General features: G+C 74.5%; 106 protein-coding genes, 1 tRNA gene and 1 pseudogene (2 of these 108 cut by a window edge). 54 read left to right on the top strand and 54 right to left on the bottom strand.

Going from position 1 to position 111,884, the window contains the following annotated elements; genetic code table 11:
* The 7 genes from ABZ479_RS18770 to ABZ479_RS18740 form a co-directional block, all read left to right on the top strand.
* Positions 1 to 1,493: the 3' portion of a TOMM precursor leader peptide-binding protein gene (locus ABZ479_RS18770; protein WP_500462602.1), read on the top strand. 430 nt of this gene lie to the left of the window's left edge; only the last 1,493 of its 1,923 coding nucleotides appear in the window; its start codon lies beyond the left edge, outside the window; its stop codon occupies positions 1,491 to 1,493.
* Positions 1,494 to 1,544: 51 nt separating this feature from the next.
* A complete protein-coding gene (locus ABZ479_RS18765) occupies positions 1,545 to 3,197 on the top strand; it encodes a SagB family peptide dehydrogenase (protein ID WP_500462601.1) in 1,653 nt (550 codons plus the stop codon).
* 56 nt (positions 3,198 to 3,253) lie between these two features.
* A complete protein-coding gene (locus tag ABZ479_RS18760) occupies positions 3,254 to 5,974 on the top strand; it encodes a lantibiotic dehydratase (protein ID WP_500462624.1) in 2,721 nt (906 codons plus the stop codon).
* A complete protein-coding gene (locus ABZ479_RS18755) occupies positions 5,971 to 7,062 on the top strand; it encodes a lantibiotic dehydratase C-terminal domain-containing protein (RefSeq protein ID WP_500462600.1) in 1,092 nt (363 codons plus the stop codon). Before ABZ479_RS18760 ends, ABZ479_RS18755 begins: the two co-directional genes overlap by 4 nt.
* Before the next feature lie 1,370 nt (positions 7,063 to 8,432).
* Positions 8,433 to 9,347, top strand: coding sequence for an ABC transporter ATP-binding protein (locus tag ABZ479_RS18750; RefSeq protein WP_500462623.1), 915 nt, complete (start codon positions 8,433 to 8,435; stop codon positions 9,345 to 9,347).
* A 2-nt stretch (positions 9,348 to 9,349) separates the two neighbouring features.
* Positions 9,350 to 10,111, top strand: a complete 762-nt coding sequence (locus ABZ479_RS18745; RefSeq protein ID WP_499608493.1) for an ABC transporter permease — start codon at positions 9,350 to 9,352, stop codon at positions 10,109 to 10,111.
* A complete protein-coding gene (locus ABZ479_RS18740) occupies positions 10,108 to 12,036 on the top strand; it encodes a TOMM precursor leader peptide-binding protein (protein ID WP_500462599.1) in 1,929 nt (642 codons plus the stop codon). The genes ABZ479_RS18745 and ABZ479_RS18740 overlap by 4 nt, the downstream gene beginning before the upstream one ends.
* Positions 12,037 to 12,145: 109 nt before the next feature.
* Here ABZ479_RS18740 and ABZ479_RS18735 read toward each other — a convergent pair whose 3' ends face one another.
* Positions 12,146 to 12,319, bottom strand: a complete 174-nt coding sequence (locus ABZ479_RS18735; RefSeq protein ID WP_089228050.1) for a thiazolylpeptide-type bacteriocin — start codon at positions 12,317 to 12,319, stop codon at positions 12,146 to 12,148.
* 316 nt (positions 12,320 to 12,635) lie between these two features.
* Here ABZ479_RS18735 and ABZ479_RS18730 point away from each other — a divergent pair, with 316 nt between their 5' ends.
* Both ABZ479_RS18730 and ABZ479_RS18725 read left to right on the top strand, forming a co-directional pair.
* Positions 12,636 to 13,970 carry an amidohydrolase gene (locus ABZ479_RS18730; RefSeq protein ID WP_500462622.1) on the top strand — a complete coding sequence of 445 codons (1,335 nt, stop codon included), beginning with the start codon at positions 12,636 to 12,638 and terminating at the stop codon, positions 13,968 to 13,970.
* 188 nt (positions 13,971 to 14,158) lie between these two features.
* Complete coding sequence (locus tag ABZ479_RS18725) at positions 14,159 to 15,094, top strand: Ppx/GppA phosphatase family protein (protein ID WP_500462598.1); 936 nt, start codon at positions 14,159 to 14,161, stop codon at positions 15,092 to 15,094.
* A gap of 28 nt (positions 15,095 to 15,122) precedes the next feature.
* Here ABZ479_RS18725 and ABZ479_RS18720 read toward each other — a convergent pair whose 3' ends face one another.
* On the bottom strand, positions 15,123 to 16,352 hold the full coding sequence (locus tag ABZ479_RS18720) for a PP2C family protein-serine/threonine phosphatase (RefSeq protein ID WP_500462597.1): 1,230 nt from the start codon (positions 16,350 to 16,352) through the stop codon (positions 15,123 to 15,125).
* On the bottom strand, positions 16,349 to 18,049 hold the full coding sequence (locus ABZ479_RS18715) for a sensor histidine kinase (RefSeq protein WP_500462596.1): 1,701 nt from the start codon (positions 18,047 to 18,049) through the stop codon (positions 16,349 to 16,351). Before ABZ479_RS18715 ends, ABZ479_RS18720 begins: the two co-directional genes overlap by 4 nt.
* A gap of 117 nt (positions 18,050 to 18,166) precedes the next feature.
* Between ABZ479_RS18715 and ABZ479_RS18710 the strand changes: the two genes are divergently transcribed.
* From ABZ479_RS18710 to ABZ479_RS18675, 8 genes are all read left to right on the top strand, one after another.
* Positions 18,167 to 18,550, top strand: coding sequence for a hypothetical protein (locus ABZ479_RS18710; protein ID WP_500462595.1), 384 nt, complete (start codon positions 18,167 to 18,169; stop codon positions 18,548 to 18,550).
* A complete protein-coding gene (locus ABZ479_RS18705) occupies positions 18,550 to 18,981 on the top strand; it encodes a response regulator (RefSeq protein WP_500462594.1) in 432 nt (143 codons plus the stop codon). Before ABZ479_RS18710 ends, ABZ479_RS18705 begins: the two co-directional genes overlap by 1 nt.
* 102 nt (positions 18,982 to 19,083) lie before the next feature.
* Positions 19,084 to 19,542: an ATP-binding protein gene (locus tag ABZ479_RS18700; protein ID WP_499608479.1), complete on the top strand. Its 459-nt coding sequence runs from the start codon at positions 19,084 to 19,086 to the stop codon at positions 19,540 to 19,542.
* 152 nt (positions 19,543 to 19,694) lie between these two features.
* A complete protein-coding gene (locus ABZ479_RS18695) occupies positions 19,695 to 20,261 on the top strand; it encodes an NADPH-dependent FMN reductase (protein WP_499608476.1) in 567 nt (188 codons plus the stop codon).
* A 54-nt stretch (positions 20,262 to 20,315) separates the two neighbouring features.
* Positions 20,316 to 21,170, top strand: a complete 855-nt coding sequence (locus tag ABZ479_RS18690) for a PP2C family protein-serine/threonine phosphatase (protein WP_500462593.1) — start codon at positions 20,316 to 20,318, stop codon at positions 21,168 to 21,170.
* Positions 21,171 to 21,179: 9 nt separating this feature from the next.
* Entirely contained in the window at positions 21,180 to 22,412 is a 1,233-nt protein-coding gene (locus tag ABZ479_RS18685; RefSeq protein ID WP_500462592.1) for a PP2C family protein-serine/threonine phosphatase, read from the top strand.
* 130 nt (positions 22,413 to 22,542) lie between these two features.
* Complete coding sequence (locus tag ABZ479_RS18680) at positions 22,543 to 23,163, top strand: DUF1349 domain-containing protein (protein ID WP_500462591.1); 621 nt, start codon at positions 22,543 to 22,545, stop codon at positions 23,161 to 23,163.
* Positions 23,164 to 23,180: 17 nt separating this feature from the next.
* Positions 23,181 to 23,540 (top strand): hypothetical protein, encoded by a 360-nt coding sequence (locus tag ABZ479_RS18675; protein WP_500462590.1) that lies wholly within the window; start codon positions 23,181 to 23,183, stop codon positions 23,538 to 23,540.
* 375 nt (positions 23,541 to 23,915) lie between these two features.
* Here ABZ479_RS18675 and ABZ479_RS18670 read toward each other — a convergent pair whose 3' ends face one another.
* Positions 23,916 to 24,263, bottom strand: a complete 348-nt coding sequence (locus tag ABZ479_RS18670) for a hypothetical protein (RefSeq protein WP_500462589.1) — start codon at positions 24,261 to 24,263, stop codon at positions 23,916 to 23,918.
* Between the two features lie 211 nt (positions 24,264 to 24,474).
* Here ABZ479_RS18670 and ABZ479_RS18665 point away from each other — a divergent pair, with 211 nt between their 5' ends.
* Positions 24,475 to 25,875 carry an aldehyde dehydrogenase family protein gene (locus tag ABZ479_RS18665; RefSeq protein ID WP_500462588.1) on the top strand — a complete coding sequence of 467 codons (1,401 nt, stop codon included), beginning with the start codon at positions 24,475 to 24,477 and terminating at the stop codon, positions 25,873 to 25,875.
* Here ABZ479_RS18665 and ABZ479_RS18660 read toward each other — a convergent pair.
* Entirely contained in the window at positions 25,859 to 26,251 is a 393-nt protein-coding gene (locus ABZ479_RS18660; protein ID WP_500462587.1) for an alpha/beta hydrolase family protein, read from the bottom strand. The two genes, ABZ479_RS18665 and ABZ479_RS18660, sit on opposite strands and share 17 nt — an antisense overlap.
* Before the next feature lie 111 nt (positions 26,252 to 26,362).
* Between ABZ479_RS18660 and ABZ479_RS18655 the strand changes: the two genes are divergently transcribed.
* Entirely contained in the window at positions 26,363 to 27,133 is a 771-nt protein-coding gene (locus ABZ479_RS18655; RefSeq protein ID WP_500462586.1) for a hypothetical protein, read from the top strand.
* Positions 27,134 to 27,194: 61 nt separating this feature from the next.
* Here ABZ479_RS18655 and ABZ479_RS18650 read toward each other — a convergent pair whose 3' ends face one another.
* Positions 27,195 to 28,118 (bottom strand): RNA polymerase sigma-70 factor, encoded by a 924-nt coding sequence (locus ABZ479_RS18650; RefSeq protein ID WP_500462585.1) that lies wholly within the window; start codon positions 28,116 to 28,118, stop codon positions 27,195 to 27,197.
* A 401-nt stretch (positions 28,119 to 28,519) separates the two neighbouring features.
* Here ABZ479_RS18650 and lexA point away from each other — a divergent pair, with 401 nt between their 5' ends.
* Positions 28,520 to 29,218, top strand: coding sequence for a transcriptional repressor LexA (gene lexA, locus ABZ479_RS18645; protein ID WP_500462584.1), 699 nt, complete (start codon positions 28,520 to 28,522; stop codon positions 29,216 to 29,218).
* Positions 29,219 to 29,240: 22 nt separating this feature from the next.
* Here the strand turns inward: lexA and ABZ479_RS18640 are convergent, their stop codons facing one another.
* Both ABZ479_RS18640 and hemC read right to left on the bottom strand, forming a co-directional pair.
* Positions 29,241 to 29,915 carry a ThuA domain-containing protein gene (locus tag ABZ479_RS18640; protein ID WP_500462583.1) on the bottom strand — a complete coding sequence of 225 codons (675 nt, stop codon included), beginning with the start codon at positions 29,913 to 29,915 and terminating at the stop codon, positions 29,241 to 29,243.
* A gap of 86 nt (positions 29,916 to 30,001) precedes the next feature.
* Positions 30,002 to 30,937 carry a hydroxymethylbilane synthase gene (gene hemC / locus ABZ479_RS18635; RefSeq protein WP_500462582.1) on the bottom strand — a complete coding sequence of 312 codons (936 nt, stop codon included), beginning with the start codon at positions 30,935 to 30,937 and terminating at the stop codon, positions 30,002 to 30,004.
* A gap of 156 nt (positions 30,938 to 31,093) precedes the next feature.
* Between hemC and ABZ479_RS18630 the strand changes: the two genes are divergently transcribed.
* Positions 31,094 to 32,824 carry an ArnT family glycosyltransferase gene (locus ABZ479_RS18630; protein WP_500462581.1) on the top strand — a complete coding sequence of 577 codons (1,731 nt, stop codon included), beginning with the start codon at positions 31,094 to 31,096 and terminating at the stop codon, positions 32,822 to 32,824.
* A 55-nt stretch (positions 32,825 to 32,879) separates the two neighbouring features.
* On the opposite strand, the gene ABZ479_RS18625 is transcribed toward ABZ479_RS18630, so the two are convergent.
* A complete protein-coding gene (locus tag ABZ479_RS18625) occupies positions 32,880 to 33,803 on the bottom strand; it encodes an SAM-dependent methyltransferase (protein ID WP_500462580.1) in 924 nt (307 codons plus the stop codon).
* Positions 33,804 to 34,008: 205 nt separating this feature from the next.
* Here ABZ479_RS18625 and ABZ479_RS18620 point away from each other — a divergent pair, with 205 nt between their 5' ends.
* Complete coding sequence (locus tag ABZ479_RS18620) at positions 34,009 to 35,841, top strand: TerD family protein (protein WP_500462579.1); 1,833 nt, start codon at positions 34,009 to 34,011, stop codon at positions 35,839 to 35,841.
* A gap of 37 nt (positions 35,842 to 35,878) precedes the next feature.
* Here ABZ479_RS18620 and ABZ479_RS18615 read toward each other — a convergent pair whose 3' ends face one another.
* Complete coding sequence (locus tag ABZ479_RS18615) at positions 35,879 to 37,258, bottom strand: APC family permease (protein ID WP_500462578.1); 1,380 nt, start codon at positions 37,256 to 37,258, stop codon at positions 35,879 to 35,881.
* 20 nt (positions 37,259 to 37,278) lie between these two features.
* Complete coding sequence (locus ABZ479_RS18610) at positions 37,279 to 38,154, bottom strand: carbon-nitrogen hydrolase family protein (RefSeq protein ID WP_500462577.1); 876 nt, start codon at positions 38,152 to 38,154, stop codon at positions 37,279 to 37,281.
* 101 nt (positions 38,155 to 38,255) lie between these two features.
* On the opposite strand from ABZ479_RS18610, the gene ABZ479_RS18605 reads away from it, so the two are divergent.
* Both ABZ479_RS18605 and ABZ479_RS18600 read left to right on the top strand, forming a co-directional pair.
* Complete coding sequence (locus tag ABZ479_RS18605; protein ID WP_500462576.1) at positions 38,256 to 39,044, top strand: FadR/GntR family transcriptional regulator; 789 nt, start codon at positions 38,256 to 38,258, stop codon at positions 39,042 to 39,044.
* Between the two features lie 73 nt (positions 39,045 to 39,117).
* The gene (locus ABZ479_RS18600) at positions 39,118 to 40,695 is read left to right on the top strand and encodes a Na+/H+ antiporter (protein ID WP_500462575.1); all 1,578 of its coding nucleotides are present in this window, start codon (positions 39,118 to 39,120) and stop codon (positions 40,693 to 40,695) included.
* Positions 40,696 to 40,723: 28 nt separating this feature from the next.
* Here ABZ479_RS18600 and ABZ479_RS18595 read toward each other — a convergent pair whose 3' ends face one another.
* The 6 genes from ABZ479_RS18595 to ABZ479_RS18570 form a co-directional block, all read right to left on the bottom strand.
* Positions 40,724 to 40,972: a UBP-type zinc finger domain-containing protein gene (locus ABZ479_RS18595; RefSeq protein ID WP_499608540.1), complete on the bottom strand. Its 249-nt coding sequence runs from the start codon at positions 40,970 to 40,972 to the stop codon at positions 40,724 to 40,726.
* 137 nt (positions 40,973 to 41,109) lie between these two features.
* A complete protein-coding gene (locus ABZ479_RS18590; RefSeq protein WP_500462574.1) occupies positions 41,110 to 41,637 on the bottom strand; it encodes a GNAT family N-acetyltransferase in 528 nt (175 codons plus the stop codon).
* A 105-nt stretch (positions 41,638 to 41,742) separates the two neighbouring features.
* Positions 41,743 to 42,315: a Clp protease N-terminal domain-containing protein gene (locus ABZ479_RS18585; protein WP_500462573.1), complete on the bottom strand. Its 573-nt coding sequence runs from the start codon at positions 42,313 to 42,315 to the stop codon at positions 41,743 to 41,745.
* Between the two features lie 2 nt (positions 42,316 to 42,317).
* Positions 42,318 to 42,527, bottom strand: a complete 210-nt coding sequence (locus ABZ479_RS18580; RefSeq protein ID WP_018557908.1) for an HTH domain-containing protein — start codon at positions 42,525 to 42,527, stop codon at positions 42,318 to 42,320.
* 98 nt (positions 42,528 to 42,625) lie between these two features.
* Positions 42,626 to 42,985, bottom strand: coding sequence for a DUF6204 family protein (locus ABZ479_RS18575; protein WP_500462572.1), 360 nt, complete (start codon positions 42,983 to 42,985; stop codon positions 42,626 to 42,628).
* Positions 42,986 to 43,204: 219 nt separating this feature from the next.
* A complete protein-coding gene (locus ABZ479_RS18570; RefSeq protein WP_500462571.1) occupies positions 43,205 to 44,299 on the bottom strand; it encodes a PP2C family protein-serine/threonine phosphatase in 1,095 nt (364 codons plus the stop codon).
* 227 nt (positions 44,300 to 44,526) lie between these two features.
* Here ABZ479_RS18570 and ABZ479_RS18565 point away from each other — a divergent pair, with 227 nt between their 5' ends.
* The 7 genes from ABZ479_RS18565 to nrfD all read left to right on the top strand — a co-directional run bounded on the left by ABZ479_RS18565 (position 44,527) and on the right by nrfD (position 53,056).
* A complete protein-coding gene (locus ABZ479_RS18565) occupies positions 44,527 to 44,703 on the top strand; it encodes a hypothetical protein (RefSeq protein ID WP_500462570.1) in 177 nt (58 codons plus the stop codon).
* Between the two features lie 31 nt (positions 44,704 to 44,734).
* Positions 44,735 to 45,406, top strand: a complete 672-nt coding sequence (locus tag ABZ479_RS18560) for an SDR family NAD(P)-dependent oxidoreductase (protein WP_500462569.1) — start codon at positions 44,735 to 44,737, stop codon at positions 45,404 to 45,406.
* Between the two features lie 170 nt (positions 45,407 to 45,576).
* On the top strand, positions 45,577 to 46,317 hold the full coding sequence (locus ABZ479_RS18555) for an SDR family NAD(P)-dependent oxidoreductase (protein WP_500462568.1): 741 nt from the start codon (positions 45,577 to 45,579) through the stop codon (positions 46,315 to 46,317).
* 85 nt (positions 46,318 to 46,402) lie between these two features.
* Positions 46,403 to 47,593, top strand: coding sequence for a cysteine desulfurase family protein (locus ABZ479_RS18550; RefSeq protein ID WP_500462567.1), 1,191 nt, complete (start codon positions 46,403 to 46,405; stop codon positions 47,591 to 47,593).
* Between the two features lie 125 nt (positions 47,594 to 47,718).
* A complete protein-coding gene (fdh, locus tag ABZ479_RS18545; RefSeq protein WP_500462566.1) occupies positions 47,719 to 51,012 on the top strand; it encodes a formate dehydrogenase in 3,294 nt (1,097 codons plus the stop codon).
* Entirely contained in the window at positions 51,009 to 52,028 is a 1,020-nt protein-coding gene (locus tag ABZ479_RS18540; protein WP_500462565.1) for a 4Fe-4S dicluster domain-containing protein, read from the top strand. Before fdh ends, ABZ479_RS18540 begins: the two co-directional genes overlap by 4 nt.
* Positions 52,025 to 53,056 (top strand): NrfD/PsrC family molybdoenzyme membrane anchor subunit, encoded by a 1,032-nt coding sequence (nrfD, locus tag ABZ479_RS18535; RefSeq protein ID WP_500462564.1) that lies wholly within the window; start codon positions 52,025 to 52,027, stop codon positions 53,054 to 53,056. The genes ABZ479_RS18540 and nrfD overlap by 4 nt, the downstream gene beginning before the upstream one ends.
* A 228-nt stretch (positions 53,057 to 53,284) precedes the next feature.
* Here the strand turns inward: nrfD and ABZ479_RS18530 are convergent, their stop codons facing one another.
* Positions 53,285 to 53,605 (bottom strand): MerR family transcriptional regulator, encoded by a 321-nt coding sequence (locus tag ABZ479_RS18530; RefSeq protein WP_500462563.1) that lies wholly within the window; start codon positions 53,603 to 53,605, stop codon positions 53,285 to 53,287.
* A 200-nt stretch (positions 53,606 to 53,805) separates the two neighbouring features.
* Here ABZ479_RS18530 and selA point away from each other — a divergent pair, with 200 nt between their 5' ends.
* On the top strand, positions 53,806 to 55,155 hold the full coding sequence (gene selA / locus ABZ479_RS18525) for an L-seryl-tRNA(Sec) selenium transferase (RefSeq protein ID WP_500462621.1): 1,350 nt from the start codon (positions 53,806 to 53,808) through the stop codon (positions 55,153 to 55,155).
* 1 nt (position 55,156) lies between these two features.
* A complete protein-coding gene (locus tag ABZ479_RS18520; RefSeq protein WP_500462562.1) occupies positions 55,157 to 56,938 on the top strand; it encodes a SelB domain-containing protein in 1,782 nt (593 codons plus the stop codon).
* Between the two features lie 35 nt (positions 56,939 to 56,973).
* Here the strand turns inward: ABZ479_RS18520 and ABZ479_RS18515 are convergent.
* Positions 56,974 to 57,066, bottom strand: a tRNA-Sec gene (locus ABZ479_RS18515).
* Positions 57,067 to 57,188: 122 nt separating this feature from the next.
* Here ABZ479_RS18515 and selD point away from each other — a divergent pair.
* Entirely contained in the window at positions 57,189 to 58,214 is a 1,026-nt protein-coding gene (gene selD / locus ABZ479_RS18510; RefSeq protein ID WP_500462561.1) for a selenide, water dikinase SelD, read from the top strand.
* Between the two features lie 136 nt (positions 58,215 to 58,350).
* Positions 58,351 to 59,304 carry a threonine/serine dehydratase gene (locus ABZ479_RS18505; RefSeq protein WP_500462560.1) on the top strand — a complete coding sequence of 318 codons (954 nt, stop codon included), beginning with the start codon at positions 58,351 to 58,353 and terminating at the stop codon, positions 59,302 to 59,304.
* Between the two features lie 203 nt (positions 59,305 to 59,507).
* Here the strand turns inward: ABZ479_RS18505 and ABZ479_RS18500 are convergent, their stop codons facing one another.
* The 6 genes and pseudogenes from ABZ479_RS18500 to ABZ479_RS18475 form a co-directional block, all read right to left on the bottom strand.
* Complete coding sequence (locus ABZ479_RS18500) at positions 59,508 to 60,167, bottom strand: TetR/AcrR family transcriptional regulator (protein WP_500462559.1); 660 nt, start codon at positions 60,165 to 60,167, stop codon at positions 59,508 to 59,510.
* 25 nt (positions 60,168 to 60,192) lie between these two features.
* Positions 60,193 to 61,296: a DNA alkylation repair protein gene (locus ABZ479_RS18495; RefSeq protein ID WP_500462558.1), complete on the bottom strand. Its 1,104-nt coding sequence runs from the start codon at positions 61,294 to 61,296 to the stop codon at positions 60,193 to 60,195.
* 213 nt (positions 61,297 to 61,509) lie between these two features.
* A complete protein-coding gene (locus ABZ479_RS18490; protein WP_500462557.1) occupies positions 61,510 to 62,250 on the bottom strand; it encodes a hypothetical protein in 741 nt (246 codons plus the stop codon).
* A gap of 182 nt (positions 62,251 to 62,432) precedes the next feature.
* Entirely contained in the window at positions 62,433 to 62,927 is a 495-nt protein-coding gene (locus tag ABZ479_RS18485) for a winged helix-turn-helix transcriptional regulator (protein ID WP_500462620.1), read from the bottom strand.
* Positions 62,928 to 63,032: 105 nt separating this feature from the next.
* A complete protein-coding gene (locus ABZ479_RS18480) occupies positions 63,033 to 63,392 on the bottom strand; it encodes a nuclear transport factor 2 family protein (protein WP_500462556.1) in 360 nt (119 codons plus the stop codon).
* Between the two features lie 46 nt (positions 63,393 to 63,438).
* A pseudogene (locus tag ABZ479_RS18475) lies at positions 63,439 to 64,222 on the bottom strand (SDR family oxidoreductase).
* Between the two features lie 362 nt (positions 64,223 to 64,584).
* Between ABZ479_RS18475 and ABZ479_RS18470 the strand changes: the two are divergent.
* The 3 genes from ABZ479_RS18470 to ABZ479_RS18460 all read left to right on the top strand — a co-directional run bounded on the left by ABZ479_RS18470 (position 64,585) and on the right by ABZ479_RS18460 (position 67,926).
* Positions 64,585 to 66,600 (top strand): sigma-70 family RNA polymerase sigma factor, encoded by a 2,016-nt coding sequence (locus tag ABZ479_RS18470; protein WP_500462555.1) that lies wholly within the window; start codon positions 64,585 to 64,587, stop codon positions 66,598 to 66,600.
* Between the two features lie 448 nt (positions 66,601 to 67,048).
* A complete protein-coding gene (locus ABZ479_RS18465; protein WP_500462554.1) occupies positions 67,049 to 67,279 on the top strand; it encodes a hypothetical protein in 231 nt (76 codons plus the stop codon).
* Between the two features lie 140 nt (positions 67,280 to 67,419).
* Positions 67,420 to 67,926, top strand: a complete 507-nt coding sequence (locus ABZ479_RS18460; RefSeq protein ID WP_499608375.1) for a hypothetical protein — start codon at positions 67,420 to 67,422, stop codon at positions 67,924 to 67,926.
* Here the strand turns inward: ABZ479_RS18460 and ABZ479_RS18455 are convergent.
* On the bottom strand, positions 67,886 to 68,791 hold the full coding sequence (locus ABZ479_RS18455) for a LysR family transcriptional regulator (RefSeq protein WP_500462553.1): 906 nt from the start codon (positions 68,789 to 68,791) through the stop codon (positions 67,886 to 67,888). The genes ABZ479_RS18460 and ABZ479_RS18455 overlap by 41 nt on opposite strands.
* A gap of 112 nt (positions 68,792 to 68,903) precedes the next feature.
* Between ABZ479_RS18455 and ABZ479_RS18450 the strand changes: the two genes are divergently transcribed.
* The 3 genes from ABZ479_RS18450 (at position 68,904) to ABZ479_RS18440 (ending at position 72,449) form a co-directional block, all read left to right on the top strand.
* Positions 68,904 to 70,175, top strand: a complete 1,272-nt coding sequence (locus ABZ479_RS18450; protein ID WP_500462552.1) for an MFS transporter — start codon at positions 68,904 to 68,906, stop codon at positions 70,173 to 70,175.
* A gap of 273 nt (positions 70,176 to 70,448) precedes the next feature.
* Positions 70,449 to 71,969, top strand: coding sequence for a CehA/McbA family metallohydrolase (locus ABZ479_RS18445; protein ID WP_500462619.1), 1,521 nt, complete (start codon positions 70,449 to 70,451; stop codon positions 71,967 to 71,969).
* 66 nt (positions 71,970 to 72,035) lie between these two features.
* The gene (locus ABZ479_RS18440; protein ID WP_500462551.1) at positions 72,036 to 72,449 is read left to right on the top strand and encodes a GNAT family N-acetyltransferase; all 414 of its coding nucleotides are present in this window, start codon (positions 72,036 to 72,038) and stop codon (positions 72,447 to 72,449) included.
* Here the strand turns inward: ABZ479_RS18440 and ABZ479_RS18435 are convergent.
* Together ABZ479_RS18435 and ABZ479_RS18430 are read right to left on the bottom strand one after the other, a co-directional pair.
* Positions 72,443 to 73,225: a maleylpyruvate isomerase N-terminal domain-containing protein gene (locus tag ABZ479_RS18435; RefSeq protein WP_500462550.1), complete on the bottom strand. Its 783-nt coding sequence runs from the start codon at positions 73,223 to 73,225 to the stop codon at positions 72,443 to 72,445. The two genes, ABZ479_RS18440 and ABZ479_RS18435, sit on opposite strands and share 7 nt — an antisense overlap.
* Positions 73,226 to 73,443: 218 nt before the next feature.
* Positions 73,444 to 73,950, bottom strand: a complete 507-nt coding sequence (locus ABZ479_RS18430) for a tetratricopeptide repeat protein (protein ID WP_500462549.1) — start codon at positions 73,948 to 73,950, stop codon at positions 73,444 to 73,446.
* Positions 73,951 to 74,411: 461 nt separating this feature from the next.
* Here ABZ479_RS18430 and ABZ479_RS18425 point away from each other — a divergent pair, with 461 nt between their 5' ends.
* Positions 74,412 to 74,912 (top strand): lamin tail domain-containing protein, encoded by a 501-nt coding sequence (locus tag ABZ479_RS18425; RefSeq protein WP_500462548.1) that lies wholly within the window; start codon positions 74,412 to 74,414, stop codon positions 74,910 to 74,912.
* A gap of 49 nt (positions 74,913 to 74,961) precedes the next feature.
* Here the strand turns inward: ABZ479_RS18425 and ABZ479_RS18420 are convergent, their stop codons facing one another.
* Both ABZ479_RS18420 and ABZ479_RS18415 read right to left on the bottom strand, forming a co-directional pair.
* Positions 74,962 to 75,927 carry an RNA polymerase sigma factor gene (locus ABZ479_RS18420; protein WP_500462547.1) on the bottom strand — a complete coding sequence of 322 codons (966 nt, stop codon included), beginning with the start codon at positions 75,925 to 75,927 and terminating at the stop codon, positions 74,962 to 74,964.
* A 179-nt stretch (positions 75,928 to 76,106) separates the two neighbouring features.
* Positions 76,107 to 76,877 (bottom strand): MerR family transcriptional regulator, encoded by a 771-nt coding sequence (locus tag ABZ479_RS18415; RefSeq protein WP_500462546.1) that lies wholly within the window; start codon positions 76,875 to 76,877, stop codon positions 76,107 to 76,109.
* A gap of 70 nt (positions 76,878 to 76,947) precedes the next feature.
* Between ABZ479_RS18415 and ABZ479_RS18410 the strand changes: the two genes are divergently transcribed.
* Complete coding sequence (locus tag ABZ479_RS18410; RefSeq protein WP_500462545.1) at positions 76,948 to 77,076, top strand: hypothetical protein; 129 nt, start codon at positions 76,948 to 76,950, stop codon at positions 77,074 to 77,076.
* Positions 77,077 to 77,091: 15 nt separating this feature from the next.
* On the opposite strand, the gene ABZ479_RS18405 is transcribed toward ABZ479_RS18410, so the two are convergent.
* The 3 genes from ABZ479_RS18405 to ABZ479_RS18395 form a co-directional block, all read right to left on the bottom strand.
* Entirely contained in the window at positions 77,092 to 77,751 is a 660-nt protein-coding gene (locus tag ABZ479_RS18405) for a class I SAM-dependent DNA methyltransferase (protein WP_500462544.1), read from the bottom strand.
* Between the two features lie 26 nt (positions 77,752 to 77,777).
* A complete protein-coding gene (locus ABZ479_RS18400; protein ID WP_500462543.1) occupies positions 77,778 to 78,659 on the bottom strand; it encodes a YegS/Rv2252/BmrU family lipid kinase in 882 nt (293 codons plus the stop codon).
* Between the two features lie 87 nt (positions 78,660 to 78,746).
* On the bottom strand, positions 78,747 to 80,339 hold the full coding sequence (locus ABZ479_RS18395) for an FAD-binding oxidoreductase (protein ID WP_500462542.1): 1,593 nt from the start codon (positions 80,337 to 80,339) through the stop codon (positions 78,747 to 78,749).
* An 88-nt stretch (positions 80,340 to 80,427) separates the two neighbouring features.
* On the opposite strand from ABZ479_RS18395, the gene ABZ479_RS18390 reads away from it, so the two are divergent.
* Both ABZ479_RS18390 and ABZ479_RS18385 read left to right on the top strand, forming a co-directional pair.
* Positions 80,428 to 81,027, top strand: coding sequence for a TetR/AcrR family transcriptional regulator (locus ABZ479_RS18390; protein WP_500462541.1), 600 nt, complete (start codon positions 80,428 to 80,430; stop codon positions 81,025 to 81,027).
* A gap of 5 nt (positions 81,028 to 81,032) precedes the next feature.
* Positions 81,033 to 82,634 (top strand): glycerol-3-phosphate dehydrogenase/oxidase, encoded by a 1,602-nt coding sequence (locus tag ABZ479_RS18385; RefSeq protein WP_500462540.1) that lies wholly within the window; start codon positions 81,033 to 81,035, stop codon positions 82,632 to 82,634.
* Between the two features lie 13 nt (positions 82,635 to 82,647).
* Here the strand turns inward: ABZ479_RS18385 and ABZ479_RS18380 are convergent, their stop codons facing one another.
* Complete coding sequence (locus ABZ479_RS18380) at positions 82,648 to 83,274, bottom strand: TetR family transcriptional regulator (protein WP_500462539.1); 627 nt, start codon at positions 83,272 to 83,274, stop codon at positions 82,648 to 82,650.
* Between the two features lie 159 nt (positions 83,275 to 83,433).
* On the opposite strand from ABZ479_RS18380, the gene ABZ479_RS18375 reads away from it, so the two are divergent.
* Positions 83,434 to 83,949 (top strand): ATP-binding protein, encoded by a 516-nt coding sequence (locus ABZ479_RS18375; protein WP_500462538.1) that lies wholly within the window; start codon positions 83,434 to 83,436, stop codon positions 83,947 to 83,949.
* Positions 83,950 to 84,031: 82 nt separating this feature from the next.
* Entirely contained in the window at positions 84,032 to 84,892 is an 861-nt protein-coding gene (locus ABZ479_RS18370; RefSeq protein ID WP_500462537.1) for a thioesterase family protein, read from the top strand.
* A 47-nt stretch (positions 84,893 to 84,939) separates the two neighbouring features.
* Here the strand turns inward: ABZ479_RS18370 and ABZ479_RS18365 are convergent, their stop codons facing one another.
* The 4 genes from ABZ479_RS18365 to ABZ479_RS18350 all read right to left on the bottom strand — a co-directional run bounded on the left by ABZ479_RS18365 (position 84,940) and on the right by ABZ479_RS18350 (position 88,571).
* The gene (locus ABZ479_RS18365) at positions 84,940 to 85,881 is read right to left on the bottom strand and encodes an ornithine cyclodeaminase family protein (RefSeq protein ID WP_500462536.1); all 942 of its coding nucleotides are present in this window, start codon (positions 85,879 to 85,881) and stop codon (positions 84,940 to 84,942) included.
* Positions 85,878 to 87,011 (bottom strand): aminotransferase class I/II-fold pyridoxal phosphate-dependent enzyme, encoded by a 1,134-nt coding sequence (locus ABZ479_RS18360; RefSeq protein WP_500462535.1) that lies wholly within the window; start codon positions 87,009 to 87,011, stop codon positions 85,878 to 85,880. The genes ABZ479_RS18365 and ABZ479_RS18360 overlap by 4 nt, the downstream gene beginning before the upstream one ends.
* Positions 87,008 to 87,655, bottom strand: coding sequence for a helix-turn-helix transcriptional regulator (locus ABZ479_RS18355; protein ID WP_500462534.1), 648 nt, complete (start codon positions 87,653 to 87,655; stop codon positions 87,008 to 87,010). Before ABZ479_RS18355 ends, ABZ479_RS18360 begins: the two co-directional genes overlap by 4 nt.
* A gap of 91 nt (positions 87,656 to 87,746) precedes the next feature.
* Entirely contained in the window at positions 87,747 to 88,571 is an 825-nt protein-coding gene (locus tag ABZ479_RS18350; RefSeq protein WP_500462533.1) for a serine hydrolase, read from the bottom strand.
* 571 nt (positions 88,572 to 89,142) lie between these two features.
* Here ABZ479_RS18350 and ABZ479_RS18345 point away from each other — a divergent pair.
* On the top strand, positions 89,143 to 89,505 hold the full coding sequence (locus ABZ479_RS18345) for a DUF1330 domain-containing protein (protein WP_500462532.1): 363 nt from the start codon (positions 89,143 to 89,145) through the stop codon (positions 89,503 to 89,505).
* Positions 89,506 to 89,530: 25 nt separating this feature from the next.
* Here ABZ479_RS18345 and ABZ479_RS18340 read toward each other — a convergent pair whose 3' ends face one another.
* Entirely contained in the window at positions 89,531 to 90,208 is a 678-nt protein-coding gene (locus tag ABZ479_RS18340) for a FadR/GntR family transcriptional regulator (RefSeq protein WP_500462531.1), read from the bottom strand.
* A 3-nt stretch (positions 90,209 to 90,211) separates the two neighbouring features.
* Here ABZ479_RS18340 and ABZ479_RS18335 point away from each other — a divergent pair, with 3 nt between their 5' ends.
* On the top strand, positions 90,212 to 91,486 hold the full coding sequence (locus tag ABZ479_RS18335; RefSeq protein WP_500462530.1) for a CynX/NimT family MFS transporter: 1,275 nt from the start codon (positions 90,212 to 90,214) through the stop codon (positions 91,484 to 91,486).
* A gap of 64 nt (positions 91,487 to 91,550) precedes the next feature.
* Here ABZ479_RS18335 and ABZ479_RS18330 read toward each other — a convergent pair whose 3' ends face one another.
* Positions 91,551 to 92,120, bottom strand: coding sequence for a DinB family protein (locus ABZ479_RS18330; RefSeq protein ID WP_500462529.1), 570 nt, complete (start codon positions 92,118 to 92,120; stop codon positions 91,551 to 91,553).
* A gap of 227 nt (positions 92,121 to 92,347) precedes the next feature.
* Between ABZ479_RS18330 and ABZ479_RS18325 the strand changes: the two genes are divergently transcribed.
* Positions 92,348 to 92,725, top strand: a complete 378-nt coding sequence (locus ABZ479_RS18325; RefSeq protein ID WP_500462528.1) for a hypothetical protein — start codon at positions 92,348 to 92,350, stop codon at positions 92,723 to 92,725.
* Positions 92,726 to 92,773: 48 nt separating this feature from the next.
* Here the strand turns inward: ABZ479_RS18325 and ABZ479_RS18320 are convergent, their stop codons facing one another.
* Both ABZ479_RS18320 and ABZ479_RS18315 read right to left on the bottom strand, forming a co-directional pair.
* Positions 92,774 to 93,481, bottom strand: coding sequence for an SDR family oxidoreductase (locus tag ABZ479_RS18320; RefSeq protein WP_500462527.1), 708 nt, complete (start codon positions 93,479 to 93,481; stop codon positions 92,774 to 92,776).
* A gap of 167 nt (positions 93,482 to 93,648) precedes the next feature.
* A complete protein-coding gene (locus tag ABZ479_RS18315; RefSeq protein ID WP_499608315.1) occupies positions 93,649 to 93,825 on the bottom strand; it encodes a hypothetical protein in 177 nt (58 codons plus the stop codon).
* Between the two features lie 326 nt (positions 93,826 to 94,151).
* On the opposite strand from ABZ479_RS18315, the gene ABZ479_RS18310 reads away from it, so the two are divergent.
* Entirely contained in the window at positions 94,152 to 95,258 is a 1,107-nt protein-coding gene (locus ABZ479_RS18310) for a sensor histidine kinase (protein ID WP_500462618.1), read from the top strand.
* Between the two features lie 25 nt (positions 95,259 to 95,283).
* Here the strand turns inward: ABZ479_RS18310 and ABZ479_RS18305 are convergent, their stop codons facing one another.
* The 5 genes from ABZ479_RS18305 to alr all read right to left on the bottom strand — a co-directional run bounded on the left by ABZ479_RS18305 (position 95,284) and on the right by alr (position 99,617).
* Complete coding sequence (locus ABZ479_RS18305) at positions 95,284 to 95,931, bottom strand: response regulator (RefSeq protein ID WP_500462526.1); 648 nt, start codon at positions 95,929 to 95,931, stop codon at positions 95,284 to 95,286.
* A complete protein-coding gene (locus ABZ479_RS18300; protein WP_500462525.1) occupies positions 95,928 to 97,076 on the bottom strand; it encodes a sensor histidine kinase in 1,149 nt (382 codons plus the stop codon). The genes ABZ479_RS18305 and ABZ479_RS18300 overlap by 4 nt, the downstream gene beginning before the upstream one ends.
* 65 nt (positions 97,077 to 97,141) lie before the next feature.
* On the bottom strand, positions 97,142 to 97,414 hold the full coding sequence (locus tag ABZ479_RS18295) for a hypothetical protein (protein WP_500462524.1): 273 nt from the start codon (positions 97,412 to 97,414) through the stop codon (positions 97,142 to 97,144).
* A complete protein-coding gene (locus ABZ479_RS18290; RefSeq protein WP_500462523.1) occupies positions 97,411 to 98,424 on the bottom strand; it encodes a D-alanine--D-alanine ligase family protein in 1,014 nt (337 codons plus the stop codon). The genes ABZ479_RS18295 and ABZ479_RS18290 overlap by 4 nt, the downstream gene beginning before the upstream one ends.
* The gene (alr, locus tag ABZ479_RS18285; protein ID WP_500462522.1) at positions 98,421 to 99,617 is read right to left on the bottom strand and encodes an alanine racemase; all 1,197 of its coding nucleotides are present in this window, start codon (positions 99,615 to 99,617) and stop codon (positions 98,421 to 98,423) included. The genes ABZ479_RS18290 and alr overlap by 4 nt, the downstream gene beginning before the upstream one ends.
* 507 nt (positions 99,618 to 100,124) lie before the next feature.
* Here alr and ABZ479_RS18280 point away from each other — a divergent pair.
* The 3 genes from ABZ479_RS18280 (at position 100,125) to ABZ479_RS18270 (ending at position 104,812) form a co-directional block, all read left to right on the top strand.
* Positions 100,125 to 102,566: a SpoIIE family protein phosphatase gene (locus ABZ479_RS18280; protein WP_500462521.1), complete on the top strand. Its 2,442-nt coding sequence runs from the start codon at positions 100,125 to 100,127 to the stop codon at positions 102,564 to 102,566.
* Between the two features lie 509 nt (positions 102,567 to 103,075).
* Positions 103,076 to 103,660 (top strand): TetR/AcrR family transcriptional regulator, encoded by a 585-nt coding sequence (locus ABZ479_RS18275; RefSeq protein WP_500462520.1) that lies wholly within the window; start codon positions 103,076 to 103,078, stop codon positions 103,658 to 103,660.
* Between the two features lie 174 nt (positions 103,661 to 103,834).
* On the top strand, positions 103,835 to 104,812 hold the full coding sequence (locus ABZ479_RS18270; RefSeq protein ID WP_500462519.1) for an AraC-like ligand-binding domain-containing protein: 978 nt from the start codon (positions 103,835 to 103,837) through the stop codon (positions 104,810 to 104,812).
* Positions 104,813 to 104,842: 30 nt separating this feature from the next.
* On the opposite strand, the gene ABZ479_RS18265 is transcribed toward ABZ479_RS18270, so the two are convergent.
* The 7 genes from ABZ479_RS18265 to ABZ479_RS18235 form a co-directional block, all read right to left on the bottom strand.
* On the bottom strand, positions 104,843 to 106,240 hold the full coding sequence (locus tag ABZ479_RS18265) for an MFS transporter (protein WP_500462518.1): 1,398 nt from the start codon (positions 106,238 to 106,240) through the stop codon (positions 104,843 to 104,845).
* A gap of 64 nt (positions 106,241 to 106,304) precedes the next feature.
* On the bottom strand, positions 106,305 to 107,639 hold the full coding sequence (locus ABZ479_RS18260; protein WP_500462517.1) for a PP2C family protein-serine/threonine phosphatase: 1,335 nt from the start codon (positions 107,637 to 107,639) through the stop codon (positions 106,305 to 106,307).
* A gap of 98 nt (positions 107,640 to 107,737) precedes the next feature.
* Entirely contained in the window at positions 107,738 to 108,976 is a 1,239-nt protein-coding gene (locus tag ABZ479_RS18255) for a putative hexosyltransferase (protein ID WP_500462516.1), read from the bottom strand.
* Complete coding sequence (locus ABZ479_RS18250) at positions 108,973 to 110,214, bottom strand: bifunctional glycosyltransferase family 2/GtrA family protein (protein ID WP_500462515.1); 1,242 nt, start codon at positions 110,212 to 110,214, stop codon at positions 108,973 to 108,975. Before ABZ479_RS18250 ends, ABZ479_RS18255 begins: the two co-directional genes overlap by 4 nt.
* Before the next feature lie 240 nt (positions 110,215 to 110,454).
* Positions 110,455 to 110,976 carry a cellulase gene (locus ABZ479_RS18245; protein ID WP_500462514.1) on the bottom strand — a complete coding sequence of 174 codons (522 nt, stop codon included), beginning with the start codon at positions 110,974 to 110,976 and terminating at the stop codon, positions 110,455 to 110,457.
* Between the two features lie 10 nt (positions 110,977 to 110,986).
* Positions 110,987 to 111,496, bottom strand: a complete 510-nt coding sequence (locus ABZ479_RS18240) for a SigE family RNA polymerase sigma factor (protein WP_500462513.1) — start codon at positions 111,494 to 111,496, stop codon at positions 110,987 to 110,989.
* A gap of 90 nt (positions 111,497 to 111,586) precedes the next feature.
* On the bottom strand, positions 111,587 to 111,884 hold the end of the coding sequence (locus ABZ479_RS18235; protein WP_500462512.1) for an erythromycin esterase family protein. Its footprint extends 995 nt past the window's final position; 298 of the gene's 1,293 nt are visible here — the last part of the coding sequence; its start codon lies off the right edge, out of view; its stop codon occupies positions 111,587 to 111,589.

Genomic DNA, 111,884 nt, shown 5'->3' with positions numbered 1-111,884 from the left:
TCGTCCACCTCCTGGACCTGGAGAGCCTGGAGGTGAACCGGGCCGTGGTCGTCCCCGACGCCGAGTGCCCGGACTGCGACCGCCGCGTCCCCGACTCCGCCGAGGGCGCCACCATCACGCCCCGCAGCGTGCCCAAGGCGGATCCCGCGGGCTTCCGCGGCCGGCCGATCGAGGAGTACGACCTGCCGCTGGAGGCCTTCGTCAACCCGGTGACGGGGATGCTGGGGCCGTCGGTGGCCCCGGACCTGACGTCGGCGTCGACCGCCTCCACCGTCGGCGCCTTCACCCTGCGCTCGGGTGCGTACCTGCGGGAGTCCTACTGGGGCGGCCACACCGGCAGTTACGCCCGCAGCGTGCGGGTCGGGGTGCTGGAGGGCATGGAGCGGCTGGCCGGGATGCGGGCCCGCGGCAAGCGGACCACCGTCGTGGCCCCGCTGACCGCGCTCGGCGACGACGCGCTCGATCCGCGCACCTGCGGGGTCTACTCGGACGCCTTCTACCGGGCCCAGGACGTGGTGCGGCCGTTCGCCCCCGACCGGCCCCTCCCGTGGGTGTGGGGCTACTCGCTGCGCGACCGGCGCCCGCTGCTGGTCCCCGAGGTGCTGGCGTACTACCACGCGCCCGGCGGCCTGGAGAACCGCTTCGTGCAGGAGAGCTCCAACGGCTGTGCCTCCGGCGGCAGTCTGGAGGAGGCCGTGCTCTTCGGGCTGATGGAGGCCGTCGAGCGGGACGCGTTCCTGATCGCCTGGTACGCCGGGCTGCCGCTGCGGGAGATCGACCCGGCGACCAGCGGACGCGCCGCGACCCGGCACATGGTCGAACGGCTGGCGATGTACGGCTACCGCGCCCGGTTCTTCGACACGCGGATCACCTTCCCCGTCCCCGTCGTCACCGCCGTCGCGCAGCGCGTCGACGGGGGCACCGGTGCGCTCTGCTTCGGCGCCGGGGCCGCGTGGGACCCCGAGGCGGCCCTCGCCGCGGGCCTGTCGGAGATCGCCACCGACGCCGTCAAGCTGCGCCGCCGCACCGAGCGGGACCACGACCGGCTGGCGGCGATGGCGGCGGACTTCGGCGCGGTCCGGGTGCTCCACGACCATCCGCTGCTGTACGGGCTGCCCGAGATGGCCCGGCACGCCGCCTTCCTGCTGGACCGGGAGGAGCGGGCCTCGACGCCGCCACTCGCCGTGGCCGGCCTGCGGACCGGCCGCCCGCCCGCCGCGGATCTGCGCGAGGACCTGGAGGCGGCCGTCTCCGCCGTCACCGCCCGCGGGTTCGACGTCGTCGTGGTGGACCAGACGATGCCCGAGCAGCGCGACGCCGGCCTGCACACGGCATCCGTCCTCGTACCCGGGCTGGTCCCCATCGACTTCGGCTGGTACCGCCAGCGCGCCCTGCACATGCCCCGGTTGCGCACGGCCCCGCGCGAGGCCGGGTTCACCGGCCACGACCTGCGGACCGAGGAGCTGAACCTCGCCCCGCACCCCTTCCCCTGAACCGCCGCCCGTGCACAGCGGCACGACGGCCGCAGACAGAGAGGACCGGACATGGGGCACACCCATGAGTACGCGACCGCGGTGATGCGGCGCGGCAGGGTCGCGATGGAGCCCGCCGACTTCGTACCCGACTGGGTGGACCGGCCCAGGAAGGAGAAGTACTACCCGGGCGCCGAGCGCTTCCCGCTGCCCGACGGGGACTTCCCCGACGACGCGGGCGTCGGCCGGGGGCTCGCCGGGCCGCACGGCGACGCGCCGTTCACGCTTCCGCTGCTGGGCGGCATGTTGCGCGACTCGTACGGGCTGGTCGGCCGCCGCCTGGCCGTCCAGGCCAACACCGACCTGGGCACGCTGCCGATGTACACGCAGGCCAACTGGTCGCGCGGCACGGCCTCCGGCGGCGGCCTGTACCCGGTGGGCGTGCACTGGGTCAGCGGCGCCTCCGGCCCGATGACCCCCGGTGTGTACCACTACGCGCCCTCGCACCACGCCGTGCAGCGGCTGCTGACGGGCGACGTGTCGGCGGAGGTCCGAGCCGCGGTCGGGGACGCCCGGCTGCACCGGGACACCGACCAGTTCCTCGTCCTCGGCGTGAAGTTCTGGCAGAACTCCTTCAAGTACAACAGCTTCAGCTACCACGTGGTGACCATGGACACCGGGGCGCTGCTGCAGACCTGGCGGACGTGGGCGCAGGCCCGCGGGCTGCGGATCGACCCGGTGCTGTGGTTCGACGAACCGCGCCTGGGCCGCCTGCTGGGGGCGGAGGCGGACGAGGAGGGCGTGTTCGCGGTCGTGCCGCTGCGCTGGGCCGGGACCGTCCGCTCCGCGTCGGGCGGGGCGGCCACCTCGGGGGTCCGGCGTACCGAGCAGGAGCGGTCGCGCCGCGTGCTGGCCTTCGAGACCGTGCGGCAGGTGCACAGCGCCACGCTCGACGGCGCGTCGGCCCGTCCTGCGCCGGACGCGCTGGAGGACGCGGCGGCCCCCGCCGTGCCGCCCGGCGGACCGCGGCAGCCGCTGCCGCCCGCCGCGCCCCTGGAGCTGAGCGTGCGGCGCGCGCTGCGGGAACGGCGCAGCAGCTTCGGCCGGTTCACCGGCATCCGGCCGCTGTCGGCCGAGCACCTGGCCGCCGCGCTGGGGGCGGCGGAGGCGGGCGCGGCGCTGGCCACCGACGTCACCCCGGCAGGCAGCCCGCGGCTGGCGTCGCTGTACGTCTTCGTCAACCACGTCGAGGGCGTCGCGCAGGGCGTGTACGCCTACGACAGCGGGGCGGGCGAACTGCGGCTGCTGAAGAAGGGCTCGCCGGGCGCCTTCCTGCAGGCCCACTACTTCCTCAACAACTACAACCTGGAGCAGGCCGCCGCCGTGATCGTGCCGGCCGTCCGCACCCACGCCGTCCTCGACGCCGCCGGGGACCGGGGCTACCGGCTCGTCAGCGCGGCGGTCGGCGCCGCCGCGCAGGCCGTCTACACCGCGGCCGCGGCCGCAGGGACCGCGTGCGGCGTGGCGCTGGGCTTCGACAGCGTCGCCTTCGCCGAGGAACTCGGGCTCGCCGGCACCGGGGAACTCCCGCTGCTGCTGATGCTCGTCGGGCACGAGCGGCCGCGCCCCGCCGACTTCCGCTACGAGCTCGTGCCGTCCCCGGAGGACGGCGGCACGGGCGGCGGCGGGGCGGACCGGGACGTGCGGGAGGGCGAGGCCCGGTGAGCACCTCACTCGAACGGCCCGTCACCGGTCGGGCGACCGCGCTGTCCCCGCGCTTCATGCTGAGGCTGGCCGGACTGCCCGTCGAGGCCGCGCAGCGGCTGCGCAGCGCGGACGCCCGCCGGTGGGCGGACGACGTCCTGGACGAGGAGGGCCGGCTCGCCCAGGCCGGCGCCCGGCTGAGCGACCCGCTGGCCGCGCTGGTGGCGGACAACGCCGACGACGCGATGCGCCGCGAGGTGCTGCGGCTGCGCCGCGCCGTCTTCAACAACCGCCTGCCGCAGGACGTGCCGGGCGCCCTCGCGCTCGCCGCCCGGCTGGACGGAGCGACCGGCGCGGAGTTGCTGTCCTGGCTGCGCGACCGGCAGGCGTGGGAGGAGCGGCGCGCCCGCGGCCGGGCGGTGCTGGAGGCCGCGTTGGGCGAGGGACGCGCGGCGCTGCGCGAACTCGCCGCCGGGGAGCAGCTGCGGACGGGCCTGCTGCTGGCCTCGCCCACCCTGGACGGTCAGCTCGACGCCTACATCCGGGGCGACGCGGCGGCGGCCGGCAAGCGGGGCCGGAAGATCGAGCGGTCGCTGCTGGCGTACCTGTACCGCACCGCCTGCAAGACCAGCCCGTTCAGCACCTTCACGGGCGTCGCCGTCGGCGAGTTCCGCGCGGACGGCGCACCCGACGGGGGCCTCCACGTCGCCGAACGCTGGAGCGGGCACGCCCGGCTGAACGTGGTGGTGCTGCGGCGGCTCGCCGACGCGATCGCCGCCGACCCCGAGCGCCGCGGCGACCTGCTGGTCTCCCTGGCGTCGGGCTGGGAACTGGACGACGAGCGGGTGCGTTTCGTGCGGCGCTCGGTGACCGCGGGCGACGACTCCGCCGCCGTCAGCTTCGACGCGGCCCGCGACCGGCTGTTCTTCCTGCGCCGCAGCGGCGCCCTGGAGGGGCTGCTCGCCCTGCTGCGCGAGCGGCCGCGGCTGCGCCACCGGGACCTGGTGGCCTGGCTGTGCCGGGAACGCGGCGCCACCACGGAGGAGGCCGGACGCTATCTGTCGGCGCTGCTGCAGCTCGGCATGGTGCAGCTCAACTCCCTGCACCCGGACGTCCACAGCCCCGACCCGCTGCGGGACTTCCAGGCGGCGCTGCGCGAGGTCGGCCGGCCGTGGGCCGCGGCGCTCGCCGCGCGGCTGGAGGGGACGGCCGCCGGTGTCGCCGCCTACCCGGCCGCGCCGCTCGGCCGGCGGCGCGAGCTGCTCGGTGGGCTGCGGCGGGAACTGCCCGCCGTCGTGGAGTCGCTGGGCGCCTCGGGGACGACGCTGCCGCAGACCCTGCTGTACGAGGACGCGCGCGCCGCGGACGGTCCGGTCACCGCCGACCTGCGCCGGTGGACGGAGCTGGCCGAGGGGCCGCTCCGCTCGCTGGCCCGTGTGCTGCCGGCCTTCGACGTCTCCCTGGCGCAGCGGCTGACCTTCAAGGGCTTCTTCCTGGCCCGGTACGGCCGGGGCGGGCGCTGCGACGACCTGCTGAGGCTCGTCCACGACTTCCACGAGGACCTGTTCGAGCAGTACCTGCTCTTCACGTCCCAGCGCCCTCCGCACGACGGCCGGGAGGGCCACCAGCCGGAGGAGAACTGGCTGGGCCTGCCCCAGATCACCGCGCTGGACCGGGCCCGGGCCGCCTTCGTGGCGGGGATGCGGGAGGCGTGGCGGGACCTCGGCGCGAACCCGGACACGGCCCCGGGCGCCGCCGAACTGCACGTCGGCGACGGCCTCGTCGACGCGGTCGCCTCCGAACTCGCCCCGATCCCAGCCGGTTTCGCCCCGCAGAGCCACTTCCTGCAGCTCGCCGACCGGGCGGAGGACCCCCTGGTCGTCCTCAACGGCTCCTACGGCGGCCTGTGCTTCCCCTTCACGCGCTTCACCCACTGCTTCGACACCGCCGCGGACTCCCCCGGTCTGTCGGAGCGCCTGCTCGCCACCCTGCGCGCCGCCCAGCCGCGGGGCGCGGTCTTCGCCGAGATCACCGCGGGCTCGGCGACCACCAACCTCAACCTGCACGGCCGGCTGACGGACTACCAGATCCTCTGCCCCGGGGAGACCGGGTCGGCGCCGCCGGAGGCCCGCATCCACCTCGACGACCTCTTCGTCGAGCACGACACGGGCGAGGACCGGCTGGTCGTGCGCTCGCGAAGGCTCGGCAAGGAGGTGATCCCGCTCTACCTGGGCTACCTGGTGCCGATGGTGCTCCCCGAGATCCCGCGCACCTTGCTGCTGCTCTCCCCGACCTCCAAGACGGCGCTCGACGTGTGGACCGGCGTCCCCGAGGCGCCCGCCGTCGACGGGGTGACGACCCGGCCGAGGGTCCGGCACGGCTCCGTGGTGCTCGGCCGCCGCCGCTGGACGGCCGACGCGACGGCGCTGCCGCGGCGTGCTGCCGGGGAGGACGACGCCGACTGGTTCCTGCGCTGGCGGCGCTGGCGGCGCCGGCACGGCGTGCCCGCCCGGGCCTTCGCGACGGTGCTGCCGGGTGCCGGGGCGCCGGCGGGCTGGGCGGGCGGTTCCAAGCCGCACTACGTCGACTTCGACGCCCCGTTGTCCCTGCTGGCCCTGGAGGGCCTGGTGAAGGACCCGGCGGGGCGTGTCGTCCTGGAGGAGATGCTGCCGGCCGAGGACGACCTGCACGTCACCTCCGGCCGCGGGCGGCACGTCGCGGAGCTCGCCGTGGAGCTGTTCCCCACCGGCCCGGCAGATCCCGTACCCGACGAGGAAGGACATGGTGAGCGGGAATGACCTCACCCGCCCTGACCGGCACCGGCGGTCCCGGGGGCGCCGGCGCGCCCGGTGACTGGCAGGCCCTGCACGTCTTCTACGCGGCGAGCCCGCGGCCGCTGCTCCTGGACTGCGTCAGGCCGCTGGTCGACGAACTGACCGGCGACGGGCTGCTCTCCGGCTGGTTCTTCATCAACTACTGGCTGCAGGGCCCGCACGTCCGGCTGCGCCTGAGGGCCTCCTCCGCCGCCGCCGAGGCGGAGGTCCGGGACCGCGCGCTGACCGCGGTGCAGCGCTTCCTCACCACGCGCCCGGCGCTGTACGAGGTCAAGGCCGGTTTCCTGGCCGACCTGTACAACACCCTGTTCGAGCTGGAGTACCCGCAGGAGCAGCGTGGGAAGCTGCTCGGCCCGGACGGCCGGATGCTGCTGCGGGACAACAACTCGGTCAGCCTCGAACCGTACGAGCCGGAGTACGGCAAGTACGGCGGCCCGGCCGGCGTCGCGCTCGCGGAGTGGCACTTCCAGCGCTCCAGCGACCTGGTGATCGAGGCGCTGCGCACGATGAACCTGCACGTCCGCACGGTGCTCCTGGGGACGGCGGCACAGCTGATGATGGTGATGTCCGCGTCCTTCCTGGACGACGACGAGGAACTGGCGCACTTCCTGGAGCGTTACCACGCCTTCTGGGACGGTGCCTTCTCCGAGACCGAGTTCACCGCCCGCAAGGGCTACGACCGGGCCTACGCGGAGATGGGCGCGGAGCTCGGGCGTCGCTTCGCGTCGGTCAGGGCCGCGATCGCGCGCGGCGCCGAGGAGGAACTGCCGGCGTTCCTGCGGGGCTGGGCGGTGCACTGCCGCGAGCTGGCGGGGCGGGTGCGCGGGCTGGCGGCCGACGGGCGGCTGGTGTTCCGGCGCTGGAGCGGGAGCGAGGAGTTCGGCGTCGCCGACGAGCGACACGCGCTGGCGATGCTGATGTCGCCGTACATGCACATGACCAACAACCGGCTCTCGGTGACCATCCGGGACGAGGCGTTCCTCGCCTACGTGCTCGCCCGCACCCTGCGCGAGGGCGGGGACCCCGCCGGGGCACCGGGAGGGACCGGATGAGAACCCCCGGCATGCTGGAGGCGCGGCCGCGCCGGCGCCCCGACCTGCTCGTCGGCCCCGCGGTGCTGCGCGGGGCCGCGGAACTGCGCCCGGTCAGGGAGCCGGCCGGCGGCCGCCGTTACGAGCTGCGGGCCAAGGAGTTCTTCGTCCTGGACCACCTGGACGGGGAACGGACGCTCGCCGAGGTCGGCGACGCGTACGCCCGGCGCTTCGGCGCGCGTCTCGGCGAGTCCCAGTGGCGGCAGTTGCTCGGCCTGCTGTACGGACGCGGTCTGCTGGCCGGCGCGGAGACCCCCGCCCCGGTGGGGCCGCCGGGGGCGGCCGGGCCGGAACCCGGGGGCGCCCTGGCCGGCCGGTCCACGGTGCTGAGCGGGCACGTCCGCATGGTCGCCGACGCCGCTGCGCTGATCGAGCGCCTGCACCGGCGCACCGCCTTCGCCCGGACACCGTTCTTCCTGGGCACGGTGGTTCTGCTGGTGTGCGCGATGATGATCCATCTGGCCGCGGAGTTCGGCACACTGGTCCACGACATGAACCAACTGGCCCGCACCCCTGCGCTGTTGATGGCCGTGGGCGTCGGGCTCTGGGTCAGCATGGCCCTCCACGAGCTGGCCCACGGCCTGGTGGGCCGCGCCTTCGGCGGCACCGTCACGGAGATCGGGCTGCGCTGGCGGCTGCCGGTGACCTACATGTACTGCCTGGTGCAGGACGTCCCGTTCTTCGCGCGGCGCCGCCACCAGATGGCGACGGCGGTCGCCGGCCCGGCCATGAACCTCGCCCTCCTCCTGCCGCTGTGGCCGCTGTGGGTGTGGGCGCCGCCCGGGGCACCGCACTCGGCCCTCGGCGGCGCACTGCTGACGGGAATGGTCTTCGCGCTGGCCAACCTCCTTCCGCTGCCCCCGCTGGACGGCTACAAGCTGCTCGGGTACGGCCTGGGCGTGGAGCGGCTCGCCGCGGGCAGCCGCGACTACCTGCGCGCCGCCGTCGCGGGCCGGTGGGGCCGCGGCCCCGGCACCGCCGGCTACCCGCCGCGGGCGCGTGCCGTCTACACCGCGTACGGGCTGCTGGCCGGTGCCCTGACCACGGGGGCCGCCGCGCTGCTCCTGCTCCTGGCCGGACGGGCGCTGGCCGACCGCTACGGCGCCGTGGGCGGCTGGGCCCCGGCGCTGCTCCTCCTGGCCGCCGTCGTGCTGTGGCGGCTGGGCCTGGCCGCGCGCGCCAGGCGCCTCCAGCACCCACCGCCGGACGGGGACGAGGTCGCGCGGGAGTCCGCGCGGCCACCCGGTACCGCGCCCGCCGTCACCGCGCACCTGCCGCGGGAGACGGCCGGCGACGACCATCACCCAGCAAGGGAACCAAGGGAACAAGTGATGACGCCAGTGGAACCGGCCGCCGAGGCCGTGGTGATCGACGACGTGCGCAAGAGCTACGGCGACCTGAAGGCCGTGGACGGGGTGTCGCTCACCGTGCGCCGCGGGGAGTTCTTCGGCATCCTCGGGCCGAACGGCGCCGGGAAGACCACGCTCATCGAGATGGTCGAGGGACTGCGGCGCGCCGACGGCGGCAGCGTGTCGGTGCTCGGTTCGTCCCCGTGGCCGCGCAACACCGACCTGCTGCGGCGGCTCGGCGTCCAGACCCAGGCCTCCGCGTTCTTCACCCGGCTCTCCGCGCTGGAGCACCTGCGGACCGTCGCCACCCTCTACGGCCTCGGCCCCGAGGCCGCCGACCGCGCGCTTTCGGAGGTGGGACTGGGCGAGCAGGGCGGCACACGCGTCGACGACCTGTCGGGCGGTCAGCGCCAGCGCCTGGCGATCGCCACCGCGCTGGTCCACGAGCCCGAGCTGATCATGCTCGACGAGCCCACGGCCGCCCTCGACCCGGAGGCCCGGCGGTCGCTGTGGAGCCTGCTGCGCGGCCTGAAGGGCCAGGGACGCACCATCGTGCACACCACGCACCACCTGGACGAGGCCGAGGCCCTCTGCGACCGGGTGGCGATCATGGCGCACGGCCGGGTCATCGCCCTGGACACGCCCGCCAACCTGGTGCGTTCCCTCAAGGCGCCGACCCGTGTGCTGGTGCCCGCCGACCGCATCACCGTCGAACGCGCCCTGGCCATCGACGGCGTGGACCACGCGGAGGTGGACAACGGCGAGGTCGTCATGGAGACCCGTGTCGCCGGCCAGGTGATCGTCGCCGTCAACGAGATCGCGGGGGCCGACGCGGTGCAGACCCGCACCGCCACCCTGGAGGACGCCTACCTCGCCCTGACCGGATCGGAGCACTGACCGTGAGCGCGTACACCGCACTGACCCGGGCCAACTACCGTGCCGCGGTCAGGGACAAGACGACCGTCTTCTTCACCTTCGCCTTCCCGCTGCTCTTCCTGATCGTCTTCGGCCTGATCTTCCAGGGGCAGACCGTCAAGGACGACGGCCCCCCGTACATCAACTACATCGCCCCCGGCGTGCTGTCCTGGGGCGTCGGCAACGCCGCCATGTTCGGGGTGGCCTTCACCCTGATGCACTGGCGCCGTGACGACATCCTGCGGCTCATCTGGCGCACGCCCGCCTCGCTGACGTCCGTGCTCGCCTCCCGCTACGCCATAGCCGTCGCGGTGGGGCTGGTGCAGGCCGCGCTGTTCATCGGCGTGGCCCTGCTGCCGGGCTTCGGGCTGCGGCTCGCGTCCGGGTGGCCGCTGGTGATCCCCGTGCTGGTGCTCGGCATCACCACGTTCATGGCGCTGGGCCTGGTCGTGGGCAGCCTCGCCGACACGCCGGAGGCGGTCGCGGCGATCGCCAACTGCATCATGGTGCCGATGGCGTTCCTGTCCGGGTCGTTCTTCCCGGCCGACCTGATGCCGCCCTGGGTGCGCGACCTGTCCCTGGCGCTGCCGCTGCGCTACTTCAACGACGGCGTCCTCGGCGTGCTGTCCGAGACCCACCACGGGAGCGCGGCCGACTACGCGCTCTCCTGCGCCGGACTCGTCGGCTTCGCGGTGCTGTTCGCGCTGCTCGCCGCGAAGACCTTCCGCTGGAGCAACCGCGGATGACCACCGACCTCGCCCCCACGACGGCGCCCCCCGCGGCGCTGATGGACACCGCGGCCCGCGCGCTGCGCGAGGCCCTGGCCGAACGGCATCCCGCGGCACCGCCAACGGTGGTGCCACTCGGCACCGCCGACACCCTCGCCCCCGGACGCGACCCCCACCGCGCCGGGCGCCCGGCCGCCAGGATCCACCTCACCTGGGACGCGGTGCTCGTCGGCCCCTGGGCCGGCACCGACCCCGCCGAGCGGGCGTGCGGCCAGTGCCTGGCCATGCGCTGGCAGCGGCTGCGCACCCGTTCGGAGCGCGAGGCCTGGGAGACCGGCACGCGGACGCTGGCGGCGGGCGAGTGGCCCGCCCTGCCCGGCTACGTCGTCGACGCCGTCTCCTCCCTCTACGAACGCGCCCTGGCCGCGGGCCCGTCCGGGCCGCTGCCCCGCGTCACCCGGCTGGACCTGGCGACCCTCCAGGTCAGCTCGGTGCCCCTGCTGGGCGAGCCCCTGTGCCCGCACTGCGCCCCGGAGGGCCGGGACGGCGGGGAGGCCGCGGAGGCGGTGACGGCGCCGCCGCCCCGGCCCAAACCGTCCCCGGAGGCCTACCGGCTGCGCTCCCCGCGCTCGTACGGGCTGCCCGCCGACGCGCTGGCCAACCCGGTGTGCGGGGTCCTCGGCGCCACCACCTGGACGGACGTCAAGTCGCCCACCACCGCCCCGGTCGCCGGGAGCGTCTTCATGCGCGGCTACGCGGGCCTGACCGACGTCACGTGGAGCGGCCAGGCCAACTCCTTCCGGGCCAGCCGTGACCTGGCCTTCCTGGAGGGCCTGGAGCGGTACGCGGGCACCCACCGGCGGCGCCTCGGGCCGCTGCTGACGGAGGCGTACGACGTGCTCGGCGACCGGGCGCTCGACCCGCGCGAGTGCGGGCTGTACGCGCCGCAGACGTACCGCGACGACCCGATGCTGAGCCCGTTCGCGCCGGACCGCCCCATCCCGTGGGTGCGGGGCTGGTCGCTGCGCGACGAACGGCCGGTCCTCGTCCCGGCCCGGCTCGTCCACTACAGCGCGGGCGTGGCGGCGGACAACTTCGTCTTCGAGTGCTCCAACGGCTGCGCCATCGGCAGCTGCTGGGCGGAGGCGGTGCTGTTCGGCCTGCTGGAGCTGATCGAGCGGGACTCCTTCCTGCTCGGCTGGTACGGCAACGCGACGCTCACGGAGATCGACCTGGCCTCCTGCACCCGCGGGGCCACCCGGGCCATGGTCGACCGGGCCGCCCTGCAGGGCTACGACGTGCACGTCTTCGACAACCGGGTGGACCTGCCGGTGCCGGTCGCAACCGGGCTCGCGGTGCGCCGCGACGGCGGCCCGGGCACCCTGGCCTTCGCCGCGGGCGCGGCCTTCGACCCGGAGACCGCCGTGGAGTCGGCGGTGTCCGAGATCCTCACCTACATCCCCCACCTGCCGGGCCAGGTCGGCGAGCGTCCGGAGGAACTGGCCGCCATGGCAAGGGACTTCGGGCTCGTGCGGCGGTTGCCCGACCACGCCGCGCTCTTCGGGCTGCCCGAGATGGCCGAGCACGCCGCCTCCTACCTGCGGCCGGCCGCCGTACGCCCGCTGGGCGAGCTGTACGCGGACTGGGAGCGGCGGTTGCCGCGCACCGGGGACCTCCTCGACGACGTCCGGCTGTGCCGGGACGTCCTGACCGGGGCCGGCTTCGACGTGATCGCCGTCGACCAGACGACACCGGAGCAGGAGCGCCTGGGTCTGCGGACCGTGGCCACCCTGGTGCCCGGGCTGCTGCCGATCGACTTCGGCTGGACGCGGCAGCGCGCCCTGCACATGCCCCGGCTGCGCACGGCGTTCCGGCGGGCCGGGCTGCGGAGCACGGATCTCGGGGAGGACGAACTGCGGCGCGTGCCGCACCCGTTCCCCTGAGCCGCGGGCCGCTCGCCGTGTCCCGTCCCGGCCGGGGCGGGACACGGCGAAGCCCCCCGCGCGGCGGCGCGAGCCGCGGCGCGGGGGGCGGCGACCCGGATCCGGAGGATCAGGCGGTGCAGCTGGTGGTGCTGGTGGTGCTGGAGCAGGTGCTGGTGCTCGAGCAGCTGGTGGACGAGCCCAGCATGACCTCGCTCGCGTCCGAGTAGTCGGTGATCTCGAAGGTCTCGGACTCCAGCTCGAGGATCTCCTGGGCGAGCGACTCCAGCGAGTTCTGCGGCATCGTGTCTCCTCCTGAGGGAACGGGCCGGTCGGCCCATGGGCGAACGCGACGACAAGGGCGCGGCTCCGGGCGCCGGTTGCGGACAACCGCACACCCGTGCGCCGTACCCGGGTTCCTTTCTAAGGGGTGCCGCTGGCAGATCCGTACGCGTCCCGCTGTCACCCCGCTGTCAGCCCCCGGCGAGCCGCCGCCGGCCCCGGCACCCCATCGACAGGAGGCAGTTGTGAGCCCTTCCGCGAACGGCGCGGAGAACGGCCCGGAGAACGGCCCGGAGAACGGCCCGGAGGACGGCGCGTACGGCCCGGTCCTCGACGGGCTGCGGGCCGTGCTGCGGCCCACCGTCGCCGACTACCTCGACCTGCACCGGCATCCCGAGCTCTCCGGCGCCGAGGAGCGCACCGCCGCGCGGCACGCCGAACGCCTGCGGGGCGCGGGGCTCGACGTCACCACCGGCGTCGGCGGCCACGGCGTGGTCGGCGTACTCCGCAACGGCCCCGGCCCGGTGGTGATGCTGCGTGCCGAACTCGACGCGCTGCCGGTACGGGAGGCCACCGGCCTGCCCTACGCCAGCGAGGCCGTCGCCCTCGACGCCGAGGGCCGCCCGGTACCCGTCATGCACGCGTGCGGGCACGATCTGCACCTGGCGTGCCTCGGCGGCACGGCGGCGCTGCTGGCGGCCGCCACCGGCCACTGGTCGGGCACCCTGGTGACGGTCGGCCAGCCGGCCGAGGAGACCCTCGGCGGGGCCCGCGCCATGCTGGAGGACGGCCTCTACGAACGCTTCCCGGCCCCCGGCGTCGTCCTGGCCCAGCACACCGCCCCGCTGCCGGCCGGGATGGTCGCCCACGCGCACGGTCCGGTGCTGGCGGGCAGCCGGCTGCTGGAGGTCGTCGTGCACGGCTCGGGCGGTCACGCGGCAAGCCCCCACCTGGCGGTGGACCCCGTGGTGGCCGCGGCCGCGATCGTGCTGCGGCTGCAGACCGTGGTGTCGCGGGAGACGAGCCCGGCCGAGCAGGTGGTGCTGACGGTCGGTTCGCTGCACGCCGGCACGCGGGGCAACGTCGTGCCCGCGACGGCGACGCTGGAGGTCTCGGTGCGCGCGTTCGGCGAGGAGGCGCTGGAACGGGTGACCGCGGCCGTGCACCGCATCGTGACCGCCGAGTGCGCCGCCTCCGGCTGCCCGCGCGAACCCTCCGTCCGGGTCCTCGCGCGGTCGCATCCGACGCTCGCGGACCCCGGTACGGCCGCCACCGTGCGGCGGGCGCACGAGCGGGCCCTCGGCGCGGGGCGGGTGGCGGTCTGGCCCGCGTCCACGGCCACCGAGGACTTCCCGCTGTACGGCCCGGCGGGGGCGGCGCTGCACGGCGTGGGCGACGTACGCACCGCCTACTGGATGCTGGGGTGCGTCGGCCCGGAGCAGTGGGCGCGGACCCCGGGTGCGGGCGCCGCGGCCAAGATGGCCGCCCTGCCGCCGAACCACTCCCCCGCGTTCCGTCCCGACCCCCGGCTCGCCGTCCCGGCGGGCGTCACCGCGCTGACGGCGGCCGCCCTGGCCCAGCTGGCGGGGACGGCCCAGGTGACGGACCAAGGGCCCCCCACCGGGGCGGAATTGGCCGCTCCACCCGCTCCGGCGTCACGTCAGGCGCCGTGAGCGGCTGTGTGCTCTGCGCAACGATCTCGTCAAAAGATCTTGACTTGGCGGCGCGCCGGGCCGTGAATAGGACGGCGCGCTGCCCGTCCCCGGGAGGAACAGCCGTCTCCGGGGAATGAGGAAGGTGCGATGCCACAACGGGGTGGAGGTACGGATTGAAGACACAACGGAAGGTACGCAGAACTGGAGTGCTCGACGTCGGGTGCCACAGCGCCCTGCTGACGATCGTGGAACGGCGGGAGGACTCGCCGCTGGAGCCGGTGCTGGCGCGCAAGGTGCGGCTGCGGCTGCACGAGACGCTCGACGCGGCGGGGCGGCTCGACCGGTCGGGGGTGCGCAGCGTCCAGCACGCGGTGGCCCGGACCCTGGCGGCGGACGGTGGGCGTTCGCTGCCCTCGGTGTACGCGTTCGCCACCTCCGTCATCCGGGACGCGCCGAACCGTGACGAGGTCATCGCCCAGGTCGCCCGGACCACCGGCACACGGCTGCGGGTGCTCTCGGGCGAGGAGGAGGCCCGGCTCGCCTACGTGGCCGCCCGCCGCTGGGCCGGGGAGGACGGACTGCCGTTGCTGGTGCTGGACATCGGCGGCGGCACGGTGGAGATCGCGGACGGCACCGGGCAGCAGCCGCGCGCGGTCCACTCCTTCCCCCTCGGGGCCCGCGCCGTCAACCGGCGGTGGGACCTGGTGGAGGCCGTCAGCTCGAAGCGGCGGCTGCACGAGGTCCGGGACCGTCTACGCGCGTCGGTCGGCGAGCTGGGCGACACCCTGCCGCGGGCACCGCGGGACGGCCGGGTGCTGGCCTCCTCCAAGACGTTCACCCAGCTGGCGCGGCTCGCGGCCGCCCGCGGCGTGTCGGACGAAGGACCGGACCGCCTGTCGCTGCGGCAGGTCCGGGAGATCGTGCCGGTGCTCGCGGCCATGGGCCCGGCCGGGCGCGCCAAGCTCCCGGGCATCTCACGGCACCGCGCCGGTCAGTCGCTGGCGGGGGCGCTGGTGGCCGAGACGCTGATGGAGATGTGCGGGGTGGACAGCGTGGAGATCTGCCCGTGGTCCACCCGCGAGGGGCTGCTCCTGGAGCGCCTGGAGTCGCCGGCCCCGGCCGGCAGCCGCCGCGCCGTCTGAAGGGCCCGGCGGGCCAGGGGCTCCCGCGTCAGCTGTCGCCGGTCCGCGGGGGCCCGCCGGTCCCGGCGCCGGCGGCCGCCGTGACGTCCCAGTCCAGGCGCAGGACCGCCAGGTCGTCGGTGTGGCGTTCCTCGTTGAGGTCGCGGACCTGCCGGATCAGCGCGTCGAGGTGGGCGTCGGGCCCCGTCACGGTGGTGCGGGCGAGCAGACCCAGCAGCCCCTCCGAGCCGAGCCGCTCACCGCCGGGGCCCGCGTGGCCCTCGATGAGGCCGTCGGTGTAGAGGGTCAGGGTGCCGCGCTCCGGCAGGTCCAGCACGGTGGCGGGCCACTGGTCCAGGCCGGGGGCGATGCCGAGGGCGACGCCGTGCACCGCCTCCGCCGGCCGCGTCACGCCGCCGGTGGTCAGCAGGGGCTCGTGGTGGCCGGCGAGGTGCACCGTGGCCCGGGACGCGGCGAGGTCCAGCGTGAGCAGCGTGCACGTGGTGAACAGGTCGGGGTGCGAGCGTTCCGCGACGAGCATCCGCTCCAGCAGGCGCAGGAGTTCCGGGCCGCGGTGGCCGCCCAGGGTCAGCGCGCGCCAGGCGATGCGCAGGCAGACGCCCAGTGCCGCGGCGTCCGGGCCGTGGCCGCTGACGTCGCCGATCACGGCGTGGACGCGCCCGTCGTCGGTCTGCACCACGTCCAGGAAGTCGCCGCCCAGCAGGGCGCTCTCCCGTCCCGGGAGGTAGCGGCTGGTGGCGGTGACGGCGGGGGTGGTGAGCAGCGGCTGCGGCAGCAGTCCCCGTTCGAGGCGGGCGTTCTCCTGCGCCCGCAGCCGGCCGGCCTGCAGGTCGGCCCCGGCCCGTTCGACCTGCTTGCGCTGCACGGCGTAGCGAACGGCGCGCTGCAGGAGTTCCGGCTCGACCTTGCCCTTGACGAGGTAGTCCTGGGCGCCGGTGGCGAGGGCCCCGGAACCGGCCTGCCCCTCCGCGAGGCCGGTCAGCACGATGACCGCGGTACCGGGGTCGGCGCGCTGGATCTCGGCGACGGCACCGAGGCCCGCGGCGTCGGGCAGGTGCAGGTCGAGCAGTACGCAGTCGGCCGCCCGCTGGGACAGCTCGAAGCAGGCGTCGGCGAGGGTCTTGTGCCAGACGAGGGTGTACCGCAGTGCGGTGTCGGCGAGCAGTTCCGTCACCAGCAGGGCGTCCCCGGCGTCGTCCTCGACGAGCAGGATCCTGTGGTGGGTGACGGGTGCGAGCGGGGTGGGGGGTGTCGTCACGGTCGGGGCTCCCCCGCGCCCCCGTCGGTATCCGCCGTGGCGGTCCCGGGCACGGTCTCGGGCAAGGTCTCGGACTCGGGCCTGGGATCGGGCTGCTGCTGTGCGGGGAGGGTGAAGGCGATGCGGGTGCCGGGGCCGTACTCCGGGTCGATGGCGATGGTGCCGCCGTGGAACTCGACGATCTTCTTGCACATGGCCAGCCCGATACCGTTGCCGGGATAGGCGTCCTTGGTGTGCAGCCGCTGGAAGATCACGAAGACCTTCTCGGCGAATTCGGGGTCGATGCCGATGCCGTTGTCCGTGACGGAGAACCGCCACAGGTCGCCGTCGCGCCGGGCCGCGACGTGGATCCGCGGCGCCCGTTCGGGGTGGCGGAACTTCACCGCGTTGGAGATCAGGTTCTGCCAGAGCATGCCCAGCTGCGTGGTGTCGCCGACGACGGTCGGCAGCGGGTCGCGGGTGATCCCGGCGCCGGACTCCTCCAGGGCGACGCTCAGCGCATCCTCCGTGGCCTCGGCGATCCGCTCGAGGTCCACGGTGCTCTGCTGGTTGTGGACCCGGCCCACCCGGGAGAAGGCCAGCAGGTCGTTGATGAGGGTCTGCATGCGGTTGGCGCCGTCGACGGCGAACGCGATGTACTGGTCGGCGCGCTCGTCCAGCTGGTCCCCGTAGCGACGCTGCAGGAGCTGGGTGAAGCTCGACACCTTCCGCAGCGGTTCCTGGAGGTCGTGCGAGGCGACGTAGGCGAACTGCTCCAGCTCGGCGTTGGAGCGCTTCAGCTCGGCGGACTGCTCGTCGAGCATCCGCCGGGCCCGCTCGGCGAAGGAGAGCTCTTCCGCGAGCCTGCCCCGCATGGCCTCCACGTCGCCGCCCAGGCGCCGCAGGTCCGCCGGGCCGGTCGCGGTGATGGGGTGGTCGAAGCGGCCCCGCGTCACGTGCCGGACCTCGTTGCCGAGCCGTTCCAGGGGCCCGTTGATGCCGCGGCGCAGTCCCTCGAAGACGAGGACGGCCAGCAGCACGATGACCGCGGCGATGGCGGTGAACACCCCGTTGCGCAGCCGCACGGCGGCGTCGAGCTGGGTACCGGCGGTGACGCGGGCCTGCCGCAGGTGCTCCTGCTGGCCGCTCAGGGCACCGCGGACCCGGTCGAAGGCGGCCCTGCCCTCGTCGGCCCGCTCGGTGGCGAGCGGAACCGGCTGCCCCGGCGTGGCGGAGACGGCGGCGACGGGCCGCGCGATCAGTCCCTGCCAGGCCTCGGCGGCGTCCACCACGCCGTCGAGGTCGGCGCGCGCCCGCGGGTCGTCCTCGACGAGGGGACGCAGCCGCTCGAGGGCGGTCCGCTCGTCGGTCAGGCCCCGGGTGTACGGATCGAGGAACTGCCGTTGCCCGCTCAGCCCGTAGCCGCGGACGCCGGTCTCCTGGTTCACCAGCGCGGCCTCCAGCCGGATGGCGTTGACCAGCGCCGGGGAGCGCTGGTCCACCAGCTGGTCGGTCAGCGCGGTGCTGCGGTCCAGCGCCCATATCCCGAGCGCGCCCAGCGCGGCCAGCACCGCGAGGGCGACGCTGACGCCGACGCGGAGCCACCGGCGGGTCGTCCAGGCCGACAGCCGGCCCGGGCCGCGGGCGTCGTCGGGGACGTGCGCCGCCGCCTCCGGTCCGCCGCCGGCCGCCTGCACGATCGTCTCGCCCGTTGCCACGCCGCACACCCTCCGCTTCCCTCTCCGCCGTTCGGACGCCCGAAGGCGGAACCCACTGTAACGGCCACCCGACAACACTTGTTGTCGCGCGATGTGGCAGGTCCTAAGGTGGGGGCCATGCCTGGCACCCACTTCGCTCCGCGCCTGTCGGAGGAGGAACTCGCCGCACTGGCGATCGGCGCGGTCGACGACCTCGCCGGGCGCCTGGCCCGCCGTGCCCTCCGCCCGCTCACCGTCCCCGGGACCACCGCGGACGACGGTACCGAAGCACGCGGTGAGGCCCTGGCGTACCTGCACATGCTCAACCTCCTCCAGCAGGCGATCGCACACCTGGAGGACCTCGCGGCCGAGCAGGCGGCCGCCGCAGGTGCCGGATACCCCCAGATCGGCCGCGCCTGCAACATCAGCCGCCAGGGCGCCCGCCGCCGTTGGCCCGGCCTGGTGACCAGCGACACCCCCCACCGTCCTTCGCGGCGCACCGACCGGACCCGGAGCCAATGATGATGATCGCCCCCGCCCGCCCCCACGACGTGCTGCTGGTCGAGGACGACCCCGCGGACGCCATGCTCATCGGCGACGCCCTCGCGGAGCGCGGCGCCCGCAACCTCACCCAGGTCGAGGACGGCCTCGCGGCGCTGGAGTACCTGCGCGACCCGGCCAACCGGCTGCCCGACCTGATCGTCCTCGACCTCAACATGCCGCGGATGAACGGTCACGAGCTGCTGGCCATCCTCAAGAGCGACGAGGAACTGCGCGCGATCCCCGTGGTCGTGCTCACCACCTCGGCCGCGCCCGACGACGTGACCGGCGCCTACCGGCAGCACGCCAACGCGTACGTGACCAAGCCCGTCAACCTGGACGACTTCGAGCGGGCCGTGCACAGCATCGACGCCTTCTACCTGGACACCGTCACCAAACTGCCCCGCCGGTGAAGCCGGCCGGGAGCCGATGAGTCACCGGCGGAAAACGGGGTAGACGGACGGCTGGCCGCGCCTGAGCGCGGCCGGCCGGGAAGCAGTACGAAAGGCACCACCATGGAACCGAGGCTGGACGGCCGCCCCGCCCACTTGGCCGACTGGCCGTGCATCCACGCCGGATTCGCGCACGAGGGCGACTCGGAGGCGATCTCCGCGGCGCGCAGGTTCGCCGCCGACTTCCTCGCCCGCGTCCAGGGTGAGCACGGCGTCCCGGTACCGGTCGAGACGGTCGAGACCGCCCAGCTCGTCGTCAGCGAGCTGGTCACCAACACCTGCAAGTACGCACCCGGCCCCGGCCTGCTCGACCTCGAGGTGGACGTCGACACGGCGACCCTGCTGGTGTCCGTGTGGGACACCAGCAGCACCCTCCCGCTGGCCCGCGCCGCCGAGCCGGGACGGATCGGCCAGCACGGCCTGGAGATCATCCTCGCGCTGTGCGAGGGCTACGACGTGCAGCGCCAGCCGGTGGGCAAGCGGATCACCGTCCGCGTCTCCCTGGAGCCCCGCGTCCGCTGAGGCACGCGGCTCCACGGCCGTGGCGGCGATCGGGTGAACCCCCCGGCCCGCCCGGTTCGCCGGCGGGCGCGCATGGAAGGTGCCTCACGCGCCGGACCGCCTTTCCGGCGCCCCGCCCGGCCACCGGAACAGGACCGTCCAGGAGCAGCACCATGACCAGGATCGCCGTCATCCTCGGCAGCACACGCCCCCGGCGCCTCGGCGAGGCCGTCGCGCAATGGGTGTACGAACACGCCGCGCTGCGCGGCGACGCCGAGTACGAACTGGTCGACATCGACGACTACGACCTCCCGCTGCTCGACGAGCCGGTGCCGCCGTCGATGGGGCAGTACAGCCGTCCGCACACCTTCGCGTGGGCGGAGAAGATCGGCTCCTTCGACGGCTACGTCTTCGTGACGGCCGAGTACAACCACTCGATCCCCGGAGCGCTCAAGAACGCCATCGACTACCTCTTCGCCGAGTGGAACAACAAGGCGGCGGGCTTCGTCGCCTACGGCAGTGTCGGCGGGACCCGCGCGGTGGAGCACCTGCGGCTGGTGATGGCCGAGCTGCGGGTGGCCACCGTCCGCGCGCAGGTGGCGCTCTCCCTCTTCCGCGACTTCGCCGACATGAGCCGCTTCGAACCCGGCCCGCGCCGGGCGGGTGAGCTGGAGGTCGTCCTCGACGAGGTCCTGGCCTGGAGCGACGCGCTGGCGCCGCTGCGCCGTACACCGTCCTGATCTTGCCCCCGCCCGGGGTTCCCTCCCGCCGCGGCGCCCTCGTAGGGTCCTGCCGTGGACGGACGACAGGGGGGCGGTACGCCGGAGTGCGAGCGGTGCGGTGGGACGGTGGCCCCGGACGGTCACTGCTGGGACTGCGGCGCCGCCCAGAGCGGGTTCAGGTCACGGGTGGAGGCCGTCGCGGGAGGCGCGGCCGGCGTCACCGACCGGGGGAAGCGGCGTGAGGTGAACGCCGACGCGATGGCCGTGACCACGGCCGGGGCCTGGACGATCGGCGTGGTGTGCGACGGGGTGTCCATGGCCCCGCGCTCCGAGCGGGCGGCACGGCTCGCGGCGGAGGTCGCCTCGGGGGCGCTGGCGTCGGCCTTGCTCGCGGGCACCGTGCCCGAGGTCGCGCTGGAGGACGCGACCCGGCGCGCGGGACGCGCCGTCGCCGCACTCGCCGTCACCCCGGACGAGGCACCGGCCTGCACCTTCGTCGCGGGCGTCACCGGTCCCGGCGGGCTGTGGTGCGCGTGGATCGGTGACAGCCGGGCGTACTGGCTGCCGGACGAGGGACTGGCCCTCGCGCTGACCGACGACGACACGGGCGAGCTGGAGGCCCTGACCGGCTGGCTCGGCGCCGGGAACGGCGACCCCGTACCAAGGGTGCGCAGCGGCCGCCCGGCCGTCCCCGGCCACTTGCTGCTGTGCACCGACGGGCTGTGGCGGTACCTCCCCGGCGCGGAGGAACTGCGCGCCCGGCTGACCGCGACGCCCGCCTCCGGGGCCGGCGCGACGCCGCTGGACGGCGCCCGTTCCCTGGTCGGTCACGCGCTCGACGCCGGCGGCCACGACAACGTGACGGCGCTGCTGCTGCCCGTTCCCGCCGACGTACGGCCACGGGCGGGGTCGGCGGGAGAGGTGTAAGCAAGAGGTATGCGTCTTGCAGCACCACGCGCACGCACGTACTGGTCCGTGGAGCGGAATCCCGCCCTGATAGCGGTCCCGGTGCTGCTGATCGTGGCGATCGTCATCAGCGACCTGGTGATCCCCACGGAGGGCCACCTGGGTCCGCTCCTGGTCGTGGCACCGGCGTTGACCGCGTCGTTCGGCGGGCTCCGGCTCACCGCCCTGATCGGCGGGCTGGCGGTGGCGTCGCTCACCGTGGTGTCGGTGGCCGACGGCACCATCACCACCTCGTACCGCCAGAGCGAGATCATCGCGCTGGTCCTCGTCTCCGCCTTCACCGTGCTCTTCGTCAGGCTGCGCGAACGGCACCAGGCCGAGCTGCAGCAGGTGCGCTCGGTGGCGGAGGCCGCGCAGCAGGTCGTCCTGCAGCCCCTGCCGGAGCGCATCGGCCCGCTGCGGATCGCCTTCGACTACCAGGCCGCCGAGGACCAGGCCCGGATCGGCGGCGACCTGTACGCGGCGGTGCGCACGCCCGGCGGCACCCGGCTGCTCATCGGGGACGTCCGCGGCAAGGGCCTGCCGGCGATCGGCGACGCCTCCCTGCTGCTCGGGGCGTTCCGCAGCGTCGCCTACCGCGCCCCGCCACTGCCGGCGATGTACGCGCACCTGGAGGCGACGGTGTCCTGGAAGGCCGCGCAAGGCGGCGGCGACGGGCTGCAGGAGGACGCGGCGGTCGAGTCGTTCATCACCGCGATCCTGGTCGACTTCCCCGACGACCGTCCCGAGGTCCGCATCCTCAACTGCGGCCACCCGCCGCCGCTGCGGCTGGCCGCCGACGGTCTCGCCGCGCTCGACCCGACCCAGCCGGCGCCGCCCATCGGCCTGGGCCTGCTGCAGCCCTCGCACCCCGGCGTGGACACCTTCGCCTTCGGCCCCGGCGACGTCCTGCTGCTGTACACCGATGGCGTGACGGAGGCGCGTGACCCGTCGGGGCGCTTCTACCCCCTCGCCGAGCGCGTGGCGTCCTGGCGGGGCCGTCGGACCCCCGAGGACCTGGTGCGGCACGTACGCGAGGACCTCCTCGCCTACAGCGGCGGACGGCTCGGGGACGACGCCGCGCTGATCACCGTGTGCCGGGAACCGGCGGGCATCGGGCTGTCGCACGGACCGCCGGCGGTCGACGGGCCGTCGGCCCTGTCCGGGGGGCCCGACCCCGGTCCCTCCACGCGGGTGCCGCCCTTCGGCTCCGAACGGGAATGACCTCTCCCCGCGTCCCGTCGTCCCCGCCCGTGTTCCGCGGCCGGAGCGCTGATCTACGCTGGGCCCGCCCACGCCAGCGGCGGCCCCGCGGCATCACGCCCAGGGGCCCGCCCCACCGGAAGGACGGTCCATGAACGAGCAGCGCCCGATCGACTGGGACGAGGCCACGTGGCTCAACGCCCCGCAGCACGCCGAGGCGGACGGATCGGGGTTGCTGGTCACCACCCGGGACCGCAGCGACTTCTGGCGCACCACCGGCTACGGCTTCGTCCGCGACGACGGCCACGCCCTGCTCGCCGCCTTCCCGGCGGACTCGTCGGTGGAGGTGACCTTCCGCGCGGACTTCGACACGCTGTACGACCAGGCCGGGCTGATGATCCGGGTCGACGCGGAGACGTGGATCAAGGCCGGGATCGAGATGTCCGACGGTGTGCCGCACCTCGGCGCGGTCGTCACCCGCGGGGTCTCCGACTGGTCGCTGGCACCGGTGCCGGACTGGGCCGGGCGCTCCGTCACCGTACGCGCCAGCCGTTCCGGGGACGCGGTGACGATCCGCGCGCGCCGCGACGACGGCCCCTGGCGGCTGGTGCGGCTCGCGCCGCTCGACCCGGACGCCGCCGCCGGCGCGGGACCGTTCTGCTGCTCCCCCGAACGTGCCGGTATGCGGGTTGCCTTCACCGGATTCACGCGGGGCGCGGCCGACTCGGCGCTGCACGAGGAGCCGGCGCAGGCCGGCACCGGGGGCCACTGAGATCCGGTGAGGACACGATGGGCTTCGTTGGCGAGACCTGGCGGGTGCTGAGCGACGGCGAGCCCGTCGGTGACATCACGGTCGAGGAGGCCGACTTCCCGTGGCTGTCGGGGCGGTTCACACCCGCCCCGGCGTTCGCCCGGGTGGGGCCGCTGTTCGCCCGCGAACTGCACCTGATGCAGACCGCGATGACCGCGCCGGCCGACGAGGACGAGCCCTGGGCCGCGTGGGAGGCGGCGTACGCCGAGGTGCGGAGCGCGGTCACGCTCTCCTCGCCCTCGGGGCCCGTGGCCGAGTTCCTGCTGCACATCGAGGACGACCAGGCCTGGTTCCGGTGGAGTGACGAGCCCTTCGACGACGACTCGCCGAGCGACTGAGCCGGTACGGCCTCCCCGGGCCGTCGGCCTCCCGCCCGCTGAACGCTGAGCCTGGTAGTGGCACTACCAGGCTCGCTCCTTGACGTCACGACCTGGCGGTCGCAGCGTGGGGGCTGTGGACAAATAGTGGCAAAGGCAACATTTCGAACATCACCACTTGACCGCGGGACGTCACAGTCCGCGGGCGGGGGTGGGGCGCCGGCCGGAACGTGCGGCGCAGTGGCCTTTGAACCGCGTCCACGCCCAGGAACCGACCTGGCTAGGAGAGTTCTCATGCGTATTTCCAAGTGGCCCCTCGCCGCAGTGGCAGGCCTCGCGCTCGCCCTTGGGGGTGCGGCCTCCTCGGCCGTCGCGGCACCGACGAGCTCACCGGCCTCAGCGGCGGTCAGCTACGCCGAGCACGGCGGTGGCGGCGGCGGTGGCGGTGGCCACGGCGGCGGCGGCGGTGGCGGTCACGGTGGTGGCGGCTACGGCGGCGGCGGTTACGACCGCGGCGGCGACCACGGTGGCGGCTGGGGCGGCGGTTACGACCGCGGCTACAGCGACTACGGCTGGGGTGGCGGCGGCGGCGGTCACGGTGGTGGCGGCGGCGGCCACGGCGGTGGCGGTGGCGGCCACGGCGGCGGTGGCGGTGGCCACGGCGGCGGCGGCGGTGGCGGTGGCGGAGGCCACGGTGGCGGCGGCGGCGGAGGCCGGTAACACCTCCACCAGGGAGCGGTCCACAACTGTTCCCCGGTACCAGCAGGACAATCTGCGACCGGCCGCAGCAGGCTTCTGACCAGCGTTTCGGCGGTCGCGCACCTCACGGAAGCGGAAGCCGCGCCCACGGGAGACCGGTGGGCGCGGCTTCCGTTCTTCGTACCCGCGCGAAGTCCGCGAGGTCCGGCGCATCGCACCGGACGCAGGGAGCACCGGACACCGGAAGGGAAACTCGATGATCGTGTACGACAGGCTGTTCATCGGTGGTGTCTGGACCGCGCCCGCGCATCCCGGCCCCCTGGACATCCGCTCCCCCCACGACCGCTCCCTGCTCGGGCGCGCCGCCCAGGCCGCACCCGGTGACGCCGACGTCGCCGTCGCCACGGCGCGCGCGGCCTTCAACAGCGGGCCGTGGCCGCACACGGATCCCAAGGAGCGGCAGGAGGTCGTCCGCCGGGTGAACGCGCTGCGCGAGGAACGGGCGGCGGAGGCGGCCGCGCGGGTGTCCGCCGCGACCGGGACGCCCCGCCGGTTCACGGACGCGGAGCAGGCCTCCCTCACGCGCCGGGTCGACGCCTGTCTCAAGGCCGCCGAGGAGCTGGGCTGGGACGAGACCGTCCGTCCCTGCGACCCCTCCCCCGGCCACGACACCATCGTGCGGCGCGAGGCCGTCGGCGTCATCGCCGCGGTGATCCCGCTGCAGTGCCCGTTCTCGGCCGCCACGGCGCGGCTGACGCCCGCCCTCCTGGCGGGCAACACCGTCATCCTGAAGGTCGCGCCGGAGACCTCACTGGCCGTCGGGCTGCTGGCCGAGCTGTACGCGGAGGCGGGGCTGCCCGAGGGCACGCTGAGCGTGCTGCCCGCCGACCGCGACACGGGCGAGTACCTGGTGACCCATCCGGACGTGGACGAGATCGCCTTCACCGGTTCCACCGCGGCCGGGCGCCGTGTCGCCTCGCTCGCTGGGGAACAGCTCAAGCGGGTCCGCCTGGAACTCGGCGGCAAGACGGCCGCGATCGTCCTGGACGACGCCGACCTCGGGCGCACGGTGCGGGGGCTGTTCGCCTCGCTCGGCGACAACGGCAGGATGTGCGCCGCGCGGACCCGCGTCCTCGCGCCCCGCCGCCGGTACGAGGAGGTCGTCACGGCCGTCGCGGACGCCGTCGGGACGCTGAAGGTGGGCGACCCCGCGGACCCGGACACCTCGATCGGGCCGATGGCCGGCCCGGAGCGGCAGCAGCGCCTGATGTCGTACATCGACCTCGGCGTCGAGGAGGGCGCCCGCCTGGTGACCGGGGGCTCCCGGCCCCCCGCGGGCCTGGAGGCCGGCTACTACGTGACGCCGACCGTCCTCGCCGACGTCGACCACCGCATGCGCATCGCCCAGGACGAGATCTCCGGCCCGGTCCTCACGGTCATCGCCCACGACGGCGACGACGACGCCGTACGGATGGCCAACGACTCGGAGTACCGCCTCTCCGGCGGCGTGTGGTCCGCCGACCCCGAACGCGCCGTCGCCGTCGCGCGCCGGCTGCGCACGGGCGCCGTGCCGGTCAACGGGACCGCGACGGGCATGGACGCGACGACCGGGCTCGAGGGGTACGTCGTGCACCGGACGATCACCCGCCCCCGCTGAGCGCCCGTCCGGGCGGACGGGGGCAGGACGCGACGCGGCCGAGGAAGCCGCGGGCCCCGGCCGGGGCGTAGACCTCGTCGTCCGCCCCCCAACACGGCCGGCAGCGGTCCGGGCACGCGTTGCCGTTCTGCGTCACGATCCCGGTGATCCGCGCCGGGGCGCGCAGCGCCAGGCACCGGCCGATCGCCGTCCCGTGGCCGTGGACGTACGGCGCGTGCCGGTCGACGCCGAACCGGTCCAGCAGCGCGGCCGTGACGTCGGCGAGGGCGGGCGAGCACCTGGTAGGGGTCGGCGAGCAGCGGGATGAGGTGCCGGAACACGTGGGAGCCGGCGGGGAGCCGTACGGCACGGCGGCCGGTGCGTCACCGCACAGCACAGCACCGCACCGGGGCGCGGGCGGAGTGAGTAGGCGTACTCATGCCCGCATCGCGGCCGGCCGGGACGATGGAGCCAACGGATCGGCCGGAGAGGGAGGTTGGAGGCGGGCATGGGGAGATTCCTGGGCGCGGTGCTGGCGTTGGCGGTGACCGCGGGGGCGCTGGCCCTGGTCTACGCGGTGGGGGCGCCGCTGCCGGTGGTCCTGGGCGTGGGGGCCGGGGTGCTCTGCCTGCTGTGGCTGCTCGTCCTGCTCACGGTGCCGTGGAACGTCTACTTCCGGGCGCACACGGTGCTGGCCGAGATCTCGGTGAGCCGGGGGAAGGGGCTGACGGTCCCTCAGGCGCGGGACGCCGAGGCCGCGCGCATCGCCAGGACGATGCTGCGGGTCGCCCTGGCGGGCCATCTGCTCACGGCGGCGGGGGTGGTGGCGGTCACGGTGGCGACCGGCCACGGCGCGGGGTACTGGATCGCCGCGTTCTTCCTGCTGAGCACGGTGTTCCGCCCGGCGGGCGCGTGGTTCGGGCAGCTGCGCGGGCGGCTGGGCGCCCTGCTGAAGGACGTCACCTATCCGCGTGACGACGTCGTGGGGCTGAAGCAGCGTGTCGAGCGCACGGACAGCGGCGTCAAGGTCCTGGAGGGGAAGGCCGAGGAGCAGTACCGGGCCCTCGCCGAGCTGCGGCGCACGGTGGACGCGCTGGGGGTGTCGGTGTACGAGCGGGCCGAGGACACCGATCGCCGGATCACCGCGCTGGCGCGGGAGTTCGAGGCCACGATCGACCGGCTCACGGACAACGAGGAGATCATCACGGGTCTGAAGGCCTTCCTGCGGCTGCTGCGCGCGGGCGACGCGGCCCCGGGCCGCGCCGCGGCCGACGGCTGATCTCCGATACCCGACGGAGGGCGGCGGCCCGTACGGACAGGTAGGACGCCCGGAGCCGGCCTCAGGCGGACGGCCCGCCCGAGCTCGCCGCCACGGCGCTGAAGCCGGTCAGCTTCGCCGGGTTGAGCACCCACATGAGCTGGTCGATGCCCTGTTCGGTGGCGCTGATGGCCAGCAGCGCCATCGGCGCGCCGCCGTGGACGACGAGCGCCGCGGGCCGGCCGTTCGCCTCGACCCACACCACCTCGGTGTCGGGCCAGAAGCGCGGCGCGAAGGCGGCGAGGAACTTCGCCACCTTTGCGACGCCGGACACGGGGATCCTGGCCGCGTTGCGCACGGCGCCGCCGCCGTCGCCGTAGTTGACCACGTCGCTGGCGAGCAGCTTCTCCAGGCCGGCCATGTCGCCCGCCCTGGCCGCCGCCACGAACGCCTCGAGGAGCCGGCGGTGCTCCGCCGTGTCCACCTGCTCGCGGCGGCCGGCTGCGATGTGCTTGCGGGCGCGGCTGACGAGCTGGCGGGAGTTGGCCTCGCTCAGGTCGAGAACGGCGGCGATCTCCCGGTACGGGTAGTCGAACGCCTCGCGCAGCACGTATGCCGCGCGCTCGGTGGGCGTCAGGCGCTCCAGCAGGAAGAGCACCGCGATCTCCACCGCCTCGCCGCGTTCGGCACCCAGCGCCGGGTCGGCGCGGGTGTCGACGGGTTCGGGCAGCCAGGGGCCGACGTAGCCCTCACGCCGGACGCGGGCGGACTGGGTGACGTTGATCGCCAGCCGGGTCGTCGCGGTGGTGAGGAACGCGGTCGGGTTCTCCACGACGTCGCGGTCCGCCGCCTGCCACCGCAACCAGACGTCCTGGACGACGTCCTCGGCCTCCGCGGCACTGCCGAGCATCCGGTAGGCGATGCCGAACAATCGGGGGCGCAGGGCCGTGAACACCTTCGCGGCCTCGTCGAGCGAGCCGTCGTGCTCCGCGTCCCCTTGCTGCATCGTCGCGTTTTCCTCCACCGTCACATTCGGGCCGCCTGCTCGTTCCAGCGTACACAGAGGGCGATTTCCCCCGGGCCGGGGGGCGCTCGGCGCCCGGGCCTGGTCCCGGTGGTGCGGGACGGCGTCTCCCTTGTGGCGTGCGTTCCTCAGGGCGGCGAATTCCCGTCGCATTCCTGCCGCATTACGGTTCCGTGCCGGTCCCGGCCCGCAGGCGCACATAGCCCCAGGAGAAGACCGGGCAGCGGGTCCGTTTGTGACAGCCGGATTCAAAGGATGGTCGCGGCCGGGTCCGCGGATGTGTGCACGGATCTTCACCGAATTTCGCACACGCGTTCCAAAAATGCCGTGGAACAGGGTAACGTTACGTATTGCAGCAGGATCCGCACAGGGAGGGACGGGGCATGGAGCCCACCACTACGACAGTGCGCCGTGGGCGACCCCAGGGCTCGGACAACCCCGGCCCCGACGGGCTGACCAACCGTCAGTCCCGCATCGTCGAGGCGATCCTGAGCTCGGTGGAGAACCGCGGTTTCCCGCCGTCGATGCGCGAGATCGGCGAGGCCGTGGGCCTGGCCAGCACCTCCTCGGTCGCCCACCAACTGGCCGTGCTGCAGCGCAAGGGCGTGCTCGAGCAGGATCCGCACCGGCCGCGCGCCTACCGCGTGCGGTGCTCCTGGCCGTCGCAGCACGCGTCCGAGCCGGGCTCCGAGCCCGTCAGCGCCTCCCCGTCCGCGCGCGTGCCGGTGATAGGCCGGATCGCGGCGGGCACCCCGATCCTCGCGGAGGAGCAGGTCGACGAGGTCTTCGTGCTCCCCCGGCAGATCGTCGGCGCGGGCGAGCTGTTCGCCCTCAAGGTGGTCGGCGACTCGATGACGGGTGTCGCGATCTGCGACGGCGACTGGGTCACGGTGCGCAGTCAGGACGCCGCCGACCACGGCGACATCGTGGCCGCGATGATCGACGGCGAGGCCACCGTCAAGCGGCTCAAGCACGACGGCGACCGGGTCTGGCTCATGCCGCACAACCCCGCCTACGACCCGATCCCCGGCGAGGAGGCGGTCATCCTGGGCAAGGTGGTCGCCGTACTGCGACGCCTCTGAACGCCGGCGCGCCGGCCCCCGCTCAGTCCGCCGCCCCGGGCAGCACCGACCGCAGCCCGCCCAGCAGATGGGCCCGGAAGGCGGCGTCCCGGTAGGCCTGAGCGGAGTGCCCCAGCGCCGTGTAGAAGACGGGGCCTCCGCCGTACTCGTGGCACCAGGCCAGCGGATGGTCCGTGCCCATCGAGCCGCCCGTGTACGAGGACTCGTCGGCGGAGGCCAGCACGCGCACGCCGGGACGGGGGCTGCGGTCGAAGTCGTACCACTCGTCGGTGACCTCCCAGGCCGCGCCCAGGTGCGCGGTGGCCGGGTGGGCGGTGTCCTCGACCAGGACCGTGCCCGCCTGCAGGGGCGGATGCCCCGTGAAGCGCGCGCCCAGCAGCTCCCCGTAGTACGGCCAGTCGTACTCCGTGCAGGCCGCGGCGTGGACGCCCATGAACCCGGCGCCGTCCGCGTGGTGCGCCACGAGGGCGGCCCGGCCGGCGTCGCCGAGCACCTCCCCGCTGGTGGACAGGAACACCACGGCGTCGTAGGCGCGCAGACGGGCCCCCTCGAAGTCCTCGGGGCGTTCGGTGGCGTCGACCCGGAAGCCGTGCCCGGCGCCCAGTTCGGTGAGGGCCCGGACGCCGTCCGGGATCGAGTCGTGCCGGTAGGTGGTGGTGCGGGTGTAGACGAGCACACGGGGGTCGCGGCGGGACAATCGGCCCTCCAGGGCGGTGACGGACGGCGAGCGGCCGCCACCAGTCTCCCCGGCGCACCCACGGCGCCCGCGGCGGCCCCGGCCCGTCAGTGCCCGATGCTGTCGATCAGCTCGCGGGCACCCTGCCGCAGCAGTGCCACCGCGACCGACGTGCCGAGCGTGGCCGGGTCGAGGGGACCCGCCCATTCGTGGGCGTCCAGGACGGTCTTGCCGTCCGGCGAGAAGACCCGCGCCCGCAGCGAGAGCCGGCCGTCGCGTTCGGCATGGGCGTAGCCGGCGATCGGGCTGTTGCAGTGGCCCTGCAGGACGTGCAGGAACATCCGCTCGGCCGTGGTCTCCCGGTGCGCGGCCGGGTCGCCGAGGTCGCTCACGACGTCGATCGTCTCGGCGTCACCCTCCCGGCACTGCAGGGCGAGGACGCCCGCGCCGATCGGCGGGATCATCGACTCCACCGTCAGCACCTCGCTGATGACCTCGGTCCTGCCGATCCGCTCCAGCCCGGACACGGCCAGGAGCAGCGCGTCCGCCTCGCCCGCTGCGAGCTTCTCCAGCCGGCGGTTGGCGTTGCCGCGCATGGGGACGCAGGTCAGGTGCGGGTGCGAGGCCATGATCTGCGCGATGCGGCGCACGGACGAGGTGCCGATGCGCGTGCCCGGCGGGAGCCGGTCGAGCGTGAGGCCGCCGGGGTGCACCAGGGCGTCACGGATGTCGTCCCGCTTGAGGAACGCGGCGAAGACCGTGCCGGCGGGCAGCGGCCGGTCGGCGGGGACGTCCTTCACGCAGTGGACCGCGAGGTCGGCCCGGCCCTCCAGCAGCGCGGCGTCGACCTCCTTGGTGAACGCGCCCTTGCCGCCCAGCCGCGCGAGGTCGCCCATCCAGCGGTCACCGGAGGTGGTGACGGGCACGACCTCCGTCCGGATGCCGGGGTGGAGCGCGGCCAGTTCCGCGCGGACGCGCTCGACCTGGGCGAGCGCCATCGGGGAGGAGCGGGAGACGATGCGGATCAGCTCGGGAACTGCCATGCGCCCACGGTACGACGTCCGCCGCGCGGCCCGCGCAACACCCCGAACCCCACGCGCCCGCCCGGCCACGGGGCTAGTGTGTCCCGCGGCGCCCACCGGGAGGGCGCCGGCGCGGGGACGTGGCGCCACCGGGACGGGCGACGGGGTAAGCGCACCATGACGCAGGAACGGCCCTCGCCCGCCGCGCTGTCCCCCGAACCGGCGACGCCCGCCGCCGTCACCACCGCCCCGGTGCGCCGCTTCCCGGCCCCCGCCCCACGGCACCGCCGTGCGCTGTACGTCCTGGCCGTGCTGGCGCTCCTCGCGCAGATGGCGTGCGCGATGGTCACCACCGCCGTCCGGCAGACGCCCACCATCGACGAGCCGGTGTACGTGGGCACGGCGACGGTCTACCTGCGCGAGCACAGCCTGCGGTTCAACCCCGAGCACCCGCCACTCGGCAAGCTGGTCATCGCCAGTGGGCTGGTGTTCGCCCACCCCCGCCTCGACCCGGACTTCGAGGGCGACCAGACGCAGCTCGGCCGCAGCGTGCTCTACGAGTCCGGCAACGATCCCTGGCGCCTGATGCTTGCGGCCCGGCTGCCGATGATTGTACTGACGCTGCTGTTCGGACTGGTCGTGCTCGCCTTCGCGCGCGATCTCACCGGCCCCGCCGGAGGGCTGCTCGCCCTCGCCCTGTACGCCTTCTCGCCGGACGTCGTCGCACACGGCTCCCTCGCCACCCTCGACGTCCCGGCGGCCGGTTTCCTGCTCACGTCGGTGTGGGCGCTGTGGCGGGCGCGGGAGCGTCCCGGACGCCACCTGCCGCTCGCCGGCGCGGCGTTGGGCGCGGCGCTCGCCACGCGCATGAGCGCGCTTCCCGCGGTGCCGGTCCTGCTGCTCCTCGCCGCGCTGTCGGTGTGGCACGCGGGTGGGCGGGGCACGGACGGGGACGGTACGGGGCGGGCCGGTACCGCCCGGTCGCTGCGGCGCGCCGCGGTGGCGGCGGGCGGGGTCGGGCTCGTCGCCGTCGCAGTGGTGTGGGCCTCCTACCTCCTCGTCGACCCCCGGCTGCGCTGGACGGCGCCCGACACCCTGCCGGCCCTGCACGGTCTGCGGGGCCTGGCCGTGGACGCGCTCCCGCTCCCCCGGGCGTACCGCGACGGGATGGCGGTCCAGTTCGGCTTCGAGGACTCGACCTTCGAGGGCTTCCTCTTCGGCCGCCACTACCGCGGGGCGCTCTGGTACTACCTGCCGGCCGCGGTGCTGGTGAAGACCCCGCTCGGCATGCTCGCCCTGTGGCTCGCCGGCGCCGCCGCGCTGCTCGCCCTGCCCCGGCTGCGCCCCGCCGCCCCGTACCTGCTCGTCCCCGCGGCCGTGCTGACGGCCGCCGCCATGACCGGCTCCCGGGACTTCGGCGTCCGCTACGTCGTCTTCCTGCCGATGTTCGGGGCGGTGGCGGCGGCCTGCGTGACCCTCGCGGCACGGAAGTGGGCGGGGCCGGCGGCCGCGGCGCTCGCCGTCCTCGTCGCCCTCAGTTCACTGCGGACCTTCCCGTACTACCTGCAGTACTCCAACGAGGCCTTCGGCGGCACGTCGAAGACCCATCTGCGGCTGCACGACTCCAACGTCGACTGGGGCCAGGACCTGGGCCTCCTCGCGGACCGCCTCCGCGAACACCACCCCGGCGAGCGGGTGTGGCTGGTCTACAAGGGCAGCGGGGTCCCCGCGTACTACGGCATCCACGCCGCCGACCCGCGCGAGGTCCCCGCGGACCAGGTCCACGGGCTGCTCGTGGTGTCGGACTCGGCGGTCGCCAAGGCGGAAGGCCGGCTGGCCGAACTCATCGCCGGCAGCGTGCCGGTCGACGAGGTGGGGCACTCGATCACGATCTACCGCCGCGGCTGACCCCGGGCGCCGCCGCCCCCGTCCGTCGGGGCGGGCGGCACCGGGTGTCGCGGCGTCAGGGCTTGCGCGCCACCACGGCGTAGACGTTGATGTCCGCGTCCGTGACGTCGGTGATGCTCCGGTAGCGGATCTTGTCGATGTCCTCCAGGCCCTCGACGAACTCCGGGGAGGCGTCGGCGTGGGCGGCGAGGGTGTCGTCGACGCCGTCCGGGCGCCAGTGGTGCACGGGGACGAGACCCGGCTCCACGATCTCCAGGCCGTTGTCCGTGACGAAGCGCAGGACCTCGGCGTGCCCGCGGAGCACGAAGGAGAAGCCGCGGTCCTGGTAGGTCTTGGCGACCTTGGCGATCTGCTCCGCGTTGAGGTCGGAGGTGAGGTGGCTCAGCACGACGTGGCTGCCCGAGGGCAGCGCGTCGACCAGGTGCTTGACGATGCCGTACGCCTCGTCGTCCTCGACGAAGTGCAGGACGGCGACGAGGACGAGCGCGACGGGCTCGGTCAGGTCCAGCGTGCCGGCCGCGTCGCGCAGGATCGCGGCGGGGTCGCGCAGGTCCGCGTCGATGTAGTCGGTCCGGCCCTCGGGGCCGCTGGTCAGCAGGGCGCGCGCGTGGGCCAGGACGACGGGGTCGTTGTCGACGTACACGACCCGCGCCTCGGGGACGAGGCGCTGGGCGATCTGGTGCACGTTCTCCTGGGTGGGCAGCCCGGTGCCGATGTCGAGGAACTGGCGGATGCCGGTCTCGCCCGCGATGTGGTTCACCGCGCGGCGCAGGAAGTCGCGGTTGTGCCGCACGTCCAGGTAGCCGCGCGGATTGGCGGCCAGCGCGGCCGCGGCCGCGTCGCGGTCCACGGGGTAGTTGTCCTTGCCCCCGAGGAAGACGTCGTAGACGCGCGCCGGATGCGCCTTGGTGGTGTCGATCCGCCTGCGCAGCTGCTCGGCGGAGTCGTAGTCGTTGGGAGCGTCGCTGCCGCTGGTCATGGCCATCCCCTGGGACTCGGATACGCGATCTGATCAGCACACAACTTAGCTGGTGAAATGGCCAGTTGGTGCCACTCCGCCGGGCTCCCAGGGAGGACGTTCCGCGGTCCGCCCGGCGCCGCGAGGCGTGCGACTCACGGGAGGAATACGGATGAATGGGCATCTGCGTTGCAGCAGCGGTGAATGTCACCTCATCCTTTCCATCATGCCTTTCGCAACCCGTGTCCCCGACCTGCGGGACCACGCGCACGACTGGGCGCTGGTGGACGTGGAGACCTCCGGGCTGCAGCCGCGCCGCGACCGGGTGCTCTCCGTGGCCGTCGTGACGCTCGGCCCCGACGGCGTACAGACCGGCGAGTTCTCGACACTGCTCGACCCCGGCTGCGACCCCGGACCGGTGCACGTGCACGGTCTGACCCCCGAGCGGCTGCGCGGGGCGCCGGCCTTCGAGCAGGTCGCCGGGCGGATCGGCGCGATGTTGCGGGACCGGGTGTTCGTGGCGCACAACGCCCAGTTCGACTACGACTTCCTCGCGCACGAATTCGCCCGGGCCGGGCTGCTGCTGCCGGTTGACCGCCGTCTGTGCACGCTGGCGCTGAACCGACGCGTCGATCCGCCCACCGAGGACCTCAAGCTGGGCACGCTCGCCGCGCACTACGGCGTGCGCCAGGTCCGGGCGCACGACGCGCTCGACGACACACGGGTCCTGGCCGGCGTCCTGCGCGCCTCGTTGCGGGAGGCCGCCAGACTCGACCTGCCGCTGCCCCTGGTGCCCTGCCCGCCCCGGCAGGACCCCCGGTTCGCCCCGCAGCCGCCGAAGAGTCCGTGCGCCTTCCGGAACCCGGGGCGGTTCACCACGGGCGGTCCGCTTGTACAGGGCATGAAGGTCGCCGTCACCGGCGAGACGCGGACGTCGAGGGCCGAGCTCGTGGTGAGGTCGGTCGCGGCCGGACTGAACGTCATGGGCTCGGTGAGCCGGCACACCAGCGTCCTGGTCGCCAACGACTACTCCTCCGGCTCGGCCAAGGCCCGCCGCGCGCTGGCCGAAGGCGTGCCGGTCGTCGACGAGGACGCCTTCCTGCGTCTGCTGGCCGACGTGCGGCCGGGAACCCCGCACGAAGGACCCGCCCCCGCGGCGGCCCCTGTCCCCGCCCCGCGTGAACCCGTGGCCGCGCGCCCCTCCCCGACGACGGCCCAAGTCGCCCGCCCCACCGGAGACGGCGCCGGAACGGGCGGCCCGTTGACCGGAAGGCGCGTGCTCGCACTCGGCGGCACCCACCCCGAAGCGGTGGCCGCCCGCACCCGTATCGTCGAACTCGGCGCGGCGGCCGCCGTCAACCTCTCGGCGAGTGTGACCGACGTCGTCCTTCTCCGTGGCGGCGACCGCGACCGCCGCATACCGCGGATCACCTCGCTCGCCGTTCCCGTCCACGCGGCCGGATGGCTCGAAGCGCCCGTCGTGCCGGCCCTGCCGCACCCGGGCGGCCCGAGGGGGACCACCCGCGTCCTCCCGCGTGGCGGCGTCGTCGACCTGCCCGCGGCCCCGGGGCAACCGCTCACGGCCCGCTGGACCGTCACCGCGTCGTGGGCCCAGCTGACCGCCTGCGATATCGATGTCGTCGCCTTCGTCGTGGACGAGGAAGAGCAGGTCTCCTCCGACGCGGACTTCGTCTTCTACGGCGCCCCCGAGAACTCCGGGGGCGCCGTGCGGCTGCTGAGCGACGGCCCCACGGAACAGACCGTCAGCGTCGACCTTTCCGCCCTCCCGCCGGCCGCTCGCAAGGTCGTCGTCGCCGCGGCCGTCGACGGAACGCCCACCTTCGGGGACGTCGGCGCGATCCAGATCGCCTCCGGTCCCGGTTCCAGCGCGGCGCCCCTCGCCCAGGCGACGCTGGACGCCGCGACCACCGAACGCACCCTCCTGCTCGCCGAGATCTACCGACGCGGTCCCCTCTGGCGGCTGCGCGCCGTGGGCCAGGGTTACGACCACGGTCTCGCGGCGCTGGCGCGCCGCTACGGCGTGGACATCACCGACTGACCGTGCGGCCGCCCGCCCCGCAGGGGACGCCACCGCGTCACGCGGAGCCCGGGGTGCCGTGCCGCTCGTCGAAGGTGAGCTCGGGCGGCGGGGTGCGGAAGCCGCGCGTCAGGTAGGCGAGGTAGGCGACGCCGAGGGCGAGCCAGATGACGCCGAGGGTGAGTGCCTTGCCGTCGAGGTGGAGCAGGAGCCAGAGGTCGATCAGGGCGCCGACGGCCGGGACGACGGCCCAGGCGAGGACACCGGCGGGCTCGCCCGCGCGGCGCTTGCGCAGGAAGGTCGCGATCACGCTGAGGTTGACGAAGGTGAAGGCGGTGAAGGCGCCGAAGTTGATGAAGGACGTGGAGGTGGCGACGTCCAGGCGGAGGGCGACGAGGCCGACCAGGCCGGTCAGCAGGATGTTGAAGGCCGGCGTCAGGTGGCGGGGGTGGATGTAGCCGAAGACCTTGCGGGGCAGCACGTCGTCGCGGCCCATGGCGTAGAGCAGGCGCGAGGTGCTGGCCTGGGCGGCGACGCCGGAGGCGAACTGGGCGACGACGAGGCCCGCGAGGAACACCGACGAAAAGAGGTCGCCGCCGATGGTCCTGGCGATCTCGAAGGCGGCGGAGCTGGGGTCGTCGAAGTCGCTGCCCGGATGGGCGAGCTGGGTGGTGTAGGCGAGCACGATGAAGATGCCGCCGCCGATGAGTGCGGTGAGCATGATGGCGCGCGGCATGGTCCTGCGGGGCTCGACGGTCTCCTCGGTGAGCGTGGTGACGGCGTCGAAGCCGAGGAAGGAGTACGCCGCGATGGCCGCGCCGCCGGAGATCCCGGCCAGCGTGGTGGCGTCGTTGTGGAACGGCGACGCGCTCAGCAGCCCGCCGGCGCCGTCGGCGTGGAAGACGTGCCGCAGCGAGAGCAGCGCGAAGATGGCGATGACCAGGACCTGGAACGCCATCAGCAGGGAGTTGGCCCGGTCCGCGGCCTGGATGCCGAGCAGGTTGAGCGCGGTGGTGGTGAGGACGAAGGCGAGGATCCACACCCACATCGGCACCCCGGGCCACTCGGCCTGGAGGTAGGCGCCGCCGATCAGCCAGATGACCATCGGCAGGAAGAAGTAGTCCAGGAGGGTCGCCCAGCCGACGAGGAAGCCGGCCCGCCCGTCGATGGAGCGCCGCACGTAGGTGTAGGCGGAGCCGGCGACGGGGTGCTCGGCTGCCATCTTCCCGTAGCTGTAGGCGGTGAAGAGCATGGCGACGAGCGCCAGGGCGTACGCGGTGGGCACCGCGCCGCCGGTCTTCTCGGCGACGACGCCGAAGGTGCCGAGCACGATCAGCGGGGTCATGTAGGCCAGGCCGAAGGAGACGACGGCTCTGAGTCCGAGGGTGCGGGACAGCGCGGGGGCCGTGGTGGCGGAGCGCGCGGCGTTGTCGGTCATCGTGGGGCTCCGGGGATGGGTCAGCCGCGGCAGGCGGGGCGCCAGCTGCGAGGGTCTATGCGCCCGTCGTACAGGGGGAGTTCGAGGGGGCGGTCGGTGTCGGTGAACTGGGACCACATGCGGTTGAGGCCGGCCGTCCCGTAGGTGCGCACCCGGGTGACGTCGTCGAGGTCCAGGACGTCGGTGAGCGCGGTGGCGGAGCTGTCGGGCGCCTCGGTGCGCACGCGCCCCTCGGGGTCGACGACGAGGCTGCGGCCGGTGCCCTGCGGACCGGCCGTGTTGACGCTGACCACGTAGACCTGGTTGGTGATGGCGTTGGCGCGGGCCAGGACGAGTTCCTGGGCGCGGTCGCCGGTCGTCGTCATGACGGGGTTGACGATGACCTCGGCGCCCATCCAGGCCAGGTGCCGGGCGACCTCGGGGAACCAGGCGTCGTAGCAGATGGAGAAGCCGACGCGGCCGGCCCCGGGGACGTCGAAGACCACGAACCGGTCGCCCGGCGTGTAGGGCTCGCGGGGCCGCCAGGGGAAGACCTTGCGGTAGTGCGCGGCGAGCCGCCCCTCGGGGGAGAAGGCGAGCGCCGTGTTGAACAGCTCGCCGTCCGGGCCGCGTTCGCAGATGCTGCCGGGCAGCAGCCAGACGCCCAGGTCCCCGGCGATCTCGCCGAGCTCCCGTACGAGGCGTCCGTCCAGCGGCTCCGCGGACTCCCGCAGTCGCCGCTCGGCGCCCTCCGGGCCCCCGTCCACGCCGAACAGGTGCAGCTCGGGGAAGGCCATCAGCCGGGTCTGCGGGAAGCGTGCCAGCAGCGTCCCGGCCTCGTCCGCGAAGCCGGAGACCGGCGCCCCCGCCGGGCGCGGCCCGGCCTGGGCGAGGGTCACGGGAAGGGGTCGGGACATGGTTCACCTGCTTCGTTCGAGTGCTGTGGAAATTAGAGCATTCTGATCAGATAAACAAGAGTGCTCAAGGTGAGATGTTTTCCGGTACTACAGTCGGTCCCATGCCCGACACGGAGAAGCGGACCGGCCAGGCCGCGCCCCTCGCCGCCGGCCCGCCGCTGAGCACCCCGGCCCTGGGCGGCATCCGCCGGCTGTCCGCGCTCGACACCGTGCGCGCCCGCATAGCCATGGCCGTCGACCTGGGCCTGCTCGCCCCCGGGGAGCGGCTGCCCGCTGCGGCGGAGATCGCCGCGGCACTGGACGTCGGCGAGATCACGGTGCGCCGGGCCCTGGTGGCGCTGTGCGACGACGGGCTGCTGGAGCGCCGCCGCGGCCGCAACGGCGGCACGCTGGTCGCCCGGCACCCGGCGAAGGGCTCGGTCAGCGCGGTGGGCAGCTACCGCTCGGACACCGACGCGGTGCGCCGGCTGATCGACCACCGGCTGGTGCTGGAGTGCGGCATCGCCCACCTCGCCGCCGGCCACGCCGACGACGCCGCGCTGCGCGAACTGGAGGGCCTGGTCGACCTGATGGACCGGGTGACCAGCTGGGCCGAGTTCCACCGCCACGACGAGGAGTTCCACCTCGCGGTCGCGTCCGCCACCGGGACGCCGTCGGTCGTCGTCCCCTACGCGGCCGTCGTCCGCGAGCTCTACCGCTACTACCTGCCCTACCCGCTCGACGCGCTGCGCGCCTCCAACGCCGAGCACCGCGAGCTGGTCCGCGCCCTGCGCCGCGGTGACCGCGCCGCGGCGGCCGCGGTCGCCGAGGGCCACGTCCGGGTACTGCACCGGACGATGTTCATCGGCCTCCCCGACGCCGTACCCGGACCGGCCACCACCGAGGGCTGAGAGCCGGCCGCGTCGCCAGTACAGTCGAGCCACACGTGCGGCGCCCGCCGCCACAGGGGTGGAGGAGACGTCCGTGGAGGGGCTGGCGCTCGTCACGCTCATGGCCGGTGCGGTGCTGGTCACCGCCGTCGCCCGCCGGCTGGGGGTGTCGCCCCCGCTGCTGCTGGTCGCCGTCGGCCTGTGCGCGTCCTTCGTGCCGGGGATCCCCGCCTACGCCATCGAGCCCGAACTGGTGATGGTGCTGGTCCTGCCCCCGCTGCTGTACTCCTCGGCACGGGAGAGTTCCTACCTGCGCTTCCGGGACAACCTGCGCCCCATCGGGCTGCTGGCCGTGGGGCTGGTGCTGTTCACCACGGTGGTGATCGGCTACGCGGCGTCCTGGCTGGTGCCGGGGCTGCCGCTGGGCTCGGCGCTGGTGCTCGGCGCGGTCCTGTCGCCGCCCGACGCGGTCGCTGCGACCTCCATCGGACGCCGGCTGGGCCTGCCGCGCCGGCTGCTGACCGTGCTCGGCGGCGAGAGCCTGGTGAACGACGCGACCGCGCTCACGGCCTACCGCGTGGCCGTCGCGTCCGTGGCCGGCGCCGGCTACACGCTGCTGCAGGGCGTCGGGGTCTTCCTGATGGCGGCGGTGGGGGGCTCGCTGATCGGTCTGGCGATCGGCTGGCTGGCCCGCCTCGGGCACCGGTTCCTGCCCGGGGACCTGGCCAGCGCGCTCGGGCTGCTCGTGCCGTTCCTCGCCTACCTCGTCGGCGAGGAGGCGCACACGTCGGGAGTGCTGGCCGTGGTCGTGGCCGGGCTCTACCTGGGACACCGCTCCCCCGACACGGAGGCGACCTCCCGGCTGCAGGTGTACGCGGTGTGGAGCGCCCTCGACACCGTGCTGGAGGCCCTCGTCTTCGCGTTGATCGGCCTGCAGGTGCGGGGCATCGTCGACACGGTCGACACGGGCGTGTGGCAACTGGTCGCGGCCGGTGCCGCGCTGACGGCGGTGACCGTCCTGGCGCGCGCCGTGTGGGTCTACCCCGCGACCTACCTGCCACGGCTGATGTTCCCGCGGATCCGGGCCCGCGACCCCTATCCCCCGTGGCAGTACCCGGTCGTCCTCTCCTGGGCGGGCATGCGCGGTGTGGTCTCGCTGGCCGCGGCCTTCGCGCTGCCGGAGACCACCGACAGCGGCGCGCCGTTCCCCGGGCGCGACGAGATCCTGTTCCTGACCTTCTTCGTCACCGTCGGCACGCTGCTGCTGCACGGGATGACGCTGCCCCCGCTCATCCGGCGGCTCGGCATCTGCAACAAGGAGGCGTACGAGGACGCCCTGGCCGAGGCGAACGCCCAGCACAGTGCCGCCCGGGCGGCACTGGCGCGCCTGGAGGAGCTGGCCGGGGACAAGGGCTCCCACCAGGCCGTGCTGGAGACCCTGCGGCAGACCGCGGAGGCCCGCCGCAACGCCGCCTGGGAACGGCTGGGCGGCCCGACCGGCGGGGGCGCCGAGCCGCCGAGCGTGGCCTACCGGCGGCTGCGCCGCGCCATGCTCGACGCCGAGCGGCAGGAGTTCGTGCGCTTCCGCGACGAACGGCTCATCGACGACGAGGTGCTGCGCCACGTCATGCGCGAACTGGACCTGGAGGAGGCGGCGCTGCAGCGCGAATAGCGCCGGACGGAGGGACGGGGCCCCGGCCTCAGCCCATGGACTCGTGGACGAAGCACCAGCGCCAGGTCTCGCCCGGCTGGTAGGAGCGGATCACCGGGTGACCGGTGGCCCCGTAGTGCGCGGTGGCGTGCCGCCCCGGGGAGCTGTCGCAGCATCCGACGTGGCCGCAGCTCAGGCACAGCCGCAGATGGACCCAGTCGCGGTGTCCGGCGGCCAGGCAGTCGGCGCAGCCGTCCTCCGGCGGCGCGGCCGCGACGTCGGCCGGGGCCTGCTCCAGATCGGTACACGCTGCTGTTGTCACGCGGGCCACCTGCGCCTTCTGCGGATCGCTGCTGCCGGACGCCCCAGGCTACGTCAACCCGCTGCCCGGCGCGATCAGCGGCCGGGGCGGGCGCACGCGGGTGCCGCCGGGGGTCAGTCGCGGAGTTCGCCCTCCAGGAGGCCCATGGTGAACATGTCGTACCACCGGCCGTCGCGCCGGAAGACCTGCCGCAGCCGGCCCTCGTCGACGAAGCCGACCTTCCGGTAGACGTGGTGCGCCGCCTCGTTCTCGGTGACGACGGTGAGCGAGATCTTGTGCAGGCGCATCTTCTCGAAGCCGTAGCGGCACATGGCCCGCATGGCGTCGGTGGCGTAGCCGCGGCCCCAGTACTCCTTCTCGCCGATGTAGATGTCGAGTTCGGCGCAGCCGGTCTCGGGCTCGGCGTCACGCAGCCGCACCAGGCCGATGAGCCGGCCGTCCTCCCGCACCTGGATGCCGTGGAGCACGTCGCCGTAGGCGTTGCGGGGCCGCTCCTCCATGCGCTTCCTCACCTGGGCGAGGGGCTGGGCGTAACCGTCGTCCATCCAGCGCATGACCTCGGGGTCGTGGTTCCAGCGCCACAGCGCCTCGGCGTCCGAGGGCTCCATCGGGCGCAGTGTCACCAGTCGTCCGGGCACCATGGGGCGGCCCCCTCCGGGTCGTCGTGATCGTGGTCGTGGAACCCGACAGGGTTAACACCTCCGTCGGGGACCGATCAACCGGATTACCCGCCGCCGGGCGGGCGTTCAGCTCGCCTCGGCCCGTCCTCCGCCCTCCGCGGCGAGCACGCGCTCGACGTCGGCCCACGAGGCCCCGTGCTCGGCCAGGACGTCCGCGACCACGCCGGGGCCGACCGTCAGGGCCAGCAGGATGTGCTCGTCACCGATGTGGCGGTCGCCGCGGGCCACCGCGGACCGCAGGGAACGTTCCAGCACGCCCTTGGCGCCGCGGCCGAACGGCCGCCGACCCGAGGGCCGCCGGCGCCGCGGCCCGGAGCCGGCGGCGAGGGCGCCGGAGCCGTGCGCGTCCTCCACGCGGGCGACGATCTCGGCGACGTCGATGCCGAGTCCGGCCAGCGCCGCGGCATCGGCCCGCGAGACCCCGCCGCGCCGGCGGCTCTCCCCCAGCGCCGCCTCCAGGGCCTCACGGCGCCGGTCGACACCCAGTGCGGCCAGGGCCGCGGAGGCCCGGGTGCCGCGCCGGTCGAGCAGCGACAGCAGCAGGTGGTCCTCGGTGACCGCCGGGTCGGCGGCGCGTTCGGCGTGCCCGACCGCGCCCTCGACGACTTCGCGCGCGCTCTTGGTGAACCTCTCGAACATCCTCAATGCCTCCCGTACTTCTTGTGCACGGCCTGCCTGCTGACGCCGAGTTCGTGGGCGATCTCCTGCCACGACCACCCCTGCGCCCGCGCGCTCCTGACTTGTACGGTCTCCAGCTGCTCCAGCAGCCGCCGCAGCGCGGCGACGGCCCGCAGCCCGACCCTCGGGTCGCGGTCACCCGCCCGCTCGGCGAGATCGGTTGCCTCGGTCATGCCTGTCAATTTACGTTGACAGACACGGACGTGTCAACCCGAGTTGACGACCGGGGCCGCGGGCCGGGCCGCGGATCGGGGTGGCCGGGGCCGGGGTGTCAGGCGCCGCCCTGCGCGGCGGCCCGGCGCTGCCGCTTGCCCAGCGGCGCCTGGGAGAGGTCCTCGGCCTGGGACCTGAGGTTCTTGTGGCCGTACCCGCGCTCGCCCAGCCAGGTCCGGGCCGCCGCCTCGGCGCGTTCGGCGGCCTCCAGGATGTCCTCCTCCGCCTCCCCGGAGTCGAGGAACCGGAAGGTGAAGGCGGGCCGTGCGGCGATGTCGTAGGTGAGGTGGCCCTCGGGGGTGAAGGCGGCGCGCAGGACGTCGTGTTCCGCTGCCTGGGCGAGGAGTTCGGCGCGCTGCTCGGCGGTGAGTCCGTCGAAGACGCCGCGGACGGTGACGCGGAAGGTGCGGGTACTCATGCGCCGACCCTAGACAGCGCGTTCCGTTCCGCTCCACCGCATTTCCCCGGGCCGCCCCGGCCCCGCGCCCACCGGGCAGACGACACCCCGGGGGTGGACGCCAGGGCGCCGCCTCGGTCCGTGGCCGGGTGACCGCATGTCGGCCGCCATGCGCCGACCCCCGAAGGCGCGCGGACCGAGGAGCCGCCCGGGAGCCGGCGACCTCACAGCGCAATACGCCTAGCGGTCCCGGGTCACCGCGAGGAGCGCCATGTCGTCGTCGGTCGGCCCGCCCGCGTGCCGGTGCACGTCCTCGAGCAGCGCGTCCAGCAGTTCGGCCGGACCTCCGCGCCGCACCCCCGCCAGCCGTCCCGCCAGGTCGTAGAAGCGGCCCTTGGCGTCGCGGGCCTCGGTGACGCCGTCGGTGCACAGCAGCAACGTCGAACCCGCGGGGAACGGCACCGTGTCCACCACCGCGTCCGCCTCCCCCAGCCCCTCCACCAGGAGCAGCCCGCTCTCCGACGGATCGGCCGCGCGCACCCGTCCGCCCCGCAGCAGCAGCGGCGCCGGGTGGCCGAGGTTCACCAGCCGGACGTGGTCGCCTCCGTGCGGGAACTCGGCCAGCACCGCGGTGGCGAACCACTCCAGCCGCTCGCCGTCCTCCCGCCGGCCGACCTCCCGCATCAGGGCCCGCAGCATCTGCCGCGCCACGTCCGCGAGGGTCGCCTGCTCGTCGGCCGCCATCCGGAAGCTCCCGAGGACGAGCGTCGCCGCCTCCACGGCGTCCAGGCCCTTGCCCCGCACGTCCCCCACGACGCAACGCAGCCCGTACGGGGTGTCCTGGACCGCGTAGAGGTCCCCGCCGATCTCGGCCTCCTCCTCGGCGGCCACGTAGCGCGCCGCGATCCTCAGGTCGCCGACGCGCGCGGGCGGTTCGGGGAGCACCGCGCGCTGCACGGTCGCGGTGACCGAGCGGGCGGAACGCAACCGGGACTCGCGTGCCTCCAGCAGCCGGTTGATGAACACCGCGACCACGGCGACCAGCGAGACGGTCAGCAGCTCGCTCATCCCGCTCAGCCCCCGCAGCCGCCCGAAGTGGGCCAGGATCCAGGTGTCCGCGGTGATCGCCGCCAGGCCGACCACCATGGTCGCCCGCATCGACAGGAGCGGCGCCGCGAGCACCGGGGCGACGGAGTAGAAGGCGGCGCTCGTGTACATCGTCGGGGTGATGAGGTCCACGCAGAAGCCCCCAACCAGCACCACGACCGGGAGCAGGCGGATGTACCAGGCCACGTCGGCGGCGCCGCCGAAGCCCTCGTCATCGGCCCTCCCCACGCACCCTCCCGGTCTCTCCCGCTGGCGATCCCCTCACGCTCCCCGGCAATCGCCCCCGCGGCCACCTCAGGCCCTCCCCCGGAGTGAACCGGCCCCCCACGGTGCCCCGCCGGGCGCCGGGCCGTGGACCCGTCTGGCCCACGCGGCTTCAGGCCGGGGCCGAAAATGTCGATCATTGCGGCAGGACGCACGGAACTGGTTCCCGACACCGCTGAGGAGTCGCGCCGATGACGACGTGGACGAAGGACGAACTGGACCGCATCGAGCACGCCTGCGAGCTCTCCGTCGCGCCCCGGCGCGACCCCGGCACCCTGGGCCCGCCCACCACCGTCCAGGCGGTCCGCGCCGAGCCCGTGGTGGCCGGCACCGCGCGCGCCGCGACGCTCGAACGCGTCCCGCGCTGAGCGCGGCCGCGCAGCGGAACACGGGACGGACATGACGACCATGGTCATCGTCGGTGCGGGGCGCGGCCTGGGCGCCGCGGTGGCGCGCCAGTTCGGCAGCGACGGCTTCGACGTGGCGCTCGTCGCCCGGGACCAGGACCGTCTGGACACCCTCGCGGCCGCGCTGGACAAGGACGGCGTCAACGCGCAGGGGTTCGCGGCCGACGTCCGCGACCCGCTCGGCCTCGGCGCCGCGCTGGACGCCGCCGCGGCCGCGCTCGGGCCGATCGAGGTGCTGCAGTACAGTCCGGTGCCGCACAGGGACTTCATGAGGCCCCTCCTGGAGACGACCGCCGCCGACTTCGCGGGGCCCCTGGAGTTCTCCCTGTACGGCGCGGTCACCGCCGTCCACGCGGTGCTGCCCGACATGCGCTTCCTGGGACGCGGCACGATCCTCTTCGTCAACGACGGCAGCGCGGTGCGCCCGCTGCCCACCCGCGCGGGGACCTCCGTGGCGTTCGCGGCGGAGAGCGCCTACGCCCGGATGCTGCACGACACGCTGGCCGCCGAGGACATCCACGTCGCGCAGCTGATCGTGCCGGGCGTCATCGCCGCTGGGCATCCCAGGAACGATCCCGCCGTACTGGCGGCCGCCCTGTGGTCGGCGCACCGGGACCGCAGGGGGTTCCGGCACTTCTCGGTCCCGCCGGAAGCAGGAACCTGAAGGAGCGGCGCGGCGTCCCGGAGGCGCGGGAGGGGACGCGGGACGGACGCCGCCCCGAACGGCCGCCGCGGCGGCGAGCCGACTTCGGGGGTGACCGTACGTGAGGTAGACAACCAGCGCGGACACGGACCGTGCGGGTCCGTGGATCGCGCCGCCCCGAGGAGCCAGCCGTGCACCAGGAGTTCTCCGGATCCACCGCCCTCGTCACCGGGGCCACCGCAGGGATCGGGCGGGGGGTCGCGCTGCGGCTGGCGGCGCTGGGCGCCGAGGTCGTCGTCCACGGACGGGACCCGGGGCGCGGTGCGCGGGTCGTGGCGGAGGCGGAGGACGCGGGCGGGCGGGCCCGGTTCGTCGCCGCCGACCTGTCCGACCCCCGTGACGTGCTGCGCCTCGCCGAGGCGGCGTGCGCGGTGGACGTGCTGGTCAACAACGCGGGCGTCTACCGGTTCGCGGGCGCCGCCGACTCCACGGCCGAGATGTTCGACCTCCACATGGCGGTCAACGCCCGGGCGCCCATGCTGCTGGTCGGGGCCCTCGTACCGGCCATGGCCGCGCGGGGCCGCGGTGCGGTCGTCAACCTGAGCACCCTGGCGGCGCGCGTCCCGGCGCGGCGGGGCGCCGTCTACGGGGCGTCCAAAGCGGCGCTGGAGCTGATGACCCGCGTGTGGGCCGACGAGTTCGGGGCGCGCGGGGTGCGGGTGAACGCCGTGGCCTCCGGCCCGGTCCGCACCCCCGGCACGGCGGAGATGGGCGAGGACGCGCTGGCGACCGTCGCGCACGGCACCGTCCTGGACCGGGTGGCCGAGCTCGACGAGATCGTCGAGGCGGTCGTCTTCCTGGCCTCGGACCGCGCCGGCTACATCACCGGCGCCGTCCTCGACGTGTACGGCGGGCAGCGGGCGATCGGCTGACGGCGGGGGCCGCCGGCCCGCCGCACCCGCCCGCGTCCGTGTCCGCGTCCGCGTCCGCTCCGGAGAAACGAAAGGGACCCGCCCCGTGAAGGTGCCGCCGCATCCCGGCCTCGACGGGAACACCGTCTACCTCGACCACAACGCCACCACCCCCGTCGACCCGAGGGTCGTGGAGGCGATGGGCCCCTGCCTCACGACCGGGTTCGGCAACCCCTCCAGTGGGCACACCTGGGCGGCGGAGCCCGCCGCGGCGCTCGCGCGGGCCCGCCGCCTGGTCGCGGCGCTCATCGGGGCGACGGCGGAGGGGATCGTGTTCACCGGGTCCGGGTCCGAGGCGAACAACCTGGCGCTGCGTGGCACGGTGCTCGCCGCCGGTGCCGACCGTCCGCGGGTGATCACCCAGGTCACCGAGCATCCCTCGGTGCTGGAGACGTGCCGCGCGCTGGGGCGGCTGCACGGGGTGCGGGTGACCTGCCTGCCGGTGGACCGGGAGGGCCGTCTGGACCCGGCCGTGCTGGCCGCCGCCCTGACCCCGGACACCGTGCTCGTCTCCGTCATGGCGGCCAACAACGAGACCGGCACGCTGCAGCCCGTGGCGGAACTCGCCCGGCTGGCCCGCGCGCGGGGCGCCCTCTTCCACTGCGACGCCGCCCAGGCCGCCGGGAAGGTCCCGCTGGACGTGGCCGCGCTCGGGGTGGACCTGCTGACGGTGGTGGGGCACAAGATGTACGCCCCGAAGGGGATCGCCGCCCTGTACGTGCGCCCGGGGCTGCGCCTGGAGCCCCTGGTGTACGGGGGCGGGCAGGAGGGCGGGCTGCGGGCCGGCACCGAGAACGTCGCACTCGCCGTGGCCCTGGGGGAGGCCGCCGGGCTGGCGGCCGCGGACCTCGCCGGCGGCGCGGGCGAGCGCACCGCGGCCCTCCGCGACCGGCTGTACGGGGCCCTGACCCGGGCGCTGCCGGGGCGGGTCCACCTCAACGGGTCCGCCCGCCACCGCCTGCCCACCACGCTGAACGTCGCCGTCGACGGCGTCCCCGGCCACGAGCTGCTCGCCGCGGTGCCCCGGATCGCGGCCTCCACCGGTTCCGCCTGCCACAGCGGCAGCCGCGCACCCTCCCCCGTCCTGCGGGCCATGGGCCTGGACGACGACCGCGCCCTGAGCGCCGTACGGCTGTCGGTCGGCCGCTGGACCACCGCGAACGACGTCGACCTGGCGGCCGCGCTGCTCACCTCGGCCGCCCGCGCCCTCGCCGCGCGCTCCGGCTCCCCCGCCTGACCCCGCCTGACCGCGCCGGCCCCGCCTGACCGCGCCCGCCGGGCGCGTCGCCGCCGGACTTGCGGGCCGCCCCCCGCCCGGTAGCGTCGACAGCAGGTGGGACCACCGCACGAAGGAGCAGGCGGATGGGCGTGAAACGGTGGATCGACGCCTGGCCGGTGTACCGGCAGCTCACCGGTACGGACCCGCTGGGCCGGGGCAAGGCCGCGCAGTCGGCCCGCTCGGCCGGGCTCGGGTCCCGTACGGACAGCGCCGACCAGGTGGTCGGCTCGGTGTGCCCCTACTGCGCCGTGGGCTGCGCGCAGCGCGTCTTCGTCAAGGACGGCGAGGTCGTCCAGATCGAGGGCAACCCGGACAGTCCCATCTCGCGCGGCCGCCTGTGCCCCAAGGGCTCGGCCAGCAAGCAGCTCGTCACCGGCCCGCAGCGGGAGCAGCGGGTGCTCTACCGCCCGCCGTACGGCACCGCCTGGCAGGAACTCGACCTGGACACGGCCATGGACATGGTCACCGACCGGGTGCTCGACGCACGGCGCAAGGGCTGGCAGGACACCGACGAGGACGGGCGGCAGCTGCGCCGAACCATGGGCCTGGCCAGTCTGGGCGGGGCGACGCTGGACAACGAGGAGAACTACCTCATCAAGAAGTTGTTCACCGCCCTCGGCGCCCTGCAGATCGAGAACCAGGCGCGTATTTGACACTCCGCCACGGTTCCCGGTCTGGGAGCCTCGTTCGGACGTGGCGGCGCCACGGACTACCAGCAGGACCTGATCAACTCCGACTGCATCGTCATCATGGGCTCCAACATGGCCGAGGCCCATCCGGTCGGGTTCCAGTGGGTCATGGAGGCCAAGGCGCGCGGCGCCAGGGTCATCCACATCGACCCGCGGTTCACGCGGACGAGCGCGCTCGCGGACCAGCACGTCACCATCCGGGCCGGCACCGACATCGCGTTCCTCGGCGGCGTGATCAACCACATCCTCACGCACGGCCTGGACTTCCGGGAGTACGTGGAGGCGTACACCAACGCGCCCTTCCTGCTGAGCGAGCGCTACCAGGACACCGAGGACCTGGACGGGCTGTTCAGCGGCTACGACCCGCACACCGCCGCGTACGACGCGTCGAGCTGGACCTACGCGAGCGTCCCCGTGGAGGAGCGGCCCGGGCACCACCTGAAGGAGGTGTCCGCCCCCTTCCAGCACGGCGCGGGCGGCCCGTTCATCGAGGGGGCCGAGGGCGGGATCGAGTCCGACCCCACACTGGAGCACCCGCGCTGCGTGTTCCAGGTGCTCAAGCGGCACTTCTCCCGCTACACCCCCGAGATGGTGGAGCGGATCTGCGGGGTGCCGCAACCGCTCTTCCTGGAGGTCTGCCGCGCCTGGACGGAGAACTCCGGCCGGGAGCGCACCGCCGCGCTGGTGTACAGCGTCGGATGGACCCAGCACTCGGTGGGCGTCCAGTACATCCGGGCCGCGTCGATCATCCAGCTGCTGCTGGGCAACATCGGCCGCCCGGGCGGCGGGATCTTCGCCCTGCGGGGCCACGCCAGCATCCAGGGCTCCACGGACGTGCCCACCCTCTTCAACCTGCTGCCGGGCTACCTGCCGATGCCCGACATCACCCACGAGGACCTGGCCACCTACCTGGACGGGGTCCGCGGCCGGGGGCAGAAGGGCTTCTGGGGCGCCGCCGACGCGTACACCGTCTCGCTGCTCAAGGAGTACTGGGGCGACGCCGCGACGGCGGAGAACGACTACTGCTTCGACTACCTGCCCCGGATCAACGGCGACCACGGCACCTACCGCACCGTGATGGACATGGTCGACGGCGGCAAGGTCTTCGGCTACTTCCTGCTCGGGCAGAACCCCGCGGTCGGCTCGGCGCACGGCCGGCTGCAGCGCCTGGGCATGGCGAACCTCGACTGGCTGGTCGTGCGCGACCTCACCATGATCGAGAGCGCCACCTTCTGGAAGGACGCGCCGGAGATCGAGACCGGGGAGATCGTCACCGAGGAGTGCCGCACCGAGGTGTTCTTCTTCCCCGCGGCCTCGCACGTGGAGAAGGCGGGCACCTTCACGCAGACGCAGCGCATGCTCCAGTGGCGCGACCAGGCGGTCGAACCGTCCGGGGACCAGCGGTCGGAGCTGTGGTTCTTCCACCGGCTGGGCGTGCTGCTGAAGGAGAAGCTGGCCGGTTCGGCCGACGAGCGCGACCGACCCCTGCTGGACCTGGCCTGGGACTACGAGACGGAGGGCGAGGAGCCTTCCGCGGCGGACGTGCTGCGCCACATCAACGGCATCGACCTGCGCACCGGCCGGACGGTCGACGGCTACCTCGACCTGAAGGCCGACGGCACCACCGCCTGCGGCTGCTGGATCTACAGCGGCGTCTACGCGAACGAGACCAACCAGTCCCGGCGCCGGACCTCCCGCTTCGAGACGGGCCCGTACGACGCCGAATGGGGCTGGACATGGCCCCTCAACCGCAGGGTGCTGTACAACCGCGCCTCCGCCGACCCGCAGGGACGGCCCTGGAGCGAGCGGAAGAAGCTGGTCTGGTGGGACACGGCGGCGGGTGAGTGGACCGGCCGCGACACCCCGGACTTCGAGAAGCACAAGCCGCCGGACTACCGGGCGCCAAGGGGCGCGTCGGGCGTCGAGGCGCTCGACGGCGACGACCCGTTCATCATGATGCGCGACGGGAAGGGCTGGCTGTTCGCCCCGACCGGGCTCGCGGACGGCCCGCTGCCCACGCACTACGAGCCGCACGAGTCGCCGATGCGCAACCTGCTCTACGGCCAGCAGGGCAACCCGGTGCGCAAGGTCTACGGCCGCCCCGACAACCCGTCCAACCCCTCCCCGCCCGAGGCGCACTCCGAGGTGTTCCCCTATGTGTTCACCGCGGCCCGGCTGACCGAGCACCACACGGCGGGCGCGATGAGCCGGCAGCTGCCCTACCTGGCGGAACTCCAGCCGGAGTTGTTCGTGGAGGTCTCGCCGGAGCTGGCGGCCGAGCGGGGGCTGCGCCACCTGGACTGGGCGCATGTGATCACCAGCAGGACCGCGGTCGACGCGCGCGTGATGGTGACCGACCGGATGGCGCCGCTGCGCGTCGACGGACGGGTCGTCCACCAGGTCTGGATGCCGTACCACTGGGGCCAGACCGGGCTCACCAAGGGCGACGTGGTCAACGACCTGATCGGCGTGGTGGCCGACCCGAACGTGTTCATCCAGGAGAGCAAGGTGCTGACCTGCGACGTCCGGCCCGGGCGGCGCCCGCGGGGGCCCGAACTGCTCGCGTACGTCGAGGACTACCGCCGCCGCGCCGGCATCACGACGGAGACCGGCACCCGCATAGCGACGGCCGGCGGCCACGCCGAGCGGGCACACATCGAACCGGACCGGCCGGAGGAGCCGTCATGACGCAGGACAACAGCTTCCACGGGCCGCTCGCGGACCCCGCAGGGAACGCCGGACACAGCGACCACCCGCCGCGGGTGGGCTTCTTCACCGACACCTCCGTGTGCATCGGCTGCAAGGCGTGCGAGGTGGCCTGCAAGGAGTGGAACGCCATCCCGGAGGACGGCATCGACCTGCTGGGCATGTCGTTCGACAACACCGGGATGCTGGGCGCGAGTTCGTGGCGGCACGTCGCCTTCATCGAGCAGCAGCGCCCGCTCGGCCGGCAGGACGCGGGGCTGGCCGACCTGCCCGTCGGCCCGTCCAGCACGGAAGGGACGGCCGAGGTGGTGGCCGACGCCCTGGAGGTCGCCAAGCGGGGCGGCGGCGACCTCGGCACCGCCCCGGTGGACCTGGGCTTCCCCTCCTTCGACCTGCCCGGCGCGGGGACGGGCGCCGAGGCCCGCACCGAGTTCCGCTGGCTGATGTCCTCCGACGTGTGCAAGCACTGCACGCACGCCGGCTGCCTGGACGTGTGCCCCACCGGCGCGCTGTTCCGCACCGAGTTCGGCACGGTCGTCGTCCAGCCCGACATCTGCAACGGCTGCGGCTACTGCGTGTCCGGCTGCCCCTACGGCGTCATCGACCGGCGGCCCGACGACGGCCGGGCGTGGAAGTGCACGATGTGCTACGACCGGCTCCGGGGCGACCTGGAACCGGCCTGCGCCAAGGCCTGCCCCACCGACTCCATCCAGTTCGGCCCCCTCGACGAACTGCGCGAGCGCGCCGACCGGCGCCTGGCGCAGCTGCACGAGGCCGGGGTCACCGAGGCGCAGCTCTACGGCCGCGACCCGGACGACGGGGTGGGCGGGGACGGCGCGTTCTTCCTGCTGCTGGACGACCCGGAGGTGTACGGGCTGCCGCCGGACCCGGTCGTGCCCACCCGCGACCTGGCGTCGATGTGGAAGCACGCAGGCGTGGCGGCGTCGGCGCTGCTGGCGGCCTCGGCCGCGGTGTTCCTCGGCGGGGTGCGGCGGTGACCCGCGACGGGGCCGGGCGCGGTGGCCGGGGCGGCCGCGACGACGACGGGAGCCGCGAGCGCCCCATGGTTCCGAAGGCGACGTTCCGCTCCTACTACGGGCGTCCGGTGCTCAAGCCGCCCGTGTGGGAGTGGAAGATCCCGGCGTACCTGTTCACCGGCGGGCTGTCGGCCGGCGCGGCCCTGCTCGCGGCGGGCGCGGACCTGACGCGGCGGCCCGCGCTGGCCAGGGCGGGCCGGGTCGGCGGCTTCGGCGCCCTGTTGGTGAGCATGTACCTGCTGGTCGCGGACCTCGGACGGCCGGAACGCTTCCTCCACATGCTGCGGGTGGCCAAGCCGAGTTCGCCCATGTCGGTGGGCACCTGGATCCTCGTCGCCTACAGTCCCGGCAGCGCGCTGGCGGCGGCGGCCGAGGTGCTGCCCGCGGGCGTACGCGGCACACTCCCCGGGAGGCTGCTGCGCGTCGCCGCGCGCCCGGCGGGGCTGTCGGCGGCCCTCCTCGCCCCGGGAGTCGCCTCGTACACGGCGACGCTCCTGTCGCAGACGGCGGTCCCGGCGTGGCACGACGCCCGCCGCGAACTGCCCTTCGTCTTCACCGGCTCCGCGGCGGCGAGCGGCGCGGGCCTGGGCATGCTGCTGGCCCCGGTGGCCGAGGCGGGCCCCGCCCGGCGGCTCGGCGTGCTCGGCGCGGCGGCCGAACTCGTCGCGGCGCGGCTCATCGACCGCCGCCCCGGCCTGGTGACCGAGGCCTACACCACCGGCCTCCCGCACCGGCTGCGCCGGGCCTCCGAGTGCCTGACCCTCGGCGGCGCGCTCACCGCGCTGACCCTCGCCCGCCGCAACCGCGCCGCGGCGGCCGTGGGCGGCCTCGCCCTGATGGCGGGCAGCGTGCTGCAACGTTTCGGCACGTTCGAGGCGGGCGTGGTGTCCACGAAGGACCCGGCGTACGTGGTGAAGCCGCAGCGCGAACGCCTCGAGGCACGCGCCGAGGCAGGCGCCGAGGCCGACGGGAGCCCCGGCGGGGGGTGAGCTGCCGGTTAGGTCACACCGCGCGACGCACCCCGGCGCCGGACGTTGGCACGAGGTCAGGCCGCGGCTGTGCCTTGGCCGACCTGGCCGCGTCGACGTCCCGCCGACAGGCGGCCAGGCCCGGTACGGGTCCGCGGTGACGGGGCGTGTCGCGGTGAGCGCCCGGTACGGGGCGTCGGGCTCAGCCTGGGCAGGTACCGCGTCGGCCCGCGCCGATCTCGGCCGCGGTCAGGGCGGCGGCCCTGCGGGCGACCGCGTCCGCGTGCTCGGGGAAGGCGGACCGGCACCCTCGATCGGGTCCCGCCCGGCGAGCAGGTGCCGATGGTGCCCGCGCGGCGCCTCCACCTCGTCGACCTGCCGGGCGAGGAGCCGGCCGATCTCGGGCAGGCCGAGCCCCGGCGTCCGCGGGACGAGGATCTGCTGCGGCCGCAGGAGTCGCGCCTCCCCGTAGGAGCGGAGACCTCCGTTGCCCGCCCTGACGGGCGACAGCAGTCCGGTCTCGTCGTGGTGCCGCGAGGTCCGGGCGACCTGCGCGATCGGCCACTCCATCGCCGCTCCCTCACGACCGCTTCCTCGGGCCGTTCCCTCCGGCCCTGGTCAGGACGGTGGAAGTCGCCGCTGCGGCAACCGCGAGCCCCGGACTCGGCATGCCGGGCCCCCGGGACGCCGCGCCCGGTGTGGCGGGAGCGCCCCCGGGCCGCAGCCGCCGTACCCTGGGCAGCATCCAGGCCAGAGCGAAGGTGCTGCTGATGGACCGCGACCAGACCTCCACCGCTCCCTCCCCGTCCGCCGCCGACGCACGCAGGCACGTGCCCCGCACGGACGCGCTGCTGGCGGATCCCCGGCTCACCGCGGCGGCGCAGCGGCTCGGGCGAACCGTGGTGAAGGAGGCGGTGGCCCGGGTGCAGGAGCGGGCGCGGGCCGGTGAGGTGCCCGTCGACGGGCTCGCCGAACTCGCCGTCGCCGCGCTCCCGGCGACCGCCGCGGGGCTGCGTCCGGTCCTCAACGCCACCGGGGTGCTGCTGCACACCAACCTCGGTCGGGCCCCGCTGTCGCGGGCGGCCCGGGACGCCGTGCTCGCCGCCTCCGGGACCACGGACGTGGAGCTGGACCTGGAGACCGGCGCGCGCTCCCGCAGGGGCCGGTCCGCGCTGGCGGCGCTGCTGCGCCAGGTGCCCGCCGCCGAGGCGGCGCACGTGGTCAACAACGGCGCCGCGGCGCTGGTGCTGGCGGCGACGGCGCTGGCGCGGGGGCGCGAGATCGTCGTCAGCCGCGGTGAGCTGGTGGAGATCGGGGACGGTTTCCGGCTGCCCGACCTGCTGGTCTCGACAGGCGCCCGGCTGCGCGAGGTGGGGACGACCAACCGGACCTCGCCGGAGGACTACGCCGCGGCCGTCGGGCCGGACACCGGGTTCGTCCTGAAGGTGCACCCCTCCAACTTCCGCATCACCGGCTTCACCCGCGAGGTGCCCGTCGCGGAGCTGGCGCGGCTCGGCGTGCCCGTGGTGGCCGACATCGGTTCGGGGCTGCTCGTCCCCGACCCGGTGCTGCCGGACGAACCCGACGCGACCGGGTGGCTGCGCGCGGGGGCCTCCCTGGTCACCGCGAGCGGCGACAAGTTGCTGGGGGGTCCGCAGTGCGGCCTGCTGCTGGGCCGCGGCGACCTGGTGCGGCGGCTCGCCCGGCATCCGCTGGCCCGCGCCCTGCGCGTCGACAAATTGACACTGGCGGCGCTGGAGGCGACCGTACACGGCCCCGAGACCCCGACCCGGGCGGCCCTGCACGCCGACCCCGCACGGCTGCGGCACCGCGCCGGACGCCTCGCCGCCGAACTGCGCGCGCACGGCTTCGACAGCACGGCGTGCGACACGCAGGCGGTCGTCGGCGGCGGCGGGGCGCCCGGCGTCACGCTGCCCAGCGCCGCCGTGTCGCTGCCCGCCGGGTACGCCGCGCTGCTGCGGCGGGCCGATCCTGCGGTGCTGGCCCGCGTGGAGGACGGCCGGTGCCTGCTCGACCTGCGGGCCGTGCCGGAGGAGGCGGACGAGGAGCTGGCGGTGGCCGTGCGCCGGGCCGGCGTCCTGCCGGGGACCGGGGGCTGACGTGTACGTCGTCGCCACCGCGGGCCACGTCGACCACGGCAAGTCGGCGCTGCTGCGCGCCCTGACGGGCATGGAGCCCGACCGGTGGGCGGAGGAACGGCGGCGCGGCATGACGCTCGACCTCGGGTTCGTGTGGACGCGGCTCCCCGGCGCCGGAGACTTCGCCTTCGTGGACGTACCCGGGCACGAGCGCCTGGTGGGCAACATGCTGGCCGGTGTCGGCCCGGTCCCCGCGGTGCTGTTCGTGGTCGCCGCCGACCAGGGCTGGCAGCCGCAGTCCGAGGAGCACCTGGCCGTCCTGGACGCCCTCGGCGTACGGCACGGCGTCCTCGCCGTCTCGCGCTGCGACCTGGCCGACCCCGGCCCGGCGCGCAAGGAGGCGGCGGCCCGCATCGCCGAATCCTCCCTCGGCGAGGTGGAGTGCGTGGCCGTCAGCCCCGTCACGGGCGCCGGCCTCGACGAGCTGCGGGCGGCCCTGGTCCGGCTGGCGGGCACGCTGCCGCCGGCCGATCCGGCGGCGGACGTACGGCTGTGGGTCGACCGCGCCTTCACGGTGCGGGGCCGCGGCACCGTCGTCACCGGGACGCTCGGCGCGGGCACCGTACGGGTCGGCGACCGGCTGCTCCTCGCCCGCGACGGGCGGCCGTTGCGGGTACGGGGGCTGGAGTCCCTGAAGGAGCCGCGGCAGGAGGCCGCCGCGGTGGCCCGGGTGGCGGTCAACGTGACGGGCCCCGGCGCCGGTTCCGTACGGCGCGGCGACGCGCTGCTGACCCCGGACCGCTGGCTGACCACCGACCTCGTCGACGTGCGGCTGCGCGGCGACGCCGCCGGCGACCTGCCCCGCGAGCTCATGCTGCACGCCGGTTCGGCGGCGGTGCCGGTGACGGTCCGTCCGCTCGGCGACGACAGCGCGCGCCTGCGGCTGGCGTCGGCGCTGCCTCTGCGGGTCGCCGACACCGCCCTGTTGCGCGACCCGGGGCGGCACCGCGTCCCGGCGGGACTCACCGTGCTCGACGTGCGTCCGCCCCGGCTGACCCGCCGCGGCGCGGCCGCGGCCCGCGCCGGTGAGCTGAGCTCCCTGCCCGACGTCGCGGACGGTGCGGCGGAACTGCGCCGCCGGGGGCTGGTCCGGCGCACCGAACTGCTCGCCATGGGCGTCCGGCCGCCGGGCGGGGCGGTGGCGGGCGACTGGCTGGCGGACCCGGGCCACTGGGCCGCGCTGCGCGACCGGTTGTGCGAGGCCGTCGAGGAGCACGCCGTACGCAACCCCCTGGAGCCGGGCATGCCCCTGGAGGCGGCCCGCCAAGCCCTCGGCCTGCCGGAACGCGCCCTGGTGGAGGCGCTCGCCGGGTCCGTACCGGGGCTGCGGCAGGGCGACGGACGGCTGTACGGGAGCCACACGCGCCCGACGCTGCCGCCCGGCGCCCGGGCCGGCGTCGAGGCGGTACGGGCCGACCTGGCGCGTACGCCGTTCCGTGCGCCGGAGGCCGAACGGCTGGAGCAGCTCGGGCTGACCCCGAAACTGCTCGCGGCGGCCGAGGCGGCGGGGGCGCTGCTGAGGATCGGCGAGGGCATCGTGCTGCTGCCGGGCGCGGACGCGCGGGCGGCGGCCGTACTGGCGCAACTGGAGCAGCCGTTCACCGCGAGCGAGGCGCGCCGGGCGCTGGACACCACCCGCCGGGTCGTCATCCCGCTCCTGGAGCACCTCGACCGGCAGGGCCGCACCGTACGCCTGGACGGCGCGCTCCGGCGCTGCGCGCGGTCCCCGGGGAGGGCGACGTGACCGGCGCCGGCGTACGGGGGCGGCGGGCCGGCCGGCGGAGACGGACGGGAATCGAACCCGCCTGCCCGAGTTGCTCGGACACCTCGGTTTTGAAGACCGGGAGGGCCACCAGGCACCCTGACGTCTCCCTGCCGTGCCGGATGCCCATGGAACCTCCGGCCCCCACCCAAGTCAACGCGCCACACGGCGGCGTCGCCCGGAGCCGGGCGACCGCCGTGCCGGCGCCCACCGCGGAAGGACCACAGCGACCATGACGGGAACCGGAACCGGCGTCCGGCAGGACAGCGTGCGGCTGACGCAGTACGCCCACGGCGGCGGCTGCGCCTGCAAGATTCCCCCGGGGGAGCTGGAGGAGATGGTGGCCGGGCTGACCCCCGGGAGCCCGGTGGGCCCCCCGGGCGGTGACCTGCTCGTCGGCCTGGACACCGGTGACGACGCGGCCGTCGTCCGGCTGCCCGGCGGGCGAGCGGTGGTGACCACCGCGGACTTCTTCACCCCGGTGGTGGACGACCCCTACGACTGGGGCCGGATCGCCGCCGCCAACGCCCTCTCCGACGTGTACGCGATGGGCGGCACTCCGCTCGTTGCGGTCAACCTGCTGAGCTGGCCGCGGGACCTGCTGCCGCTGGAACTGGCCCGGGAGGTGCTGCGGGGCGGGCTGGACGTCGCCACCCTGGCGGGCTGCGTCGTGGGAGGCGGCCACAGCGTCGACGACCCGGAGCCGAAGTACGGGATGGCCGTCACCGGCACCGCCGACCCGGACCGCCTGCTGCGCAACGACGCGGGACGGGCGGGGGTGCCGCTGTCGCTGACCAAGCCCCTGGGGCTGGGCGTGCTCAACAACCGCCACAAGACGACCGGGGAGGTCTTCCCGCAGGCCGTGGAGACCATGACCACGCTCAACCGGGACGCCGCCGAACGGGCGCTGGCGGCGGGCGCGGTGTGCGCGACCGACGTGACCGGCTTCGGGCTCCTGGGCCACCTGTACAAGCTCGCCCGCGCCTCCGGGGTGAGCGCCGTCGTCCACGCCTCGGCGGTCCCCTACCTCGACGGGGCCAGGGAGGCCGCGGCGGCGGGCCACGTGAGCGGCGGCACCCGCCGCAACCTCGCCTGGGTCGCCCCGCACACCGACTTCGGCGCCGCGGACGAACTGACCCGGCTGCTGCTGGCGGACGCCCAGACGTCGGGGGGCCTGCTGGTGGCCGGTGAGGTGCCGGGCGCGCCGGTCGTCGGGGAGCTGGTCCCGGCCGGCGAGCACCGGCTCGTGGTCCGCTGACGGAGCCGCTGACCGGAGGCCGTGGACCTGAGGCCGTGGACCTGAGGCCGTGGACCTGAGTACGCGAAGTCCGGTCCGCCGGAACAGTGGTTGTTACACTGTTTCTCCGGACTCGCCCATCAGCCCGGAGCACACCGTGACCATCACCCACGCCGACGTACGGGCCGCGGCCGCCCGCATCGCCGGGCACACCCGCCCCGTCACGCTCACCCCCGTGGACCCGGGGGCGTTCGGCGCCGCCGTACAGGGCTGGCTGGCGCTGGAGTCCATGCAGCACACGGGGTCCTTCAAGGCCCGCGGCGCCTTCAACTTCGTGCGGAGCCACGTCGAGCGGGACGCCATGCCCGAGGCGGGCGTGGTCATAGCCTCCGGCGGCAACGGGGGCCTGGCCTGCGCCTGGGCCGCGGCCCGGCACGGCGTGGCCGCCACGGTCTTCGTCCCCGAGACGGCGCCCGCGGTGAAGGTCGCGAAGCTGCGCGAGCTGGGCGCCGCCGTGCGCCAAGCCGGCAGCGAGTACGCCGAGGCCCTGGAGGCCTCGCAGAAGTACGCAGCCGAGAGCGGCGCCCTGGAGTCCCACGCCTACGACCATCCGCTCATCGCCGCCGGGGCGGGGACCCTGATGGAGGAGATCGCAGCGGCGCTCCCCGGTCTGGACACGGTGGTCGTCGCGGTCGGGGGCGGCGGGCTGTTCGCCGGGGTCGCGGCGTCCGCGCTGGAGCACGGGGTGCGGGTCGTGGCGGTCGAGCCCGAGGGCTCGTGCGCGCTGCACGCCGCGGTCGCGGCCGGCGAGGTGGTGGACGTACCCGTGCGGTCCGTCGCGGCCGACTCCCTGGGCGCGCGACGCGCCTCCGGCACGGCCCTGGAGTGGGCGCTCAAGGACGGCGTACGTTCCGTCCTCGTCCCCGACGAGGCGATCGTCGCGGCCCGCCGCACCCTGTGGGACCACCGCCGCCTCGCCGTCGAGCACGGCGCCGCGACGGCGCTCGCCGCCCTCACCTCCGGCGCCCACCGCCCCGCCCCCGGCGAGCGCGTCGCCGTCGTCGTCTGCGGGGCCAACACGGACCCCTCCGACCTGGTCCGCGCCTCCTGAGGACGCGGGGGTGATCGACCGGCCCACGGGAGGTGTTCCGTGGGCCGCCGCCATGACGGACCGGTCGCCGGCGCACGACGCCGTGGAGCAGCGGGACGCGGAGGCCCCGGCCCGGCTGTTGACCCACCGACGGTGCCGATCCGGACGAGGCGGCACATGCGCGCAAGGCGCCCCGCGTACACCTGCCCCGCGGCCGCGGGGCGTCAGCGGGGGGCGGCCGGGAGGTGGTCGGCGCGGGCGGCGTGGATGAGGGCGCGCAGCGCCTCGTAGTAGACCTCGTGGTCGACCAGGACGGGGAGGACCACGTTCATCGCGCCGGTGAGCGTGGGGAAGTCCTCGGGGTCGAGCGCGGCCAGGGCCGTGCGGGCGGAGGCGAGGACCTTCTTCTCGTCGCGGTGGTCGCCGAAGGCGACCGCGCCGAGGGTGAGCAGGTAGAGCCTGCGGTAGACGCGGATGGCCGTGTCCGCGTCCATGCCGGCGGCGATGCTGTGCGCCATCTGCGGCTCGACGAGCCGGCCCAGCATCTGCGGGCCGAGCCAGGAACGCCCGGCGCGCAGCGCCACCAGCCCGGGGTGCCGGCTGAGCAGGCGGTACAGGCCGGTGAAGCGGGTCTCCGTCGCCGCGGCCCAGTCGCCGGCCGGCGGCACCAGGGGGAGCGAGGCGGCGAGGTGGTCGGCGCAGGCGCTCAGCAGCCCGTCGAGGTCGCCGCAGCGGCGGAAGACGGTGGCGTGCGAGACGCCGAGGCGCTGGGCCACGACACGGAAGCTGAGCCCCGCGGGACCGTCCTCGTCGATGACGGAGATCGCCGTCTCCGCGACCGCGTCCAGGGTCGGCTGGTCGGCGGGCGCCTGCTTGCTCTTCACGCGCCACAGCGTATCGAGCGTCGTGTCACACGGTGACGACCTCGAAGGGCACCTTGCCGCGCGGCTCACCGTTGACCTGCAGTTCGAGGGCGTGCCCGCCGGGGTGGAAGACCCGGGTGCTGATCGGCTTGAAGGAGCGCGTGCCGGTGTGCTCGCTCCGCTCCCCCGGCTGGAGGGTGCGGGTCGTCAGCTTGTAGACCTTGGGCGCCGTGCTGCCGTTGGCCTTGCGGTAGTGCACGACGTAGTCGACGACGAGGCGCAGCGGCTCGTCGCCGTGGTTCTCCAGGGTGAAGTCGAAGCGCAGTTCACCACCCACGGTGACGACGGGCGCGGCCACGGAGGGCCCTTCGACGGTCAGCCCGGTCGCGGGCTCGAACCCCAGCAGCGCCAGGGCTCCCCGGTCGCCGCGCTTGACGGCGGTGCGGAGCGCGTGGCGGACGAGCCGGGGGGTGCGGGCGTCGGGCGCGGCCGACCACCGCCGGGCCGTCTCGACGGCCAGGTCCACCCGGGCGTGGCTGATGTCGTTGACGTGGTTGGCGACGGACCTGCGGACGTACTCCGAAGGGTCCTTGTAGAGCTCGCCCAGGATCGGCAGCGTCGCCTCGGGCCGGGCGAGGATCGCCGGTACGCGCACCGCCCACGGCAGGCGGGGGCGGGTCCCTTCGCTGGCCAGGCGGCGCACGTGCTCGTCCGGGTGCGCGGTCCACGCGGTCACGACGGCGAGCGCCCGGTCGAGGTCGGCGTTGAGCAGGCGGCGGATGGCGAACTCGGCGGTCAGGCGCGGCGTCAGCTCCGCCAGCAGGTGGAGCCCGTCCTCGAAGGCGGTGCCCTCGGAGGTGCCGGAGGCGAGGGCGGCCACGGCCTCGGTGACCGGCCAGATCATCCAGCCGGTGAAGCGCGGATCGGGCAGCGCGGCCCGTACGACGGCCTCGAGGCCCGCGGGATCCGCCGGGCCGGAGGCGAGCATCGCGTCCCGCAGGAGGTCGCTGCGCTCGCGCAATGCCAGTCCGTCGAGCGCCGGCAGGGTGTCGCGCACCGCGGCGGCCATCGGTGCCGCGCCGGCGGCGGCCAGGCAGTCGGCCAGTCCGGTGACGGCGGCGGGGCCGAGCAGTTCGTCCGCGGTGGGCACGGGCGTCTTCCTCCGGTTCCTTGTCGGTTCGTGACGGTTCGGGTCGGCGATTGTTCGAGCAGGCTGACCGGCAAACGGTCGAGCACTACGATCGCGGCGACTTCCCCGATCCCATCGCGTCCTGTTTGGTGCGCCAGGTCGCCTTGATCGCTGTGCGGCTCCTGATCGTGAAGTTGATCGACCCGACAGGGCGACAGGTCAATATAACACGGTCTAAAAAGGTGGCTCGTCAGCCGATCCCCATTTTCCCTGCGCGCCGTGAAGCCCCTCGGAGTGGAGTGGATCACCATAGGACTCACTCAATATGCGCCCTTGCGCCCAAGCCGTCAATGCCTCAGACGCCAGACGCCTGTGCTGCGCATTGGGGCTTTTCGCCAGAACGTTCTCCACCAAAGGGGTCAACCTTTCGTGATGCATCGCCAATTCCGGTGACTCCAAAAATCGAACGCCGGCAACAACGGCGGCCCCTACCACTCTCGAATCAGGGTCGTCAAAGTAGGCGGCAACACTCGAAAAAGCCTCCGGGTACATATTCCTTATATCGATGAAATCATGAAACGGCTCGGCCGGTGCACGGTTCCCCCACTCCCGAACGAACTGCTCCCGACCACTATTGACACAGAAGGCCACGTCGGCCAGCCACCTGAGAAGTTTGGCTCGAAGTGGAAATTTCCCCACTTCCCACAGAGGAGCAAGTGCCGCTCGACTCGACCGGCCGCCCAAAAGCGCGGCAACATACCTGAAAGCCGGCACGGTTGCGGAATACACCACCCCATCATTCAGAAGGGCGCTGTAAAGGTGATCGAGAGAACTCGTTACCGCCACAAATTCACCCGACACCAAGTCGCGAAGCTTGGCCGGAGCATCGGGGAAGGCGGAGCCATCGGCATTTTCGAGATAAGCCCACTCGACGAGATCGACAATCGCAGATGGATCCAAATTACCGTCGGCCACTCTCGCGACGATATCATAGCGGCCCGGCCCGTACGTCAGGCTTCTCCGACTTCCCTTCTCGCGGCCGTGGCGGGTGGTCACCATTGAAGCGGCAATTCAAGGGGCAAGATGAGTACGTCGACGGTAGTGGGAATTTCGAGAAATATCCGGAGGTGGAGCCTGACCGCCGGGCCCCGCGGGCCTCAGGCGCGGTCGCGGTCGGCGTAGCGGGCGCGCATGAGCGGGCTCGCGGCGGGGCCGGCCGCGTAGACGAAGGCCTCGCTGTCGTCGAGCCGGCGGCCCGTGGCGGCGTCGACCACGACCGGCTCGACCTCCTCGCCCGTCTCCGCGTCGACGAGGATCATGCTGCGTTCCTGCGGCGTGAGGCGGGCGTTGCCCCACGCGGCGAGGGCCACGACGACCGGGCGCAGTGAGCGTCCGAGGTCGGTGAGCAGGTACTCGTAACGGGTCGGGCCGGTCTGGTAGGGCCGCCGTTCCAGCAGCCCGTCCGCCACCAGGGTCTTGAGCCGGGTGGTGAGCATGCTCGACGAGATGCCGAGGTTCTCCTGGAACTGGTCGAAGCGCGTGTAGCCGTCGAAGGCGTCGTGCAGGATGAGCAGCGTCCACCACTCGCCCACGTGCCCGACGGTCGTCGACAGCGGGCACTCACGGTCTTCCAGCCGGATGCGGCTCACCATGTCGACCACCTCCGCGGGGTTGGTGCCAGGGTCGATGAACGCCGTCGCTTTCATGTTAGCAGCAACCCCGGCACCGCTCCGCCCGCCCGCCCGTCCGCCCGGGGCTCAGACCTCGATCACCAGGCGCTCGATGAGGCCGTCGCGCAGGGTGAACCGGTAGCGCAGGTCGACCGTTCCGCCCGGGAAGTCCCCTTCCAGGTGCTGGACGGCGACGTAGTGGCGCGCGTCGGCCTGCTCGGCGCCGACGAGTTCCGTGGTGTAGGTGTACTCGCTCGCGGCGGTCTCCAGCCATTCGCCGATCGCCGCCGTGCCGTGGCGGGTCGCGCCCTCGTCGGTCACGACCGCGTCGGCGGTGAAGGCCGAGACGGCGGTGGCGCTGTCACGGACGCGGTGGGCGGCCAGGTAACGGGTGATCACCTCGGGGAGGCCGGTGGTGGGGATGGACTGCGGGCCGGTGGTGCTCATGGCGGGTCCTGCCTTTCGGGGTCGGGGTGTTCGGGGGTGGAGGGGGTCAGAGGGTGGGGACGGTGCCGCCGTCGATGACGTGCTCGGCTCCGACGATGGCCGACGCGCGGTCGGAGACGAGGAAGGCCACCAGTTCGGCGACCTCCTCGGGTTCGTTGGGGCGGCCGAGGGGGATGCCGCCGAGGGAGTCCATCAGGCGCCCGAGGGCCGCGTCGGTCGTGATGCCCGCCTCGTGGGCGATGCGGTCGACGAGGGCGTCGGCGGCCGCCGTGCGGACGAAGCCCGGGGAGACGGAGTTGACGCGGACGCCGTGCGGGGCGACCTTTGGCCAGGCCCTTGCTGTAGGTCGCCAGGGCGGCCTTGGCCGCGGCGTAGGCGAGGGTGCCGTTCCACAGCGGCATGCGGCGCTGGATGGAGGTGACGTGGACGACGGCGCCCCCGCCGGAGCCGATCATGCCGGGGAGGAAACCGCGGTCGAGGCGGACGGCGGCGAGCAGGTTGGTGTTCAGCTCCTTCGCCCAGTCGTCCTCGCCCAGTGCCGCGAAGCCCCCGGCGGGTGCCTCGGAGTGACCGAGGTTGTTGACGAGGACGTCCAGCCCGCCCACCCGCTCTGTCACCTCGCCGACGACGGCGGCCGCCCCCTCGGGGGTGGTCAGGTCGGCCGCGACGAAGGTCTTCGGGTCGGCGTCCGGCGGCTCGCGGCGGGCCGTCACCAGGACCGTCGCACCGCTCGCGGCCAGCCGACGGGCGATGGCCGCGCCGACACCCTTGGTGCCTCCGGTGACCAGGGCTCGACGGCCGGCCAGTGATTCGTTCGGGGTGATGCTCACACTGCGCTCCGGGGTTACTGCTAGAACAGAAGTTATGACTTCGACCTTAGCACCCACTCGCGGTACCGCACCCCGCCGCCCTCGCCCGGCCCTCGCCGCGCCCTCGGCCCGGAGCCGCGGCCGTGGGCCGCTTCCGTTCCGGCCGGGTCGTGCCATCCTTGTGCCTTCCTCGTCCTCGCCCGGCGCGTGAGCCTGCGCCGGGGACCGCCGGGGCCACCGGGGGACCACACACATCCGCGGACGGACCGCACGGGATTTGTGTTGTCCGGGCGCGGGCGGGCCGTCTCCTGTACGTGGAGGCAGCGCGGTCGCCGGGCGGCCGCGCGGTCGTGGACAGCGAGACCGAGTAGGGAAGAGGCCACATGCGCAAGACGCACCGGAGCGGACCGGGCGCCGGGGTGGTGGCGGCGGCACGCTCGGGCGACCGGCGGGCCCTCGACCGGCTGGTGGCGGAGTGCCTGCCGCTGGTCTACAACATCGTCGGCCGGGCACTGAACGGCCATGCCGACGTGGACGACGTCGTTCAGGAGACGCTGTTGCGCATGGTGCGGGGGCTGTCGGAGCTGCGGGACCCGGCGGCGTTCCGGTCCTGGCTGGTGGCGATCACGATCCGGCAGGTCCGCGACCGTGAGCGGGACCGCGCCGTGGCGCGGCACCGCAGCGCGGAGCTGGAGGACGCCGAACGCATACCGGACCCGGCCCTGGACTTCGCGGGGCTGACGATCCTGCGTCTCGGGCTCACCGAGCAGCGCCGTGAGGTCGCCGAGGCCACCCGGTGGCTCGACGAGGACGACCGCGAGCTGCTGGCGCTGTGGTGGCTCGAGGAGACCGGGGAACTGGACCGGGCCGAACTGGCCGCCGCACTGGGCCTGTCGGACCGGCACGCGGCGGTGCGGGTGCAGCGCATGAAGAAGCAGATGGAGGCGTCCCGCGTCGTCGTCCGGGCGCTGGCCGCCGCGCCCGGCTGCGGCGAGTTGCGCGCGACGGCCGCCACCTGGGACGGTGTGCCGAGTCCGCTGTGGCGCAAGCGGTTCGCGCGGCACATCAGGGGGTGCGGAGCCTGCGTCGGGATGGAGGAGGGTCTGCTCCCCATGGACCGGCTGCTCAGCGGGCTGCCGCTGCTCGCGCTGCCCCCGGCGCTGGACCCGGGGCGGGTGGTCGCCGAAGTGACCGGACACGGCCTGAACGAGCCCGGCCTGACCGGGCACGGTCTGAACGAACACGGTCTGACCGGGCACGGCCTCACCACGCACACCGGGCCCGGGCAGACCCTCCCGGGACCGGCCACCAACGGGCACGCCGCCTCCGGCCCCGCGCGGGCGCCGCGTCCGGCCGGGCGCGGCGCCCACCGGGCCGCCGGCCGAACGGCGTCACGCGGAGTGCGGACCCCGGTCCTGGGCGCCGCGGCCGTCGCGGCGGTGGTGGCCACGGCGCTGCTGGCCGCCCACCTCATGAACGGTCCGTCGGCGGCGCCGGAGGCGGACGCGCTCCCTGCCGTCTCCTCACCCGCCGCCACGGCGGGGGCCACGACCTCGCGCCCCTCCCCCAGCCCGTCCCCCTCGCCCAGCCCGTCGAAGAAGCCCACGAAGAAGGCCGCGTCATCGAAGCCGACCCGGAAGGCCCCCGTGGTCCAGGTCGCCTCGACCGGCAAGAAGGGCGTCGGGGTGTGGACCTTCCCGGGGGTGGGCAAGGCCCTCGCCTCGTCGGGTGCGAGCTGGTACTACACCTGGTCCACGGGGCACCAGGACGTCGCCTCGCCGCCGTCGGGCCGGTTCGTCCCGATGATCTGGGGGCCCGCCTCCGTCACCCCGCAGAACCTGGCCCAGGCGAAGGCGCAGGGCCCGTACCTGCTCGGCTTCAACGAGCCCGACATGGCGCAGCAGTCGAACATGTCGGTGGAGCAGGCCCTTTCACTGTGGCCGAAGTTGACGGACGCCGGCCGGATCGTCGGCAGCCCGGCCGTCGCCACGAACGGGGCCACCCCCGGCGGGTGGCTCGACCGCTTCATGTCGGGCGCCGCGGCCAAGGGCTACCGCGTCGACTTCGTCACGCTCCACTGGTACGGCGGCGACTTCCGCACGGCGGAGGCCGTGTCCCAGCTGACGTCCTACCTGGAGGAGGTCCACCAGCGCTACCACAAGCCGATCTGGCTCACCGAGTACGCCCTGATCGACTTCTCCCACGGCACCCGCTTCCCCACGCCGGAGCAGCAGGCCGCGTTCGTCACCGCGTCCACCAAGGCGCTGGAGCAACTGCCCTACGTGCAGCGCTACGCCTGGTTCGGCCTGGGTGCCGACCCGGCCGAACCCAGCAGCGGCCTGTTCACCGACGGCACGCACACGACTCCCGCGGGCCGCGCCTTCCAGTCGGCCGGCTGAACACGCACAGGTGAAGGCCGCGCCGGCGACCGGGGGGGGTGGGTAGTCGCTGGCGCGGCCGTACTGCTCGGGTTCCCGGACGCGACGGGTTCATGCAGTCGGTCCCGAAAACGGGAAACCCTGTCCGGGCGGGGGCCGTTGGGGGAACCGGAGGGGTGTGCCATGAGGACGCGTCAAAGGGATCGTGACGTCCCCGGGCCGGATGCGGCCTGGAACGAGGTCGCGCCGGCGTTGTGGATGGGCGGGCACTACTGGACGGACCCGCGGGGCGAACTGCAACCGGCCGTGCCGGCCGACGAGTTCGACCCCGTCGTCAGTCTGTTCACGCGCTCCGGGCACGGCCCGGCGCCCGGCGTGGAGCACCTCGTGGCCGAGATCCCGGACGGCCCGCTCACCCCCGGGCAGATCGAGACGGTGCAGGGGCCGGCCCGCACGGTCGCCGGGGGCCGTGGCGAACGGGCGCCGCACGCTGGTGCGCTGCCACTCCGGCTACAACCGTTCCGGGCTGGTCGTCGCGCAGGCGCTGGTCGAGGGGGGTCTGCAAGTGACCGCCGCCGTCGCGCTCGTCCGCGAGCGGCGCTCGCCGTGGGCGCTCAACAACGGGACCTTCGTCGAGTACCTGACCGCGGGCCTGGGCGTGGCGCGGCTGCTCACCGGCCTGGACCCCGCCCTCGGATGACCGCCGCCGCTCCCCGTGGCCGCCCCCGGCTCCCGGTGGCGGGGCGAGCGGTCCGGCGCGTTACTGGAAGACATGCAGGCGACGACCCGCACCCCCGCCCCCCGGTCCGACGGCACGCCTCCCCGCGGCAGGGTGTACCCGTGACGCGCCGCGACGGCTTCGGGCCCGCGCACGGCGTGCTCTGCGGGGCGGCCGCCGGTGCGGCGGGCACGACGGCGCTCAACACCGTGGGCTACCTGGACATGCTGCTGCGCGGCCGTGCCGCCAGCACCGCCCCGGAGACGACCGTCGAGCGGCTCTCCGAGACCACGCACGTGCCGATCCCCGGCGACGACGTCGCCCGCCGCAACCGCACCTCGTCCCTGGGCGCCCTCACCGGCATCGCGGCCGGGGCCGGCATGGGCGCGACGCTGGGCCTGGCACTGGCCTGCGGCTGGCGGCCGCAGACCGTGCTGCTGACGGCGACGGCGACCGTGGGCGCGCTGATCGGGACCAACGGGCCGATGACCGTGCTGCGGGTGACCGATCCGCGCACCTGGTCGCGCTCGGACTGGATCTCCGACGTCGTGCCGCACGTGGCGTACGCCCTGGTCACGACCGCCGTCCTCACAGGGCTCCGGGCGGGACGCGTACGTATTCCGCGATGAGGGCCAGCAGCGCCGTGAGCGCGGCGCCGGGGCGGCGCACCGAGGAGTAGGCGACGCCCATCGACCATTCCAGGGGCGTTCCCGCGACGGGGCGCACCCGTACGCCGGGGTCGCCTGCGGCGACCGCGAAGGACGGCATCACGGCCACGCCCAGGCCCTGCCGGACGTAGTCGGCGGTCGTGGTGATGTCCGTGACCTCGATGACGACGAAGCGCTCCAGCCCGGCGGCGGCGAAGGCCCGGTCGACGACCAGGCGGTTGCCGAAGCCGACCGGCGAGTCGATGAAGGGCTCCCCCGCCAGGTCGGCGAGGTCCACGGCGGACCCGCTCCCCGCCGGGTGGCCGGCGGGCAGGACCGCCACCAGCGGCACCGTGGCCAGGGACCGGATGGTCAGTCCGGCCGGCGGCCTGCCGGGCAGCGAGACGAACGCGACGTCCAGCTCCCCGTCGGTCAGGGCCTGGGCGAGGCCCACGGAACCGCCGATCGGTGCGATGAGGCGGATGCCGACCTGGGGGTGGTCTGCGTGGAAGCGTCCGAAGAGTCCCGGCAGGTCGAGGATGGCGATCGAGGTCATCGTGCCGACCCGCAGGGTGCCGCGCAGCCCTCCGGCGACCTGGCCGACGGCGTCCCGGGCGGACTGTGCGGCGGCCAGCGTGGCCCGCGCCTCGGGGAGCAGCGCGTCACCGGCGGCGGTGAGGGCGACCTGCTTGGACGTGCGCTCGAACAGCGGCGCCCCGAGCTCCCGCTCCAGGGCCCGGACGGCCGCGGACACCCCGGACTGCACGACGTGCAGCCGGCGGGCGGCGCGGGTGAAGTTCAGCTCCTCGGCGACGGCGAGGAAGTACTCCAGGTGACGGAGTTCCATGACTGACCATCCATCAGGCGGATCGATCCGAGCACGAATCATCGTTGGACGAGATGCTAGCGCCCGGCGCACTCTTTGAGGGTTCAATCATTTCGTCCGCCCAGGAGAAGATGTGTCCCCGCAGACGGCCACCGCACGCCGCGCCACCAGGTCCGCCACCCACGCCGGCGCCACCGCCCGTCCTCCCGTCCGTTCCACCCGCCGGAGCCCCCTCGGGCACGGCTCCGGCTTCTGGGTCATCGCCTTCGCCTTCTTCGCCGCCATGGCCTTCGCCGCCGTCCCGGCCCCGCTGTGGGTGCTCTACCAGGCCCGCGAGGGATTCTCGACCTTCATGGTCACGGTTGCCTTCGCCGCGTACGCGCTCGGGGTCGTCGTGAGCCTGTTCCTCGCCGGGCACGTCTCGGACTGGCTCGGCCGGCGCCGCGTCCTGCTGCCCGCCGTGATCGTCGAGGCCCTGTCGGCGGTGATGTTCCTGACGTCCACCTCACTCGGCGTCCTGATAGCCGCCCGTGTCGTCTCCGGCCTGGGCGTCGGGATGATCACGGCCACCGCCACCGCACACCTGTCGGAACTGCACACCGCCGCGCGGCCGCACGCGGGCCGGGGCCGCTCCGACCTGATCTCCACCACCGCCAACATGGGCGGCTTCGCCGTGGGCCCGCTGGTCTCCGGACTGCTCGCCCAGTACGTCGGCGCGCCGCTGCGCACCCCCTACCTGGTCTTCCTGGGACTGCTGCTGATCGCCGCCGCCGGGGTGGCGCTCGTGCCGGAGACCGTGGAACTGGCCGAGGAGCGCCCCGCCTACCGGCCGCAGCGCGTCTCGGTGCCCTCGGCGACGCGCCCGGCGTTCTTCGCCGCTTCCGGGGCGACGCTGGCGGCCTTCGCGGTGCTGGGCCTGTTCACCTCGCTGGGGCCCGCGTTCGTCTCAGGCACGCTGCACCATCCGTCGCGCGCGCTGGCCGGTCTCGTTCCGTTCCTGATCTTCGGGACCGCGGCCGGCGCCCAGGCGCTGCTGCTGCGGGTCTCCGCCCGGGGCCAGATGGCGACCGGCCTGGCCTTGATGGTGGCCGGCCTGGCCGCGGTGACGGCGGCCGTGTGGCTGCCGAGCCTCGGCCTGTTCGTGGCGGGCGGCATGGCGGCGGGTGCCGGTGCCGGGGTGCTCTTCAAGGGCACCGTGTCCACGGTGGTCTCCCTCGCGGAGCCGCACCGCCGCGGCGAGGCCCTCGCGGGCCTGTTCCTGGCCGCGTACATCGGCCTGTCGGTGCCCGTCCTCGGGCTCGGCGTCGGCACGCTGTACGTCTCCCAGCGCCTGGCGCTCCTCGGCTTCGCCGCGGTGCTCGTCGCGATCTGCGCCGCCGTCAGCCGCCGCCTCCTGCGCCGCTGACCTCCGCCTCCCCGGCGGCGGAACCCCGATCCGCCGCCGGGACGCCGGGCGGCACGGGATTCAGGCAGGCGTTGCCGGGGGTTCCCCGCGCTCTGCCCGGCGTTCACCCGGGCGGAGGAGCGTACCGGGGGTCCGTGCACACACCACCCGTTCAGGAGAGCCGCCGTGTGCCAGCCTGGAACCTGTGGAACCTGTGAAGACAGCCACGAACCGTCCCCGGTGCCGCCGGCGGCGGCCGCGGAGGCGTCCGGCCCGGGCCGGCGGGCCCTGCTGATGGCGAGCGGGATCGTCGGCGCGGCGGGCATCCTGACGCTCACGCCGGTGACCTTCGCCGAGGCGGCCGAGGCCGGTACGCCGGAGGGCGGCGAGGTCACCAAGGTGATCACCGGTCATCTGGACACCGGTGTCAGCGACTTCGTGTACCTGCCGGTCGAGGTCCCGCGCGGCGTCAACCAGATCTCGGTGTCCTACGGCTACGACAAGCCGCCCGTCCCGGCCGGCACCCCGGGCAACTCCTGCGACATCGGCGTGTTCGACGAGCGCGGCACCGCGCTCGGCGGCCCGGGCTTCCGCGGCTGGTCCGGCGGGGCCCGCACCTCGTTCACCGTCAACAGCGAGAGCGCCACGCCGGGTTACCTGCCGGGACCGGTGAACCACGGCACGTGGCACATCGTGCTGGGCCCGTACCAGGTCGCCCCGCAGGGCATGGACTACTCGGTCAGCGTGACCCTGCGGTACGGCGCGCCCGGGGCGCGCTTCGTGCCGTCCTACCCCGCCGAGCGCGCCAAGGGCCGCGGCCGGGCCTGGTACCGGGGCGACGCGCACCTGCACACCGTGCACTCCGACGGAAAGCGGCTGCCCTCGGAGGTGGCCGCCGGGGCGCGCGAGGCCGGGCTGGACTTCATCGTCTCCACCGACCACAACACCTCCTCGGCGCACGGCGCCTGGGGCGACCACGCGGGTCCCGACCTGCTGGTCGTCACCGGCGAGGAGGTCACCACCCGCAACGGCCACTGGCTGGCGCTGGGCCTGGAGCCGGGCGCGTGGATCGACTGGCGGTACCGGGCCCGCGACGACGCGTTCTCCCGCTTCGCCCGCCAGGTCCACCGCCAGGGCGGGCTGGTCGTCCCGGCCCACCCGTACTGCCCGTACGTGGCCTGCCAGTGGAAGTTCGGCTACGAGGACGCCGACGCCGTGGAGGTGTGGAACGGCCCCTGGACCTACGACGACGAGTCGGCGGTCGACACCTGGGACGCCATGCTCGGCACCGCGATGCGCACCGGCAACGACTGGCTGCCGGCCGTGGGCAACAGCGACGCCCACAGCGTCCCGCAGGTCATCGGCCTGCCGCAGACCGTGGTGTACGCGGAGGACCTCAACCGCAAGGCTGTGCTGAACGGCATCCGCGAGGGCCGGACCTACGTCGCCGAGTCCTCCTCCGTCACCCTCGCCCTCACCGCGACCGGCGGCGGCCGGCAGGCCGGGATCGGCGAGACGCTGAAGCTCCGCGCGGACGCGCCGGTCGACGTGCGCCTGGAGGTCTCCGGGGTCCCGGACGGCACCGTCCGGTTCATCACCGACGAGGGCCAGATGCACCAGGAGTCGCTGGACGCGGGCGGATCGGGCACCGTCCTCTGGCGCACCACCGCCTCGCTCGCCGCGTACGTGCGGGCCGAGGTGCGCCACCCGAAGGCCGACGGCACGCCCGGCCGGGGCAACACGATGGGTCCCGACCTGCAGTGGGGCCCGATGGCCGCGCTGACCAACCCGGTCATCCTGCGCCTCAGGGACTGAACCCGCGGGCGGGCCACGTGCGCTGCGGGCCGGAGTGGCTTCGGGGCGGCCGCGTAGGCTCGCGCCATGACGATCTCGTACGCGTGGCGCGGCACGTTCGACGACGCCGCCGTGAACGCGCTCCACGCGGAGGGGTTCGGCGGTGGGGGCGCGGACGTCGACTGGACGGCCCGGGTGCGCCGCCACAGCCTCGGTTGGGTCTGCGCGCACCGGGAGGGTGAGCTCGTCGGCTTCGTGAACGTCGCGTGGGACGGCGGCGCCCACGCCTTCGTCCTGGACACCGTGGTCGCCGCGCACTCCCGCCGCTCCGGGATCGGGGCCGGGCTCGTGGCCGAGGCGGTCCGGCGGGCGCGGGCGGCCGGATGCGCGTGGCTGCACGTCGACTTCGAGGACGGGTTGCGCGAGTTCTACGTCGACGCCTGCGGGTTCGTGCCGACGGGCGCCGGCCTCGTCGCGCTCGGCGACGGTCCGGCTCAGTAGCCGGGGAAGAGCGCGCGGAGGTCGTCCACGGTGACGCCGTCGCGCGCGGTCACGCCGTCCTCGGGGCGGTTGCGGCCGTACACCAGGCGCAGCACGGCCTCGGCCGGTCCGGACACCGTCCCCGCGGGTTCGGCCCCCTCGCAGGGCAGGATGTGCACCTCCGAGCCGAGGGCCAGGCACAGCAGGCGCTCGGGGTCGGTGAGCTCCACCGCGATCTGGCGCGGGCCGAGCCGGGTGAGCGTGTCCCCGTCGCGGCTCATCGAGGCGACCATGTCGATCCGGTCCCACAGCAGCGCCACCTCGGGGGCGGGGATCGTCGCGGTCCCGTCCAGTCCCACCGCCACGTCCCAGGTGTGCACGGACTGCTCGGACAGCCAGTAGCCGGTGAAGTCCGTGAAGCCCACGGGCCCGGTGAAGTACGGCACCGTCACCGACGCGCGCACCCCGGCGTCGAGGGAGTCCAGCAGCCCCAGCAGCCCGGTCTCCGCCTCGTGCCAGGCGTCGCGTTGCGCGGCGGGCTTGAGCGGGATCCACTGCTCGGACACGTCCGCGATCTCGTCCCGGGACGGCCGGGTGAGGTCCCCGGTGAGGCCTCGGCGCACGGCCGCGACGCACAACTCGGCGCCCGTGCCCAGGTGGACCAGCACCTGCGCGAGGCTCCAGCCGTCGGCGAACGACGGGCGGAGCAGCTCGTCGCCGGTGAGAGAGCCGACGGTGTCGCCCAGGCGCCGCGAGACCGTGTGCATCGCCGCCAGTCGCAGGTCGCTGGTGTCCATGGCCCTCTCCTCACGGGATCGCGCACGACGGGGAGGGACGTACGCCCCTTCCTCCCAGGCAACCTCGCGGGCCGCCCGATCCCAAGCGGGCGGCCATGCGCGCCCCCGAAGGGGGCCATAAGCGGCGCTTCTGCCGGTTCCCGCGCCGTGCCGCGGGCCCGCCGCCACACGTCCGGCCCGACGCGTGGCGCGGGCGGGGGTCCGGGCACCGAACGGGGTCACAGCGTGGCGTCGAGGTCCTCCGCGTAGTACGCGACGGCCTGCCGGTAGCGGGCGACGTCGGGGTCGGTGCTGCTCTCCGCCAGCAGCGTCAGCAGGATCCGCATCGCCTCGCGGTGCCCGCCGGTGTTGTACAGGGCCATCGCGAGGAAGGTGCGCAGCGCGCCGTCGCGGGGGAAGTCCATCATGGCCGCGCGCAGCAGCCGGACCGCCTCGTCGTAGCGGCCGAGGATCCGGTAGGTGCTGCCCAGGCCCAGCAGCGCGCCGCGCCGGTCGTCCTCCGACAGTCCTGTCCCGCGCAGGGCCTGCTCGTAGAAGGGCACCGCCTCCGCCTCCAGGCCCAGCACGTCGTGCGCCCACGCCGCCTGGTAGGCCACCTCCGCGTCCCCCGGGAACTGCTGCGCCAGGGCGACCAGCCGCTCCCTCGACGCCTCCGCCTCCCCGCGCTCGCGCAGCCCCACCGCGGCCGCCAGCAGCTCTTCCCGCCCCTGATCGTTCTCGTTCATGCCCACATCCTGACAGCCCGGCGCCGCGGTGGTGCACGCGTCGCCATAGTGCGGACCTGGCGGTATGAGCCCGTTGCCGACCGGTTGCTTCGCTTGGGAAGCCAACTTCCGGAAAGCCCGACTCCGGTTCACCTGGAGTGGTTTGATACCTCGCAAGACGCCGGCGGGGACGGGGGACCCGGTACGACGGGCAGGCGGGGTGACGTGTTCCCCGCGCGCCCGGCGGAGCCGGCGTCGGCATCGACCGGGCACCGGGCAGGGGGACGCGGCCGTGAACGGACGTGGCCGCACCAGCGTGTGGCTCGCCGTCACCACGCTCGCCGTCACCGCGCCCGTCGTCTCCACGCCCGTCGTCTCCACGCCCGTCGTCCTGGCGGCACCGTGACCCGGTCCGATGTGACGATCCGCTTCCGCCGCGCGCACGACCCGCGCGCGGCCCGATCCCGGCAGGGGGGATTCCCATGTCCCGGCACATCCGCATCGGTGTGGCCGCGTTCGCCGCGGTCTGCGCGACCGCCGTCCTCATACCCACCCAGGCGCAGGCCGCCGAGTACAGCTCGGCCCTCAAGGTCCGCGGGGCGCAGTACGACGCGCCCGGGCGGGACTCCAACAGCTGCTCCTCGGGCAACACCCGCGGGGAGTACCTGACGATCAAGAACTACTCGGCCTCGGCGACGGTCGACCTCAAGGGCTACGTCGTCAAGGACGCCACGGGCAACCGCTTCGTCTTCACCGCGAGCCACCGCCTGCAGCCCGGGGACTTCGTGAAGCTCCGCGGCGGCCACGGAACGGACTCCGACAAGGGCAACGTGGTCTACCGCGACAACTGCAACTTCCTGTGGAACAACGACCGGGACACGGTCTACCTCTACAAGCCGTCCGGCAGCCGTTCGGACGTCCACGCGTACACCAAGCGCGGCTCGGACGCGGACGGCGACGGCTACGTCCGCTTCCACGGCTGAGGAGCGGCCACCCCGCCCCGTACGCCCGCTGCCCTCCGCGCCGCTCCGCTCAGGCGGCAGCGGCGCCGGGGAGGGGCACAGGGCGGGGGTGGTGCAGGCGGAGGCGGTCCACCCGGCCCGCGGAGTCGTGGGTCATCAGCCACGCGACGGCGGGCGGGCAGTGGTCCGGGTTGTCCGGCGGGTTGACGATGTCCATCTCCCAGACGGTCAGCGAGCGCCCGGCGACGGCGTGGACGAGGCGCTGGCGGATGCCGGCGGTCAGGTCGCACTCCATGCCGCGGATCAGCAGCCCCCGGTCCCCCACCCGCTCCTTCCCGCTGAGCAGGGCGACCTCGGGGGACCAGCGTTCGCGCAGGAGGTCGGCGAAGTGGCCGCGTTCGGCCGCGGCCAGGGTCTCGTGGGCCTCGGTCCTGCTGGCCCTGGTGCGCCGGACGGTGTCGTCGTGGGCGCCGTCCGCGGTGTCGGCGAGCGCCTGGGCGAGCTTGGCCCGGGCCTGGCTGAGCCGGCTGCGGACGGTGCCGACGGGCAGCCCGCAGGCCGTGGCGATCTGCTCGTACGAGCTGACACCGGTGGTGAAGTGGCGCAGGACGAGCGGCAGTCGCAGCGTGGGTGACAGCTGCTCGATGGCCTCCCAGATCCAGTCCCGCAGGGCGTTGCCCTCCAGCCACCGCTCGGGGCCGGAGTCCGCCGCGCGCAGCACCAGGTCGTCGACGGGCGTGGTGGGGACCGCGCCGCGCAGCAGGGAACGGGCGCCGTTGCGGACGACCATCCGCAGCCACGGCCCGACCGCGGCGGGGTCGCGGACGTCGCCCACGCGGCGCAGTGCCGTCAGCGCCGCGTCCTGCAGCACGTCGTCCACGTCGGGCCCGGGGCCCAGGACGCTCAGCGCGACGGCCCGCATGCCGGCCCGGTGACGTTCCAGGAGCACGCCCAGCGCCGCGACGTCACCGGCCTGTGCGGCCCGGGTGAGCACCACGTCCTCGGCACGCGCCGCCACGGACTCGTGCGGGTCCATCGGCTCCCTTCCGCTGTCGTCCCCCTCCAGCGGATGCTACGACGTCGGCGCGGCGCCCCGGAAACGCGTCCGGAGGGCGGACGGCCCGCCCGGGCGCCCGGTGCCCGGGGCGCGCAGCCGGGCCCCGGGGAGGCGCCGAGGTACCGGACGGGCCGCCCCGGCACCCCGGACGGCGCGGGTCAGCCGCCCGCGCGCACCTCCTCCACGTACCGCACCAGGGCCCGCATCCGGTCCGGGGACCACGGCAGGTTCCGCGCGAGTTCCTCGCCGCGCTCGTCCCAGAGCCGCCGCGCGGCGGCCCTGGTCGCCTCGCCGTCCTCTCCCCCGGCGTGGAAGCGGCCGCCCAGGGCGTCCCAGCGGGCGACCAGGTCCCTGACCTCGGGGTCACCGGCGGGGGTGCCCGCCTCGGCGTGCGACAGCAACGCCTCCACGAGCCCGGCCCACTCGGTCCTCGCGGCCTCGACGCCCGCCGGGCCGATCTCGGCCCTGCGCGCGGCCAGTTGCTCCTGCTGCTCGGTGGTGAAGTGGGTCTCGAACACGGACATCATCTCCAGGGTCGTCATGAACTGTTCGGGATCGGGCAGCGACGTCTCCATGCGCCCGAGGAGCCCGCGGAGCTGCGCGGTGAGCTGCTGGATCCGCCCCGCGTGCGCCTCCATGGCGGACAGCTGGGCGGCGAGCAGGTCGCGCATCGAACCGAGGTCCTCCGCGGTGTCGGCGAGGACGCGCTGGATCTCGTCCAGGGGCAGCCCGAGCCCGCGCAGTGCCCGCACCCGGTAGAGCCGCCGCACGTCCCCGGCGGTGTAGCGGCGGTGTCCGGAGGCGGTGCGTGCGCTCGCCCCGAGCAGGCCGATCTCGTCGTAGTGGCGCAGCGTGCGGACGGTCGTCCCGGTGGCGCGGGCCACCTCGCCGATGCTCCACAGCTGCCGGTCGTCGTCGTTCCCGATCACGCCGACAACGCTATGACCTCCCGTTACGGCCGGTTCAAGCCCGCCGCGCGGGCTCGGTCCGGATCGCGCGGTGTTCGACTGCGCCGGCGAGCAGGTCGAGGTCGGCCAACAGAGGCCGGACGAGCTCTCGCCGACGTGGAACAGCGCCGACCCGCGCCGTCCGCACGACCGGCCCGGCTTCGGCCTGTTCCCCAGATGACGCCGGGCCCGCCCCTCAGGCGTGTTCGGGCTTCTGGGCGAGGAAGGTGGCGACGGGGCGCTTCGTTCCGGCGTCGGGTTCCTGGACGAGGCGGGCCGTGACGGTGAGGCCCGCCTCCGCGAGTAGTGCGGCGATGCGCGGGGCCGGGAGCATGTGCAGCGCGTACGAGACGGGGTGGCCGCCGTAGGCGTGCTCCGGGTGGAGGTGCTCGTCCTCACCCACCCAGCCGGCGAGCATCAGGTGACCGCCGGGTGCCAGGACGCGGTGGACCTCGGCGAGGACGACCGGCAGCAGCTCCGGCGGCGTGTGGTGGGTGGAGTAGTAGGCGAGGGCGCCGCCGAGTTCGCCGTCGCCGATGTCGAGCGCGGTCATGGAGCCCACGGCGAAGCGCAGGTGCGGGTGGGCCGCCCGGGCCAGTTCGACCATCCGCGGCGAGAGGTCGACGCCGTGCGCGGGCACCCCCAGTGCGGCCAGGTGCGCCGTCACGTGGCCCGGGCCGCATCCCAGGTCCGCCAGCGGGCCGCGGCCCGCCGTGCGGACGGTCTCGGCGAAGGCCGCCAGCATGGCGCGGGAGAGCGGATCCAGGGCGTCCGGGGTGCTGACCCGGGCGGCGTAGTCCTCCGCGACGGTGTCGTACGACTGCCGGACCGCGGCGAGGTAGGCGTGTTCGGGCACCGGGCGAGCCTACTCAGCGCGCGGGGTCAGCACAGCACCCGCAGCGCCCCCGGGAGGATCCGCGCGGTGACCGGGAGGGCGGCCTCCACCTCTCCGTCGGCGCCGTAGGGCACCGCGCGGTCGGCCTCGATGCGGATCTCCTTGCCGCGCACGATCTCGACCTCGGGGCGGTCGACGTGCGCGCCCGTCCTGAGTTCGTTCATCAGCGCGAAGAAGAGGCGGCGCGGCGCGTCGTGGATCATGACGACGTCGAGCAGCCCGTCGTCGACCCGGGCGGCGGGCGCGATGGCGCGACCGGAGCCGTAGTAGCCGGAGTTGGCGGCGACGACGGTGTAGCCGCGGCGTTCGTGGACGACGCCGTCGACGGTGACGCGGTAGGCGGCGGCGCGCCAGCCGGCCACCGCGCGCAGCCCGCCCGCGTAGTAGGAGGCCGGACCGCGCAGCAGCCGGGCGGTGTTGGCGTGGTGGTTGGCGACGGCGTCGACACCGGCGTAGACGCTGCCGAGGACGACGGTCCGGTCGTGGACCGCCGACTCGACCTCGATGGTGTCGACGGCGCGCGGCTCGTTCCGCAGCAGGACGCGGGCGAGTTCGGCGGGCCCGGAGGGCAGGCCGAGGGCGCGCGCGAAGTCGTTGCCGCGGCCGGCGGGGACGAGGCCGAGGACCGTGCCGGTGCCGCTGAGGGCGCCGCCGATGCCGCCCACGATGCCGTCCCCGCCGACGGCGAGGACGACGTGGCCGCGTTCCCCCGCCCGGCGCGCCAGGTCCTGCGCGTGCCGGAGGCTGTCGCTGTACGCGGTCTCCAGCTCGGCGCCCGCCCCCCGCAGCAGCTTCGCCACCGGGAGGAGGGCCGCCGCCCCGGTGGAACCCCCGGCGGTGGGGTTGACGACGGCCGTGAACGGGCGCATGGGCGTGCCTCCGGTGCGGGTCGGTGCGGTGCGGGGGCGGGGGCGGGTGGGCGGCGGGTGTCCGCGGGACGGATGGTCGGCGGCCGGTCAGCGGACGGGCAGCAGGACACCCGGGTTGAGCAGCCCGTCGGGGTCGAGCGCCTCCTTGACGGCGCGCAGCGCCGCGATGCCGAGCGGGCCCGCTTCCCGGACGTACCAGTCACGGTGGTCGGTGCCCACGCCGTGGTGGTGGGTGATGGTGCCGCCCGCGGCGAGGATCGCCTCGTTGGCGGCCTCCTTGGCGGGGGTCCAGTGCGCCACGGGGTCCTCGCCCTGCGCCGAGACGACGGTGAAGTAGAGGGAGGCGCCGTTCTCGTAGACGTGCGAGATGTGGCACATCACCAGCGGCGGGGTCCCGGCCTCCGTCAGGGTCGTGGTGAGCGCCTCGCGTACGGCGTCGTACAGTTCGGCGATCCGGGACCAGAAGGTCGCGGTCTCCAGGGTCTCGGCGAAGGCGCCCGCGTCGAGGAGCGCGTCCCGCAGGTAGGGGGCGGAGAATCGGCCGTGGGCCCAGCGCTCGCCGGGCTCCTCGCCCAGGTACGCGCCGCCGCACTCGCGCAGTACGGCCGCGGCTTGCTCCCGGCGCAGCGCGGTGTCCTGCGCCGTGCCCTCGTAGCCCGCGATCGCCGTGCAGCCGGCGGACGCGGCCCCTTCCGAGCCGATGGCGTCGGGCTGGGCGAGGCCGACCATCGTCTCGGTCTCGTCGGACAGACGGAGCACCGTCGGGCGGGGTCCGTCCTGGGCGAGCCGGCGCAGCGCCGCGGCGCCCTCGGCGAAGGAGGCGAACCGCCAGCCCTCGTAGACCTTGACCTCGGGAAGCGGGCGGATCCGCACCGTCACGGAGGTGATGACGCCGAGGGCGCCCTCGGAACCCAGGACGAGCTGGCGCAAGTCGGGTCCGGCCGCGGAACGGGGGGCGCGGCCGGCGTCGAGGGTGCCCCGCGGGGTGGCGACGGTCAGGCCGAGCACCATCTCGTCGAAGCGCCCGTAGCCGGCGGAGGCCTGGCCGCTGGAGCGGGCGGCGGCGAACCCGCCGATGGTGGCCCACTCGTAGGACTGGGGGAAGTGGCCGAGGGTGAAGCCCTGTTCGGCCAGGAGTGCCTCGGCCTCGGGGGCGCGCAGCCCCGGCTGGAGGATCGCGGTCCGTGAGACGGCGTCCAGCGAGAGCAGCCGGTTCATGCGGCGCAGGTCCAGGGCGACGAAGGGGCGCGGCCCGTGCGGGGCGAGGCCGCCGACGACGGAGGTGCCGCCGCCGAACGGGACGACGGCGAGGCCGTGTTCGGCGCAGACCGCGAGGACGGCCAGGACCTCGTCGTGGCCGGCGGGCAGCACGACGGCCGCCGGGGTGTCCTCGACGTCGCCGCCGCGGATGCGCAGCAGGTCCGGGGTGGACTTGCCGCGTGTGTGGCGGATCCGGGACTCGGCGTCCGTACGCACGTGGGCCGGGTCGCCGAGGCAGTCGGCGAGGTCCTCCCGGGCCGCTTCGGTGAGCGGGGAGCCGGGTACGGCGATGTCCTCCAGGGCGGCCGGTTCCGCACCGCGGGGCTTGACGCCCAGCAGGTCGCGCAGCAGGCCGGTCACGGTGTCGGGCAGCGGGGCCGCTTCGGCCGGGTCGCCCCAGCCGCTCCACAACATGTCCACGGGCTCGTCCTCACCGGTCGGTCGTCTCTGGGTGTTCGTTCCCGGGGTGTCGTCCCCGCGCCCCTTACCGGGCGTTACACTGTGACACATGACGCCTATTCGTCACAACACCTCGGACAGCGATCCGGTGCTCGACGCGGTCCGCGACTGCGTCCTGGCCGTCGGCGTCCGCCGCACGACCCTGACCGACGTGGCCCGCCGCGCCGGCGTCTCCCGCATGACGCTCTACCGGCGGTGGCCCGACGTGCGCACGCTCGTCGGTGACCTGATGACCCGCGAGTGGGTCTCGGTCGCGGTGGAGGCGATGCCCGAGCGGCGCCCGGGCGCCAGCACCCGGACGCACATGGTCGAGGGGCTGGTGGAGGTGGTGCGCGCCCTCCGCGCCCACCCGCTGTTCGTCAAGATCCTCGACGTCGACCCCGAACTGCTGCTCCCCTACGTGCTCGACCGCCGAGGGGCCAGCCAGGACGCGCTGCTGGAGCTCGTCGCCGGCGCCCTGGAGGAGGGCCACGCGGACGGCTCGGTCCGGGCCGGGCACCTCGTCCTGCAGGCCCGTTCGGTGATGCTCGTTGTCCAGTCGTTCGCGCTCTCGCTGCGCACGATGACCGACGAGGACGACCCCGACCTGAACTCCGCGGCCTTCCTCGGGGAGCTGCGGGACATCCTGGAGAGGATCCTCACCCCATGAGGCCCATGAGCCCCAAGACCCCCACGAGCGGCACGAGTCTCACGAGTGGCCGGCCCGCTTCCCCCGCGCCCTCCCCCGCCTCCTCGCTCACCGCCGCGCGGCGCGCCCGCGAACTGGCCCTGCTCGCCGCGGGCGAGCAGGTGGACGTCCTGGTCGTGGGCCTCGGCGCCACCGGCGCGGGCGCGGCCCTCGACGCCGCGTCCCGCGGCCTGTCGGTCGCCGCGATCGACGCCCACGACCTGGCCTTCGGCACCTCGCGGTGGAGTTCCAAGCTGATCCACGGCGGTCTGCGCTACCTGGCCTCGGGCCAGTTGGACGTGGCGTACGAGAGCGCGGTGGAACGCGGCGTGCTGATGGAGCGCACCGCGCCCCACCTCGTCCGCGCCCAGCCCTTCGTGCTGCCGCTGACGCCGCTGGTCCCGCGCGGCCAGGCCGCGCTGGCCTGGTCGGGCTTCCGGGCCGGCGACGCGCTGCGCCTGTCGGCGCGGACGGCGCGGGCCACGCTCCCGGCGCCGCGCCGGCTGTCCGCGGTCGAGACCCGCCACCTCGCCCCCGCGCTCCGCGTGTCGGGGCTGCGCGGCGGCCTGCTGTCGTGGGACGGCCAACTCGCCGACGACGCCCGTCTGGTGACGGCGATCGCCCGGACCGCGGCGGCGCACGGGGCCCGGGTCCTGACGCGGGTGCGCGCGGTCTCGCTCAGCGGTTCGGGCGCCGTCGTACGCGACGAACTGACCGGCGAGGATCACACGATCCGGGCCCGCGCGGTGGTCAACGCCTCCGGTGTGTGGGCGGGCGGGCTGGTCGACGGCGTACGGCTGCGGCCGTCCCGCGGCACGCACCTGGTCCTGCGCGCCGACGGCCTCGGGGGGCTGCCCGCGGGTCTGCACATACCGGTCCCCGGCGAGGCCAACCGCTTTGTGCTCGTGCTGCCGCAGGGCGACGGCCGGGTGTACGTGGGGCTCACCGACGAGCCGGTCGAGGGGGCGGTGCCCGACGTGCCGGAGGTGCCCGAGACGGACATCGGCTTCCTGCTCGACGTGCTCGGCACGGCGCTCGACGTCCCCGTGCACCGGGACGACGTGGTGGGCGCGTTCGCCGGGCTGCGCCCGCTGCTCGACACCTCCGCCGACCGCTCGGGCCGCACCGCCGACATCTCGCGCAAGCATGCGGTGCTCACCTCGGCCGAGGGCGTCGTGACCGTCGTCGGCGGCAAGCTCACCACCTACCGCCGCATGGCCCAGGACGCCGTCGACGCGGCCGTCACCGCCCGCGGCCTCGGCGCGGGACCCTGCCGCACCGCGTCGCTCCCCCTCGTGGGCGCCGCCGCACCGCACGTGCTCACCGCGCTCAAGGCCCCGCGCCGCCTGGTGCAGCGCTACGGCACCGAGGCCCCCACCGTCCACGCCCTCGGTGCCGCCGACCCCGCCCTGCGGGAGCCCGTCGTCCCCGGCCACCCCGTGACGCGCGCGGAACTGGTGTGGGCCGTCCGCCACGAGGGCGCGCTCGACACCGGCGACCTGCTCGACCGGCGCACACGCGTCGGTCTCGTCCCGGCCGACCGCGAGACGGCGCTCGAGGCGGCCGAGGAGGCACTGGCCGGGGCGTGAACCCGGCCCGGGCTCACGTGGCCGCGGCGACCCCGGGCGTACGGTCCCGGGCGCGCCAGCCGGTTTCGAGGCGGTCGAGGAGCGCGCGGAAGGAGGCTTCCGCCCGCTCCTCGTCGCCGTCGGCGAGGAGCGCGACGAGCGTGCCGAAGGAGCCGTTCACCAGCAGGCGGGCCTCGATCCGGGCGTGTTCCCCGTCCATGCCCAGGCCCTCGAAGACCGGGACGAGGAGATCGGTCCACTCGGCGACCAGACCGCCCAGGTAGGGGCCGTGCCGCTCGGGGTTGAGCATCGAGGAGGCCATCACCTGGAAGTACAGCGGCAGCAGCGGACGGCGCTCCGGGCCTCGGATCTCCCGCCACAGCACCTCCGCCAGGTGCCGCACGGCGGCCGCGTCCCGGGGGGTGCCGGTGACGGCGAGGACGCGCTGGAAGCGCAGGATCGGGCGGTCGGTGTCCAGCGCCAGCGCCTCGGCGACCAGGCGTTCCTTGCTCCCGAAGTAGTAGAGGAGCATCCGGTCGCTGGTGCCCAGCGCCTTGGCCATCGGCCGCAGGGACAGCTCCGCCAGACCGTGCGACACCACGTACTCCCGTACGCGGTCGAGGAGTTCCCGCCGTTTCGCGGGATCGGCCCGTCGTGGCATCACGTCCTCCGATGGGTGATTCGTACGTTTAATCCGGTTGTGCCGGTTTGTTTACTGTAGCACCCGCTACATGTATATTCGGTAGACGTAGCGACTGCTACAGGAATGGCCGCCGGGCTCCGAGCCGCTGCCGCCGGAAGGCCACCGACACCGAAGGGAATGATCATCATGGCCGTCGAGGCCGTCGGCACGGACGAGGCGTGCACCCCCGCGTCCTGGCTCGCCAGGCAGTTCAGGCTCTGGTCGCGGGTCCTGGAACCCGTGCGCCCCCTGCACGCTCCGGCCGGACGCACCACCACCCGGGGCTCCTCCTGGCCGCTGGAGCGCGAGCTGACCTCCGTCGGCCGCGCCCGCGGACTGGTCACCGCGCGGACCGCCGAGTGGGGCCTCGGCGATCTCACCGACACCGTGGAGCTGCTGGTCAGCGAGCTGGTCACCAACGCGCTGCGGCACGCGCGCGGCCCGGTCCGGCTGAACCTGCGCGTCCACGAGTCACGTCTGCGGTGCGAGGTCGAGGACGTCAGCCCCCGGGCCGCCGTCCGGCGCGTCGCCGACAGCGAGGCGGAGGGCGGGCGCGGCATGGAGATCCTCGACCTGCTCAGCGACGCCTGGGGCTCCGACCGGACGGCGACGGGCAAGACGACGTGGTTCGAGCTGACGGTGGCCGCCGCCTGAGGGGGCGGGCGGGCGCGGCCCCGTGACACGGCGGCTACCCGCCAGTAGCCTCTGTTCCGTCGTCAGCGGCGGGAGAGCAGCGGTGAGCGTGCCGGACCACAGTTCAGTCGAGGCCTTCTTCGAGCGGGTGGCGGACGAGCGCTTCGTCCCGACCGGGTACACACGCGGCCCCTGGGACGCCGCGAGCCAGCACGCCGGGCCGCCCGCGGCCCTGCTCGGCCGCGCGGTGCAGACGCGTCCGGGCGCCCGCGAGGACATGCGCCTGACCCGGATCACCTTCGAGATCCACAGCCCCGTGCCGCTCGCCCCGCTGACCGTGACCACCCGGGTGCTGCGCGAGGGACGCAGCGTGGAACTGGTCGAGGCCGCCCTGACTCCCGACGGGGGCGCGGAGGTCATGCGGGCGCGGGCCCTGCGCATCCGCACCGCGCCCGGCACCGTCCCGGCCGCGGGGCCCGCCGCGGCCCCGGGCACCGGTCCCGACGCGAACTCCGGCGCCGCCTCGCCCGAGCCCCCGGTTCCCGGGCCCCGGCAGGCCCGTCCCGAGCCCTTCTTCCCCGTGCCGTGGGACACCGGCTACCACACGGCCGTGGAGGCCCGGTTCGCCGCCGGCTCCTTCCTCGACCGCGGACCCGCGACCTGCTGGCTGCGGATGCGCGTCCCGCTCGTCGCGGGCGAGAAGACCGCTCCCCTGGACCGCGTCCTGGTCGCCGCGGACTCCGGCAACGGCGTGAGCAACGTGCTGGACTTCGCCACGCACCTCTTCGTCAACCCCGACCTCACCGTCCACCTCCACCGCCACCCGGCGGGCGAGTGGGTGTGCCTCGACGCCCGCACCACCGTCGACCCGTACGGGGTGGGCATGGCGGAGACCGCCCTCCACGACGAGCAGGGCCCCATCGGGCGCGGCGTGCAGAGCCTGTTCGTGGCCCCGCGCAGGTGAGCGGCGGGGCCGCGGGGCCGGCGGGCGGCCCGGCCCCGGCCCCCGGCTCAGCCCAGGAGTTCCGCGGCCACCGCGGAGGCGACGGCCGCGTCGAGGGCGCCCACGCCCGTCAGGTCGGCGATCGTCACGGCCGCGTCAGCGCGCTCCCGCGGGGTCACGAGCAGGGCGCCGAGGGGGACGTCGGCGTCCGCCCGGACCGCGCCCGCACGGACGGCGTGCGCGAGGTCACCGTGGTGGAGGCACTGCTCGTGGTCGTCGGTGGCGATGACGGCGGCGCGCGAGAACAGCGCGGGCGGCAGCTCGTTCTTGTGCGGCATGTCGGCGCCGACGGCCGTGACGTGCGCGCCGGGGCGGACCGCGGCGGCGTCCAGCACCGGGGCGGTGGCCGGTGTGGCGGTGACGACGACGTCGGCGGCCGCGGCCTCCGCCGCGGTGGCGGGGACGGCGTCCAGCCCGTGCGCGGCGAGGCGCTCGCAGAGGGCGGCGGTCCGGCGTGCGTCGCGGCCGTGGACGTGCACCCGGCCGACGGGACGCAGCATCGCCAGCCACCGCACCTGCAGCCGCGCCTGCTCTCCGGTGCCGAACACCCCGACGCTGCGGGCGCCGGGGCGGGCCAGCGCGTGGCCGGCGAGCGCCCCCGCGGCCGCGGTGCGCCAGGCGGTGAGGCGTCCGCCGTCGTCGAGGACGGCCCGGACCCGGCCGGTGTGGGCGCTGATGACGCAGACCAGCCCGTGGTTGACGGGTTCGCCGCGATCGGGGTTGCGGTAGAAGCCGGAGGCGATCTTCACGGTGAAGTCGTCGGAGCCGTCGATCCAGCCCGTCTTCACGTGGCAGTCCCCGTCCGCGGCGGGGAAGGTCAGGTGCGTCGGTGGCGGGACCGTGGTGCGGCCGGCCGCGTGGGCGATCAGCGCGGTGCGGACGGCGTCCAGCACCAGCCCGGGCCGCGCGGCGGCCTCGATCTCCTCCGGGCCCAGGACGGGGACGCTCATCGGCGTGCTCGCAGCCAGCCGGCGAGGGCGTCCAGCGCGGGAGCGGGGTCGCGGCGGCCGATGCCGACGCGGAAGCGGTCGGCGGGCGTGTCGGTCAGCTCGGAGCGGTAGATGCTCGCGGGCAGCAGCAGCACCCCGGCCTGCTCGACGAGTTCGGTGCAGAAGCGCTCCACGCCCTCGGTGCCGAGGTAGCGGGGGTAGGCGACGCAGCCGCCGTCCGGGGCCCGCCACGTGAACAGCTCGTCGAACCCGGCGAAGAAGGCGTCGAAGAGCGGGATGTTGGCGGCGATCAGGGCGCGGTTGCGCTCCAGGATCCGGTCGCGGGCCTTGAGGGCGATCCGGGCGAGCACCTCGCTGGGCGCCGCGTTGCAGATGGTGGTGTAGTGCTTGGCCCGCTCCAGCCGGGAACGCAACTCCCGGTCCCGGCAGGCGATCCAGCCGATCCGCAGCCCGGGCAGGCCGAGCGACTTGGACGTGACGTTCAGCGACAGTGCCCGTTCCGAGAGGTCGGCGGCCTGCGGCAGGGTCCGGGCCGGGTCGCGTTCGAGACCGCGGTAGACCTCGTCGCTGAACAGGTGGATGCCGCGCTCGTCGCAGAGTTCGACCAGGCGCGCGAAGTCGGCGGCGCCGATGACCTTGCCGGTCGGGTTGTTGGGGAAGTTGACCGAGACCACGCGGGTGTTCGGGCGGAGCGCCGCCGCCACCCGGTCCACGTCCAGGGTCCAGTCCCGCCCGGGGTCGAGCGCGACGCCCGTCACCTCGCACAGGGAGAGGGGCACGGTCTCGGCGGCCTGGTAGTTGGGGGTGACGACGACCGCGTGGCCGTCCGGGCCGAGGAGCACCTGCATCGCCAGGTAGAGGGCCTCCTCGGCGCCGGCGAAGCAGATGACGTCGTCGGCGCCGGCCCGCTCGTACGTCGCGGCGATCGCCTCGCGCAGCCCGGGGTCGCCGTGCGTCCGCGTGTAGCCGAAGGAGAGCGTCTCCCAGGCGTGCAGGTCCTCGGTGTCGGCGAGTTCCAGCAGCTCGGGGAGGGTCATCGTCTCCGCGTCGGAGGCGGTCAGGTGGTGACGGGCGGTGAACTCCCAGCGGGAGAAGTAGGTTTCCAGCCGGAAGTCGGGCAGTCGGCTCACGGGTGCTTCCTCTGTGCTTTGAGATCGGCGAGCAGGGCGTAGACGGTGGAGCGGGACGCCTGCAGCGCGCCGGCCACGACCGGTACGGCGCGGCGCATCGCGAACACCCCGGCCCGGTCGAGTTCCTCGAGGATCGCGAGGCGGTCCTCACGGCCGAGGCGTTCCACCGGGCAGCCCCGGTCACGGGTGTAGGTGCCGACGGTCCGCTGGACGTGCTCGGTCCAGTCCTGCTCGAAGAGCGGCTCGGGGCGCGGCACGGTGGGCGCGCCGAAGGCGGCGAGCACCGAGGCCGCCTGCTCCAGCGGCGTCCGGTCGAGGTTGACGCACAGCACCGCCGAGGGCTCGCCGCCGGCGTCCCGCAGGACGGCGCTGACGGAGGAGAGCCTGCGCCCGTCGCCGAGCAGCTTCTCGTAGGGGCCGTAGACGTCGTGCCCCGACGGGTCCAGCCCGTCCAGTTCGCCGAGCAGCGAGGGGTCGCCCGCGGTGCGCCGGGTCATCGGGTTCCAGATGCCGAGCACCCGGTCGTCCGCCACGTCGTGCAGGACGACCTCGGCGTACGGGCTCAGCAGCAGGGCCACGGCCTGGCACACCGGGGCCCACTGCCGCACCCGGGGGTCGTTCTCGTCGACGCGCGCCTTCTCCATGACTGGACTGTACGTCCAGACTGGACGTACAGTCCAGCCCAGGACGTACGGTCCAGCCCGCTCGGACCCCGAGGCGCCGGGGGGCGCCCCGCTACGCCGCGTCGAGGTCCCGGTGGACCGCGCGGGAGACCGCCTCGATGGTGGCGATGCCGGAGGCCATCGTCCGGTCGTCGTCGGTGAGGACGGTGATGCTGTAGTCGTGCCCGCCGCCGGTGAAGGCGCCGAGGCTGTGCACCCGCCAGCCGTGGGTGGCACGGGAGAGCCAGCCGTTCTTGACGTGGACGCCCGCCGATCGCGGCGCGCCCGCGGGGGTGCCCCAGCGCTGGGAGGGCTCGACCTCGCCCATCAGCTTCAGGGCGTAGGCGCGCGCCTCGTCGCCGAGCACTCCGTTCGGCGCCGTGAGCAGGTCCATCAGCTTCTGCTCGTCCGCGGCGGTGATCCGGGTGAGCCCCCAGGCCCCGGCGCCGTCCGGCACGGTGTGGCGCATCCCGGCGGCGGCCAGGAAGTCGTTGACCTTGGCGACGCCGAGCTGCTTCCACAGCGCGGTCGTGGCGTCGTTGTCCGACTTCGTGATCATGGCGGTGGCGAGCGCGGCCTCGCGGTCGGTGAGGTGGCGGTGGTGCTGCCGCACGTCCCGCAGGAGGGTCGCGAGCACGGTGACCTTGACCGTGCTGGCGGAGTCGAAGTGCTGCTCCGCGCGCAGCGTGCACGACGTGCCGGTCGTGCGGTCGTGCACGGACACGGCGGTACGGGCGGTGCTGCCCTCCAGCGCCTTGGTGATGTCCCGCTGCAGTGCCGCGGCCAGTGCGGGTGCCGCCGAGCTGCAGCTGACCCGGGGTGTCGCGGCGGCGGCCTGCGCGGTCGCGGCACCGGCGGCCACGGGGACCGCCACCCCCGCGACGACCGCCGCCGTCATGGCTCGCCGGGTTATTCGCGTATGACCCATGTCACTCCGTCCATCGGGTTGCTGCCGGCCGGGCTGACTGCCCAGTGTCGGTGGACGGTTGGGCCGGACGGGATGTGACGTCCGCTACGTCGCGACGGGTCGGCGGGCGCTTCGCCGGGTCCGGTGCGGCACGGTTCCGGGCCGGGCCGACCGATCGCCGGGGCACACCTCGGGCGCCCTCGCGTGGCCCCGGCGCGCGGCCGCCGCGCTCCCCCGCGGCGGCGGTCCGGACGCCCCAAGTCACGTGCGGGGAGCAGGCCTTGACGATCGGGCGGCGCACCGGAGGCGGCGGTCGCGGGGCGTCGTCACCGCCCGGCGGTCCGGGCCCCACCCGGGCCGGTGCGGCCTTCCGGAGCGGGTTCCCCCGCCCGGCCGCGCACCCGTGCCCGAAGCGTGGCGATATGACCCTAATGTGATGAAGCTCGCACGCCCGCCATGACCTCCGGCGTCATCGACCGCGGGCACGCACCCCGGAAGGATCGAGGACGTCCGGCAGCACGGAGGGACCGGACACCGCACACCCCGATCCGAGGGAGCAGCCATGACCGCCTATGCCGTCGCCCACCTTCGTCCCGGACCGCCGCACGAAGAGGTCTTCACCTACATGGAGCGCATCCAGGACACCCTGACCCCCTTCGGCGGGCACTTCGTCGTCCACGGCGCGACCGTGGAGGTCGTGGAGGGGCGGTGGCCGGGGACGGTCGTCCTGATCGCGTTCCCCGACCTGGACCGGGCGCGCGCCTGGTACCGCTCGCCCGCCTACCAGGAGATCCTTCCGCTCCGCACCCGCCATCTCGACGGCGACGTCGTCCTCGTGGACGGCGTCGGACCCGGTTACGACGTCACCGGGACCGCCGCGCGGCTCAGGGAGGACGCCGTACGGTCGGGCGCCCTGCCGGGGTGACGGCCGGACCGCGGGCCCGCCGGCCTCAGCCGACGAACCGGCAGCCGGAGGTGTGGGAGGCGGCCTCCCCGGCCGCCGCGGCCGCGTCCCCGGCGCGGATGGCCTCCAGCAGGCGGGTGTGGTCCATGCGGTCCTCGGGGCGCAGGACGGGGGCGCCGAAGTGCTCCTTGAGCGAGTCCCTGATCACCTGGCCGAGGTCCGCGTACAGCTCGGCCAGCACCTCGTTGTGCGAGGCGGCCACGACCGCCAGATGGAAGGCGCTGTCCGCGTCCACGAAGGCGTCCCGGTCGCCCGAGGCCCAGGCCCCTTCCCGCCGCTCCAGCAGCGTGTCGAGGCGGGCGAGGTCCTCGTCCGTGCGGCGCGTCGCGGCGAGTCCCGCCGCGGACGACTCCAGGGTGCCGCGCACCTCGGTCACGTCCCGCTGCCGGGCCTCCGCGAAGCGGCGCCGCATCACCCCGGCGAGCTCGCTGGTCGCGGCGACGTAGGTGCCCGAGCCGTGGCGTATGTCCAGCAGGCCGTTGTGGGCCAGGGCGCGCACGGCCTCACGGACCGTGTTGCGGGCCACGCCCAGCTGCCGCACGAGTTCCGGCTCGGTCGGGATGCGCGAGCCCACCGGCCAGGCCCCGGAGGTGATCTGGCGGCGCAGTCCGGACACCACCTGCTCGAAGAGTCCGGAAGGACGGGACACGGGACGTAGACTCATCCCATGATTATACGCCGGAGGGTCCCGGGACGGTCCAGGTCCGCGGAACGGCGGAACCCGGCGCGGCCGCGTGCCCGTACCGGCGGTCTCGCGGTGGTGGCCCTGCTGCTGGTGGCGTTCAACCTCCGCCCCGCCGTCACCAGCCTCGGGCCGGTGCTGGCCGAGGCGCGGTCCGCGCTGGGGATGAGCGGCGCCGTGGCCGGGCTGCTCACCTCCGTGCCGGCACTGTGCTTCGCCCTGGTCGGCGTCGCCGCGCCCCGGCTGGCCCGGCGGCACGGGCCGTCGGCGGTCGTCGCGGCGGGTACGGCCGTGGTCGCCGTGGGGCTGGTGCTCCGGCCGCTGGCCGGCGGCACCGCGCTGTTCCTCGCGCTCAGCGCCGTGGCGCTCGCCGGGATCGCGGTGGCCAACGTGCTGCTGCCGGTGGTGGTCAAGCAGCGCTTCCCCGACCGGGTCGGCCGGATGACGGGCCTGTACTCCATGGCGCTCAACCTGGGTGCCGCCGTCGCGGCGGCCGCCACCGTGCCGCTGTCCGAAGCGTTCGGCGGCGACTGGCGGTGGGGGCTGGGCTCCTGGGGCGTGGTCGCGGCCCTGGCCGTGCCCCCGTGGCTCGTCCTGGCGCGCCTGCGTACGGCGGACCGGGCGCCGGAACCGGTGCCCGTGCCCCCGCCCGGTGCCGGGCCGGGGACGGGGACGGGCCACGGATCCGGGGTCCGGATGACCCGCTCCCCCACCGCCTGGGCGCTGGCCGGGTACTTCGGACTGCAGGCCGGTGCCGCCTACGTCGTCATCGGCTGGCTGCCCCAGATGTTCCGGGACGCGGGGCTGTCGGCCGGGACGGCGGGTCTGCTGTTCGCCGTCACCTCGCTGCTGGGGGTGCCGCTGTCCTACGCCCTGTCCGCCCTCGCGGGGCGGCTCCGGCAGCAGAGCGGCATCGCGGTCACGCTCGGTGCGTTCGGGCTGGCCGGGTACGCGGGCCTGTGGGCGGCACCGTCCGCCGCGCCCTGGGTGTGGGCGGTGCTGCTGGGCGTCGCCAACTGCTCGTTCCCGCTCGCGCTGACGATGATCGGGCTGCGCGGCCGCGACAGCACCACGGTGGTGCGGCTCTCCGCCTTCGCCCAGAGCGCGGGCTACCTGCTGTCGATCCCCGTGCCGTTCCTGGTCGGCGCGCTGTACGAGCGCACCGACGGCTGGCGTGTCCCGCTCGTCCTGCTGGCCGTCCTGATGGTGGCCCAGCTGGCCGCCGGCCTGCTCGCGGGGCGGGACCGGAGCGTGGGCTGAGCACGGCCCCGGGCGGGCGTCCGCCCGGGGCCGGCGGTCCGGGGCGCGAGGTCCCCGGTCCGCGTCACTGACCCACTCTGCCGTCGACGCACTCGCGCAGCAGGTCCGCGTGCCCGCAGTGCCGGGCGTACTCCTCGACCCGGTGCACCAGCAGTTCGCGGACCGCGATCCCGTCCTTGCCCACGCGCGCGCCCAGGTCCGGGTGCTCCGCCAGCGCCGCGTCGGTCGCTGCCTGTTCGCGCTCCAGGTCGGCGTACGCGGCGTCGACCACGGCCTGGTCGGCGACGGCGCCGTCGAAGTCCGCGTCGCGCGGGCCGTACAGCTTCGGCAGCGGTTCCCCGTCGCTGATCCAGTTGCGCCAGTCCCGCTCCACCTCGGCGAGGTGCCGGACCAGGCCGAGCAGCGACATCGTCGACGGCGGGACCGAACGGCGGGCCAGCTGCTCCGGTTCCAGGTCCTGGCACTTCATCCGCAGCGTCATGCGATAGCTCGTCAAGTAGTCCTGAAGGGTGGCGAGTTCACCGTCCGGACTCGGGCCGTCGCTGTTGCGGGGGTCGTCGTCCGGGTCGGCCCACATGTCGGGGTAGACGGTCGCCCTGGTCCATCGCGTCGCTCGGTCGCTCATGCCCCGCATGGTGGCCGGTGACGGCCCGGACGCGCCACCGATTTGCCGGGCGGTCGCCGGCCGGGCAGAGCAGACCGCGGCCGTCCCGTGCCGCGTCAAGGGGGCGGGCACGGAACCGGCCATATCTAGTTGAATCATTGACCACCTCCTCGTGGGCCGGTCAGGCTGGGGGTGCTCAGGACGCCATCGCAGCACCTACGAAAGCCACGAACCCACGAACACCACGGAGGAGAGTCATGCACCGTTTCGGGTACCGGCGCGCCGCGGCGGCCGTGGCGGCAGCGGCCGCCGGAATCCTGCTGGCCACCGCCCCCGCCCCGGCGTCGGCGACGACCGGGCCGGTCGCCGCGGGCGCCGGGGACTCCGGGTGCGCCACCGCGGGCAGTCTCTGCGTCTACGAGACGGAGTGGTTCACGGGACGCTCGGCGCTCTACCGGGAGGTCGACGCCGGGTGCGTCACAGCGCCGTTCGGGATCCTCGCGAACATCAACATGACGGACCGCGCCGTCACGTTCTACAAGAACACGGACTGCACGGGCCCCTCGACGACCGAACCCGCGGGCAACCTCCATTCCTGGAAGTCCCTCGGCCCCATGTTCAGCTTCCGCGCCTGAGACTCCTACCCCCGGCGGCACGCGTCGGCAGACGGCCGGACCCGGTCGTCACCAGGGGAGCGCGCCGTCGCGGTCGAAGTAGCCGCCGGTCGGTCCGTCGGCGCCGACGAGCGCCATGCGGACGATGATCTCGGCGCCCTGCTCGACGGTCTGGAAGCCGGTGTTGCCGTTGAGGTCGGTCTTCGTGAAGCCCGGCTCCACCGAGTTGATCCGGAAGCCCGGCAGCGCCTTCGCGTACTGGACGGTGATCATGTTCACCGCCAGCTTCGACGCCGGGTAGTCCAGGCCCGGGAACAGGTGGGCCGGCTGGTCGGGGTCCGTGACGTGGTGCAGCGATCCCAGGCCGCTGCCGACGTTGACCACGACGGGGGCGGTGGACCCGCGGAGCAGCGGCACGAAGGCGTGCAGCACGCGCACGACACCGAAGACGTTGGTCTCGAAGGTCCGCCGCATCGCGTCGGCGGTGGTCTCCACGGTGGGGACGACGCTGTTGTCCGCCCGGCGCACCTCGATGCCGGCGTTGTTGACCAGCACGTCCAGGCCGCCCCGTTCCCCGACCGTCCGGGCGGCGGCGGCGACCGAGTCGTCGTCCGTCACGTCGAGCCGGACGAAGGACGCCCCGAGCCGCTCGGCGGCCGCGCTCCCCCGCTCGGGGTCGCGGGCCCCGATCCACACGGTGTGGCCCTCCGCGACCAGGCGGCGCGCGGTCTCGTACCCCAGCCCCTTGTTGCCCCCGGTGATCAGTGTGGTGGTCATGGTGTGGCTCCCGTCTCAGGTGTTCGTTCTCCGACACCCCCAGGTTGCGGCCGGACGGGACGGGCAGGCAGTCGTCCGGTTTTCCTGGGACTCGCGGTACCAGCATCCTCCGGCGGGCCGGCCGGCCTGGACGCCGGCACGCCCGCGGGCGCGCTGCGCCACACCGTTCACACGGGTTCCACCGAGGCGTCCGCGCCGGGCGCGCGCCGCATCGGGGCGGTGGGCCGCGGGACCGCGGTTTCCCGGTCCATCAGGTCGGCGTCCGCGCCGAGGACGGCGACTTCGAGGGCCGTCCGTGCGTAGACCCGGGCGGAACGCAGCAGTTGGTGCAGGAAAGTGGACATCGCGGGCCTCCTGTGACGGTGGAAGGTGAGCCCGTCGTGCCTCGGACGCGGACCGCGCCGCAGCCCGCGTGAGGGCTGCCCGCGGGCCCGTTCCGGGGGAAGGGCTCCTGTACGTCACGCTACGAACCCGGCGGGGCACCCCGCTTCGGGCAGAAGTCCGACCCGTCCCGCGGTCACTGCGACTTTCGGCCGAGTGCCGGTCCCCTACGCGGGCGATACGCGGAGCTGCCTAGGCTTCGGGGATGCGCGCACCGATCGTGGCGGACGAGTCCGAGCCGGCCGGGGACGTCCATGACGGTCCCCGCCCGGCGGCACCGGCGGCACCCGTGCGCAGGCGCCCGGGGCTCAGCGCCCGGCTGAAGCTCACCCTCAGCTACGCCGGGTTCGTCCTGCTCTCCGGCAGCCTGCTGCTGGCCGTGGTCTGGGCGTTCCTGCTGCGCTACGTGCCCGACAACAGCAAGGGCCTGCTGGGGATCTCGCCCAACCGGACCGTCCTCCTGCACGTCTTCGCCCCCGCCGCTGCGGCGGCACTGGTCTTCCTGCTGCTGTTCGGGGTGCTGGGGGGATGGCTGCTGGCCGGCCGGATGCTCGCACCGCTCACCCGGATCACCGCCGCCGCACGAACCGCCGGCAACGGATCGCTCTCCCACCGCATCCGCATGGAAGGCCGCCACGACGAGTTCCGCGAACTCTCCGACGCGTTCGACACCATGCTCGAGCAACTCGAATCCCACGTCGCCGAACAACAGCGCTTCGCCGCCAACGCCTCCCACGAACTGCGCACCCCCCTCGCCATCTCCAAGGCCCTCCTCGACGTCGCCCGCACCGACCCCACCCGCGACCACACCGAGCTCATCCACCGCCTCCACGCCGTCAACACCCGCGCCATCGACCTGACGGAAGCGCTCCTCCTGCTCAGCCGCGGCAACAACGCCCACCTCCCCCGCGAGACCGTCGACCTCTCCCTCCTGGCCGAGGAGACCTCCGAAACCCTGCTCCCCCACGCCGAACGGCGACGCATCACCCTCCACGTCACCGGCGGCACCGCCCCCACCCGCGGCTCCGCCGAACTCCTCCTGCGCATGACAACGAACCTCGTCCAGAACGCCGTCGTCCACAACCACCCCACCGACGGCACCGTCACCGTGCACACCGAAACCCACCGCCACACCAGCCTCCTGCGGGTCGAGAACACCGGACCGCCGCTGCCCCCCGACCTCGTCCCCACCCTCACCGAACCCTTCCAACGCGGAACGCAGCGCATCCGCAGCGACGAACACCCCGGCGTCGGGCTCGGCCTCGCCATCGTCCACAGCATCGTCCGCGCCCACCACGGAACCCTCCACCTCGCCCCCCGTCCCACCGGCGGCCTCAGCGTCACCGTCCGCCTCCCCACCGCGCGGCAGGCGCCGGAACCGGGCGGGACCCGGTAGGCCGGCGGCGCGTCGGGGCGGCCGGCTAGCGTTCCGCCAGGCCGGAGCGCCACGCCCACAGGGCGATCTCGACGCGGTTGCGGGCGGAGAGCTTGGTCTGGATGTTCCCCAGGTGGGTCTTCACCGTTCCCAGGGACACGAAGAGTGCGGCCGCTATCTCCGCGTTGGTCAGTCCCTCGGCGACGAGACGGGTGACCTCGGTCTCCCGTGAGGACAGCCCCGGTCCCGGCGGGGCGGCGGTCCGCGGCGTCCTCAGCCCCCGCAGCAGGCGGATGGTGATCGCCGGACTGACCAGGGCCTCCCCGGAGTACGCCGCGCGCACCGCCTCGGTCAGCAGGGCCGGGCCGGAGTCCTTGAGCAGGAAACCGCAGGCGCCGCTGTTCAGGGCGTTGTACACGTACTCGTCGTCGTCGAAGGTCGTGACGACGACGACCTTCGGGGAGCTCCGGGCGCCGGGCCGGTTGAGTTCGCGCAGGGCCTGCAGGCCGTCCATCCGCGGCATGCGGATGTCCATGAGGACGACGTCGGGCTCGAGCGCGCGGGCCAGTTCCAGGGCCTGGACGCCGTCCTTGGCCTCGCCGACCACCTCGATGTCGTCCTCGGCGCCGAGGATCAGCGAGAAGCCGGTGCGGACCATGGTCTGGTCGTCGGCCAGCAGGACACGGATGGTCATCGGGCACCCCTGGTCGGTATGCGCGCCTGTACGCGCCAGCCCTCGGGGGACCTCGGGCCGGCGGTGAGGGAGCCGCCGAGCGCCGCCGTGCGCTCCCGCAGGCCCTTGAGGCCGTAGCCGCCTCCCGCCGTGTGCCCGGCCCGGCCGCGGCCGTCGTCGGACACCTCGACCGTCACCGCGTCGGGCCGGCCGTGGCGGCGGACGAGGATGTCGAGCGAGCGGGCGTCGCCGGCGTGCTTGCGCACGTTGGTGAGGGCCTCCATGACCACCCGGTGCACGGCCGACTGGACGTCGATGGGGACCACGTCGACCTCGCCCTCGATGCGCAGCCTCACCTCCAGGCCGCTGTCGGAGGTGAAGTGCCCGGCCAGCGACCTGATGTCGGCGATCGTGCCCGTGGGCGAGAGCCGGGCGTGGGCGTCGGGTTCGCGCAGCAGGGTGACCATGCGGCGGATGGCCGTCATCGCCTCGTCGCCGGCCTCCTCGATCCGTTCCAGGGCGGGGAGCACGGCCTCCGGCTTGCTCGCCGCCACGGTCCGCGCGGCCTGGGCCAGCACGACGATGCCCGTGACGTGGTGGGCGACGTAGTCGTGCAGATCGGACGCGATGCCCGTCCGCTGCGCCTGCTGTGCCGCGATCATCCGGCGTTGCCGGCTGGTCTGGAACATGCGCAGGTAGAGTCCCGCCGCGGCGAAGATGACGCCGCCCAGCGCGAGGACCAGGGCGAGGACCAACGCCACTCGCTGGTTCACCAGCCGCGTCGGCTGGAGCACCAGGCCCGCCAGCAGCAGCGGTACCGCGAAGCCGGCGCGTACCGGCTCGGCCCGCCACGCGGCCAGTCCGACGAGGACGACGCCCACGACGGAGACGGTGAACCCGAAGGGGACGACCTGGTAGGAGACCGGCGGCGCCACGAAGGCCACCAGCACCAGGGCCGCTCCCAGGACGGAGGCGGCGGTGCCCAGTGCCGCGGCGTTCAGGCGTGGCATCAGCACGGCGACGACCATGGCCAGCAGCACGGTGGGCGGGTGGGCGGCGTTCACCGTCACGTCCAGGGTGCCCAGGACCAGCAGCGCCACGAGGGCGGCCACCCAGCCGATGCCCTGGACCAGCCGCTCGAAGAGGCCCTCAGCCCTGTTCCCCACGTTCCCGTCATCTCCGCTTCCGCTCGCCGACCGGGCGGAAGCCGCTCCGGGTGCCCTGTCCAGTGTCACCGATCCGCCACGGAGGACCCGGGCCCGCTTCCCCGCGCCGGGGGCGGGACGGTGCCGTCGGGGCACGCGGCCCTCCCCCGGGCCCCGTCCCTGTCGTCCGAGCCGTCCGAGCCGTCCGTTCCTGCGCCCAGCACCACCACGTCGAGGACGGCCTGGGCGTAGACGCGGGCGGTGCGCAGCAGGCGGTGCACCGGGGGTTCCCCGGGGGTGCCGCCGTGCGGTGCCGTGGACGGGACGGGCCCGTCGCCGCCACCGTGCGCCCCGGTCACCGTCGCACCTGCCCGGTGGCGGGGCCGTCGGCGAGGGCGCCCCGGACGAGTTCGCCGAGCAGCGCGGGGTACGTCAGCCCCTGGTGCGCGAACATCTTGGGGACCTGGGACTGCGCGGTCATGCCGGGCATGGTGTTCACCTCGTTGAGGACGGGGCCGTCGGGGGTGAGGAAGAAGTCGCAGCGCGCCACTCCGCGGCAGCCGAGCGCCGTGAAGAGGGCGAGGGAGGCCTCGACGAGCCGGTCCTGCTCCCGGGCGGAGAGCGGGGCGGGGATCAGGAACCGGGCTCCGCCGTCGTACTTCTGCTCGGTGTCGAAGAGGCGCCCGTCGTCCAGCACGATCTCCAGCGGGGGCCCGGTCACGAGGCGGCCGTCCGCGCGCCGCAGAACGGCGAGGTCCACCTCCCGGCCGGTCACGAGGTGCTCGACCAGGACCCTGCCGTCGATCCGCAGCGCGGCGGCGATCGCCGGCGCGAGGTCCGTCTCGTCGGTGACGAGTGACACGCCGTGGCTGGACCCCGCGGCGACCGGCTTGACCACGACCGGGCCGTCGAAGCGCACCTGGTCGGCGGTGTCCGCGGTGACCAGGAATCCCGGGGCGACGGCGATGCCCACGGCCTCGGCCACCAGTTTCGTCGCCCACTTGTCCATCGCCAGGGCGCCGGCCCGGACGCCCGCGCCGACGTAGGGGAGCCCTGCCAGGTCCAGCAGCGCCGCGAGCGTGCCGTCCTCGCCCAGCGGGCCGTGCAGCGCCGGGAAGACGACGTCGCAGCCCGCCAGCACGGCGAGCGCCGCGGACAGGCTCTCCGCCGGGGAGCCCGCCAGGGGCCGCCCGGCCGCGTCCCGCCACACCCCGTCGCGTCCGATGGTGAGGGCGACGACGTCGTGGACGGCCGGGTCGAGCGCCGAGCCGACGGACGCGGCGGAGCCGAGGGAGACCTCGTGCTCGGTGCTGCGGCCGCCGCCGAGCACGGCGACGCGGATGCGGGGGGCGTTCCCGTGGGCGGTCATGCGGCCACCGCCGGGCCGTGCGCCGTGCGGCGCAGGCGTGCGCCCAGGCCTGTCACGATCTCGTGCTCGATGGTCCCGGACCACCGGGCCCAGTCCCGGACGGTGGGCTCGCCGGCGTCGCCCGAGCCGAAGACGGTGGCGACGTCGCCGGGTGCGGCCGGGCGTTCGCCGCAGTCCACGATCACCTGGTCCATGGAGACGCGTCCGACGACGGGGCAGCGGCGGCCGCCGAGCAGCACCTCCGCGCGGCCGGACGCCGCGCGGGGCAGGCCGTCCGCGTAGCCGACGGCGAGCAGGGCCAGGTGGGTGGGCCGCGGGGCGGTCCACGCGTGTCCGTAACCGGCTCCGGCGCCGGCCGGCACCGTGCGGACGGACACGACGGGCGCCCTGAGCGTGAGTGCGGGGCGGAGCCGGGTGGTGCGCGTCGGGTCGATGCCGTAGAGGCCGGCGCCGACGCGGCTGAGGTCGAAGCGGGTCCGCGGGTCGGTGAGGGTCGCCGAGGTGGCGGCCAGGTGCCGGACGTCCGGGCGCAGCCCGGCCCGTACCGCGGTGGCCGACGCCGTCCGGAACAGGTCGAGCGCGCGGTCGGTGCACGGGTCCCCTGGGGTGTCCGCGCAGCCGAGGTGGCCCATGACGCCGGTCACCCGGACCAGGCCGGCCCGCTCCGCCTCACGGGCCCGCAGGCACAGGTCGGGCCACTGGCGGGGGTCGGCGCCGTCCCGGGCCATGCCGGTGTCCAGGTGCAGGTGCACCCGCGCGGGCCGTCCGGTCCGCGACGCGGCGCGGACCACCGCGGCCAGGTGCTCGGGGCCGGGTACGGCCACCGAGACGTCGGCCCGCAGGGCCTCGTCGAAGGCGGCGTCCACCGGGTTGAGCCAGCTCAGGATCGGGACCCGGAATCCCGCGTGCCGGAGGGACAGCGCCTCCTCGACGGAGGTGACGCCCAGGGAGGTCGCGCCCGCGGCCAGCGCGGCACGGGCCACGCCCGCCGCGCCGTGACCGAAGCCGTCGGCCTTGACCACCGCCATCAGGCGAGCCGCGCGGGCGGCGAGGAGGCGGGTGTTCGCGGCGACCGCCGCCAGGTCGACGTCCAGCTCCGGGCCCGAGGTGCCGCCAGGTGACGGGGGCGGCGGCGGTGGCGGGGGCGGTCCGACGAGGCGGACGACGGGATCGGTCAGTGGTGCGCACAGCATGGGAGGCCCTTCGGGTGTCGCGGTCGGACCGGCCCCCCGGGGGCCGGGCGGACACGAGGCGTCACCGGGACGGAAGTGGGGAGCGGCCCACGCCTGCGTGGGTGCCGGGGGCCGGGACCGGTGGCCGGGGCACAGGGTGCGCGTGGTTCCGGTACGTGGCGTGGAGCTCATGGCAAGGACGCTACGAAGCCGCCCCGGCCGCCCGCTTCGGGCGGAAGTCGGACGTCTTCACGGTGCGCTACGACTTTCGGCCGATGCCCGCGCCGCCCCGCCGCCGGGTTCTTCAGCTCCGCGGGTCGTGTCCGTTCCCGCGGGTCGCGTTCCCGCGGTCGGCGTCCGTACGGGGGCGCCCGCGAAGGCCGGGCACGAGCCTGTGGGTCTCGGTAGCCTGAGGGGTGGTACGGCCATGAGGCGGTCCTGCCGCGGGCGCCGCGACGGCAGCCGCCTCACAGGCGCCCGGGCATCCCGGGGCGACCGGGATCGTCACCTTGCGTGACAGGACTGAGCATGGGCAATCCCTCACAGGCTCCCTTCGGACGGCACTTCACGGGGGCGTCCGGCGACGAGGACGTCGCCGGTTTTGTGCTGGACGACGAAGGCGTCGTCTCGGCGTGGAGTTCCGCGGCCGAGCGGCTCCTCGGCTTCGGGCCCGCGGACGTCGTCGGACGCCCGGCGGCCGAGTTGTGGCCGGAGGCCTTCGCCGGACGCACGGGGGACGCCGCCGCGCAGCCGTACGACGGGGGACGACGCGCCCTGCTGGCCCGGCGGGACGGGGAGCGCGCCGACGTCGTCCTCCACCTGTCGCGGTTGCTGCGCCCGGGCGGCCGGGACACCGGGGGCACCCTGGTCGTCGTGGTCCCGGCGGCGCATGCCACGGCCGAGGGACAGGCGATCCTGGAGGCCCTCTTCACCCAGGCGCCCATCGGCATCGCCGTCTACGACCGGGACCTGCGCTTCGTACGGATCAACGCCGCCCTGGAACGCATCCACGGGTTCCCCGGTGACAGTGCCCTCGGCCGTCCGGTCAGCGAGGTGCTGCCGGGGCTCGACGCCATGGCGATCGAGCGCAGGCTGAAGGGGGTCATGGACAGCGGCCGTCCGGTCGTCAACGCCGTCCACCAGGGTCGCACCCCGGCCGACCCGGACCGGGACCACGTCTGGCACGTCTCCTCGGTCGTGCTCACGGCACCGGACGGCGACGTCCTCGGGGTCACCGATCTGATCATCGACATCACCGACCGCCACCGGACCAAGGAGCGCCTCGCGCTCCTCGACGAGGCCGTGATGCGCATCGGCACCACGCTGGACGTGCGGCGCACCGCGGAGGAACTGGTGGACGTGCTCGTGCCCCGGCTCGCCGACGTGGCGACGATCGACCTCCTCGACGACGTCATGGAGGGCGCGGAACCGGAGCCGATGGGCTCGGGGCCCGTCGCGCTGCGGTCGCTGGCCCGCACGGCCGTCGACCCGGACGTCGTCGCCGGGCTCCGGCGGCCCGGGGAACTGCAGGACTACCCCACGGACTCGCCGCACGTGCAGAGCCTCGCCGACGGCCGGCCGCGGCTGATCCCCGCGGTGGGCCCCGAGGCCGGCCGGCTGCGGGACACCGCCGACCGCCAGGTCGGGGCGATGCCCGGGCACGGGACCGACTCCCTGATCCTCGTGCCGCTGCGCGCGCGGGACGCGACGCTGGGCCTGGTGCACCTGTACCGGGGACGCGAAACGGAGCCCTTCGAAGCGGACGACCTCGTGCTCGCCCAGGACATCGTCGCGCGGGCCGCGGTGTGCCTCGACAACGCCCGCCGCTACACCAACGAGCACACGGCCGCGCTCACCCTCCACGCGAGCATGCTGCCGCGCAGCGTCCCGGACCAGAGCGCGGTCGAGGTGGCGCAGCACTACCGGCCGGCGCGGGTGCACGCGGGGGTGAGCGGCGACTGGTTCGACGTGATCCCGCTGTCGGGCGCCAGGGTGGCGCTGGTGGTGGGCGCGGTGCCGGGCACGGGTTTCCAGGCGGCCGCGTGCATGGGGACCATCTGCTCGGCGATCCGCACCCTCGCCCAGGTGGATCTGACGCCCGATGAGTTGCTGGGCCAGATCGACGACATGGTGCCGCGGCTCCTGGAACGCGAACACGCCACCGGATCCGCTCCGGTGGTGGAGGCCCTGAAGGGGTCCACCTGCCTGTACGCCGTCTACGACCCCGTCACGCGGCGGTGCGTCATGGCGAGCGCCGGGCATCCGCCGCCCGCGGTCGTCGGAAGGACCGGGGACGTGCTGATCCCCGAGGTGCCGGTCAACAACCCCCTCGGCCTGGGGGACCCGGTGTTCGAGCCGCTGGACCTGGAACTGCCGGAAGGCAGCACCCTGGTGTTCTCCAGCCACAGCCTCCAGCGCCCCACGGACACCTCCGAGACGCTCGCCGCCCGGCTCAGCACCGTCGTCGCCGACCGGGGCCGCCCGATCGAGGAGATCTGCCGCGCCATCTCCGACCTGGTCGCCGCCCACCTCACGGTGGAGGACGGCCTGGCCCTGCTGCTCGCCCGCACCCACCCCCTGGACCCGGGGAAGCTGGCCACCTGGACCGTGCCCCCGGTCCCGGCGGCCGTCGGCGACATGCGGTCCCTGGTGCTGCGGCAGCTCGGCCAGTGGGGGCTGGAGCACCTGGCCTTCTCCACCGAACTCATCGTCAGCGAGCTGATCACCAACGCGATCCGCCACGGGCAGGACCCGATCCGGCTGCGGCTGATCCTGGACCGCACGCTCATCTGCGAGGTCAGCGACACGGCGAGCACCTCGCCGCACATCCGCCGGGCGGCCACCACCGACGAGGGCGGCCGCGGGCTCTTCCTGGTGGCGCAGTGCTCGCACCGCTGGGGCACCCGGTACGCCCTGGCCGGCAAGACCATCTGGGCCGAGCAGACCCTGGAGCCCGTCCCGGCGGCCTGACGCGTCCGGCACCCGGTCGTCACTCCGCGCGATTCACCCGTTCGGCGGCTTCTTGGTCGCGGTTCCGGGGCGACCGGCGTCTCCTGGACGCGACCGCATCCGCGTTCGAGTGGGAGGTCGCCGATGTACGACATGCGCGCCGAACCCATAGCGACGGAAACCGGATCCGCCCAGTTGTGGCATGTTCTCCGGCTTGACGGAAGCGCCTTGTGCGGCCGTGCGCTCGCCGCCAGGTCCGTCCCCGCCCCTGATGACGACGACTGCCGCGACGAGTACTGCACCCCGTGCATGACCGCGGTGGCCACGGCGGCGTCCCGCCGCGGCAGGCTCCGCCCCATGGTCTGATGGTCTGACCCTGCCGTGCGCACACGTTCCGTGTCGGCGGAACTGCCGCTGCGGCCCCGGGCGTTCGGCGCACGCACCGGGAAGCGGACCTTGAGGTCCGCTACGATGGGGCACCCCAGCGGGGAGACCGAATCCCCACCGACCGCAGACAGGCCGCCCGCCCCATGAGCCCCTCGCCCACCCCCTCCCCCGACCCCGCCCGGCCGGCGTCCGCCCCACCACGACGGGCGGACGCCCGCCGCAACCACGAACGGGTGGTCGCCGCCGCGGTGGACGTCTTCCGCGAACGCGGCACCCTGGCCACCGTCCCCCAGATCGCGGCCCGGGCCGAGGTCGGCAAGGCGACGGTCTACCGCAGTTTCCCCACCAAGGAGGACCTGCTGGAGACGGTCACCCGGCTGAGCCTGGAGGAGCTCGGACGGCGCACCGCGGCGGCCCAGGACGCGCCCGGCCCCGACGAGAGCTTCCGGCGGCACGTCCTCGCCCTTTTCGACGTGCTGGCCCACGACCGCCTGCTCGCCGAACGGCTGGCGGACGGCGCCTCGCCGGCCGCCGTGTCGGTCCTGGAGTCGCTGACCGGTGCCATGGAGTCCGCCCGGGCGGCGGGGGCGCTGCGCCAGGACGCCACCCCGCTGGATCTGCGGGTGCTCCTGTGTGGCACGGCCCTCCAGTTGGTGCGGCTCGAGGAACGTGACCCGGCGGTCTGGCGCCGCTACGCGGACATGGTGCTGCGCGGTCTCGGCCGCTGAGCGGGGCGTGGGGGCGCGCCCCGGCGGGCAAACAGCCCGCAATATTCCGGCCCTCGGCTCCCGGACCGTGCCGCGGGGATTTATGGTGCGAATGTCGGATGTATCAGATGATCCGATGGCCGCGAGCGCAGGAGGCGCCGCGGCCCCGTGCACTCCAACTGACGCCATGGCACCGTGATCGAGGCATTCCACACCGAGACGCTTCCCCCCGACGAGCGGGCGGAGTACTGGCGGGACGCCGTCCAGCAGGCCTTCACCCGGTTCGAGATCCGGACCCACGACGAGGGGGCGGTACGCGGATCCCTCTGGCTGGCGTCTGTCGGCGCCGTCCGCATAGGCCACGTCGAGGCCGGCCCCCAGCGGATGACCCGGACGCGGGGGACCATCGCCAACGACTCCGGCGCCACGCTCATCGTCAGCCTGCAGGAAGCGGGGAGCAGCGTCGTGGCCCAGGACGGCCGCGAGACGCTCCTCTCGTCCGGGGAACTCGTCCTCGTCGACTCACGACGGCCCTTCCTCCGCGACTTTCCCGGCGGTTTCCGGCAGAACATCGCCGCCATACCCCTGGAGATGCTCGACGTCCCCGACGCGTACCTGGCCCGGGTCATCGGCCGGGCGTACCCGGCGACGCACGACATCGGCGGCATCCTGGCCTCGTTCGTGAGCAGGCTGGCCCGGGCTGCGGAGTCCGACGCCTACGTGTCGGGCACGAACCACCACCTGGAGCGGGGGATGGTGGACGTGGTCACCGCGCTGGTGGCGCACGAGGGGCGGCTCGACGCCGATGTCTCGCCGACCGCGGAGGAGACACTGCGGCTGCTCGTCGGCGACTACATACGGACGCACCTCGGTGACCCGGCGCTCTCCCCGGCCATGATCGCGGCCGCCCACCGCGTCTCCGTGCGCTACCTGCACAAGCTGTTCCAGGAGGAGGACCTGACCGTCGGCCGGTCGATCCGCCGTCAGCGGTTGGAGGCGTGCCTCGACGACCTCGCGCGTCCCGAACTGGCGGGTCTGACGGTGGAGACGATCGCGCGGCGGCGGGGTTTCGCCGGCCCGGCGCAGTTCAGCCGGATCTTCCGCGCGGCCTACGGCGTGTCCCCGGCATCGTGGCGCCACATGGCGGCCGCCGGGACCCCACGGCGCGCTTGACCGGCGTCCACCACGACGCGCCGCCCCGGCCTACGCCTGCGGCACCACTCCGTCCGCCGGGGAGCGGGCGGTCCGGGGCTCGCGGTCGTCGGGCGTCTCCTCGTCGCGGCTGAGCGCCGCGTTCCTGGTGTCGGGCATGAGGACGTACGTGATGAGGGAGACGAACGCGCACGCCGACACGTACCAGAAGAAGGCCGACTCGTGGCCCGCGTCCTTGAACCACAGGGCCACGTACTCGGCGGTACCGCCGAACAGCGCGTTGGCGATCGCGTACGGCAGCGCCACGCCCAGCGCCCGCACCCGGGTGGGGAACAACTCGGCCTTCACGGCGGCGTTGATCGAGGTGTAGCCCGTGACCATGACGAGCGCGGCCAGCGTGAGCCCGAGCGCGGGCCAGTACGAGGAGGCCGAGCCGAGCGCCGTCATGATCGGGTAGGTGCCGAGGGTGCACCCCACCGCGAAGGTGATCAGCAGCGGCCTGCGGCCGATCCGGTCGGAGAGCGCCCCCGCCGGGGGCTGGAGCAGCGCGAAGACGGACAGCGCGGTGAAGCTCACCAGGGTGGCGGTGTTCTTGGCCATGCCGGCGCTGCCGATCAGGTACTTGGTGAGGTAGGTCGTGTACGTGTAGTAGGCGACGGTCCCGCCCAGGGTGAGCGCCATGACCAGGAGTGCCTGGCGCCGGTGCGCCCACAGCAGCCGGAGCGAGCCCCGGGCGTCGTCCCCGGACCCGGCCTCTTCGGCGAAGGCGTCGGTCTCCTCCAGGCTGCGCCTGATCCAGAAGACCACCACCGCGAAGACCGCGCCCAGGGCGAAGGGAACGCGCCAGCCCCACGTGTGCAACTGGGCGTCGGTCAGCACGTGCTGGAGGACGATCAGGACCGCCAGGCCCAGCAGTTGACCGGCCGTCATCGACACGTACTGGAAGGACGAGCCGAAGCCGCGCCGGTTCCGGGCCGAGGCCTCGGTGAGGTAGGTCGCGCTGGCCGCGTACTCGCCGCCGATGCTCATGCCCTGCAGCAGCCGGGCGAACAGCAGGACGAGCGCTCCGGCGTAGCCGGCCTGCCCGTACGTCGGGGCGACCGCGATCAGCAGGGCGGCGACCGACATCATGGTGACGGTGAGGGTCAGCGCGCTCTTGCGGCCGTGGCGGTCGGCGGCACGCCCCAGCACCCAGCCGCCGACGGGGCGCATGAGGAAGCCGACCGCGAAGATGCCGGCGGTGTTCATCAGCCGGGTGGTCGGATTGCCGCCGGGGAAGAAGGAGTCGGCGAAGTAGACGGCGAAGCCGGCGTAGACGAACCAGTCGTACCACTCGACGAGATTGCCCAGCGAGCCTCCCACAAGGGCGAGGCGGCGCTTGCCGGGCTCCCGGGCGGACGAGGGCGCGGGCACGGGCGCGGGCGCGGGCGCGGCGGGGGTCGGCGGCATGGGCGGCTCCAGCGGGAAAGCCCCGGAGGGGGGACGAGGTACGGCGCCCGGGTCTAACGTCCCGCTACGATTCCGGGTCACGGACGACGCGCCGCGCGACGGCCCGGGGAGCGGCGTCGACGTGGTCGCGTTCCCGTACGTGGTGCACGTGGTGGTCGCCGATGAGCTTGGGCGAGCGCTGGATCACCACCATCGCCGCGTCGTCGCGCAGCGGCCCGCCGACGTGGCGGACCAGGTCGTCGCGCAGGTGCTGGAGCAGCGCCTCGGGGCCGCTGCCGCCCCACAGGGCGACGCGCTCGGCGAGCGGGTAGAAGGAGCCGTCGGGTGACCGGGCCTCGAGCACGCCGTCGGTGTGCAGCAGGAGGGTGTCGTCGTCCTCGAAGGTGAAGGTGTCGGTCGTGAAGTGTTCCCTGGGCAGTCCGCACATGCCCAGCGGCGGCGCCGGGTGGTCGGCGTGGAGGGTGCGCACCTCGCCGTCGCGCAGCAGGAGGGGCGGTGGATGGCCACAGTTGATCATCCGGGCGCCGGCGTCCTCGTCCTCGATGTCGAGCACGAGCGCGGTGACGAAGTGCTCGCTGAACTCCCCGGCGACCTCGTCGGCGGGCCGCCGGGCGCCGCCGGGCGCCGGCCCTGCGGCACTGGGCGCACTGGCGGCCCCGGCGGCCCCGGCCGGCTCCGCGTCGCCGGGGTCGTCCGTGCGCGCGGCACGTTCGGCGTGTTCCTCCGCGTGCTCGGCCAGGTGCCTGCAGATGCTCGTCTCCAGGCTGTCGCCGAGGTCCAGGAGGTCGGAGCAGCGGTGCGCGGCCTCCCGGAAGGCGCCCATCAGCGCGGAGGCGTCCCCGATGGCCGTCAGGCCCTTGCCGCGGACGTCCCCGATGATCAGGCGGGTGCCGGGGCCTCTTCGGGTGGCCGCGTAGAGGTCGCCGCCGATGTCGGCGTCGTGCTCCGCCGCCAGGTAGAGCGAGGCGATCCGCAACGGGCCCATCCGGTGCGGCAGCGGGCGCAGGACCACGCGCTGCGTGGCCTCGGAGACGGAACGTACGCGTTCCAGTTCCCGCCTCCGGCACTCGCGCCTGCGGCACATGCCCACCAGCAGCACCGTGATCACGGCCAGGGCGACGATCTGCGCCTGGTGGTTGCCGGTGAAGCCGCCGCGGAGCACGGAGATCAGCGCCTGCGCGGCCACGGCCAGCCCTCCGATGACCGCCGTGAGCCCGGTGCCCGCGAACCACGGCGTCACGGCGGGCGCGACGACGAGCAGCGGCCCGAGGTGCACGTTGCTGGGTGCGACCAGGTCCGCGGCGGTGATCGCGACGATCAGGCCGAGCGGGATCGACACCAGCGCGTGGCCCGGCTGCCACGGCTGCCACAGGTCGGCGATGCGCCGCTGGAGACCCATATGTGCTGTTTGCCCGGTGTAGCGGGAATGACGCGACCCCGTGGGCACGGGCTGGGTCCCGCCGCCGGGGTCCGCGTCGGCGTCGGCGTCGGCGTCGCCTAAGGAACGCCGAGCTCGAAGAGCACGTATCCGGCGTACGAGCCGGAGGCCAGTGCGGCGCAGCCCAGCAGCGCCGCCCGGGCGGACGGCCGGACCCGGGCGAGGGCCAGCGCGGGCGGCACGAACAGCGGGAAGGCGGGCAGCAGGTAGCGCGAGACGTTGCCGAAGATCTGCTGCGTGCCCAGCACGGTGACGACGGTGAGCACCGTGTGGACGACCAGGACCAGCGGCGGCCGCAGCCCCACCAGGGCCGGGATCAGCGCGAGCGCCAGCACGACGACGCCCACGCCGACGAGGTCCTCGACCGGGCAGGCCGACAGGTAGTCGAAGTGGCCGACCACCACGGAGGTGAAGACCGTGAAGGTGTGCCGGCCCCAGTCGAAGGTGTGGGCCCAGGCGCCTTCCTGGAGCGTGAAGTAGCCCGCCGGATCGCCCGTCCGGTACCCCACCCAGGCGAGGTAGCCGAGCAGGCCGAGCGGTGCGGTCACGATGGCGGCCAGCGGCCGCGCCACGCCGTCGATGCGCGGCTTCCGCAGGGCGAGCAGGGCCGCCATGACGAGGGCGCCGATCAGCGCGGTGGCGGTGGGACGGGCCAGCCCGGCAGTGAAGGTGAGCAGGCCCGCGGTGAGCCAGCGGCGGGTCATGACCGCGTGGCAGGCCCACACCGCCAGGGCGACGTAGAGGGACTCCGAGTAGCCGGACCACTCGGTGCCGGAGCCGGGCCACACCGCCCACAGCCCGGCCGCGCAGAGCCCGGCGCGATGGCCGCCGAGACGCGCGGTGACGGCGTACACGCCGAGGGCGGCGACGAAGGAGGCGAGGACCGACACCAGCATCCCCGCCCCGTACAGGCCGAGGCCCGTCACCTCCGAGGTGAGCCGCATCGCGGCCGGGTAGAGCGGGAAGAAGGCGGCCGAGTTGCCCTCGAGGGTGATCAGGCCGGTCGCGCCGGGCACGGGGACGAGCTCCGGGTGGTAGCCGTGGGCGGCGACCTGCTGGTACCACCAGCCGTCCCAGCTGGCGAGGACGTCCCAGGGGCGTGCCCCGCCGCCGAAGCGCGGGTCCTTGTCGCGGAAGTCGCCCGTGTGGTCCAGCAGGAACAGGAAGACGGCGAACCCGGCGAGCTTGAGCGTGCCGTAGACGGCGAGGGCGCGCCCCCAGCGGGCGGTGCGGGAGGGCTCCTCGCGCGGGCCGTCGGCGGTGTCCGCGGCCGGTGCGGCGGCGAGCGTGCTGGTCATGAGGGGGCGGGTTCCGTCCGACGGTCGTGCCGGCCGCGGAAGACCCACGACCGGAGGAGCAGGAAGCGCAGGAGCGTGGCGGCCAGGTTGGCGGCGACGAGCACCGCGAGCTCGGCCCGGTGCCCGGCGGCCGGTGCGGTGTGGTGCAGGGTGGCCAGCGCGCCGCCGGTCAGCCCGAGGCCGACGAGGAACGTGAGCAGTCCGCGTGCGTGGTGGCGTACGGCGCCGGAGCGGCCGCGCACACCGAAGGTGAGCCGCCGGTTGGCCGCGGTGTTGGCGACGGCGCAGGTCAGCAGCGCCAGGGCGTTGGCGGCCTGGGGGCCGGCCGGCGCGCGCAGCGCCGCGTACAGCAGCAGATGCCCGAGGGTGCTGCCGGCGCCGACGGCCGCGAAGCGCAGCAGTTGGGAGAGGAGCCCGGCCGGTACCTCGGTGACGGCGAAGGCGCGGCGCAGTCCGGCGAGCGGGAGCCGGCCGGTGGCCAGTGAGCGGCCGATGCGGACGATGCCGCGCAGGTCGGCCAGGGCGGTCGGCAGGATGTGCACCCGGCTGTCGGGGTCGTCGACCCAGTCGACGGGCACCTCGTGGATGCGCAGCCCGGCGCGTTCGGCGATGACGAGGAGTTCGGTGTCGAAGAACCAGCCGGGGTCCTGGACCAGGGGCAGCAGCCGCTCCGCGACGTCGCGGCGTACGGCCTTGAAGCCGCACTGGGCGTCGGAGAAGCGGACCGCGAGCGTGGAGCGCAGCAGCACGTTGTAGCAGCGGGAGATGACCTCCCGCTTCGGACCGCGGACGACCCGGGCCCCGCGTGCCAGGCGGGTGCCGATGGCGATGTCGGAGTGCCCGGACATCAGCGGCGCGACCAGCGGCAGCAGGGCCGCGAGGTCGGTGGAGAGGTCGACGTCGAGGTAGGCGAGGACCGGCGCCGACGACTGCGACCAGGCGGCGCGCAGCGCCCGGCCACGCCCCTTCTCGGCCAGCCGGGTCCACGTCACCTCGGGCAGTTCCGACGCGAGGCGCCCGGCGATCAGCGGGGTGCGGTCGGTGCTGGCGTTGTCGGCCACGGTGATGCGGAACGCGTACGGGAAGGTGTCACGCAGATGGGCGTGGAGGCGCCGGACGGACGGCTCCAGGTCCTCCTCCTCGTTGTGGACGGGGACCACGACGTCGAGCACGGGGTCGGGGTGTCGGGCCGGGAGGGGTGCGCGCCCCATCACCGCGACCGGGCGGTCTTCTCTCATGTGCTGTCCGCATCTGTTCGCTGGAAGGGGGCATGCCGAAGCACGCGGGGACGGGCTGGACGGCGGCGGCCCAGGGCAGGGGCCGCCGGGGCAGGGCAGGGCCGGGCCAGGGCGCGGCCGGAGGTGGGTGGTGGGGACCGGATGCGGCCCGGGATCAGGGGTGGCCGGGAATCAGGAACGACGCGGGATCAGGAACGACGCGCGATCAGGAACGACGCGGGGTCAGCGGCGGCCGGGACGTCACGGAGTCGCGGTCCCGCTCGGCGGCGGGCTCCCGGTCGGCGTGCTCGTGCCCGTGCCGGAGGCCGTCCCGCTCGGGGGGCCGCTGGAGGCGCCGTCGCCGCCGGACCCGCTCCCGGGCACCTCGCCGGTGCCGCCGTCCGGGAAGGAGGGCGTGTTCGTCGGCGCGTCCGAAGTGGTCGCGGAAGGGTCGGTGCCGCCGGGGCTCATGCTCGGCGAGGCCGGGCTCGTGCTCGTCGAACCGCCGGAACTGGGGTAGGGCGTGCCGGACGCCGGCGGGGTGCCGCCCGGCCCCGGGGCCGGGGCGGCGGGCCCGTTCGCGACGAGGGCGCCGGGCAGTACGGCCAGGCCGACGGCCAGGACGGCCACCGCGGCGGCGGAGCCTCCGGCCCGCCGGGCGGCCCGGATGCGGCGGCGGGCCCGTACGCCGTCCCGCAGCCGTTCCCGGTGCCGGGGCTCCAGGGGGGTGTACTGCTCGGAGTCGTGCAGCATCCGCGCCAGCTCGCGCTCGAAGTCGTCCATCGCTTCTCCTTCAGCCCACCGGCTCGGCGGCGTCGGACAGGATCCTGCGCAGTCGTGCCACGCCCCGGGTCGCATGGGACCTGGCGGTGCCGAGCGGGCACCCCAGGGCCTCCGCGACCTGCGCCTCGGGCAGGTCCTGGTAGTAGCGGAGCACCACCGCGGCGCGCTGCCCCGGTGGCAACTGGCCCAGCGCCGCCTCCAGCCGCGACCGCTCCGCCACGGCCGCGGAGACGTCGCCGGCGGCGGGTGTCTCCGGCACCTGCTCGACGGGGCGCTCGCCCCACCAGCGCCGCCGGGCCGAGCGGGCCGCGGCCCGCGCCAGCACCTTGCGCACGTACGCCTCCGGTGCCTGGTCGGCCACGCGCGGCCAGGCGAACCAGAGTGTGACCAGGGCGTCCTGCAGCAGGTCCTCGGCGCGGTGCCGGTCGCCGCCGGTGAGCAGCCGGGCGAGGTGGAACAGGGCGGACCACCGGGCCGCGACGAAATCGTCGAACCCCCCGTCCGTCCGTGCGTCCCGCATCAGCACCGCCCCCTGCTCTCGCCAAGCCCTTACGTCATGAGAAAGACGCGGGGGGCCGGCTCACTATGCAGGTCAGGACTGTGATCCGGGTCACGCGGGCGGCGGCAGCGGCGTGGAGCAGGTCGAGGTCGCGACGTAGGCGAGGCCGTCGTAGTCCTCGGCGGGCACGACGGTGACCGGGGTGCGACGGTCGGTCCTGCGGGGCACCAGGGCGCCGATGGACCGTGCGGGAAGGCCCTCGGCGAGCCGTCGCCGTACGTCCGGGCCGGCCTCCGCCGCGGCCCGCAGGTCCACGAGGTGGTCGCCGGGGTGCGTGGCGGCGAGCAGCGCCTCGAGGGAGCCCGGTGACGGGGGGCCGATCCGGTGCGCGACGGGCGGCCGCGGACGG

Origin of the sequence: Streptomyces sp. NPDC005722, from assembly GCF_040630935.1 — a bacterium.
In the GTDB taxonomy this organism is placed as follows: Bacteria; Actinomycetota; Actinomycetes; order Streptomycetales; family Streptomycetaceae; genus Actinacidiphila.
The sequence above is the reverse complement of the archived record's forward strand: the minus strand, read 5'-3'. Positions and strand labels throughout refer to the sequence as shown.

Excerpts from the sequence above, each read along its gene's own strand:
- ABZ479_RS18765 (WP_500462601.1), top strand. The coding sequence starts at position 1,545 with ATGGGGCACACCCATGAGTACGCGACCGCGGTGATGCGGCGCGGCAGG.
- ABZ479_RS18760 (WP_500462624.1), top strand. The coding sequence starts at position 3,254 with ATGCTGAGGCTGGCCGGACTGCCCGTCGAGGCCGCGCAGCGGCTGCGC.
- ABZ479_RS18755 (WP_500462600.1), top strand. The coding sequence starts at position 5,971 with ATGACCTCACCCGCCCTGACCGGCACCGGCGGTCCCGGGGGCGCCGGC.
- ABZ479_RS18750 (WP_500462623.1), top strand. The coding sequence starts at position 8,433 with ATGACGCCAGTGGAACCGGCCGCCGAGGCCGTGGTGATCGACGACGTG.
- ABZ479_RS18740 (WP_500462599.1), top strand. The coding sequence starts at position 10,108 with ATGACCACCGACCTCGCCCCCACGACGGCGCCCCCCGCGGCGCTGATG.
- ABZ479_RS18735 (WP_089228050.1), bottom strand. The coding sequence starts at position 12,319 with ATGCCGCAGAACTCGCTGGAGTCGCTCGCCCAGGAGATCCTCGAGCTG.
- ABZ479_RS18710 (WP_500462595.1), top strand. The coding sequence starts at position 18,167 with ATGCCTGGCACCCACTTCGCTCCGCGCCTGTCGGAGGAGGAACTCGCC.
- ABZ479_RS18705 (WP_500462594.1), top strand. The coding sequence starts at position 18,550 with ATGATGATCGCCCCCGCCCGCCCCCACGACGTGCTGCTGGTCGAGGAC.
- ABZ479_RS18700 (WP_499608479.1), top strand. The coding sequence starts at position 19,084 with ATGGAACCGAGGCTGGACGGCCGCCCCGCCCACTTGGCCGACTGGCCG.
- ABZ479_RS18695 (WP_499608476.1), top strand. The coding sequence starts at position 19,695 with ATGACCAGGATCGCCGTCATCCTCGGCAGCACACGCCCCCGGCGCCTC.
- ABZ479_RS18685 (WP_500462592.1), top strand. The coding sequence starts at position 21,180 with ATGCGTCTTGCAGCACCACGCGCACGCACGTACTGGTCCGTGGAGCGG.
- ABZ479_RS18680 (WP_500462591.1), top strand. The coding sequence starts at position 22,543 with ATGAACGAGCAGCGCCCGATCGACTGGGACGAGGCCACGTGGCTCAAC.
- ABZ479_RS18675 (WP_500462590.1), top strand. The coding sequence starts at position 23,181 with ATGGGCTTCGTTGGCGAGACCTGGCGGGTGCTGAGCGACGGCGAGCCC.
- ABZ479_RS18665 (WP_500462588.1), top strand. The coding sequence starts at position 24,475 with ATGATCGTGTACGACAGGCTGTTCATCGGTGGTGTCTGGACCGCGCCC.
- ABZ479_RS18655 (WP_500462586.1), top strand. The coding sequence starts at position 26,363 with ATGGGGAGATTCCTGGGCGCGGTGCTGGCGTTGGCGGTGACCGCGGGG.
- ABZ479_RS18650 (WP_500462585.1), bottom strand. The coding sequence starts at position 28,118 with ATGCAGCAAGGGGACGCGGAGCACGACGGCTCGCTCGACGAGGCCGCG.
- lexA (WP_500462584.1), top strand. The coding sequence starts at position 28,520 with ATGGAGCCCACCACTACGACAGTGCGCCGTGGGCGACCCCAGGGCTCG.
- hemC (WP_500462582.1), bottom strand. The coding sequence starts at position 30,937 with ATGGCAGTTCCCGAGCTGATCCGCATCGTCTCCCGCTCCTCCCCGATG.
- ABZ479_RS18630 (WP_500462581.1), top strand. The coding sequence starts at position 31,094 with ATGACGCAGGAACGGCCCTCGCCCGCCGCGCTGTCCCCCGAACCGGCG.
- ABZ479_RS18625 (WP_500462580.1), bottom strand. The coding sequence starts at position 33,803 with ATGACCAGCGGCAGCGACGCTCCCAACGACTACGACTCCGCCGAGCAG.
- ABZ479_RS18620 (WP_500462579.1), top strand. The coding sequence starts at position 34,009 with ATGCCTTTCGCAACCCGTGTCCCCGACCTGCGGGACCACGCGCACGAC.
- ABZ479_RS18615 (WP_500462578.1), bottom strand. The coding sequence starts at position 37,258 with ATGACCGACAACGCCGCGCGCTCCGCCACCACGGCCCCCGCGCTGTCC.
- ABZ479_RS18610 (WP_500462577.1), bottom strand. The coding sequence starts at position 38,154 with ATGTCCCGACCCCTTCCCGTGACCCTCGCCCAGGCCGGGCCGCGCCCG.
- ABZ479_RS18605 (WP_500462576.1), top strand. The coding sequence starts at position 38,256 with ATGCCCGACACGGAGAAGCGGACCGGCCAGGCCGCGCCCCTCGCCGCC.
- ABZ479_RS18590 (WP_500462574.1), bottom strand. The coding sequence starts at position 41,637 with ATGGTGCCCGGACGACTGGTGACACTGCGCCCGATGGAGCCCTCGGAC.
- ABZ479_RS18585 (WP_500462573.1), bottom strand. The coding sequence starts at position 42,315 with ATGTTCGAGAGGTTCACCAAGAGCGCGCGCGAAGTCGTCGAGGGCGCG.
- ABZ479_RS18580 (WP_018557908.1), bottom strand. The coding sequence starts at position 42,527 with ATGACCGAGGCAACCGATCTCGCCGAGCGGGCGGGTGACCGCGACCCG.
- ABZ479_RS18575 (WP_500462572.1), bottom strand. The coding sequence starts at position 42,985 with ATGAGTACCCGCACCTTCCGCGTCACCGTCCGCGGCGTCTTCGACGGA.
- ABZ479_RS18565 (WP_500462570.1), top strand. The coding sequence starts at position 44,527 with ATGACGACGTGGACGAAGGACGAACTGGACCGCATCGAGCACGCCTGC.
- ABZ479_RS18560 (WP_500462569.1), top strand. The coding sequence starts at position 44,735 with ATGACGACCATGGTCATCGTCGGTGCGGGGCGCGGCCTGGGCGCCGCG.
- ABZ479_RS18540 (WP_500462565.1), top strand. The coding sequence starts at position 51,009 with ATGACGCAGGACAACAGCTTCCACGGGCCGCTCGCGGACCCCGCAGGG.
- ABZ479_RS18530 (WP_500462563.1), bottom strand. The coding sequence starts at position 53,605 with ATGGAGTGGCCGATCGCGCAGGTCGCCCGGACCTCGCGGCACCACGAC.
- selA (WP_500462621.1), top strand. The coding sequence starts at position 53,806 with ATGGACCGCGACCAGACCTCCACCGCTCCCTCCCCGTCCGCCGCCGAC.
- selD (WP_500462561.1), top strand. The coding sequence starts at position 57,189 with ATGACGGGAACCGGAACCGGCGTCCGGCAGGACAGCGTGCGGCTGACG.
- ABZ479_RS18485 (WP_500462620.1), bottom strand. The coding sequence starts at position 62,927 with ATGGTGAGCCGCATCCGGCTGGAAGACCGTGAGTGCCCGCTGTCGACG.
- ABZ479_RS18480 (WP_500462556.1), bottom strand. The coding sequence starts at position 63,392 with ATGAGCACCACCGGCCCGCAGTCCATCCCCACCACCGGCCTCCCCGAG.
- ABZ479_RS18470 (WP_500462555.1), top strand. The coding sequence starts at position 64,585 with ATGCGCAAGACGCACCGGAGCGGACCGGGCGCCGGGGTGGTGGCGGCG.
- ABZ479_RS18455 (WP_500462553.1), bottom strand. The coding sequence starts at position 68,791 with ATGGAACTCCGTCACCTGGAGTACTTCCTCGCCGTCGCCGAGGAGCTG.
- ABZ479_RS18445 (WP_500462619.1), top strand. The coding sequence starts at position 70,449 with ATGGCGAGCGGGATCGTCGGCGCGGCGGGCATCCTGACGCTCACGCCG.
- ABZ479_RS18440 (WP_500462551.1), top strand. The coding sequence starts at position 72,036 with ATGACGATCTCGTACGCGTGGCGCGGCACGTTCGACGACGCCGCCGTG.
- ABZ479_RS18435 (WP_500462550.1), bottom strand. The coding sequence starts at position 73,225 with ATGGACACCAGCGACCTGCGACTGGCGGCGATGCACACGGTCTCGCGG.
- ABZ479_RS18430 (WP_500462549.1), bottom strand. The coding sequence starts at position 73,950 with ATGAACGAGAACGATCAGGGGCGGGAAGAGCTGCTGGCGGCCGCGGTG.
- ABZ479_RS18425 (WP_500462548.1), top strand. The coding sequence starts at position 74,412 with ATGTCCCGGCACATCCGCATCGGTGTGGCCGCGTTCGCCGCGGTCTGC.
- ABZ479_RS18420 (WP_500462547.1), bottom strand. The coding sequence starts at position 75,927 with ATGGACCCGCACGAGTCCGTGGCGGCGCGTGCCGAGGACGTGGTGCTC.
- ABZ479_RS18400 (WP_500462543.1), bottom strand. The coding sequence starts at position 78,659 with ATGCGCCCGTTCACGGCCGTCGTCAACCCCACCGCCGGGGGTTCCACC.
- ABZ479_RS18390 (WP_500462541.1), top strand. The coding sequence starts at position 80,428 with ATGACGCCTATTCGTCACAACACCTCGGACAGCGATCCGGTGCTCGAC.
- ABZ479_RS18385 (WP_500462540.1), top strand. The coding sequence starts at position 81,033 with ATGAGCCCCAAGACCCCCACGAGCGGCACGAGTCTCACGAGTGGCCGG.
- ABZ479_RS18380 (WP_500462539.1), bottom strand. The coding sequence starts at position 83,274 with ATGCCACGACGGGCCGATCCCGCGAAACGGCGGGAACTCCTCGACCGC.
- ABZ479_RS18375 (WP_500462538.1), top strand. The coding sequence starts at position 83,434 with ATGATCATCATGGCCGTCGAGGCCGTCGGCACGGACGAGGCGTGCACC.
- ABZ479_RS18365 (WP_500462536.1), bottom strand. The coding sequence starts at position 85,881 with ATGAGCGTCCCCGTCCTGGGCCCGGAGGAGATCGAGGCCGCCGCGCGG.
- ABZ479_RS18355 (WP_500462534.1), bottom strand. The coding sequence starts at position 87,655 with ATGGAGAAGGCGCGCGTCGACGAGAACGACCCCCGGGTGCGGCAGTGG.
- ABZ479_RS18350 (WP_500462533.1), bottom strand. The coding sequence starts at position 88,571 with ATGACGGCGGCGGTCGTCGCGGGGGTGGCGGTCCCCGTGGCCGCCGGT.
- ABZ479_RS18345 (WP_500462532.1), top strand. The coding sequence starts at position 89,143 with ATGACCGCCTATGCCGTCGCCCACCTTCGTCCCGGACCGCCGCACGAA.
- ABZ479_RS18340 (WP_500462531.1), bottom strand. The coding sequence starts at position 90,208 with ATGAGTCTACGTCCCGTGTCCCGTCCTTCCGGACTCTTCGAGCAGGTG.
- ABZ479_RS18335 (WP_500462530.1), top strand. The coding sequence starts at position 90,212 with ATGATTATACGCCGGAGGGTCCCGGGACGGTCCAGGTCCGCGGAACGG.
- ABZ479_RS18330 (WP_500462529.1), bottom strand. The coding sequence starts at position 92,120 with ATGCGGGGCATGAGCGACCGAGCGACGCGATGGACCAGGGCGACCGTC.
- ABZ479_RS18325 (WP_500462528.1), top strand. The coding sequence starts at position 92,348 with ATGCACCGTTTCGGGTACCGGCGCGCCGCGGCGGCCGTGGCGGCAGCG.
- ABZ479_RS18320 (WP_500462527.1), bottom strand. The coding sequence starts at position 93,481 with ATGACCACCACACTGATCACCGGGGGCAACAAGGGGCTGGGGTACGAG.
- ABZ479_RS18315 (WP_499608315.1), bottom strand. The coding sequence starts at position 93,825 with ATGTCCACTTTCCTGCACCAACTGCTGCGTTCCGCCCGGGTCTACGCA.
- ABZ479_RS18305 (WP_500462526.1), bottom strand. The coding sequence starts at position 95,931 with ATGACCATCCGTGTCCTGCTGGCCGACGACCAGACCATGGTCCGCACC.
- ABZ479_RS18290 (WP_500462523.1), bottom strand. The coding sequence starts at position 98,424 with ATGACCGCCCACGGGAACGCCCCCCGCATCCGCGTCGCCGTGCTCGGC.
- alr (WP_500462522.1), bottom strand. The coding sequence starts at position 99,617 with ATGCTGTGCGCACCACTGACCGATCCCGTCGTCCGCCTCGTCGGACCG.
- ABZ479_RS18280 (WP_500462521.1), top strand. The coding sequence starts at position 100,125 with ATGGGCAATCCCTCACAGGCTCCCTTCGGACGGCACTTCACGGGGGCG.
- ABZ479_RS18275 (WP_500462520.1), top strand. The coding sequence starts at position 103,076 with ATGAGCCCCTCGCCCACCCCCTCCCCCGACCCCGCCCGGCCGGCGTCC.
- ABZ479_RS18265 (WP_500462518.1), bottom strand. The coding sequence starts at position 106,240 with ATGCCGCCGACCCCCGCCGCGCCCGCGCCCGCGCCCGTGCCCGCGCCC.
- ABZ479_RS18260 (WP_500462517.1), bottom strand. The coding sequence starts at position 107,639 with ATGGGTCTCCAGCGGCGCATCGCCGACCTGTGGCAGCCGTGGCAGCCG.
- ABZ479_RS18255 (WP_500462516.1), bottom strand. The coding sequence starts at position 108,976 with ATGACCAGCACGCTCGCCGCCGCACCGGCCGCGGACACCGCCGACGGC.
- ABZ479_RS18250 (WP_500462515.1), bottom strand. The coding sequence starts at position 110,214 with ATGAGAGAAGACCGCCCGGTCGCGGTGATGGGGCGCGCACCCCTCCCG.
- ABZ479_RS18245 (WP_500462514.1), bottom strand. The coding sequence starts at position 110,976 with ATGGACGACTTCGAGCGCGAGCTGGCGCGGATGCTGCACGACTCCGAG.
- ABZ479_RS18240 (WP_500462513.1), bottom strand. The coding sequence starts at position 111,496 with ATGCGGGACGCACGGACGGACGGGGGGTTCGACGATTTCGTCGCGGCC.